This is a genomic window from Rhodopseudomonas pseudopalustris (assembly GCF_900110435.1).
GTDB lineage: Bacteria > Pseudomonadota > Alphaproteobacteria > Rhizobiales > Xanthobacteraceae > Rhodopseudomonas > Rhodopseudomonas pseudopalustris.
On the sequence record NZ_FODT01000001.1, the window covers coordinates 1 to 113,656 of the forward strand.

The window sequence follows — 113,656 nt, forward strand, 5'->3', positions numbered from 1 at the left end:
AGTTGGACTTGAAACTTTGAACCGGCTGATCACAACGTTTTGACGAGGTCCCACCATATACGCCGACCAACGATTCACATCGCGATCGACACGACGTCCGAAAACGTCATGGTGTAACCTTTGAAACGTGTAACCGCCGAAGTCTTTCGTCCGGTCTCAACGATCAAGAGCCGAAGCCCCCTCTCAATCAAGACCCGCAAGGACTTCGCCGTCCACGTTTCTCTTTCTTCATCTTCACTTGTCAAACAGCCCGGAACCCGAAGGTCCCATGAACCCGAAGGTTCAATGAAGCACAAGCCCGAAGGCCTCAACTTCTGCTCCTACACTTAGAGGAGCCTCAACCTCGACCCGACGGCAATTCGCAACCGACACCTATCGGCTGCTGGATCACTCATCGATGATCGATGGATGTTCTAGAGACACGGAAGCTCGCTGGTGCCCGTGGGGCTCAGCGGCGCCGCTCTCGATGGGCGGTTTATAGGCCAGCCCCGTCGAACCTGTCAACGCCCATCGTCAGAAAAATGTCGTGTTCGGTGGAACATTCGATTTCTGTCGATAGCACAAGGCTTTCTGGCCCCTCGCGCCGTACTGAAGCCACATTCCTCGGACGTTCTCGCGAAAATAGATGGGCCGAGTTTTTCCGGTTGGGGGTCGCCGCAGCCGGATTTCGCCAGACAGGGTCGCGATCGTGACGCAATCATCGCCAATTCCTCTGTTGGGTTCGGCTTCGAACATTGCCCGCCATTGACGTTCGCGCCGGCTGCCAGCAATTTGGCGCCACTTGTCGAACGTCCGCGGCGCAGTCCCGGCTCCCTGCTTCGCCCGCGCGGCGAAACAGCAGGCCCCGGGGCAGCTGGAGGCTCTCGCGATCCCGCGGATCGTGAGAAGGCTCCGACAGGTCAAGGACACTTGCGACCGGCGAAAGCCGACCGCTTGGGGAATTTGGGGGACGGCGATTGAGCCAAAGGGTTTCACGGGGACGCAGCCACGGGCGTGAGATCGGCATGATCGATCTCGGTCACGAGCCGCCGCTTTCTGTCGACGGCTCCGAAGCGGCGGTGATCGATCGCCGCCGCGTGTCGGTACAATGGTTCAGCGGCACGATTCTGACGGGCCTGTGCGGCGCAGCCTTGATCGGCGGCGCCGTTTTCGCGTCGCTCGACGGCGAAACCACCTTCGCCAAAGCGCCGGAGCGGGTCGAGGCCGCGCTGCGCGGGGCGTTCGGCGCCGACAAGAACGCCGCCCTGCATAAGAGCGACCGCCTGCCCCCGCCGAGCGAATCGGCCGCCGCGCGCAACGTGATTCGAGTCTCGACGGTGTCCCGCGTCGGCAATCGCGACGTCGTCCGGGTCCGCCCCTTCATCAAGATTGCCGGCAACCTGTCGCTGACCACCAGCGATCTGTCCGCCAAGATCCCGGCCTTCAATGCGCAGCGGATGCTGAGCGACGTCGGCGCCGCGGCGCCCGCGGCGGAGGATGCGCAGAACCCCGACGCTGTCGAGCCGGACGCCGAAGTCTCGTTCGTCACCCGCGATCTCGGCCAGGTGCTGCCCAAGGCGAAGATCGCCGGCCAGATCCCGCCCGATGAAATCCTGATGCGGGTGCGCGACGCCGCGAACTGGAAGGGCAATAGCGGCGTGCGCTACGCCAGCGCGACCTCCGGCGAGATCGGCGGCGACATGAGGCTCGCTTACGCGCCCGAAGGCGCCTCCGCCGATCCTTATGCCGGCTTCGAAACCCGGATCGTGCCTGAAAACGTCACGCTGCTGCCGAAGACCAAGGAACAGGCGACCGGCGGCAATCCCACCGGCGAGCGCGTCCATCTCGTCAAGAAGGGCGATACCGTGGTGTCGGTGCTGCGCGACCAGGGCGCCAGCGAGGAGGACGCCAATGCGGTCGCGGCGGCGCTGGGCGCACGCGGACGCAGCGGCGGGGTGAAAGAAGGCCAGAAACTGCGAATCCTGATGGAGCCCGCCGGCGCCGGCAAGCCGTCGCAGCCGTTCCGGGTGATCATCGCCAACGAATCCACCGTCGAGGCCGTCGCGGCGCTGTCCGATCTCGGCCGATACGTCGCCGTCGACGTCCAGAGCCTCAACACCGTCAGCGACACCGCCGACAACAGCGACGAGGACGAGGACGACGGCACCGGCGTTCGCCTCTACCAGTCGATCTACGAGACCGCGCTGCGCAACAAGGTGCCGCAGGCGATCATCGACGACATGATCAAGATCTATTCCTACGACGTCGACTTCCAGCGCAAGGTCCAGGCCGGCGACTCGTTCGAGGTGTTCTACGCCGGCGACGACGAGACCACCGCCACCATCGAGAAGAACGACGTGCTGTTCGCCTCGCTCACGGTGGGCGGCGAGACCAAGAAATACTACCGCTTCCAGACCCCCGACGACGCCGTGGTCGATTTCTACGACGAGAGCGGCAAGAGCGCGAAGAAGTTCCTGGTGCGCAAGCCGGTCAACAACGCGATCATGCGCTCGGGCTTCGGCGGCCGCCGCCATCCGATTCTCGGCTACGTCAAAATGCACACCGGCGTCGACTGGTCGACGCCCTACGGCACGCCGATCTTCGCCTCCGGCAACGGCGTGATCGAAAAGGCCGGCTGGGAAGGCGGCTACGGCAAATATATCCGCGTCAAGCACAACAACGGCTACGAGACTGCCTACGGCCACATGTCGGCGTTCGCCAAGGGCATGGAGCCCGGCAGGCGGGTGCGCCAGGGCCAGGTGATCGGCTTCGTCGGCTCCACCGGCCTGTCGACCGGCGCACATGTCCACTACGAAATCCTCGTCAACGGCCGCTTCGTCGACCCGATGCGCGTCAAGCTGCCGCGCGGCCGCTCGCTCGATGGCCCGCTGATGGCGAGCTTCGAAAAAGAGCGCGACCGGCTCGACGGCATGTTGACCAGCCGCGGCGGCAGCAGAATGTCGGAAGACCTGACCGCAGCGGCCCCGGTGCGCAGCGTGAACGCGGCGGCGGCGCGGAAGTAGCTGCTGTTTTTTTGAATCGGCCGACGACAGGCGATGCACATTGCGGGCGCAGGACGGCTCCGTCCCCCGGCATCGCATCGGCTATTTTTTCGGATCCGGGAACGTCGCAGTCAGTGTGTATTTGCCGTTGCTCTGCTCTTTTTTCTCGACCGAGATGGCTTTCGCCTTCTTGAAGGCGGCCGTCAGGAGATCAACGTCATCGGCCTTGACGTCCTTGGTGATCAAAATCTGAGGCATCGGCTTCCTCCTGGATAGTTGCGCTTATCGGCAGATCCCGGCCTGTCTGGCCTTGCCCAGCAGGTTGTTTCGGCGGGTTTCCGCGGCGCCCGAAGCGTCGACGAGCAACCGCGCGAACGCCCGCGGGGTCGGCGGCTTGGTCAATGCGATCAGATCATCCTCCTTCACGTCCGGGTTCATCAGACATGCTCGCAACGCCACGGTCGACGATGTCGATCCGTAGGTGACGGTGATCGATTCGCGCTTCTCCTCCTCGACCGCCTGCGCATCGGCCGCCAACACTTCGCTGGTCGACAGCATTCCGCCCGTGAAGGTGCCGGCGCGATAGTAAGCCTCGAGATCGGAAAGAGCCGCCGCGAGTGGATACTCGCTCGTCGAGAGCTGCATCCCGGACACGATGCGCCCATAGATCTCGCCCCTCTTCGCGCGCATCTGGGATTGAATCCACTGCACGCTCTGCGCGAGCAGGACGTCATTGTCGTAAGCGGCTCGCGTTCCGGTGATGAAACCCGCCGCTCCTGTGAGGATGTTCTTGGTCGCCACCGGCGCAAGCAATCCGGAAGCCGTCGTCAGACCGAGCGTCGCCGCGGCGGCGCCGAAACCAACGTTTTGCCGCTCTCTGGTCAGCGCGGATTCGTAAGCCGTGTATTGCATGTCGATCGCGTACATCCGCGCTGCGATGAATGCGTTGCGGTCGGCGGCGCTGTTCGCCAATCTGCTGAGATCGAGCCGGCCGATCGCCTGTCGCACCATCTCGGCCTCGACATCGACCGGGTAAAGCCGCTTCGGGCCATCGGTGACAAAGACGCAGCCGGTGAGCGCCGACGCCGCGACGACAAGTACAACCGTCGCAACGCTCCGAAACCCAGACCGAATGAGACCGCCCATCGTCCGCAATCCTTGTCGCCCGCAATCCTCGCGCTCCCGCAGGGCAGCAAGCATCGCGCCGCAAAGTCGCGACGGCCGGCGCACGCTGTCACTGGATCAAACCGCTCGGGCAAGCCGGGAGTAATCAATTCAGCCCGAGGGCAGTAATCGTCAGAGTTTTCGAAATTCGACGGAGCCAACGCTCCGCGCAACTATCAACAGATCAACGACAAGCTACGTGCAATCAAAATACTTCCGGGAGTGATTGTGCGGCGGAGACCGGATAGCCTGCAAGCAAATTCTGCGATCGACTATCGCATCAATTCGGATTGTATCCTTGTTGCAACATCGCCTGCTATCAGCCTCTATCAGGACAGCTTCGCGGACGTGTTGATCAGGGCCGATCGATGCATCCTGGCTTGTGCTCGCGCGAATGCGGACTCCGCCAGGCGATCGGGGCGGCCCGCATGTTCACCCGAGATCGACAACGCGATCTGTCAGTTGGAGACGAAGTAGCTGGAGCGCAGCCGTTCCCCGGACGCGGCGCAGCGCGCGTGCACTGCACCTTGTCCGGGACACGGGTCCTCAGTTCAGCATCCGCTTCGGCGGCCGGCCGGTGAACGGCGCGATGTCGGCGCCGTGCGGGGGCTGGCCGTTGAAGGTCAGCGCGCCGCCTTCGGTCGAGATCGCGACCTGGTCGCCGTCCTTGACCGTGCCGTCGAGGATCATTTCGGCGAGCGGGTCCTGGACGTGGCGCTGGATCACGCGCTTCAGGGGACGCGCCCCATAGGCGGGGTCCCAACCCTTTTCGGCGAGCCAGTCGCGCGCCGCGGGATCGAGATCGAGCACGATCTTGCGGTCCTCCAGCAGCTTGGCGAGCCGGCCGAGCTGGATATCGACGATCCGCCCCATCTCGGTCTTCTGCAACCGGTGGAACAGGATGATCTCGTCGACGCGGTTGAGGAATTCGGGGCGGAAATGCCCCCGCACCATGCCCATCACCTGCTCGCGCACCATCTCGGTGTCTTCGCCCTCCGGCTGGTTGACCAGATACTCGCTGCCGAGATTCGAGGTCATCACGATCAGCGTGTTGCGGAAGTCGACGGTGCGGCCCTGACCGTCGGTCAAGCGGCCGTCGTCGAGCACCTGCAGCAGAACGTTGAACACATCCGGATGCGCCTTCTCGATCTCGTCGAACAGCACCACCTGATACGGCCGCCGTCGCACCGCCTCGGTGAGCGCGCCGCCCTCGTCATAGCCGACATAGCCCGGAGGCGCGCCGATCAGCCGCGAGACCGAATGCTTCTCCATGTATTCCGACATGTCGAGTCGGACCATCGCGGTCTCGTCGTCGAACAGATATTGCGCGAGCGCCTTGGTCAGCTCGGTCTTGCCGACGCCGGTCGGGCCTAGGAACATGAACGAGCCCATCGGCCGGTTCGGGTCCTGCAGCCCAGCGCGGGCGCGGCGCACCGCGGTCGACACCGCATGAACGGCCTCGAACTGGCCGACCACGCGCTTGCCGATCTGGTCCTCCATCCGCAGCAGCTTTTCCTTCTCGCCCTCGAGCATCTTGTCGACCGGCACGCCGGTCCAGCGCGACACCACCTGGGCGATATGGTTGGCGGTGACCGCCTCCTCCATCATCTCGCCGGCGTTCTCGTTCGCCTCGATGTCGGCGAGCTTCTTCTCCAGCTCGGGAATCCGCCCATAGGCCAGCTCGCCGGCGCGCTGATACTCGCCGCGGCGCTGCGCATCGGCCAGTTCGAGCCGGAGCCCGTCGAGCTCGCTTTTCAGCTTCTGCGCGTCGGACAGCTTGTTCTTCTCCGCGCTCCAGCGCGCCGTCAGCGCGGCGGATTTCTCCTCGAGATCCGCAAGCTCCTTCTCCAGCGTCACCAGCCGGGTCCTGGAGCCGGTGTCGGTCTCCTTTTTCAGCGCCTCCTGCTCGATCTTCAGCCGCACGATCTCGCGGTCCATCGAATCGAGTTCTTCCGGCTTGGAGTCGACCTGCATCTTCAGGCGGGCAGCGGCCTCGTCCATCAGGTCGATCGCCTTGTCGGGCAGGAAGCGGTCGGTGATGTAGCGGTTCGACAGCGTGACGGCCGCCACCAACGCCGAATCGGAAATGCGCACGCCGTGGTGCTGTTCGTATTTGTCCTTCAGCCCGCGCAGGATCGAGACGGTGTCCTCGACCGTCGGCTCCGACACGAAGATCGGCTGGAACCGGCGCGCCAGGGCGGCGTCCTTTTCGACATGCTTGCGGTATTCGTCGAGCGTGGTGGCGCCGATGCAATGCAGCTCGCCGCGGGCGAGCGCCGGCTTCAGCAGATTGGAGGCGTCCATCGCGCCATCGGCCTTGCCGGCGCCGATCAGCGTGTGCATCTCGTCGATGAACAGGATGATGCCGCCCTCGGCCGAGGTGACCTCGGAGAGCACGGCCTTCAGCCGCTCCTCGAACTCGCCGCGATATTTCGCGCCTGCGATCAGCGCGCCGAGATCGAGCGACAGCAGCTTCTTGTCCTTCAGACTCTCCGGCACGTCGCCATTGAGGATGCGCAGCGCCAGACCCTCGACGATCGCGGTCTTGCCGACGCCGGGCTCGCCGATCAGCACCGGATTGTTCTTGGTCCGGCGCGACAGAACTTGAATCGTCCGGCGGATTTCCTCGTCGCGGCCGATCACCGGATCGAGCTTGCCGTCACGCGCCGCCTGGGTGAGATCCCGGGAATATTTCTTCAGCGCGTCATAGGCGTTCTCGGCGGTGGCCGAATCCGCGGTGCGGCCCTTGCGCAGCGCGTTGATCGCCGAATTGAGATTTTGCGGGGTGACGCCACCCTTGGCGAGCAACTGCCCGGCGTCGCTCTCCCGATCGAGCGCCAGCGCCAGCAGCAGCCGCTCGACGGTGACGAAGCTGTCGCCGGCCTTTTCGGCGGCCTGCTCGGCGGCGTCGAACGCCCGCGCCGTCGCAGGCGCCAGATAGACCTGGCCGGCGCCCGAGCCGGACACTTTCGGCATCTTGGACAACGCCGCTTCGGTGGATTGCAGAATCGCCCGCGAATTGCCGCCGGCGCGGTCGATCAGACCGCCGGCCAGCCCCTCGGAATCGTCGAGCAGCACCTTGAGAATATGCAGCGGCGAAAACTGCTGATGGCCCTCGCGGACCGCAAGGGATTGCGCCGACTGGATGAAGCCGCGCACACGTTCGGTATATTTTTCAATGTTCATTTGGGATGTCCCTCAGCCTGCCATCGGCGCCTCGAAAGCACGCGGACGGCATCTTCATTGGGGTTCCGCCGGCCGCGCTGACATTCCTCAACCGGCGGCGGTCGTCGCCTCGCTCTTTGCAGGCGCAGGCTTGAGGGAAATGTGGGCATCGGTTCCGGGAACGGAAGGGCGCGCCTCACAATTTCGTGCACGTGACAGCCCCGGGCGAAATCTCCTAAACAGCCCCATGCCGAACGAAACGCCTGCCTCGATCCCCGCCTCGATCGCCTCGATCTACCGCTACCCGGTCAAAGGCCTGTCACCGGAGCCGCTGCCGGAGGTAGCGCTGAGCACCGGGCAGACGCTGCCGGGGGACCGCGCATTCGCGATCGAGAACGGGCCGATCGGCTTCGACCCCGCCGCGCCGAAATATTTCCCGAAGATCCGCTTTCTGATGCTGATGCGCAATGAGCGGCTGGCGGCCCTTCGCACCCGCTACGATGCGGCGAGCCGGCGATTGGCGATCACCCGCAACGGCGCCGAGCTGGCGAGCGGCGACATCTCCACCGATGACGGCCGCGCCGCCATCGAACGGTTCTTCGCCGCCGACTTTGCCGACGAGCTGCGTGGGCCGCCGAAGCTGCTGGAAGGCCGCGGCCACAGCTTCTCGGATGTGGCCATGAAAGTGGTGTCGATCATCAATTTGGCCAGCGTCGCGGCGCTGGAGGGGATGATCGGGCGAAAGGTCGACCCGCTGCGCTTCCGCGCCAATCTCTATGTCGACGGCTGGCCGGCCTGGCACGAATTCGACCTGCTCGGCCAGACGCTGTCGATCGGCGGCGCCCGGCTGAAGGTGGTGAAGCGCATCGTCCGCTGCGCCGCCACCAATGTCGACCCGGACACCGCCGCCCGCGACCTCACGATTCCCGAGACGCTGCAGCAGCAGCTCGGCCACGCCGATTGCGGGGTCTATGCCGAGGTGATGAGCGGCGGCCGGATCGCGCAGGGCGATGAAGTGGGGGTCGCGTAGCGGCGCGGGCCTTCCCTTCTCCCCTTGTGGGAGAAGGTGGCGCTGACGACGTCAGCGCCGGATGAAGGGTACCGAACGCGACGGCCGCGCTTAACATCGACCCCTCACCCGGCAGCCTTCGGCTGCCACCCTCTCCCGCAAGGGGAGAGGGTTAGTGCGAGCGTTCTCAGCTCGACGGCATCACATAGGCGTAGATGCGGCCTTTCGAATACACCGACTCGGCGACGCGCCGGCCGTGATTGCCGGACACCACGATCGGATTGCCGCGCGCATCGATGCCGCTGACGACGCCGACATGGCCGCCGCGCTTGCCGCGCGACATCACCGCGATGGCGCCGACCTGCGGGCCGGAGATGCGCTGACCGTAGCGGGCGAACGAACTCGCCATATCCGAGCCGGTGCCGCGATGGCCGCTACGCTCCAGCACCATGTTCATGAAGCGCGCGCACCACAGGCGGCCGCGTCCGGTCGGATTGCCGCCGATATAGCTGCGCGCCGCGGCGACAAGGTTCGATCCCGAACCGCCGCCGCCGTTCCAGGTCTGCCACTGCGCCTGCTGTGCCTCGGCCGCCTGCTGCGCCTCAGGCGCCTGCCGTGCCGAGCGGCGCTGCGCGCGCTGCTTGATCATGCGCGGCGCGCTGCTGCCGCTGGCGTCGTTCGGCGCGTAGCTCTGCGCCTGATTATTCGACGTGACGCCAAACGGCTGCGCGAATCCGTTGTCCGCCGCCAAGCCGGTTTGATTCCAACTGCTCTGACGCTTGACGTAGCGCTGGTGACGCTGGTGCCGGTGATAGCCACGATGCGACACGTGGTGATCGCCGTGATGCGAAGCGGTGTGACCATGATGACGATGCATCGGCCGGGCCGATGCGGGGCTCGCCAGTGCGGCGACCGTCGCGACACCCAGAACCCATGCGAAAACGCGACCCATCCGAAACGCAGTGAACTCAACCATACAGCAACTCTCTCCATCGACACGCCGGCTCGTGACGACCGGCAGGCGCCGTAAACAGAGTAGCGATGGCGAGAGAATGACTCGTGCGGCGCAGAGGCAGTGATTCCGCGGTGATAAGAAGATCATTTCGTGGCGGCGGAACCCGGCTTGCACGTGCAACGGGTTTCACTCATTCGCCACAACGCGTATCACCAGGACCGCGATCCGCGATCGATCAGGGCGCGATGTAGTCTCCGGGCGCGGGCGGCTTCTTCTGCGCGCGGCTGAGCAGGAACACGCCCTGCTCGCCGAACATGTTCCAGAACCACCACGGCGCGTTGAGCCGCAGCGGCCGGCCGTAGCGATCGAGCGCCACCGCGCGCTCCATCTTGACGTTGATCTCGCCGCACAGCACGACGAAATCCTTGATGGTGCAGAAATGGATGTTCGGCGTGTCGTACCAGGTCGCCGGCAAATTCTCGGTGCGCGGCATCTGACCGTTGATCAGCAATTGCAGCCGCATGTTGATGTAGCCGAAATTCGGAAACGACACGATCGCACGGCGGCCGATCCGCAGCAGATTTTCCAGCACGACCTTCGGTTGCCGCGTCGCCTGCAACGTCTGCGACAGAATCACGTAGTCGAACGCATCATCATTGTAGTTGTCGAGGTCGGTGTCGGCGTCGCCCTGCACCACCGCGAGGCCGCGCGAGACGCAGCGATTGACGCCCTCGCGCGACAGTTCGATGCCGCGGCAATCGACGCCGCGGGATTCCATCAACTGCATCAGATCGCCCTCGCCGCAGCCGACGTCGAGCACCTTGGAGCCGGGCTCGACCATGTCGGACACCAGCAGATGGTCGGCGCGATGCACCCGCAGCGCCGGGCGCGCGGAATATTCCAGAGGCAAGCTCTCCTGCACCGCCATCTCAGCGCCCCGCTTTGCCGAGCCCGCGCGCCGTCGCCGCCGAGTGCAGGAAGGCGCGGGCGATGTCGATGAACTCCGGCACGTCGAGCAGGAAGGCGTCGTGGCCGCGGTCGGTCTCGATCTCGGCGAACGACACGCGCGCGCCGCCGGCGTTGAGCGCGTGCACGACCGCACGCGACTCCGAGGTCGGGAACAGCCAGTCGGACGTGAACGACACCACGCAGAACCGCGTCGTGGTGCCGCGAAACGCCTCCGCCAGAACGCCATTGTGGTCCGCGGCGATGTCGAAATAATCCATCGCGCGGGTCAGATACAAATAGCTGTTGGCGTCGAACCGCTCGACGAAGGACGAGCCCTGATAGCGCAGATAGCTCTCGACCTGGAAATCGGCGTCGAACGAGAACGTCGGCAGGTCGCGATCCTGCATCCTGCGGCCGAACTTGCGATGCAGCGCGGCGTCGGACAGATAGGTGATATGCGCGGCCATCCGCGCCACGCCGAGGCCGCGATGCGGATAGCAGCCTTCCTCGAAATAGCGGCCGTGCCGCCAGTCCGGATCGGCCATCACCGCCTGGCGGCCGAGTTCGTGGAACGCGATGTTCTGCGCCGAGTGCCGGGTGGCGCAGGCCACCGCCAGCGCCGAATACACCCGCTCCGGATAGGCCACGCTCCATTGCAGCGCCTGCATCCCGCCCATCGAGCCGCCGACCACGCAGAACAGCGTCTCGATCCCGAGCCGGTCGATCAGCATCGCCTGCGCCCGGACCATGTCGGGGATGGTGATGACCGGAAAATCCAGCCCCCAGGGTTTGCCGGTGGCCGGATTGGTCGAGGCCGGGCCGGTGGAGCCCATGCAGCTGCCGATCACATTCGAGCAGATCACGAAATAGCGGCTGGTATCGATCGGCTTGCCGGCGCCGACCAGCGTCAGCCAGCCGCCGGGCTTGCCGGTGATCGGATGCACATTGGCGATGTGCTGATCCATCGTCAGCGCGTGGCAAACCAGGATGGCGTTGCTCTTGTCGGCGTTGAGTTCGCCATAGGTCTGGTAGGCGATCTGGAACGGGGCGAGGTCGACGCCGCAATCGAGCCGCAGCGGCTGGTCGGCGCCGAACTGCGCGACCTGCGAATGCGGATGGTCCGCCTCGTGCGTCCGCTCGCCATTGGCGGCGAGCTGTCCCTTTACCGGATGTACATTCATCACACTGCCATCGGCCTCAGCGGAGGGTATCTCCGCTGACCTCAGATAAGAGTGGCCGAGCCAATAAAAAACCCGGCCTGAACATTGGTTCGGCCGGGATCGAAACTATCCCCGGCCTGTTTAGCGAATTGTTTAACGTGGCTGCAAGCCGGCCGGCTCAAATGACCACGGGATCGCGGGGACTCTAGTCATGAAGGGCCGGGCCGTCAATATTTGGCTCGGCGACGGCTCCCTTCACCCTCCCCTGGAGGGGGAGGGTCGGCACGCAGCCCGCGCCAGCGGGATGCGGGACGGGGTGGGGTGAACCGCGGGCACAGAGGACAAGCTCTTCGCCACCCCACCCCGCTCGCTGTGCGAGCGACCCTCCCCCTCCAGGGGAGGGTGAACCTAGGGGGCCGCCCCTGTGCCGAGGGTAAATTCCTTTGCCTTCAATCGTCTGGTTTCCTAAGCAGAAGGTCGGATCGCGTCTCGCCTGAAGGTTCTGAAGCAATGACCCAGCCGCCCTCGCCGCCGTCGCTCACCGAACTCCGCCAGGAGATCGACAGCATCGACGAGCAGGTCCACCAGCTCTTGATGCAGCGCGGCGATATCATCGACCGGCTGATTTCGGTGAAGCAGACCCAGGAGGTCGGCTCGGCGTTCCGTCCGGCGCGCGAGGCCGATATGATGCGGCGGCTGGTCCAGCGCCACACAGGCATCCTGCCGCTCGACACCGTCGAGAGCATCTGGCGGGTGATCATCGCCACCTTCACCTATGTCCAGGCGCCGTTTTCGGTGCATGTCGACCAGTCCCTGGGCGAGTCCGCGATGCGGGACTCCGCCCGGTTCCATTTCGGCTTCACGGTGCCCTATGTGCCGCATTTCTCCGCCTCGGCGGCGGTCGAGGCGGTGGCGTGCTCCAAGGGCGACCTCGCGCTGGTGTCGGCGACGTCCGGCAGCACCCCGTGGTGGCTGGCGCTGGAGGCCGCAGGCGCCCCGAAAATCATCGCCCGGCTGCCGTTCATCGAGCGCGCCGACCATCCGGCCGCGCTGCCGGTGTTCGTGGTGTCGCGGGTGGCCGACAGCGCCATGGTGACGGAGGTCGAGACCTGGAGCATCCGGGTGTCCGGCTGGAACGCCGAAATCGCCCGGGCGATCTCGCCGCTGGCCGAGGTCGTGGCGGTGCCGGATACCGCTTTCGACGGCGCGGCGCTGCTGGTTTCGATTTCCGCCCCCGGCAGCCTCGATCATATCAAGGCTGCCCTGATCGAAGCGGGGGCCTCGGTACGCTCATCGGGCCTCGTCGGCAGCCACGCGAGGCGCTATACGGTGCCCCCGAGCGGCAAGGCCCTGACCTGACGGCCCGGCTTTCAGCCGCCTGACACTCCGGAGTTGACGATGTCCCGTCCCGTGCCGAATCCCGGCATTCTCGATATTGCGCCCTACACCCCCGGCAAGAGCCCGGTCGCCGAGCCCGGCCGCAAGGTGTTCAAGCTCTCCGCCAACGAAACGCCGTTCGGCCCCTCGCCGCATGCGATCGCGGCCTATAAGAGCGCGGCGGATCATCTCGAGGATTATCCGGAAGGCACCTCGCGGGTGCTGCGCGAGGCGATCGGCCGCGCCTACGGGCTCGACCCCGACCGCATCATCTGCGGTGCCGGCTCCGACGAAATCCTCAATCTGCTGGCGCACACTTATCTCGGGCCGGACGACGAGGCGATCTCGACCACCCACGGCTTCCTGGTCTACCCGATCGCCACGCTGGCGAACGGCGCCAGAAACGTGGTCGCCGAGGAAAAGGATCTGACCTGCAACGTCGACGCGATCCTCGCCAAGGTGTCGCCGAAGACCAAGATCGTCTGGCTCGCCAACCCGAACAACCCGACCGGCACCTACATTCCGTTCGACGAGGTGAAGCGGCTGCGCGCGGGCCTGCCCGGCCATGTCGTGCTGGTGCTGGACGCGGCCTATGCCGACTACGTCTCGCGCAACGACTACGAGATCGGGATCGAGCTGGTGGCGACCACCGACAACACGGTGATGACCCACACCTTCTCCAAGATCCACGGTCTGGCCGCGCTGCGGATCGGCTGGATGTTCGGCCCGGCCAACATTGTCGACGCGGTCAACCGCATCCGCGGGCCGTTCAACGTCTCGGTGCCGGCGCAGCTCGCTGCGGTCGCCGCGATCCAGGACAGCGCGCATGTCGAAAAGTCGCGCACCCACACCGAGGCCTGGCGCAACAAGCTGACCGAGGAACTGACCAAGATCGGCCTGACGGTGACGCCGAGCGTCTGCAACTTCGTGCTGATGCATTTCCCGACCACCAAGGGCAAGACCGCGGCGGAAGCCGACGCGTTCCTGACCAAGCGTGGCCTGGTGCTGCGTGCGCTCGGCAACTACAATTTGCCGCACGCGCTGCGCATGACGATCGGCACCGACGAGGCCAACGAGCTGGTGATCGAAGGGCTGCGCGAGTTCATGGCGCAGCCATGACGACTGCGCCGATGTTCTCCAAAGTGGCGCTGATCGGCTTCGGCCTGATCGGCGGCTCGATCGCGCGCGGCGCGCGGATGCAGGGGCTCGCTGGCGAGATCGTCGCCACCGCGCGCTCCGCGGCGACGCGGGCGCGGGTGGCCGAATTGGGCGTGGTCGACCGCGTGGTCGAGACCAATGCGGAGGCGGTGAAAGACGCCGATCTCGTCATCCTCTGCATCCCGGTCGGCGCCTGCGGCGAGGCCGCGCAGGAGATCGCGCACAACCTCAAGCCCGGCGCGATCGTCTCCGACGTCGGCTCGGTGAAGGCCGCGGTGGTGCGGGCGATGGCCGAGCACCTGCCGTCGACCGTGCATTTCGTGCCGGCGCATCCGGTCGCCGGCACCGAAAATTCCGGCCCGGATTCCGGCTTCGCCGAATTGTTCATCAACCGCTGGTGCATCCTGACGCCGCCGGACGGCACCGACGCGGATGCAACGGAGAAGCTCGCCGCGTTCTGGCGCGGGCTCGGCGCCAATGTCGAGATCATGACGCCGGAGCACCACGATCTGGTGCTCGCGGTGACCAGCCATCTGCCGCATCTGATCGCCTACACAATCGTAGGCACGGCCGAGGAGCTCGAAGGCGTGACGCGCTCGGAAGTGCTGAAGTTCTCCGCCGGCGGTTTTCGTGACTTCACCCGCATCGCGGCCTCCGATCCGACGATGTGGCGCGATGTGTTCCTGAACAACAAGGACGCGGTGCTGGAGATGCTCGGCGAGTTCCAGGAGGACCTGTCGAAGCTGACCCGCGCGATCCGTCGCGGCGACGGCGAAGGTCTGTTCGAGCACTTTTCCCGCACCCGCACGATCCGCCGCGGCATTCTCGACATCGGCCAGGACGAAGCCGCGCCCGACTTCGGACGCAAACAGCCGCAACTCGCGAAGAAGGCGGCGGAGTAACAACTGGTCGTCATCGCCGGGCGCGACCCGGCGATCCATCCATCAAGGAAGGCGCGCTCCGCGCACGATGGATTCGCGGGTCAAGCCCGCGAATGACGACTGATTTCTGGTGCAGCGCGCACTCACCCTACGATTCGGTGAAAAATTCCAGCAGCGCATTCGCGGTCTGCGCCGGCGCTTCTTCGGTGAGGAAGTGGCCGGAATCGATCGGACCTCCGCGGACGTCTTTGGCCCAGCTCTGCCAGGTGTCGAGCGGCGTCGCGGCTGATTGGGCGATGCCGGCATCGCCCCACAGCGCCAGCATCGGCACCGGGATCGTGTTGCCGGCGTCGACATCGACCTTGTCATGCGCGACATCGGCCTCGGCGCCGGCGCGATAATCCTCGCACATCGCATGGAGCCGCATCGGATCGCGGAACGGCGCGAGGTAATGCTCCAGCGCGCGCGGATCGAAACACGACAGATCCTTCTTCTTCGTCCAGCTCGCGAGCGTGGTCTTCAGATAGAAATCCGGGCTCGCGCCGATCAGCGTCTCCGGCAGCGGCGCGGGCTGGGCGAGGAAGCTCCAGTGATAGATCTTGAGCGCATAGGCCCTGTCCATCCGCATCCAATATTCGTAGGTCGGCAGGATATCGAGCACCGCGAGCCTCGACAGCCGTCCCGGATGATCGAGCGCGAGCCGGTAGCTGACGCGGCCGCCGCGGTCGTGACCGGCGAGCCCGAAATGCACGTGGCCGAGCTGCTCCATCGCCTCGATCAATTGTGCGGCCATCGCCCGCTTGGTGTAGGGCGTGTGCGCGGCGTCGCTCTCCGGCATGTCGGACCAGCCGTAGCCCGGCAGATCGGCGATGATCAGCTTGAAGCGCTCGGCGAGCGTCGGCGCCACCCGATGCCACATCACATGGGTTTCGGAGAAGCCGTGCAGCAGCAACAAAGGCGGGCCGTCGCCGCCGGTGCGCGCGAAGATGCGCCCGGACGTGGTGTTGATCCATTCCGAACCGAAGCCTGGAAACAAATCGGCGAGATCGGGCATTCGGGGATCCTCCCACGTTCACTCTTGCATCCCAACGACTTCTCGCATCCCAAGGCCGGCTGGCACGGCGCAACCTCTCCCGCTTGCGGGGGAGGTCGGATCGCGCCAGCGATCCGGGTGGGGGAAGCCGAGTCTGCGAACTACGCGACCTCACTACTCGTGTCGCCCTCACCCCAACCCTCTCCCGCAAGCAAGAGAGGGAGCAGGCCGGCATTCGGGCAGCCGTCGAACAACCGAACTACTTGCGGCCGCGTTCCCGCGCCACCGCCTGCCAGCCGATGTCGCGGCGGCAGAAGCCTTCCGGCCAGTTGATCACGCCGATCGCCTCGTAGGCGCGGCGTTGCGCTTCCGCCACCGTGTTCGCCGAGGCGGTCACCGCGAGTACGCGGCCGCCATTGGCGAGGATCCAGTCGCCCGATGCCATGGTGCCGGCGTGGAAGATCTCCACGCCCGGAATCTGCTCGGCGCGTTCGAGCCCGGCGATCCTGGTGCCCTTCTCATAGGCGCCCGGATAGCCCTTCGCCGCCATCACCACGGTCAGCGCCGGCTCGTCGACCCAGCGCAGGCTGAAATGCGCGAGCTGGCCGTCGGCGCAGGCGAGCAGCGCGGGCACGATGTCGGACAGCATCCGCAGCATCAGCACCTGGCATTCCGGATCGCCGAAGCGGACGTTGTATTCGATCAGTTGCGGGCCGTCCTCGGTGATCATCAGCCCGGCGAACAGCACGCCCTTGAACGGCATCCCCATCGCCTTCATGCCCTTCAGCGTCGGGGTGATGATCCGTTCCATCGCCTGCTTGCAGACCGCCTCGGTCATCACCGGCGCCGGCGAATAGGCGCCCATGCCGCCGGTGTTCGGCCCCTTGTCGCCGTCATAGGCGCGCTTGTGATCCTGGGCGGTGGCGAGCGCCAGCGCGTGCTCGCCGTCGCACAGCACGAAGAACGACGCCTCCTCGCCGACCAGGAAATCCTCGACCACCACCTCGACGCCGGCTTCGCCGAGCGCACCGCCGAAAATCATGTCGACCGCGTCTTCCGCCTCGGCCAGCGTCATCGCCACCACCACGCCCTTGCCGGCGGCGAGGCCGTCGGCCTTGACCACGATCGGCGCGCCCTGCACCCGGATATAGGCCTTGGCCTCGCCCGGATCGCTGAACCGCTCGTAGGCGGCGGTGGGGATGCCGTGCGCCTTGCACAGATCCTTGGTGAAGCCCTTGGAGCCTTCGAGCTGCGCCGCCTTGCTGCTCGGCCCGAATGCCTTGATGCCGGCGGCTGTGAGATCGTCGACGATGCCGGCGACCAGCGGCGCCTCCGGTCCGACCACCACGAATTCGATCGCATTGGCCTTGCAGAAATCGATCACCGCGGCGTGGTCGGCGAGGTCGAGCGGCACGCAGGTGGCGGCGCGCGCGATCCCGGCATTGCCCGGCGCGCACCACAATTTGGTGACCAGAGGTGAGGCCGCGATCTTCCAGGCCAGCGCGTGTTCACGGCCGCCTGAACCGAGCAGCAGAATATTCATCGACAACCTGACCGTAACCCCGTGGACCTGGCGCGAGGATGTAGCACGGCGCGGGTTCGGGGCAATGTGGGGACAGCCGCGGATGTGGATATGTCGTCAGCCGGGCAGCAATTCGGCTGCAGCGCGCGCGCGCGGCACGCCGCTGCATGGCCGTGGCAGGACAATGTGGCCCCGGCCGGTTGGCGTCGGCTGCGAAAGCCCCTATTTTCCGCACCAACCCAACAACTCGCGAATCGCATGGCCCGACTGCTCGCCCCCGAAACCCTCGCCAATGTCGGCGAATTCACCGTCTCCGAACTGTCGCAGGCGCTGAAGCGGACGGTCGAGGACAGCTATGGCCATGTCCGGGTGCGCGGCGAAATCTCCGGGTTCCGCGGCGCGCATTCGTCCGGGCACTGCTATTTCGCGCTGAAGGACGAGAGCGCCAAGATCGAGGCGGTGATCTGGAAGGGCGTGGCGGGGCGGATGCGGTTCAAGCCGCAGGAAGGCCTCGAGGTGATCGCCACCGGCAAGCTCACCACCTATCCGGGCTCGTCGAAATATCAGATCGTGATCGAGGCGCTGGAGCCCGCCGGAATCGGCGCGCTGATGGCGCTGATGGAAGAGCGCAAGAAGAAGCTCGGCGCCGAGGGCCTGTTCGACGAAGCGCGCAAGCAACTCTTGCCCTGGCTGCCCGACGTGATCGGCGTGGTCACCTCGCCGACCGGCGCGGTGATCCGCGACATTCTGCACCGGCTGGAAGACCGCTTCCCGCGCCGGGTGCTGGTGTGGCCGGTGAAGGTCCAGGGCGAAGGCTCGGCCGAACAGGTTGCGGCCGCGATCCACGGCTTCAACGCGCTGCCCGAGGGCGGCCCGATCCCGCGGCCCGATCTGTTGATCGTCGCGCGCGGCGGCGGCTCGCTCGAGGATCTGTGGTCGTTCAACGAGGAAATCGTGGTGCGCGCCGCGGCGGAGAGCATGATCCCGCTGATCTCCGCGGTCGGCCACGAGACCGACGTGACGCTGATCGATTTCGCCGCCGACAAGCGCGCGCCGACGCCGACCGCCGCCGCCGAAATGGCGGTGCCGGTGCGCGCCGAATTATTCGTCGAGGTGCAGAGCTTTTCGCGGCGGATGATGCTGTGCTGGACGCGCGGTCAGGATTCCCGCCGCAACGAACTCCGCGCCGCCGCCCGCGCTCTGCCCGCAGCGAGCGAACTCCTCGCGATCCCGCGGCAACGGCTCGACACGGCGGCGGCGGGGCTGCCGCGGGCGCTGCGCGCCAATACGCATGCGCATCATCGCCGCTTCGCCAAGGCCGCGGCGGGCATCACCCTCAACGTTCTGCGGGCGCAGGTCAGCCACAGCGCGCAGCGGCTCGGCATCACCGGCGAACGGCTGAAGCATGGCGCCCGCGCCACGCTGCGCCATCGCCGCGACCGCTTCGACGGTCTCGCGATCCGGCTGCAGGCCTCGAAACTCGCCAATGAGCAAGCGCAGCGGATGCGCATCGCGCGCGAGCGCGAGCGGATGCAGCGGCTCGCCGAGCGCGCGCGGCGTGCGCTGACGACGCTGCTCGATCGTCAGCAGGCGCGCTTGACGCAATCCGGCAAATTGCTGACCGCCCTGTCCTATCGCGGTGTGCTGGCGCGCGGCTTCGCACTGGTGCGCGACGCCGACGGCCGCGCCGTCCACGCCGCCGCGGCGGTGAGCGCCGGCGCGCAACTCAGCGTCGAATTCGCCGACGGCCGCGTCGGCGTCACGGCGGATGGCGGCCATGCCGGCGAACCAGCAAAGCCGACGACGCCAGCGTCCAAACCAACGCAAAAGCGCACGCCGAAGCCGGTCGATCAGGGGTCGCTGTTCTAGAGCATGGCCCCGAACAGCGGACTCCGGTTTTCGGAAAAGATGATGCTCCCTACTTGAGGCCGTCGTGACTTCCGGACTCACCGTCCCAGCCAGTGCATCACGCGCTTCTCGGCGTCGCTGCGCGCGGCGGGATCGAAGCCGAGGTGGCCCTGTTCGGGCACGCTCGGGTCGTTGGCGCTGGTGAGATGCGGCGTGACGCCGATGTGGTCGAACTCGTGATACGCCCCCGGATAAACCACCATCCGGGCCAGGGCGCTGCGGCCTTGCGCGCCGTCGACCATCGACCGGCACGCGCTCGGCGAGCTGATATCGTCGCTGCTGCCGATCAGCACCAGCGTCGGCGCCCGGGCGCTCCACCCCAGCCGGGACGATGTCCGGCAATCCGGATAGAACGCGACCGCCGAGCGGAAGTCCGGCTCGCCCTTGCCGGGCGCGGTTTGCGGGCGAACCGCCCACAGCAACGCGCTGGCGCCATTGTCCCAGCCGATCAGGCCGATGCGCTGACGCGCGGTCCAGGGCTGCTGCGCGAGCCAGTGCCGCGCCGCGAGGATGTCGGCGAGTCGCTCGCGCCGCGCCAGCACGCGGGGGGTCTTGGCGTGGCATTGCGGGCCGAGATCGCGGGAGCCGTAGCTGTCCGGCAGAAGCACGGCATGACCGGATTTCAGCAATTGCTCAGCCCAATCGGCGTAACGCCGCTTGATCGGACCCGATTTGCCGGCGAGGCCGCCGCAGCCATGCAGCGCGATGACCGCCGGAAACGGCCCGTCGCCGTCGGGCTTGTACAAGAGCGCGCTGAGCTTGCCGTTGGCGCCGGCGATATCCACCCTTTCGGGCGCCGGCGCGGCGACAGCGGCGTGTCCCGCGGCGAGCAGAATCCCGATCTGCAACAACAGAGGCAGGCGCATCGTCAAAATCCCGGCGCGGACCCCGGTCGGCCGGCGAGCGCCCTATCGATGCAGGTTAACATGCGACAAAACAGCGATTTCATCACAACTCGGTGGTTTGCAACCGGGCTCGGCCGTTCTATCTGTGTGAGGCATCGGCCGCGGGCCGCGGAGCGGCGCTTCGCTGGTGGCGGTATTTTGGGAGATCAGCCGTGCTGAACAAATTTAGCCCTTCGGGCTCGGGCGAAGCGCAGGTGCAGTATCTGGATGGGGATTTCCGGGTGATTTCGCCAGGCACCTATGTCCGCTGCGCGGTGACCGGGGTGCAGATTCCGCTCGACGAGCTGAAGTACTGGAGCGTGGATCTCAAGGAAGCCTACGCCACGCCGATCGCGGTGCTGCAACGGCATTATCCGATGGCGGCGAAGCCGCTGATCTGACGCGTCTTCTTCACGCGAACCGGTACCCACTTGGCTCGAAAACGCTATCGGGCGAACTGCTTCGTGCGCGCCTGATTGATCCGTTCGAGCAAGAAGCGCCGCAGCCGGGCTTCCTCCTCGACCACCAGCGTCACCGCCAACGCCATGAGATCGCTGCCGAGCGATGCTGCGTCCGGCCCGATCCGCGCCAGATCCTTCTCGGTCGTCACCAGCGTCAGACCGCCGCGCCGCGCGCTGTCGGCGAGGCTCGCGAGTTCATCCGCGGTGAACGGGTGGTGATCTGGAAACGCCCGCTGCTCCGCGATCTCGACGCCGCTGGCGCGCAGCGTCGCGAAGAACCGCGCCGGATCGCCGATGCCGGCGAAGGCGAGCACGCGCCGGCCTTTCAGCCTCTCCAGAGACGTCTCGTCGGGCGTCAGACGGGCGCGCAGCACAGGACCGCCGCGCGCGGCGATCTGCGCCGCGACCGCATCGGCAGCCTGGCCGTTGCCGACGATGATCATCGCATCGGTGCGGGCGACCTGCAGCGGCAGCGGCGCGCGCAGCGGGCCGGCGGGAAACACGCAGCCATTTCCGACCCCGCGCCGGCTGTCGATCACGATCAGCGAAGCATCCTTGACCAGCGCCGGATTCTGGAAGCCGTCGTCCATGACGATGACGGTCGCGCCCTGCGAGCGCGCCAGCGCCGCGCCGTCGGTCCGCTCGCGCGCGACCACCACCGACGCCGTTCGCGCCATCATCAACGGCTCGTCGCCGACATCGGCTGCGCTGTGACGTTTCGCATCGACCAGGATCGGTCCGCGCAGCCGGCCGCCATAGCCGCGGCTCAGCACCACCGGATGTTCGCCGAGGTCGCGAAGTAATTGAACCAGCGCCAGCGTCGTCGGCGTCTTGCCGGCGCCGCCGAGATGATAGTTGCCGACGCAGAGCACCGGCACGCCGGTCTCGATGCCAACCTTCTGCATTCGCGCGGCGGTGACTTCGCCATACACCGCGCCGAACGGCAGCAGCAAGCGTGACAGCAGGGAGGGAGGCCGGTGCCAGAAGGCCGGCTCACGCATCGGCGGCGCCCTGCTCGATCTGCAATTGCAGCAGATAGGGCTCGAGCGCGGAGAGCGTGCGGTCGAGCGCACCGCCGAGCCGCTCGACCACGGCCGTGGCGGCATCGATCGAGGTCTGGCGCGCGTGGTCGTCGGACAGCAGCTGCCCGAACCGGCGCACCAGCGCATCGACGTCGCCCGCAGTGAACGCGCCGCCTTCGTCGTCGAGCGCACGATAGACATCGCTGAAATTCGAGACGTGCGGGCCGTGCACGATCGACGCGCCGAGCTTGACCGCCTCGATCGGATTCTGGCCGCCATGCTCGATCAGCGAGCCGCCCATGAACACGATCGGCGCCAGCCGATAGAACAGGCCGAGTTCGCCCATGGTGTCCGCGACATAGACCGCGGTCGCCGCGGTCGGAAGCTGCTCGCGCGAGCGCAGCGCGGTCTGCAAGCCGACGGCCTCGACCAGCCCGCCGATCTGTTCGCCGCGATGCGGATGCCGCGGCACGATCACGGTGAGCAGCGTCGGGAACACGCCGGTGAGCGTGCGGTGGACGTCGAGCAGGATTTCCTCCTCGCCCGGATGGGTCGAGGCGGCGACGATCACCGGCCGGCCGCGCGTCACTGCCATCAGCCGCTCCAGCCGCGCCGGATCGGCCGGCGGCGGATCGACATCCATCTTGAGATTGCCGGTGGTGATGACGTTGCGGCTGCCGAGCGCCGAAAACCGCTCGGCATCCATCCGCGACTGCGCGAGGCAGATATCGAACTTGCCGAGCAGCGTGCCGATCGTCGCCGCGGCACGCCGCCAGCGCGGGAACGAACGTTGCGACATCCGGCCGTTGATCAGCACCATCGGCAGCCGTCGCGCGGCGGACGCGAGGATCAGGTTCGGCCACAGATCGGATTCGATGAAAAGCGCCAGCGACGGCTGCCAGTGATCGAGAAAGCGCGCCACGAAACGCGGCGCGTCGTAGGGAATGAACTGATGGATGATGTCCGGCGGAAACCGCTTTTCCACCACCGACGCAGAGGTCACGGTGCCGGAGGTTAGTAGAATGCGCAGGTTGAGCGCGCGCAGCCGCTCGATCAGACCGGCCGCGGCCAGCACTTCGCCGACGCTGGCGCCGTGGATCCACACCAGCGGCCCGTGCGGCCGCACATGCGCGGCGACGCCGCGGCGCTCGTCGACGCGCGCCGCCTCTTCCTTGCCCTGCTTGAGCCGACGCTTGATCAGCAGCGTGGCCAGCGGCGCAAACCCGGCCGTGAGTTTTTGATACACGCGCAGCGTCATCGGCAACGGTTCGGCCAACGAAGGCCCCGTCTGCCACCGCGGAGTGGACGCGCCCGTCATCGCCGTGCGAGCCCCGTCAATGCGCCAGCTTTGCGTCCTGGCCGGGATCCAGCAGGCGGTGGAGATGAACGATGAAGTAGCGCATATGGGCGTTGTCGACAGTCTGGTGGGCCTTGGCCTTCCACGCCGCGAATGCGGACGCGTAGCTTGGAAACACCCCGACGATGTCGACCTTCTCGAGGTCGCGGAAGGTGACGTTCTCGAGATCCTCCAGCTCGCCTCCGATAACGAGGTGAAGCAATTGCTGCGCATTGTCGGGCATCAAGGTTCCTCAGCGGCAAACGGGCAGACGCGGGTTCAGCTCACAGAACGGCTGCGAAAATGCTCGACGATGCGAGCATGACGATCACGCCCTGCGGCCACCAGCACCCCATGCGTGACCTCGGGACGGTTGTAGACGATGGGATCACCCGCGAGAGTCGTTAGTGTACCATTCGCTTCGTGCACGATCAAATCGGCCGCGGCAAGATCCCAGTCGCGGCTTTGCCCACCTGCGAATGCGACGTCAAGTCGATGATCGGCGACGCCGCATAAACGCAGCGCCAACGAGCCGATCCGTGGAAGAATCTGCGTGCTTTCCGGCAAGGCCAACCGCTCGATCAGCGGCTTCGGACCCGCAACCTTGACGGAATCGAGTTCCGCGCCGGCGCTGGCGCGAATCGTTCCCCCATTGAGCGTGGCGCCGGCGCCGCGCGCGGCGAAAAAGAACTCGTTGGTGACGGGTGCGAATACCACCGCGAGAATCGGCGACGCGTTTTCGACCAGGGCCGCCGAGACGCACCAATCCTCGCGGCCGGCGAGATAGGAGCGGGTGCCGTCGATCGGGTCGATGATCCACACCCTTTGCTTGTCCAGCCTTGCAGGCTCGTCGACGCTCTCCTCCGACAACCAGCCGTAATCCGGAACCGCGGATTGCAGCCGCTCGCGGATCAGGTCGTTGACGGCGATGTCGGCCTCCGACACCGGCGACGACGCGCCCTTGGTCCAGTTGCGCAGCTCGGTGCGGAACATCGACAGCGCCAGCGCGCCGGCCTCGCGGACCGTGTCGGCCAGCAGCGCTGCATCGCGCGACGCGACCTCGCTATGTTGGATGTCGGGACTAGCGTCCGGCAATCGTCAGCCCCTCGATCCGCAGCGTCGGAGCATTGACGCCGTAGCGGAAGGTCAGATCGTTGGCCGGCGTCAGCGTCTTGTACATCGCGATCAGATGGCCGGCGATGGTGACTTCGCTGACCGCATAGGTGCATTCGCCGTTCTCGATCCAGAACCCGGCGGCGCCGCGGCTGTAGTCGCCGGTGACGCCATTGACGCCGGAGCCGATCAGATCGGTGACGTAGAAGCCCTGCTTGATATCGCTCATCAGTTCGGCGGGGCTGATCGCGCCGCCTTCGAGATGCAGATTATAGGGGCCGGGCGACGGCGACGAGGACACGCCGCGATGCGCATGGCCGGTGGTGGTCAGCCCGAGTTCGCGCGCTGTCGCACAGTCGAGCAGCCAGGTGGTCAACACCCCGTCATCGACGATCGCCAGTTCCTTCACCGCGACGCCCTCGGCATCGAACGCCTGCGAGCGCAGCCCGCGCTTGCGCAGCGGATCGTCGATGATGCGGATGCCGTCGCGGAACAGCTTCTCGCCGAGACGATCTTTCAGGAACGAGGTTTTTCGCGCGATCGAGGCGCCGTTGGCGGCGCCGACCAGATGCCCGACCAGCGAGCCGGCGACGCGCGGATCGAAGATCACCGGCACCTTGCAGGTTTCGACCTTGCGCGGATTCACCCGCGCCGCGGTGCGTTCGCCGGCGACGCGGCCGACGGTTTCCGGCGACATCAGGTCCTCGGCGTGCGGCGCCGTGGTGTATTCATAGTCGCGCTCCATGCCGGTGCCGTCGCCGGCGATCGCGGTCATCGAGATGCCCTGGCTCGAGCGCAGATAGGCGCCGTGGAAGCCGGTCGACGTCACCAGCACCATGCCGCCGATGCCCGACGACGCCGATGCGCCGCCCGATTTGCTGACGCCCTTGACCGCGAGCGCAGCCTGCTCGGCTTCGCGCGCCCGGCGTTCCAGTTCCGCAGTCGACGGCGTCTGCGGATCGAGCATATCGAGCTCGGGAAAATCGCGGGCCAGCAAGGCCGGATCGGCGAGGCCGACATATTTGTCGTCCGGCGCCACGCGCGCCATCGCCACCGCGCGCTCGGCGAGTTTGGACACGCCGTCGCCGGTGATGTCGTTGGTCGAGACCACCGCCTGGCGGCGGCCGACCAGCACGCGCAGGCCGACGTCGTCGCCTTCGGAGCGCTCGGATTCCTGCATCCGTCCATCGCGTACTTCGACGCCATGCGAGACGCCGCGCACCGCGACAGCATCCGCCTGATCGGCGCCGGCGCGCAACGCCGCATCGACCAGACGTTGCGCCAGCGTACTCAGCGCGGACTGATCGAACAGGTCCTGATCCCCGGATGTCGAAGACGACGATCGCGCGCTTGGTGAAGAGTTCACAAACGAAAATCCTGCGGCTGGAAGCAATGACGGCGAGCCCGGACAACGATCCGGAGACTTCACAGATGTGCCTGTTCGACGCGGACTTCAAGCACTTTGCGCGACGCAGGAACAAATCATTGTCGGGGTTTGCGCAAGCTTCCGTCAATCATGCTGGCCAAGCTTCTGTCAATCATGCGCGCCGATGCAGCCCGCGCAAGTTTCGATTAACCAGCCTTTTTAAGCGATTCCGGACACGGCTCTGGCAAGCTTCACCCATCGACCGGACACATAACTCCGGCGGGGAGAACAAAGCCGTGAGGCGTCAAACAGCAACAGGCGGGCGTAATCCCGCCGGGTCGAGCCGTGCTCTACGGCTCGACCCTCTCTCACTGCCGATCCGCTACGATGCGCACGATACGCGTGCCGACGGCGGCGTCCGGCAAATCGAATTGCATCGCGAACGCGTGATCCTGCACCGCGCCGTGGCCGGGATGCGGATGGCGATCAAGGTGCGCGTCAGCGACTTCCGCGGCGTCGGTTGCCGCGGGCTCGACGACGGCCGGATGCTGATGCTGGTGCATCGCGATCCGTCGCTGTCAGTGCCGCTGTGTATCAGCAGCGACAACGACGAGATCGAACGCGCCTGGGCGCTGTGGAGCGAAATCTTCGCACTGCCGCAACTGCCCGACGACACCCCGCGCGAGGCCTCGCAACGCCGCCGCCGCCACAGCGTGATGAGCCGCCGCCGCCCCCGTTTTCTGATGCGTCGACGCACCGGCGCGCTCCTCAATGCGCCGCGCAGCTACGCGGGCGAGCGCGAAATCATCGCCCGGCATTGAAGGCCGGACGAGCGCTCGCCGAGCTACTCACGCTAGAGCTTTTCCGGTTCTGATAGAATCAGAACCGGAGCTCTCATTATTGTTTTGACGCGTTTTCTTCACACGAACCGGTGCCCACTTCGTTCGAAAACGCTATAATGTGGACAGGCCGACCGGTCTCGTGTGGACCGGTCTGAAGAATTTCGTGATGTCCGCACGTCAGGTCGGCGGAACCTCATCGGGGTTCCGGCCTCGTAACACGCCCCATCCTGCGGCGAGCAGCGCCGCGGCGCTCAAAAAAATCCCGCCAAGGTAAGTCCGGCTGCGGCGGCGTTACGCCATCGTCCGCAGCACCGCGTCGCAGACGAGGCCGATGAACAGCAGCAGGCCGGCGTCGCGATTCGACTTGAACAGTTTCAGGCACAGCCTGCTGTCGCGAATGTCGAGCCGCACGATCTGCCAGCCGAGATGAATCGCGAAGGCGGCGAGACCGATCCAGCCGAGCCATCCGGAGCCCGCCAGCATCAAGGCTGAGCCGATCAGCGTCACCGCGAGGCCGTACAGGATCAGCAGCGCGGTCTGGGTCTTCGCACCGAACAGCAGCGCGGTGGACTTGATGCCGATCATGAGATCGTCCTCGGCGTCCTGGTGCGCGTAGATCGTGTCGTAACCGACCACCCACACGATCGAACCGGCGTAGAGCACGAAGGCCACCAGATCGAGCCGCGCGAAGGTGACGGCGAAGCCCATCAGCGCGCCCCACGAGAAGGCGAGACCGAGCACGATCTGCGGCCAATAGGTGATCCGCTTCATGAACGGATAGGCCGCGACGATGATCAGCGACGAGATGCCGGTCGCGATCGCGAAAGCGTTGAACTGCAGCAGCACCGCCAGACCGATCAGCGACAGCAGCACCATGAAGGCGGCGGCCTGCCTGGCCGTGACCTGCCCCGATGGAATCGGCCGCGACCGGGTGCGCTCGACCTTGCCGTCGAGATTGCGGTCGGTGATGTCGTTCCAGGTGCAGCCGGCGCCGCGCATCACGAACGCGCCGACGAAAAACAGCGCGCAGAACAGCGCGAGGTGGCTGAGATCCTTGGCGATGCCGGCCGCCAGCGCCGCCGACCACCAGCACGGCAGCAGCAGCAGCCAGGAGCCGATCGGACGATCGAACCGCGCCAGACGCAAATAGGGCCGCGACCATTCCGGCGCGTGGCTGTCGACCCAGTTGCCGGTCGAATCGGCAACTGGCGCCGTCGCGCCGCTGATCGGGACGCCGCTCATCGCTGCAGCACGTTGCCGTTCAGCGTGTCGAAGGTCGTGCCGCCGAACTTCTTGGCCGAGGCATTCGCCTCGGGCGTCGCGGACGACGAGCCGAGCACGTCGGCCAGACTAGGTCCAGCCGGACCGCGCTGCTGCTGCTGGGCGGCGATGTCGCAGACCTTCTTCTGCATCCCTTCGGTGTTCTGATGGCCTTTTTTCAGCTGTTCGGCGATCTCGCCCGGGATGCCGCATTTCTTCGAGTTAACGACCACGTATTTGATCATCTTGGTTTCGGCGGCCGCAAAGGCGCCGATCAGCTTGCAGGCTTCCGCAGCGGGGGCCTTGCGCTTGCCGGCCGCCTGAATCGCGGCGCCGCGCTTCTCGGCGTCCTGCCGCAGCTTGACGAAGTCGTTCATGCACTCCTCGCCGCCGGCCTGCTGCCCCATCGGCGCAGCCGGTGGCGGCGCCGCAAAGCCGCCTGCACCGCCCGCGATCGGCGCTGCGCCGGCGGCCGGAAACGCACCGCCGCTGACCGGCGGAAACGGTGACGATTGCGCAGGCGCCGATCCCGACTGGCCGGGCAACGGCGCCGGGAATGCCGACGTCGAGGATGGCGTCGGCGAGGAAGTCTGGTTCGGCAGCGGCGCAGGAAATGCGCTTTGGGCATTCGCCTGCACGGCGTGCAAAGTGAAGACGGCGGCGACCGTCGGCACTATCAAACGTCGGATGATCAAAGTCTGCTCCTCCGGCAAGGTTCGATGGTCCCCAAGAATCCCCAAAAATCCGTCTGGCGCGACGATGCCGTCGTCGCCAAGGGTCTTCTACGATTCCCGAAGGCCCTTAACAACCCGTCGAATAGGGCGGCAGCACGGCGGTTCGCTAGCTTTAGCCGCTGATTTTGCTGAATGTTTGGACTAAAAGCGACGCTGGAACCAAGCCATGTCCCGATATGATTTTCGCAGCCCCCGTTTGTTCGTCGACGCCGCGCTCGCCCCCGGTGCACGAGTGCCGCTCGATCGCGACCAGAGCAATTATCTCGGCAATGTGCTGCGGCTGGGCGCAGGCGCGCCCGTTCTGACCTTCAACGGCCGCGACGGCGAATGGCGCGCCGCGATTGCCGGCCGCAAGCGACCCGAGGAACTGGAGGTGACGGACCAGACCCGTCCGCAGGATCGCCTGCCCGACCTCACCTATGTGTTTGCGCCGCTGAAGCATTCGCGGCTGGATTATATGACGCAGAAGGCCGTCGAAATGGGCGCCGGCCGGCTGCAGCCGGTGCTGACGCGGCACACCCAGGTGCACCGGCTCAACACCGACCGGATGCGGGCCAATGCGATCGAGGCGGCCGAACAATGCGGCATTCTCAGCGTCGCAGCGGTCGAGGAGCCGATCGCGCTGGAGCGCTGGCTCGCCGCGCGCGCCGATGGCGGCCGTCTGCTGGCGTTCTGCGACGAGGACGCGGAGATCGCCGATCCGGTCGCGGCGCTGCAGGGCGCCCGCCCCGCAGCGGCGCAGGGAATCGACCTGCTGGTCGGCCCGGAAGGCGGATTTTCCAACGAGGAACGTGAGCTGCTGCTGCGGCAGCCGAACATTCTGCGGCTGGCGCTCGGGCCGCGGATCATGCGGGCCGACACCGCCGCGGTCGCGGCGCTGGCGCTGGTCCAGGCCGTGATCGGCGACTGGAGCGACAATTAGATTATTGGCGAGCGCATTGAGAACCGATGCGCGTGAAGAAACGCGTTAAAACAAAGATCTGGCGGTTCGGTCCTGATCCGGTCGGAACCGAGAGCGCTCAAGGTCGCATTCGACCATTGACGCCGGACCGCCTCCACAGACCGCTGCGATGACGGTCGAAACTCCGATCGGACCGTGTTAAGGGCTGCGCCGACCATCATTTTGCCCCTTCCCTGCCCGGGATCGCAGGAATTTCGACAATGACCAAGACCGCCGCCGCTCGAGCGACCGGATCCGCCGAGTGGGCGGAGGCGCTGCTGCAATCGTTCACCAAGGCCGGCTATGTCCGGGCCGAACCGGCGATCCTGCAGCCTGCGGAGCCGTTCCTCGACCTCTCCGGCGAGGATATCCGCAAGAACCTCTACCTCACCACCGACGGCAGCGGCGAAGAGCTGTGCCTGCGGCCCGACCTGACGATTCCCGTGGCGCGCGACTATCTCGCCTCGCCGGGCGCGGGTCAGCCGACCGGCTTCTGTTATCTCGGCCCGGTGTTCCGGCAGCGCAGCGGCAAGCCGAGCGAGTTTCTCCAGGCCGGGATCGAATCATTCGGCCGCCAGGACCGCGCCGCGGCCGACGCCGAGATGCTGGCGCTGGGACTGGAAGCCACGACGGCGTTCGGCGTCGGCGAGGTCGACATCCGCACCGGCGACGTCGCGCTGTTCTCCGCGCTGATCGATGCGCTCGGCCTGTATCCGGTGTGGCGGCGGCGGCTGATGAAGGATTTCAACCGCAAGGTGAGCCTCGCGCAGGACCTCGAGCGGCTGACGCTCGCGACCTCCGGCGGCAACGAATATGAGGGCGTGCTCGCGGCGCTGGCCGGCTCCGACCGCAAGGCGGCGCTGGCGCTGGTCACCGACCTGATGTCGATCGCCGGCGCGACCACGCTCGGCGGCCGCTCGGTCGCTGAGATCGCCGACCGCTTCCTCGAACAGTCGACGCTGAAGAGCGGCGCCTTGCCGCGCGACGCGCTGCAGAAAATTCAACGCTTTCTCGCGATCAGCGGCGATCCGAACGAGGCGCTGACGCAGCTGCGCGCGCTTGCCGCCGACGCCAAGCTCGCGATCGAGCCGGCGATCGATCAGTTCGAGAGCCGGATCGGTTTCATGGCCGCGCACGGCGTCGATCTGAAGAAAACCCGGTTCTCGACCTCATTCGGCCGCGGCGTCGACTACTACACCGGGTTCGAATTCGAACTGCACCGCGCCGGCAACGGCGACGATCCGCTGGTCGCCGGCGGGCGCTATGATGGGTTGATGACTCAGCTCGGCGCCGCCGCGCCGATCCCCGCGGTCGGCTTCTCGATCTGGATCGAGGCGATGACGCAGTCCGGCCCCGCCAAAACTGGGAGCGCGTCATGACCGCGCCGTTCGTTCTTGCGGTCCCCTCCAAGGGCCGCCTGCAGGAAAACGCCGAGGCGTTCTTTGCCCGCGCGGGTCTGGCGCTGTCGAAGCCCGGCGGCGCCCGCGACTATCGCGGCACCATCGCGGGCCTCGACAATGTCGAGGTCGCGTATCTGTCGGCCAGCGAAATCGCCGCCAATCTGGCGCGCGGCTCGGTGCATTTCGGCGTCACCGGGGAAGACCTGCTGCGCGAGAGCATCGCCGACGCCGATCAGCGCGTGCTGATGATCGACGGCCTCGGCTTCGGCTACGCCAATGTCGTCGTCGCGGTGCCGCAGGCGTGGATCGACGTCCGCACCATGGCGGATCTCGACGACGTCACCACCGGCTTCCGCGCCCAGCACAATCGCCGGATGCGGGTCGCGACCAAATACATCAACCTGACCCGCGGCTTCTTCGCCGCCCACAACGTCGTCGACTATCGCATCGTCGAAAGCGCCGGCGCCACCGAGGGCGCACCCGCGGTCGGCACCGCCGAGATGATCGTCGACATCACCACAACCGGCGCGACGCTCGCCGCCAACGGCCTCAAGGTGCTCGACGACGGCGTAATGCTGCGCAGCCAGGCCAATCTGGTCGCCGCGCGCGACGCCGACTGGTCGGACGAGGCGCGCGAGACCGCGCGGGTGATCCTCGACCACATCGCCGCGCGCGCCCGCGCCAGCAAGTACAAGGAAGTCCGCACCCGCTTCAAAGGCTGCAACGACGGGCTGCTCGCGGAGGCGCACAAGCGGTTCGGCGTGGTGTCGCCGTTCGGCGGCCCGACCTCGTCGGGAATGCTGACGCTGCACTGCCCGCCGGCGCAGATCTACGGGCTCGGCAGCTTCCTGCGCGACCACGGCGCCGACACGGTGTCGGTCGCGTCGCTCGACTACGTGCTCGACAAGGACAATCCGCTGTTCAGCAAACTTGCAGCATTCCTGCGTCAATAATCCGGGGTGAGGGTTCCGCCGACATGGCGACAGCGCCGCTCCGGCACCATATAACCATGGGCACTTGCAACGCACGACACGAAGCCGGGACCGACCGATGAAGCCAGGTAGTGACGTCTCAGGTCTGAACGGCGGCGAAAGCGCCGCTGCGGCGGGGCTGTCCATCGTCGTGCCGGTCTTTAACGAGGCCGCCGGACTGCAGGCGCTGCATCAGCGCCTCTCGGCGCTGGCGAACACGCTGCGGCAACGCTACGCGCTGGCCTGTGAGGTCGTCTATGTCGACGACGGCAGCTCGGACTCGACGCTGAGCATCGCCCGCAACCTTCCCGCCAACGGCATCGACGTCCAGATGGTGTCGCTGTCGCGCAATTTCGGCAAGGAGGCGGCGCTCCTCGCCGGCCTCGATCACGCGCGCCGCGGCGCGGTGCTGTTCATGGACGGCGATGGCCAGCACGCGCCGGAGATGGTCGAAAAGCTGGTCTCGCACTGGATCGATGACGGCTACGATGTCGTCTACACCGCCAAGGCGCATCGCGACCACGAGCCGCGGCTGCGCCGCGCCGCGGTGCGCGGCTTCTACGCGCTGATCAATTGGGGCGCACGGCAGAAAATTCCGGAAGACGCCGGCGATTTCCGTTTGCTGTCGCCGCGCGCGGCGGCGGCGCTGAAGCAACTCCCCGAGCGCAATCGTTTCTTCAAGGGGCTGGCGAGCTGGATCGGCTTTCGTCAGTTCCGCGTCGACTACGAGCCGGAGCCGCGCGCGCACGGTTTCACGACGTTCAGCGCCGGCCGGCTGATCGGCCTGTCGATCGAAGGGCTGACCTCGTTCTCGGTGGCCCCGCTGCGGATCGCCAGCGCGCTCGGCGCGGCGCTGGCGATCGGCGCGTTTCTGTTCGGCCTGTCGATCCTGTGGGAGACTTGGATCGACGGCAAATCCGTGCCCGGCTATCCGTCGCTGATGGTCGGCATGATGACGATCGGCGGCGTACAGCTGCTGATGATCGGAATCGTCGGCGAGTATATCGGCAAGATCCTGTCCGAGCTGAAGGCGCGGCCGATCTACTTCGTCGCCGAGCACACCGTCCGGCATTCAGACCCGGCCGCCGACGCCAGCCCGGCCAAACAGACCGCGGCCGAATGAGCGAGGCTGCGCCACGGCGGATCTGGCTGTGCGCCGACGATTACGGCATCAGCCCCGGCGTCAACCGCGCGATCCGCGATCTGATCGAACGCCGGCGCATCAACGCCACCTCGGTGATGATGGTGGGGAGTGCGATCGGCCGCGACGATGTCCGCGCGCTGCTCGACGCCACCGCCGACAATCCCGGCTGCGCCATCGGACTTCACGCGACGCTGACCGCGCCGTTCTCGCCGCTGACGATGCACTATCACCCGCTGCATGGCGGGATGTTCCTGCCGCTCGGCCGCAAGCTGCGCGGCGCCCTGCTGCGCCGGCACGACCGGCACGTCATTGCGATGGAGCTGACGGCGCAGCTCGAAGCCTTCGCCGAGCGGTTCGGCCGGATGCCGGACTATGTCGACGGCCATCAGCACGTGCAGCTGTTTCCGCAGGTCCGCGACGCATTCGTCAGCGTGGTGAAGGCGGTGGCGCCGAACGCCTGGGTTCGGCAATGCGGCCGGGCGCAACCGCTGGCGCAACGGCTCGGTGCGCCGAAGCCGCTGCTGCTCGACGTGCTCAGCCGGCAATTCCGGATCCGCGCCACGCGCGCCGGGATCGCGTTCAATCCAGGCTTTGCAGGCGCCTATGACTTCCTGCGCGAGAGCGACTTCGAGAAACTGCTGATCTCGTTCTTCGACGGCCTGCCCGACGGCGGACTGGTGATGTGTCATCCCGGCTTCGTCGACGAGGTCCTGACCAGCCTCGATCCGTTCACCGATCAGCGCGAACGCGAGCACGCCTTTCTCGCCGGCGACCGCTTCCTGCCGCTGCTCGCCGCGCATAATGTGACGCTTGATGTGACAGTTGCGAGTAACTCCGAAGTCACTCCAGCGCCGGTCGTTCGGCTGCCTACCGAAAATTAATCCTGACCGGGACTTATTGCCGCCCAAAGCCTCCCTACATTTTCGAAGCTCACGCTCGCTGCGCCGCCTTCGGCGGGTCGCGCGCCGCGTGAGGTAACGGATGCTCAGGGAGACCATCATGACACCGCAAGAACGCCAGCTTGTGGACGATCTGTTCGAAAGGCTCGCCCGTCTCGAATCCGCGCCGCGCGATCCGGACGCAGCCGCGGCGATCGCCCAGGGCCAGCGGATTGCGCCGAATGCGCTCTATGGACTGGTGCAGACGGTGCTGGTGCAGGACGAGGCCTTGAAGCGCGCGCACGACCGGATCCAGGAACTGGAAGGCAATCGCGCACCGGAAGGCAATCGCAATGGCGGTTTCCTCGATACCATGCGCGACGCGATTTTCGGTCAGGGCCAATCGCAGCAGCAAGGCTCGGTGCCGCACGTGCCGCCGCCGGGCGTTGGCGCGCGGCCGGCCTGGAACACCGGGCAGGTGTTGGGTCAACAGCCGGTCGGTCAGCAGCCGATGAATCAGCAGCCGCCCGGCCAATATGCGCCGGCACAGGGCGGCGGGTTCGGCGGCCCGTTCGGAGCCGGCGCAGCGTCGCCGATGGGCGGTGGCGGCGGCTCGTTCCTCGGTACGGCCGCGGCGGCTGCGGCCGGCGTGGTCGGCGGCTCGCTTCTGCTGTCCAGCATTCGCGGAATGATGGGCGGCGGCAGCGGCCATCAAAGCGCGGCTGATCAGTCCGGCTTCGGCGGCGGCAGCCAGAGCCCGTGGGGCGGCGACTCCTCGGGCGGCAACCTCGCCCAGCAGGCCGGCCTTGGCGACATCGGCTCGCAGCGCGGCGGCGTCGACGATTCGTCGCGCTATGGCGCCGTGGATCAGGAATCGAACAAGGATTTCGATCGCGTCGCCGATGCCGGCTACGACCACGACGACATGGACCTCGATTCCGACGATTTCGACGGCGGCGACAGCGATCTCGCCTAGTTAGGCGGCTGGTTTCGCCACGCCCAACAGACACCCGCGAACAGAAACGGCCGCCCAAAGGCGGCCGTCATCGTCAGAAACTCCGCTGATCAGATCACCAGGACCCGCGCGCCGACATTGACGCGACCGTAGAGGTCGATGACGTCCTCGTTGCGCATCCGGATGCAGCCCGAGGAGACGTTGGTGCCGATCGTCCACGGCTCGTTGGAGCCATGGATCCGATACAGCGACGAGCCGAGATACATCGCCCGCGCCCCGAGCGGATTATCCGGACCGCCCTCCATGTACCGCGGCAGGTCGGGCCGGCGCGCCAGCATTTCCTTCGGCGGCGTCCAACTCGGCCATTCGCGCTTGGCGGAGATCGTCTTGACGCCCGACCAGGTAAAGCCCGGCCGGCCGACGCCGATGCCGTAACGCATCGCGCGCCCGTCGCCCTGCACCAGGTACAAGAACTTGTTCGGAGTATCGACCACGATGGTGCCCGGCTTCTCGCCGCCGTGGTAGTCGACCAGCTGCTTTTCGAATTTCGGGTCGAACGCCGGGCGCGCCGGATCGATCGCCTCCTGCTGGCGCATCACCTGCGGCGCCTGCGGGTCCATCGGCGGCAGATATTGGCGACGCTGCTCGTAGGACGGCGGCGGCTCGTAGTAACCCGATTGCGGCGACTCCCCGCCCTCGCGGAACAGAAACTCGATGAACCCGCCGCCCATGTTGGACCGCTGCGCCGAAGCAGTGCGGACCGGCATCTGCTGGCGCACCTGCGGCGCGTAGATCACCGAAGGATCGGGCGCCGGCGAGATTTCATAGGCCGCCGCCTGCGGCAACCCGGCGGCAAGGCAGGACACACTGGTGAGCAGCGCGAGAGTGGTTTTCCTGAACATCGACGTACTCTGAACTGTTTCGTCGTGAATGCGCGCAAATGCGCCGGTGAACGCAACGGATCAGAAACCAAAACCGGATCGGTTTGGTAAACGGACGCCGCGTTTGGATTCACCACGCCGCCAAACCCGCGCTGTTCTTGCGGACAGCGTTTATTTTCGATGAAGTCGAGAGCCCATGGTTAATGCGGAGTATCCGGACGGCGCCGGCTATTTCTCAGTTAGTTCCGGGGTGGCAACGCACCGTTAAACAGATGGTACTAGGAAGAAGTACTGCCTGAAAACGGGATGAGCCGATGTCACCTCAACGCAAGCGCTTCCGGATCGAAGAATTCACGCTCGGTAGCGCGCCCCCGCTAGTACCGATCGACACAGAAGCGGGTCCGACCCACCACGATCTCATGTCGGAGCTTCGTGCGATCCGAACCCAGATCGTGGGTGGAGGTCATGCGACGGGCGTCGGCAACAAGGAGATCGACGCCTCGGTCGCCAACGAGGTCGCGGAAGCGCGGGCGCTGCTGGCGACCTATCGGGCTCAGATCGAACAATGCGAGAAGCTCAAGATCGAGCTCGACCTGATCCATAACGCGATCGACCAGACCAAACGCGAAATCGCGGTGCTGCACACCAAGAGCTTCAACGGCGAGGAGATGGCCAAGGTCAACGGCGAACTCGGCGCCGTCGTCGGCGGCACCGAGGAAGCCACGCAGCAGATCCTCGAAGCCGCGGAGGCGATCGACCAGGCCGCCACCGCGCTGGGCAAGGTGACTTCGGTCGACCAGCAGAAGGCGCTGAGCGAGGAAATCCAGGAGCGCGTGATCGCGATCTTCGAGGCCTGCAACTTCCAGGACCTCACCGGCCAGCGCATCAGCAAGGTGATGACCACGATGAAGTTCATCGAGCACCACATCGTGGTGATGATGGACATCTGGGGCGGCGTCGACGCCATCAAGGCGCATGTTCCGTCGGTCGTCGACACCCGCGAAGGCGACGCCAAGCTGCTGAACGGACCGAAACTCGACGACGACGGACACGCCTCGCAGGACGACATCGACGCGATGTTCAACTGATCGCGGAAAAAACGACTTCGGCGGGTTAGAGCTCCGGTTCTGATAAAATCAGAACCGGAGCTCTAACTTCTTATTCTGACGCGTTTTCTTCGGGCAAAAAGACGATCCGCGCCGCCCGCAAGCGCTCTATTGCCGCGACGCCGCGCGCGGCGTCCGGATCAGCAGGAAGCAGCCGACGCCGACCAGCGCCGCCGCCATCCCGACCTCGATCACCACGGCGTCGGAAAATCGTTCGACCGCCGCCGCGACCACGAACGGCGCCGATGCCTGGACGAACAGCGCCGGCCGCGCGATGCGCCCGATCACCCGGCCATAACCTTGCGGCCCGAACATCAGCAGCGGCAGGCTGCCACGCGCGATCGTCATCACGCCGTTGGCCGCGCCGAAGGCGATGCAGAACAGCCCTGCGACGACGACCGATACCCCGACGAACGCCAGCATCGCGAACGCGACCGCCATCAGCGCGATCGCGCCGCGCGCGATCCACAACGGATGGGTGCGGCCCGCCAGCAGGAAATCGACCAGGCGCGCCGCGACCTGCGCAGGACCGAACAGCGCCCCCAACGTCACCACCGTAGCCGCGCTCAGCCCGCCGCGTTCGAGCATCGACAGCAGGTTCGAGGTGACGCCGGACAGGATCAGCGCATGCAGCGCGAACCCCATCGCCAGCAGGATGAAAACCCGCCCTTCGGGCCGCAGCGGTTGCTCCGGCACCAGATGCGGGCTGGGCGGGACCGCCCCCTGGGACGGCGACGGCGTTCTCGGCAACGCAAAGGCGTGCAGCGGTGCGACGACGAAGGCCAGCACGGCGGCGAACACCAGATAGGTGCCGCGCCAGCCGACATGTTCCAGCAACAGATGCGTCGCCGGCCAGCCGACCGTCGAGGCGAAGCCCCCTGCGAAAGTGACGAAGGTGATCTGCCGCCGCGCCGAGCTGCCGAACAATCGCGCCAGCGTGGCGAAGGCCGGATCGTACAGGCTCGAGGCCATCGAAACGCCGATCAGCGCCCAGCTCGCGAAATAGAGCGGCCATGCGTCGGTGCTGGCGAGCAGCGCCAGTCCGAGCGCCCCAGCCAATGCGCCGGGCGCCATCACGAGATTGCCGCCCCGGCGATCGATCAGGCCGCCGACGATCGGCGACATGATCCCGGACATCACCAGCGCCAGCGAAAATCCCGCCATCCCGAACGCCAGCGACCAGCCCCGATCCGCCGTCAGATGCGGCATGGTCAGCACAGGAGGGTAGATCAGGATGCCCCAGCACAGGATCTGGGTGAACGACAGCACGACGACCGCGCGTCCGGGTCCAAACGCGAGGCTGCGCAGCGCAGTCATGGCGTCATGGAGACGGAGTCTATGGCGCTGGCGTCCATGGCGTTGCAGTCCATGGCGTCAGCTCGGTTCCGACACGATCGTCAGCGATCAGGCGCGCGGGGAGCAGCGCACATAGACCATGTTGCCGTAGCGGACGGCGGCATCCTTGTCGAGGAAGCGCGTCACCAGAACCCGGCCGTCGAACGACACGATCTCACGATCCTGCTCGCCGATCGGGCCAGCGGGGCCGATATAATTCTTGCCGCCGGCCGAGCCCTTCAGCCGCAATTCCTGCGGCGTCGCCTGGTCGGCGAGATGCATGATCACCCCGCCGGACGAGCCGGCGCCGATCACATAGGGATTTCTGCACTGCGACAGCGCGGCTTTTTCGGTGCGAGCGCGGTCCGCCGGATTCTGGAACGACGCCAGCCCCCAGCGGCCGACGATTTCATCGGCCCGAATGGTTGCGGGTACTTCCGGCAAAGGCGCGGGCTCTGCCATTTCGGCCGGCTGCGAGCCGCCGAAGCCGCCGAACCCGCCAAAGCTGCCGCACGCGCCGAGGCCCAGCGCCATCAAACACGCCATCCCGAGATTGAGAGGCGCGCGTGCGTTGCGTGAACTGATCATAACTTCTCCCCGAGAGAACATCCCCATGCACCCTTCCGCCACACAAGCGCAAATCGTCACGGCAGGCAATGCGCGGCGAAGATCCTGGTGTCCCGATCTGGCCGCCGAGAATCCTACATCCACCTCACCAAGCTATTAAGCCCTTAACTTGACAGGAACAGCGGCAAGCCATATTCGAAACGCACAATTAGCACTCTCGAAGCGCGATTGCCAACAACGCGGACGATAAACTGAACCGCGCATCGACCCCGGCACTCGACGCCGAGCATCTCCAGCAAACAGCACAGGACATCTCATGGCTAAGCTCAATTTTCGTCCTCTCCATGACCGCGTCGTGGTGAAGCGCATCGACGCGGACACCAAGACCAAGGGCGGCATCATCATTCCGGACTCCGCCAAGGAGAAGCCGCAGGAGGGCCAGGTGGTCGCCGTCGGTCCCGGCGGCCGCGACGAAGCCGGCAAGCTGATCCCGATCGACGTCAAGGCCGGCGACCGCGTGCTGTTCGGCAAGTGGTCGGGCACCGAGATCAAGCTCGACGGCGAAGAACTCCTGATCATGAAGGAGTCGGACATCATGGGCGTGGTCGGCTGAGCCGTATCGTAAAATTCGAAATATCAGGAGCAAATCGATATGGCAGCCAAAGACGTTAAATTCGCCGGAGACGCGCGCGATCGCATGCTGCGCGGCGTCGACATCCTCGCCAACGCGGTGAAGGTCACGCTCGGCCCCAAGGGCCGCAACGTGCTGATCGAAAAGAGCTTCGGCGCTCCCCGCATCACCAAGGACGGCGTCACCGTCGCCAAGGAGATCGAGCTCGAGGACAAGTTCGAGAACATGGGCGCGCAGATGCTGCGCGAAGTGGCCTCGAAGACCAACGACCTCGCCGGCGACGGCACCACCACGGCGACCGTGCTGGCCCAGGCGATCGTCCGCGAGGGCGCCAAGTCGGTGGCCGCCGGCATGAACCCGATGGATCTGCGCCGCGGCATCGAGATCGCGGTCGCCGCGGTGATCAAGGACATTGGCAAGCGCGCCAAGCCGGTCGCCTCCTCGGCCGAAATCGCCCAGGTCGGCACCATCTCCGCCAACGGCGACGCGCCGATCGGCAAGATGATCGCCCAGGCGATGCAGAAGGTCGGCAACGAGGGCGTCATCACCGTCGAGGAGAACAAGTCGCTCGATACCGAAGTCGACATCGTCGAGGGCATGAAGTTCGACCGCGGCTACCTGTCGCCGTACTTCGTCACCAACGCCGAGAAGATGACGGTCGAGCTCGACGACGTCTACATCCTGCTGCACGAAAAGAAGGTGTCGGGTCTGCAGTCGATGCTGCCGGTGCTCGAAGCGGTGGTGCAGTCGGGCAAGCCGCTGCTGATCATCGCCGAGGACGTCGAAGGCGAAGCGCTGGCGACGCTGGTGGTGAACCGTCTGCGCGGCGGCCTCAAGGTCTCCGCCGTCAAGGCGCCGGGCTTCGGCGACCGCCGCAAGGCGATGCTGGAAGACATCGCGATCCTGACCGGCGGTCAGCTGATCTCGGAAGAACTCGGCGTCAAGCTCGAGAGCGTCACGCTGAAAATGCTCGGCCGCGCCAAGAAGGTGGTGATCGACAAGGAGAACACCACGATCGTCAACGGCGCCGGCAAGAAGGCCGACATCGAGGCGCGCGTGCAGCAGATCAAGGCGCAGATCGAGGAGACCTCCTCGGACTACGACCGTGAGAAGCTGCAGGAGCGTCTGGCCAAGCTCGCGGGCGGCGTCGCGGTGATCCGCGTCGGCGGCGCGACCGAGGTCGAGGTCAAGGAGAAGAAGGACCGTGTCGAGGACGCGCTGAACGCGACCCGCGCCGCGGTGCAGGAAGGCATCGTACCGGGCGGCGGCGTCGCGCTGCTGCGTGCCAAGAAGGCGGTCGGCCGCATCAACAACGACAATGCCGACGTCCAGGCCGGCATCAACATCGTGCTGAAGGCGCTGGAAGCTCCGATCCGCCAGATCGCCGAGAACGCCGGCGTCGAGGGCTCGATCGTGGTCGGCAAGATCCTCGAGAACAAGTCGGAGACGTTCGGCTTCGACGCGCAGACCGAGGAATATGTCGACATGCTCGCCAAGGGCATCGTCGATCCGGCCAAGGTGGTGCGCACTGCGCTGCAGGACGCCGCGTCGGTCGCGGCGCTGCTCGTCACCACCGAAGCGATGGTCGCCGAGCTGCCGCGCGAAGCCGCTCCGGCGATGCCGGGCGGCGGCGGGATGGGCGGCATGGGCGGAATGGGTGGCATGGGCTTCTGAGCCCGGCCGCTCTCACCGACCGATCAATCATGCAAGGCCGCCTCCGGGCGGCCTTGTTTTTTGGCGCGGCCCCGGCGATTTGCTAGTCAGGGCCCTGATTCGGATCCAGTTCGAATCGGCAAGGCTTCGAAAACGGCAAATCCTGCGAGGAACCCCCGATGCGCGCGCTCCTGTTCAGCCTGCTGATGCTGCTGCCTGCGACCGATCTCGCGTCCGCCCAGGGCAAGGCCGTGCCCAAGGGAACGACGCCCGTCAACGAGACGCGCTATTTCACAGCCGTCGACGGCTTCATGGACAGCGCCGACGTCATCCTGAAGGAAGCGCGGCAGGGTAAGACGGTGACCTCAGCGGTCCTCGATGTCTGCTACTCGCCGGTCAAAGGGGCAGACCGCAAGGACCGCTTCGTCGCCAACCTCCAGGTCAATGGGCAATCCCTGACCGGGACGACCCAGACGACCGTCGACAAGGCGCCGGTGACGGTCAAGCTGACCCGCAAGCCGAACGGCGAAACCTACGACTTCAAGGGCCAGATCAGCATCGGAACGACGGCGTACGAGATCGCCTCGAATGACAATTCGGATCTGAGCGAGAAGGAATATCTGGAGAACCAGACCACCGACGACAGCATCGCGGCTTCGCCGAAGGACTTCACCGAAGTCTCGCCCGAGGCAGTCGGCGTCCGTGTCGGCCTGGAAGCCGCCGCGGATTTCCTGAAGACGCTGAAGGGCCAGAACCTGCAGGTGTCGCTCTCGAGCCTCAGCGTCGGTTGCGACGCGCTTCGGGCGGGCACGCTGACGATCACCCTGGCCACCGATCCGGCGCGCGCCGCTTCGGTGATCGCCAAGGCCAAGACGTTCCCGGGCGTGGTCTCGGCCGGCTGGACCAACGGCATCATCGAGATGGATCGCACCATCCTGTTCCCGGCTGCCGGCTGGCGCGACGGCGACAAGCTCAGCCGCGACAAGATCGCAACGACGATTGCCGGCGTGCTGTCGCAGACGCTGGGCGCAACGCTGGCGACATCGGCCTGGAACGACGACACCGGCAAGCTGAAGCTGACCTTCAAGCGGCCGAGCCATCTGGTTCCTGCGCTGCAACTGACGGATACCATCGAGATCGAAGCGATGGTCAGCGCCGACAAGCCGGGCTCGTCCGACAAGCTGATGCTCTGGCTCGGCAATCCTTCGGAAAGCACGGCAGACGAAGGCGCCGGCGCGAAGCTCAACGTCAATGACGACGCGACTGGCGACGAGGAAGTCGAACCGCACAGTGACGGCGGCGCGGTCGCTGCGCTGGCCAAGGAACTCAAGGGCCAGCGTTGGGACTCGGAAAGCTCGACCTGGCAGTAACGCCCGACGGTAACATCGCAGTGACCGCAACGACCGTCGCTGTCGGAACTGCGATTTGACTTGCCGCTGCATTGCGGCAATGAAGCGCCTCCATCCGGCGGCGGGGTTTCGGTTGCATGACGGTCTATGACGTAGTGGTGATCGGCGCCGGCCTCGGCGGCCTGACCGCAGGCGCGATCCTCGCCCGCGAGGGCCGCAAAGTCCTGGTCATCGAGCGTGGCAATTCAGTCGGCGGAGCGGCGTCGAGCTACAAGGTCGGCGATCTGTTCGTCGAGGGCTCGCTGCATGTCACCGGCGATCCGCATCATCCGCGCGACCCGAAGCACTCAGCGCTGATCCGCGCCGGCGCGGGCGATGCGGTGCAATGGATTCCCGCCGGCGCGCTTTACGAAATGCGCGGCGGCCCGCTGACACAGCCGTTCGTTCTGCCCGATGATTTCGCCGGCGCGCGCGACGCGCTCACGGCGCGGTTTCCCGACGCCCGCAGCGGCATCGCGCAGTTCCTCGGCGAGATGGAACGGCTGGCGGCGACGGTCGGCGACGGCGGCCTCGAGGCCGTGTTCGCGCTCGCGCCTGAGTTTCCCGACTGGTCGTCAACGCTCGCCGACAAGCTGCAGGCGCTGTTCGGCGACAATGAAGCGGTGAAATGCGCGATCGCCGGCAACCTCTCCTACTTTCATGATGATCCCGCCACGTTGTGGTGGGTGCCGTTCGCAATGATGCAGGGCAGTTTCCTGCTGACCGGCGCGCGCTTCGTGCAGGGTGGATCGCAGCGGCTGTCGAGCGGGCTCGCGCGCGCCGTTCGCGTCGGTGGCGGCGAGGTGTTGCTGCGCCGTGTCGTCAGCGGCGTCGAGATCGGTGAAGCAGGCCATGCCCATCGCATCACCCACACCGCGCGCGACGGCAGCGATCCGCAAACGGTCGAAGCGCTGACCGTGGTGGGCAACGCCGCGCCGGGCGCCCTCGCGGCGCTGATGCCCGATGCGCAAGGCGAGCGCCTGACCCGGAGCTATGCCGGCCGTACGCCGTCGCTGTCGCTGTTCGCGTTGACGCTCGGGCTGTCGACGCCGCCGCGCGCGTTCGGCTTCACCAGCTACGCGACACAGTTGCTGCCGGACTGGATGACGACGCTTGCATCCTACGCCGAGGGGAAGGCGCTGATGGCCGGCGAGCCGACCGGGCGGATGCCGCCGCTGGCGATCGCCGACTACGCCGCGATCGATTCCGGCGTCCCGTCGCCGCCTTATGTCCTGTCGGTGGTGGGGCCGGATCAGACCTCGAACTGGAGCGGGCTTACGCAGGACGACTACCGGGCAAAGCGGAGCCGCTGGCAGCAGGCGATCATTGATCAGCTCGACCGCAACTATCCGGGACTAGCCGGCGCGGTGACCGCGGCGTCATTCAATTCCGCCCAGTCGGTGCAGCAATATCTCAACCTGCCGGAAGGCTCGGTCTACGGCTTCGCGCCGCTGCCGCCTGACAACACCGGCGCCCCCTATCGCTCGCCGCGCACGGTGCTGCCGGGACTGTACCTCGCCTCGGCCTATGCGGGCGTCGGCGGCTACAGCGGCGTGGTGCAATCGGCGGCGTTGTGCGCCGACACGATCCTGCAGGACAATCCGAAACGTTAGAGTTTGATGCCGAAAGTGGCGACCAGTTTCGGACAACATCCCGGCTCTAGTTTGTGTTGAGCCGGAACCGCAGCGTCTGGCCGCCGGAGAACGTCACGTAGTCGCCCTGGCGGGTCCAGCCCGTCGCAGCGGTGAGCGCCGCGACCAGCGCGTCATCGGCCTGGGCGCGATCCGGCGGACAGCCACGATCTTCCAGCGCGCCCGGCACGAACACCACGGTGTTGCCCGCGACTGAGAACTGGCCGGCGCCGCTCTTGCACCACAGCTCCAGCCGCGCTTCGCCCTTCTCCCCGATCTCGATCGAGGGAATCCGCTTCGAGCCCGGCTTCGCCGGCGCTTCGAGAGTCATCTCCAGCTCGAACGGAAATTCGTCTGCAGGCTGAGCCGACGATAGGCCAGGCCACGCGGCCATCAGCGCCGCTGCGAACGCGGCACATGTCGCAATTGAACCAGAACGCATCTTGCCTCGGACGTTGTTGGATCCATCCGATCTCTATAACGTTTTCGAGCGAAGCGGGCACCGGTTTGCTTGAAGAAAACGCGTCAACAATAACGCGGGCTCCGGTTCTGATTCGATCAGCCTCCAATCCGGAAACCTGAACCCCGCCGCCATGGCCGCGGGGTCCAAGGCTACACGTTCGCCGGTGGCGCTATTTCAGCACCATTTCGGTGAACGGATAGACGTAGGCCTGCAGCATCACCAGCACGCCGACCAGGCAGGCCAGCGTGATCGAATGCAGGAACACGTAGCGCAGGATCGAGCCTTCGTGGCCGTACCAGTTGGTCGCGGTGGAGGCGACCACGATCGATTGCGCGTCGATCATCTTGCCCATCACGCCGCCGGATGAGTTCGCGGCGCTCATCAGGATCGGCGACAGGCCGAGCTGTTCGGAGGTGATCTTCTGCAGATTGCCGAACAGCACGTTCGATGCGGTGTCCGATCCAGTCAGCGCGACGCCGAGCCAGCCGAGCAGCGTGCCGAAGAACGGATACAGCACGCCGGTCGCCGCGAAGGCGAGACCGAGCGTCGCGTCGACGCCCGACAGGCGCGTCAACGTGCCGATCGCGAGCATCGCCGAAATGGTGATCAGCGAGATCGCGCACAGCCGGATGGTGCGGCCGTACTCGACGACCATCTTGATCGGCGAGATGCCCATCAGCACACCGGAGATCAGCGCCGCGATCAGCATTCCGGTGCCGGTGAACGACAGATAGGTGAAGGAGAACACCGCGCCTTCCGGCGTCGGCTTCGCCGCCACCGGCGGCACCTTGTTGATCATGTTGTGCAGCTCGGGGACCGGATAGGACCAGACGAAAATCGCGTTCGCCCAGGTCTTGAACAGGCCGGTGCCCCAGATCAGCATCACGATGCAGACGATGATCCACGGCAGCAGCGCGCCCCATAATTGCGGCTGCGTCAGCGGCATCTTGTTCATCGGCTTCGGCGGCTTCATGGTCGCGGCGGATTCGTCCTTGCCGCGCAGCGACGGCGACAGCCACAGCTCTTTCGGTTGCCACACTTTGAGGAACAGGATCAGGCAGCCCATCGAGATCAAAGAGGCGCCGATGTCGACGATCCACGGATTGATGTAGTTCGAGATCACGAATTGCGGGATCGCAAACGACACGCCGGTGACCAGGATCGCGGGCCAGATCGCGATCATGCCGCGCCAGCCGGCAAACGCCCAGATCAACCAGAACGGCACCAGCAGCGAGAAGAACGGCAATTGCCGCCCGACCATCGCGCCGAGCACGTACGGGTCGAAACCGGTGACGGTGGCGAGACCCTGGATCGGGGTGCCGAGCGCGCCATAGGCCACCGGCGCGGTGTTGGCGATCAGCGACAGGCCGGAGGCGGCCAGCGGCGAGAAGCCTAATCCGATCAGGATCGCGGCCGTAATCGCCACCGGCGTGCCGAAGCCCGACGCGCCTTCGAAGAACGCGCCGAACGCAAAGGCGATCAGCAGCAATTGCAGCCGGCGATCATTGGTGACGCCGCCGATGGCGCGTTGCAGCAACTCGAACCGGCCGGTCTCAACCGTGATGCGATAGAGAAAGATGACGTTGAGAACGATCCAGCCGATCGGGAAGAAGCCGGTGACGACGCCGAGCAGAGAAGCACGGATCGACATGTTGGCGGGCATGGTGAAGACGTAGATCGCCACCAGATTGGCGAGGATCAGCGCAATGATCGCCGCGAGGTGCGCCTTGACCTTGCCGCTGGCGATCAGCACCAGCAGCGTGACCACCGGGATCGCCGCGGCGACGGTCGACAGAGTCGCGCTGCCCAGTGGATTATAGATTTGATTCCACATTCAAATTCCTCCCTTCAAATCTTTTTTTGATCCGCGCCGTGACCCGGCCGGAACCGAGAAGGGAGGCACCTCGCGCGCGAGAAGGTGAACCCGATCCGTCGAGTTCCTCACAAACGCGCGAAATGGGTAGTCCGCCGTCCCTCGCCGTTACCGTCATGCTAGGGTGCGACAAGAGGGCGCGACAAGCCGCGGTAGTTCGCCCCACCTACAACTTTCGTCTAACGCTCTCCGCCCGGAGAGCTCCGCACCCGGAGAAGCTCATCCGTGTCCAATATCAGTTCCACGCTCACGACCGTTTGGCGGATTGCTGTTCCGTACTTCAGATCCGAAGACGGACGGATGGGGCGCACACTATTGGCGGCCGTAGTTGTCATCGAACTCGCGGTCGTCGGCCTGACGGTGTTGTTCAACCGCTGGAACAACGTGTTCTACAACGCGCTGCAGGAGCGCGACTACGACGTCTTCGCCTATCAGCTCGCCTATTTCTGCGTCCTGGCCGCGATCTGGATCGCGCTCAAGGTCTATCAGCTCTATCTGAACCAGTGGCTGCAGATCCGCTGGCGGCGCTGGATGACCGAGCGCTATCTCGGCGACTGGCTTTACGAGTCTAACCACTACCAGATGCAGTTGCTCGGCGACGCCGCCGACAACCCTGACCAGCGTATCGCCGAAGACACCCAGCTGTTCGTCGAGCGCACGCTGTTGCTGGGCGTCGGGCTGTTGAATGCGGTGGTCACGCTGGCATCGTTCGTCGTCATTCTGTGGGGGCTTTCCAACGAAGCGCCGTTGCATGTGTTCGGCCAGGACATTCCGATTCCGGGCTATCTGGTCTGGGGCGCGCTGATCTACGCGACGATCGGCACCGCGCTGACGCACTGGATCGGCTCGCCGCTCGCCGATCTGAACTTTCGGCAGCAACGGTTCGAGGCCGACTTCCGCTTCAACCTGGTTCGCGCGCGTGAAAACTCCGAGCAGATCGCGCTGCTGCGCGGCGAAAGCGCCGAGCGCGGCAAGCTGTCCTCGCGTTTCGGGCTGGTGGCCGAGAACTTCATGCGGATCATGACGCGCACCAAGCGGTTGACCGCATTCACCGCGAGCTACTCGCAGGCCTCGATCATCTTTCCCTACATCCTGGTGGCGCCAGCCTATTTCGCCCAGAAGGTCCAGCTCGGTGGCCTGATGCAGACTGCGTCGGCTTTCAACAGCGTCCAGGATTCGCTGTCGTTCTTCATCTCGGCTTACCGCACGCTGGCGGAATGGCAATCGGTGGTGACGCGGCTCGACGGCTTCGAGGCCTCGATCCGGAACGCCAACGCGCTGCGGGCCAATCCAGGCGTCACCCGCGTTTCCGCTCCGAGCGGCGATGCCATCAAACTCGACGACCTGAGCCTGACGCTTCCCGCCGGACAAAGGCTGATGAGCGCCGACGATTTCCAGATCCGCAGTAAGGAACGCACTCTGATCGTCGGCCCGTCGGGCTCCGGCAAGTCGACGCTGTTCCGCGCCATCGCGGGGATCTGGCCATTCGGCTCAGGCTCGATCGCGATCCCGCCCGGCGCGAGCGTGATGATGCTGCCGCAGCGGCCATACTTCCCGGTCGGCGAGTTGCACGCCGCGATCGCGTATCCCTCGGAGGCCGAGGCATTCACAAGCGCGCAGGTCGCCGAGGTGCTGAAAGAAGTCGGGCTGCCTGCCCTGGCCGACCGACTCGCGGAGCACGGCCACTGGAACCGGACGCTGTCGCTCGGCGAGCAGCAGCGGCTCGGCGTCGCGCGGGCGCTGCTACACCGGCCGCAATACCTGTTCCTTGACGAAGCCACCGCCTCGCTCGACGAGCCGTCGGAGGCCGCGCTGTACCAGTTGCTCGATCACAGGCTGCCGGACACCACCATCGTCTCGATCGGCCATCGCTCGACGCTCAACGCATTCCACGACCGCGATGCGATCCTGACACGCTCCGGTGAGGGCTTTGCGTTGCAGGACAAGACAGCGGCAGCCGAGCCTGCGGCGGGCTGAGGGGCGAGGCGTGGCTCCCAGCAAGCCGTCACCCGCGAACGCGGGTGAACCAGTATTCCATGGCGCGCATGACGAGCGCACAACGCATCACCCAGAGCTTTTCCGGTTCTGACTGAATCAGAACCGGAGCTCTAACTTGATGTTATGACGCGTTTTCTCGACGCGAGCCGGTATCCACTTCGCTCGAAAACGCTATAGCGCTCTGGGATCACAGGGTCGCCCGGTCGAGCCGGACGATGACCGCGTGGGTTGCGGGGGCGTGGTCAGAGGCGATCGTCGTGACTGCGTGTCGTCCGAAGACCCAAACAAACGAAAAGGGCGGCAGATCGCTCTGCCGCCCTCAAACCCCAGAAGGGAATGACTTACTTGATGTTGCTCTGCAGCGTCACGTCAGCCGACAGCTTGGCGATGAAGGTCGCACCGCACCACTTCGAGCCGAAACCGCCGGGATTGATCGGGGAGACGTCGCCGGTCAGAGTTGCGGTGTAGTCGCTGGTGAAAGCGTTGCAGTCCGCCTTGGACAGATCGGTGTCCGAATAGCGCAGGTCAAGCGTGAACACCCTGTAGTTGAACCCAACGCCCACGTTCCAGGTGTTGTAGTCCTTGTACTTAATGCCGTTCGCGAAAATGGTGCCCGGAAGACCGTAGAAGGAATCCGAGGTTCCAAGCCACTGGCGGCCGAATTCACCCGACACGTACATTCCGACGCCGCTCGGCCCGAAGACCGTGGTCGGAGCCGTGAACTTAGCAGTCAACGACGCGTAGTTGCCCCAGGCGCCGCTGTTCAGGAAGCTCGGGGTATAATACTCGTTGGCGCCGATCGTGAACATGTCGTTCACGGTCCAGTTCACCTTGGCGTAGCCCTCGTAGAAGCTGAGGTCTTTCTTGAGAACGTTGCCGTTGGCCAAAGAGATCGAGTTGATGTCGCCGGGGCACAGCGCGCCGGCGCCGACGCCCGCCGTATCGACGCACTTTCCGCCCGGATACAGGTAGCCGTAAACACCGAAGTCGAACGCGAAGGCGCCGAAGGTCGGGCGGATACCGCCGTAGATATCGACTTCAGCCGCGGCGCGATTGGCGAACGAGATGCTCGACCACGAGGTACCGACGTAGAGCTGCAGATCCTTGGTCACGTTGTAACGCGGTTCAAAATACGCGTTGACCGACGGATTGTTGTTCGACTGGGAAACGCCGCGGAACACGTAGTTGCTCATGACCGCCGCACCGAAGGCGATGTCCCAGGGGTCGAACGCCACGATCGGCGGAGCCTTGGAGTAAACCTTCGCGGGCAGGTCGGCAGCGGAAGCCGAAGTCACGCCGACGGCGAGTACGGCCGCGACTGAGATAATTGTCTTCTTCATAAGGATCCCCATCGATGTGAAGCTAGCCCGACCGAAGTCATAAAGACGCGATGTCGACCTGCTTAGTAACTCCCGCACAATCTGCTTCTAAGCCGGGGAACCGTGAAGCAAAAAACACATGCAGCTGCCAGTTTTTTGGGCAATTCCGCACTTCCATTGCCGAGTAGTTTTGAAGTGTGGCAATTTGACCACGATTTTGCGAGCGGTTCTGATTGGTACTCACGATACCTGGTTGTCCGTACAACACTTTTGGCCGATGGAGGGCGGGCGACAAATAGCCTGCCATCCGGCTCGCGGCGACTGATTCGCGTCAGCCGAACGCCCGCTACGACGGCGGGCTGACAGCCCCGGCGAGCGGCTCGGCCGCCATCCATCAACGCCCACAACGAGCAAGGGCCACGGTGATGACCGTGGCCCTACTGATCAATTCGAACTACCCGCCCGGCAGGCGAGGTCCTCAGACCGAATCCGGCGTCCTGGGATGCGGATGGTGATGGTCGTGGTCACCATCGACATCCGCCTCCTCGTCCGATGGCGCCGGGGATTCGACGGAAGCGTTGTCCTCATGGGAGGCTTCGGCCGTGGCCGGAAACGGCTCGGCGGGAGCCTCGTCATCGGAATCCTCGGAAGCCGCCTCGGGCGGCGGCGACCAGGATCGCTCCGGTTCGGATGCCTCGACTTCGGTCGACCCGGCTTCGGACGAGTCACTCTCTGACGAGAGAGGCTCGGACGAGTCGGGCTCGGACGAGTCGGTTTCGGACGAGTCGGTTTCGGTCGACTCAAGCTGAGACGACGGCGGAGAGAACTCGGTCTCCTCAGGATCAGCGGGCTCGGGCGGCAAGGCGGCGGCCGGCCTTTTGGCTCGTGGCTTGCGCGGCTTGGCCGGCTTCGTCGGCGCAGGGGCTTCCGCGGGCGCGGCGGCGTCGATCAGTCTAAGTATTTCGCTCGGGGAATCGGCCTTTGGCGCTGCCTTACCTGCAACCGCCTTCTTCGGCGGAGCCTTCCTGGGGGGTGTCTTTGCTGTCGTGGCCGCTTTCAGCGCAGTCTTTTTTGCGGTCCGCAGCGCGGCGGTCTTGGCGGCTTTCTTCGCAACTTTCCTGGCGGCTTTTTTGGCAGGCGCTTTTTTCGCGGTGGCCTTCTTCGCCGAAGTTTTCTTCGCGGGTGACTTCTTTGCCGGTGACTTCTTTGCCGGTGACTTGCCGGCCTTCTTACTGGCTGTCTTGACTGTCTTCTTCTTGTTCTTGGTCGAAGGCTTCTTGACCGAACTGTTCTTCGAACCGGACTTCACCGCCTTCTTGGCGGATTTCTTCCCGGCTTTTTTCCCGGACGCTTTGGCGGATGTCTTGGCGTCCTTCTTGGCGGCCTTCTTGGCCTTTTTCTCCGTCAGCAGGAGCTTGGCCTTCTTCGACTGCTCGGCCTTCTTCGACTGCTTGCCCTTCTTGTCCGCCTTGTTCTTTTTGGACTTCTTGTTTTTCGCCATCGTCGTCCTCCTGTTGTGCGGATCGCCCGGGTGCGGCGGTCACGCAATCCGACAGCAGGCCTGTAGCGCGGTCAGCTGATCGCCGGCCGGGGACCACCTGTCGCCCAATCGAGAAGCTCAATCGTGTGCACTACAGGGACGTCCGTTCCGCTGGCGATCTGCACCATGCAGCCGATATTGCCAGCGGCAATCATGTCCGGCTTGACGGAAGCGATGTTGGCGACTTTGCGGTCGCGCAATCTGGTCGCGATGTCAGGCTGGAGAATGTTGTACGTGCCCGCCGAACCACAACACAAATGACTCTCCGGGATATCTTTCACCACGAATCCGGACTTGGAAAGCAATTCTTTGGGGAGCTGCGTGACTTTCTGACCGTGCTGCAGCGAACATGCGGAGTGATACGCGACGACGACATCGCCATGCGGCTGCGGCGGCGACAGCTCAAGGGTGCCGATATATTCGCTGATATCCTTTGCGAGCGCCGAGACCTTCGCCGCCGATGCCGCGAATTCCGGATCCTCGCGCAACATGTAACCATAGTCCTTGATGACGGTGCCGCAGCCTGAGGTCGTCACCAGAATCGCGTCGAGGCCGCCGCGATCGATCTCGCGCAGCCACGCCTTGATGTTGGTACGGGCGTATTCGAGGGTCCGCGTGTCACGCCCCAGATGATGGATCAGGGCGCCGCAGCAGGCTTCATCCGCCGCGAGCACGACCTCGATGCCGTGGCGTGTCAGCAAATTGATGGCGGCGCGGTTGATACGCGGCGCCAGAACCTGTTGGGCGCAGCCGTGCAGCAGTGCGACGCGACCGCGCCTGGGTCCGACCGCCGGGAACATGGTTCCAGAGGCCGGGCCAGGCTCCGGCAAATGCTTCGGGGCGAGCGCCAGCATCGCCTTGATCCGGCTGAGGAACGTCGGATGGGCGAGATCGTGCGATCCTGGCAGCAGCGCCGCCACCGGCCGCAACAGCTGCGCCATCCACATGCTGAAACGGAACATGCCGGGATGCGGCATCAGCCACGACAACAGCTCGCGCACGAGGCGATCGGGCAGCGGCCTCGTATAGTCCCTCTCGATCCGGACGCGCGCCTGATCGACCAGATGCATGTAGTTCACGCCCGACGGACAAGTGGTCATGCAGGCGAGGCACGACAGGCAGCGATCGATATGCTTGACCACGTCCGCCGTCGGCGGCGCGTTGTTTTCCAGCATCTCCTTGATCAGGTAAATGCGGCCGCGCGGGCTGTCCAGTTCATCGCCAAGCAGCACATAGGTCGGGCACGTCGCCGTGCAGAAACCGCAATGCACGCAGGCGCGCAGGATCTTGTCGGCCTCGGCGATATCCGGATCGGCGAGCTGGGCGAGACTGAATTCAGTTTTCATACTGCGGGTCCTCGCGACAACCGGCCGCGATTGAGAATGTTCCTGGGATCGAAACTGTGTTTGACCCGCAGCCCGAGCGCGGCGAGCCCGCTCGGCTGCGGCTGGAACACGTCGACGCTCGCGCGAACCTCGTCGCTGGCGCGGATCAGCGACGCGTGGCCGCCGATCTTGTCGACGCGCTGTCGCAACGCCTTGGCGTGGCCATCCGCGGCCGGCGGCAACGCCGCCCAGATCAATCCGCCGCCCCAGTCGTAGATCACCTCGCCGCCGCTCTCGCGCTGCAGGGCCAGGCCGAATGCCCCACCGGACGCCGGCGGGCAGACGATCCGCCACACTGGCCACAGCGCCCGCGGGCCCGAGGCGGCGAACGGCTCGACGTCGCGGACGGCGCGCCACAGATCGGCCGAGGCCTCGTCCTCGATCAGGTCCGCGGTGCCGAAACTCTTCAGCGCCTCGCGCAGCGACTGGGCGCGATGGCTCGCCGACGAGGTGATCCCCTCGAGCCGCAGCAGCGTCAGCGCCTGATCCAGAGAAGCGATGTCGGCAAGCGCGCCGCCGGTGGTGCGCAACGCCGAGCCCGGCAGATGCGCCGCGCCGCTGACGTCGTAGGGCGAGCCCAGCGCCTGGGTCATCGCCCTGTTGGCGGTGACGTCGTCGAGCCCGCGCAGCACCAGCGTGCGCTCGCTCTCCGGCCGCGGCGTCACCTTCAGTGTTACCTCGGTCATCACCGCGAGCGTTCCCCACGAGCCCGCCAGCAGCTTGCAGAGGTCGTAGCCGGTGACGTTCTTCACCACCTTGCCGCCGGCCTTGAAGCTCTCGCCGAAACCGGACACCGCGTGCGCGCCGAGCAGATGGTCGCGCGCGCCGCCCGACTTGATCCGCCGCGGACCTGCGAGGCCCGCGGCGATCATGCCGCCGATGGTGCCCTCGGTCTCCGGCGTGCCGAGCAGCAACGACGTGTTGATCGGCTCGAAGGCGAATTGCTGGTTCCTGGAATCGATCAGCGACAGCACGTCGGCGACCGGGGCGCCGGCCTGCACGGTGATGATCAGTTCGTTCGGCTCGTAGGCGGTGACGGCATTGAGCGCCGACAGTTCCAGCACCGCATTGGTCGCCATCGGCTGGCCGACCGGCCGCTTGGTGCCGTGACCAATGATCTCGAGCGGCTGCTCATTGGCGATCGCGGCGCGCACCGCGTCCTCGACCTCCTGTGCGTCGCGTACTTTCAACGTGTCCACGGTCGAACTTCGTCCTCAGGTCAGAAACGCGGGATATCCGGAAACGCCGTCTTGCCGCCATGGACGTGCATCCGGCCGAGTTCGGCGCAGCGATGCAGCGTCGGGAACACCTTGCCGGGATTGAGCAGGCCTTCGGAATCGAATGCGCATTTCAACCGCTGCTGCTGATTGAGATCGATGTCGGAGAACATCTCCGGCATCAGATCGCGCTTCTCGATCCCGACGCCATGCTCGCCGGTCAGCACGCCGCCGACCTCGACGCACAGCCGCAGAATGTCGGCCCCGAACGCCTCGGCCTTGTCCATCTCGCCGGGCTGATTGGCGTCGTAGAGGATCAGCGGATGCAGATTGCCGTCGCCGGCGTGGAACACATTGGCGACGCGCAGCCCGTAGTGCTCCGACATCTCGGTCATCCGCCGCAACACCTGCGGCAACTTCGCGCGCGGAATGGTGCCGTCCATGCACAGATAGTCCGGCGAAATCCGGCCGACCGCCGGGAACGCCGCCTTGCGGCCGGACCAGAACAGCAACCGCTCCTTTTCCGACGTCGAGATCTGGCAGGTGGTCGAGCCGCAGCCGAGCGCAATCGTCTCGACGCGCGTGATCAGTTCGTCGACCTCGACCTGCGGGCCGTCGAGCTCGATGATCAACAGCGCCTCGACGTCGAGCGGATAGCCGGCGTGGACGAAGGCTTCGGCGGCGTGGATCGCGGGCTTGTCCATCATCTCCATGCCGCCGGGAATGATGCCGGCGCTGATGATGTCGGCGACGCATCGGCCGGCGGCCTCGACGTCGGTGAAGCCGACCATCAGCGCCCGCGCGGTCTCCGGCTTGCGCAGGATGCGGACGGTGACCTCCGTGATGACGCCGAGCAGGCCCTCGGAGCCGGTGATCACGCCCATCAGATCGTAGCCCGCGCACTCCGCAGCCTTGCCGCCGATCCGCAGGATCTCGCCGGTCATCAGCACGATCTCGCAGCCGAGCACGTTATTGGTGGTCATGCCGTATTTCAGGCAATGCACGCCGCCGGAATTCTCCGCGATATTGCCGCCGATCGAACAGGCGATCTGCGACGACGGATCGGGCGCGTAGTAAAAGCCGGCGTGGTCGACTGCCTGGCTGATGGCGAGGTTGGTGACGCCGGGCTCGACCACCACTGCGCGGTTATCGAAATCAATCTCACGGATGCGCTTGAACTTGCCGAGCCCCAGCAACACGCCGTCGGCGAGCGGCAGAGCGCCGCCCGATAGTGAGGTGCCAGAACCGCGCGGCACCACCTTGATGCCGTGCTTGTGGCAGTAGCGAAGAACCTCGGAGACCTGCTGCGTCGTGCCCGGCAACACCACCACCATCGGCGGCTGGCGATACGCCATCAGCCCGTCGGACTCATAGGGCTTCATCTCGGCGGCGCTGGAAATGACGCCCTCGCCCGGCACGATCTTGCGCAACGCCGCCACGATCTGGTCGCGGCGCGCCAGCACGGACTGGTCCGGTTCCGGCATCAATATGGTCATGCGATACTCCTGCGCTGGCTCGGCACGCGCGGCCTGGGAGTTCAGGCCCCGACCAGACTACGTGACGGCACCACCGCCTGTACCACAAGCCCGCGTGCGCGCGCATCCATCACGCCGACCGCCCGCAGCGCCAGCAGTGTCACAGTCTGCACCGCATCGCGCAACTTCACCGGGTCGTCGAGATTGTCGGGCGCCAGCGGGCCGACCAGCGATTCATGGACCGCGCCAAGCAGCGCGGTCGCCGCCAGCGCCGTGTCCTGTGCAGGCAGATGCCCGGCCTGCACCGCAGCGACGATCCGCGATTCGACCTCGTTGGCGATCTCTCGACGGCTGGCGAGCCGCGAGGCCGAGACATCGACATCGACTGGTTCCGCGAGAATTCCCCATGCCAGCTTGCGGTGCGACAGCACATGGACCGCGACCGTGGTCACCGCAGCGGCCAGCGCCGAGGACGGACCGGGCGCAGCATCGGCGGCGCGGCGGATTGCAGCCAGTTCGTCGCGCGACACGTCCGCGATCAGTTCGGAGATGAGATCGGCCTTTGACGGGAAGTAGCGGTAAACTGTTCCGGCGGCGACGTTGGCCCGGTTCGCCACCGGGGCGATCTGCACCGCCGCCATGCCGCCTTCCGCCGCGGCCTCGCGCGCCGCGGCCAGGATGGCGCTGCGCCGCGCAGCCAGTCGCTTCACGACCTGATGGGTCCGCCGGTAAACCATGGCGTTCTCGTCCCGGGATCGAGCGTTCCCGATCCCGGAAAGAGATCGGACAGTCACCGCTCATCAAGATCTTGGGGCAAAAGGCGGTAGCAAGGTCCGACCGCTTCACCCAAATCAGTTATAAAAGTGAACAACTATTCAGAGGCGAAGGCAAGTCCTTACAGCAATGAAGTGAATAGCATGACCGCAGCTATCGCGTTTTTGAGCGAAGTGGACACCGGTTCGCGTGAAGAAAAACGCGTCAGAACAGAAAGTTAGAGGTTCGGTGCTGATCCCATCCGAACCGGAAAAGCGCTAGCCGCCGAAGCCGAGCGCGCGCGCCAGAGCAGCTACCGACATACCGGTTATCACGGCCATGAAGTCATTGCGACGAATGATGCTGACCGCCATCGCCGCGGCGATTGCGAACATCACAATCGGCCCGCCATTGACCGCGACCGGCAGCGCCGCGGCGACGATGATCGAACCCGGTAGCGCATCGAGCATCCGCCGCACCCGCGGCGTGACGTTGACGTAGCCCATCAGCCAGTAACCGCCGAGCCGCGAGGCCACCGTCACCGCGGTCATCACCGCGAACGCGATCATCACGTCGCTGCGCAACACCTCGCTCATGCGGCGCGCTCCGGCGGCGGCGGCTCGTCCATCAACCCGGCGCTCAGAGCGCCGGAGATCGCACCGGCGATGATGAACCAGTAGCCCGGCGTCAGCCAGTGCACGGTGAGCGCGACCACACCCGACACCACCCACGGAATCGCGCGCCGCGGCCCTTTCCAGGCCGGCACCAGCATCGCGGCGAAGAACGCCGGCATCGCGAGATCGACGCCGAACTTCTTCGGATCGGATAGTTGCTCGGCGAGCAGATAGCCCGGGATCGCGGAGACCAGCCAGACGAGATACAGCACGATGCCGCCGGCGACGAAAAACCAGGCATTGGCGCCGCCATGCTCGCGATAGCGCATCGCCGCGAGCCAGCCGCCATCGGTCACCAGCAGCATCGCCGGATAGGCCTGCCACGCCGGCAGCGTTCCGAACCAGGGCCGCATCGAGGCGGTCATCAGAAAGAACCGGATGTTCACTGTCGTCGTCAGCAGCGCCAGCGTCGCGATCGTCGACGGCGTAAGCGTCGCCGGCCAGGACTGCACGGCGACGTATTGCGACAGCCCGCCATAGACTGTGGCCATCATCACTTCGACTTCGGCCAGCGTGAAATTCTTCTGCGCGCACAGCGCACCGAACGCCATGCCGAAGGCGAGCGTGCCCGGCAGCAGCGGGCCGATCGCGATGACGCCGGGCCAAATCGCCTCGCGCGACCAAAAGGCCGGGGCTTTCGGAATGTGAGTGGTCATAAATCCTGATTCCGGGTGCGGATCATGCCTGCGGGCCGCGCGCGCCCAGGTCAAGCGGTCGCCGGTTCATGGCACCATGCACGGGGCCGGAAGGTCGGGAGGTATCCAGGCTGCACCAATGGCGCCGACGTGCCTTGGACGGCGGGCTTTGGTCGGGCCATCGCCTGGGATTGGCGGTCGACCGACCTCCACATGTCGAGCGCAAAAAAAACGCGGCGTTTCCGCCGCGTTTTCGTAGATTCGAATAGAGACCGATCAGGCCTGAGGCTGCGGCTCCAGGCCGGGATCGGGCCGCGGCCGCGGCTTGCCGGCCGGCGGGACAGCCGAGGTGCGCGGGCCAGACGGCTCCAGCACCGATTCGCGGTTCGGCTTCTTGCCGTTGATGAGATCGGTGATCTCGTCGCCGGTCAGCGTTTCGAACTCCAGCAGGCCCTTGGCGAGCGCTTCGAGGTCGGCGCGCTTTTCGGTGAGGATGCGCTCGGCCTCGTCGTAACCCTCCTGAACCAGCCGCTTGATCTCGGCGTCGATCTTCTGGACCGTCGCCTCGGAGGCGTTCTGGGTGCGCGAGACCGACATGCCGAGGAACACCTCGTCCTGGTTCTCGCCATACGACACCGTGCCGAGTTCCTCCGATAGGCCCCAGCGGGTCACCATCATCCGGGCCAGGCGGGTGGCCTGCTCGATGTCGGACGACGCGCCCGAGGTCACCTTCTGGCGGCCGAAGATCATCTCTTCGGCGACGCGACCGCCCATCATGATCGCAAGACGCGAGGTCATCTGCTCGAGCGACATCGACAGCTTGTCGCGCTCGGGCAGCTGCATCACCATGCCGAGCGCACGGCCGCGCGGAATGATGGTCGCCTTGTGGATCGGATCGGTGGCGACGACGTTCAGGCCGACGATGGCATGGCCGCCTTCGTGATAGGCGGTGAGGAGCTTCTCCTCCTCCGTCATCACCAGCGACTTGCGCTCGGCGCCCATCATCACCTTGTCCTTGGCGTCTTCGAACTCAGCCTGGGTGACCATGCGCTTGTTGCGCCGGGCCGCCATCAGCGCCGCTTCGTTGACGAGGTTCATCAGGTCGGCGCCCGAGAATCCCGGAGTGCCGCGCGCAATGGTCTTCAGATTGATATCCGGCGCCAGCGGCACCTTGCGGACATGGACCTTGAGGATCTGCTCGCGGCCGACCACGTCCGGATTCGGCACCACCACCTGGCGGTCGAAGCGGCCGGGACGCAGCAGCGCCGGATCGAGCACGTCGGGCCGGTTGGTGGCGGCGATCAGGATCACGCCCTCATTGGCCTCGAAGCCGTCCATCTCGACCAGCAGCTGGTTGAGGGTCTGCTCGCGCTCGTCGTTACCGCCGCCAAGACCGGCGCCACGATGACGGCCGACCGCGTCGATTTCGTCGATGAAGATGATGCACGGCGCGTTCTTCTTGGCCTGCTCGAACATGTCGCGGACGCGGCTGGCGCCGACGCCGACGAACATTTCGACGAAGTCCGAACCCGAGATGGTGAAGAACGGCACGTTGGCTTCGCCCGCGACCGCACGCGCGATCAGCGTCTTACCGGTGCCGGGCGGGCCGACCAGCAGCACGCCGCGCGGAATGCGGCCGCCGAGGCGCTGGAACTTGCCCGGGTCGCGCAGGAACTCGACGATCTCCTGCAGGTCCTGCTTGGCCTCGTCGACGCCGGCGACGTCCTCGAAGGTGACGCGGCCATGCGCCTCGGTCAGCATCTTGGCGCGCGACTTGCCAAAGCCCATCGCCTTGCCGGCGCCGCCCTGCATCTGCCGCGACAGGAAAATCCAGACGCCGATCAGCGCGATGAATGGCAGCCAGGACACGAGCAGCGAAACGAACCACGGCACGTTGTCGCCCGGCGGCTTCGCGGTGATCGCAACCTTGCCGTTGTACAGGCGCGTGACCAGCGACGGATCGTTCGGCGCGTAGGTCTGGAAGGTCGAGCCGTTGGTGAAGGTGCCGTGAATTTCCTGGCCCTGGATCACCACGTCGCGAACGCGATTCTGATCGACATCGCTCAACAACTGCGAGAACGAAATGTCCTGCGAAGCGGCGCGCTGGCCGGGATTCTGGAAGAGTGTAAACAGCGCCAAAAGCAGCAAGACGATAATGACCCAGAGGGCGAAATTCCGCAAATTGGCGTTCATCGGTCTTCCTTATTGGTCGCGCGGATCGCGACCTTTGGCCCAGGTACGCCGTCAGGGTTTCCTGGACCGGCCAGAACACAATCTAGGTGTCACATGGCCGCCTGCCAAGAGAACCGTTCAGGACTATTTAGCGCATTCTATTCCACTTCAGGCTCAAATCGCGGCGATCACATTCCGCTTCGCCGCGGGTGGTTAAGCGCTGGTGCAGTTTCGCTAGCCGCTCTTGCGGCGGCGCGGCGGCGCCGGGACGATCAGCAACCGGGCAGGCGTCAAAGTGATGACGGCGCCCGCAAGCGTCTGTTTCAACTTGATTTGCCCCCGTTCGGGCGCAGGTTTCGCTGCAGCGCCTTCAAGCGCAGCAGCGAGCATTTCCACCTTACCGAGTTCCGGGCGCCCCTCGCCGCCGACCCGGGCGAGAGTTCGCAGCAACAAGCGAATCCGGATTTCCGCTGCCAATGCGGAAAATGCCGGGGCGTCATAGCCGCCCCCCGGATGACTGCCGCCGCCGCGTAGCGCCAGAAACCGCTCGGCGCCGTCGACCAGCAGTTCGAGCGCGGCATCGGCACGCGCCACCCGGGCGGCAAACCGGGCCAGGTTTCGCGAATCGCAGCCTTCCGCGGCGAGACGGGGCATCAATTCACGCCAACGCGGGCGGGTGAAGCGCGGGTCGAGATTGCTGGGGTCGGTCGTGTATTCGATCTGCGCCTTGCTCAGCGTCGCGATCAGCCGCTGTTTGGAAACGTCGAGCAACGGACGGACCAGCACCGCGCCGTCGCGCTCGGTCTCGCGCGCCATCGCGGCGAGGCCGGCGATGCCGCTGCCGCGCGACAGCCGCATCAACACGGTCTCGGCCTGATCATCCCGGGTATGCGCCGTCATGATGTGGGTCGCGCCGAATCTTTTCGCCGCCTTCGCCAGCAACCGGTAGCGCGCCGCGCGGGCCGCCGCGGGCAATCCCGTTGTCGGCTTCTCCCCGGTCCAGCGCAGCGTCCGGTGCGGCAGATCGAGCGTGCGCGCAAGCTGCTTGACGGCACGCGCTTCGCGGGCTGCTTCCGGCCTCAGGCCATGATCGACAGTGACGACGCCGAGCGCCGGCCCTCGCTTCAGCGCCTTGCGCCAACGCGCTGCAAGCCACAGCAGCGCGAGAGAGTCCGGGCCGCCGGACACCGCGAGCACGATCGCGGGGACCGCCTTCCAGTCGGCGAACAGGTGGCTGGCCTCACGCGCCGAAATCGGCGCCTCGTCACTTCCGGACATGAGCGGCTCGCGCCCTGACGATCAACTCCGGCTCGACCGGAGTTCTGGATTCATGTTTCGACGCGCCTCTTGCGCGCCGCAATCCGTTTCTCCTGAAAGCGCTCTAGCATTTCAGCTTCTTCTGCTCGGTGTCGACCGCCTTCTTCACGCCGGCCGAAGCCTTCGGATATTTGCGGCCGATCTCGCCGAGCGCGGCGCAGGCGGCTTCCTTCTCCTTCAGCGCCGACAGCGACTGGCCGAGCCTTAACAGCGCATCCGGCGCCTTGGCCGACTTGTCGTATTTGCTGGTCACCGCAAGGAAGGCTTCCGCAGAGTCGCGATACATCTGGCGCTGGAAGTAGCTTTCGCCGAGCCAATATTGCGAATCCGGCGTCAGCGCGTCATTCGGATATTTCGTCGCGAAGTTGCGCATCGTCTCTTCGGCGAGCGCGTAGTCGCGACGCTGCATGTAGCCGATGCCGAGGTCGAACTCGTCGCGCGGCGTCGCCGACGGCGGCAACGTGGCGAGCCCTCCGCCGGCCGGACCGCGCGGCGCCTGCTGCGCGCCGGCGTCCGGATAGCGCCCGGAATTGGCGTTGGAGAGGTCGATCGGCGCGCCGGGGTCACGGCCGGGCAGATTGCCGCCCTGCTCGGACGGGATCGGGAGCTGACCGCCGCCCAGCGCGCGCGGGACGCCAGGGGCCTGCGGATTCTGGCTCGGATCGAAGGCATCGCCGCGACGGCGGCCCGAGGGCGGCGGCGCGGCGGCCTGGTCCTGCACGATCGGCGCCTGCGGCTGCGGTTGCTGACCGTAGACCTGCCCCTGCGGCTGCTGGCCATAACCCGGCGACTGTTGCGGCGACTGGTTGTAGACCGGCTGCTGCTGCGAAGCGGCTGGCGGCGGAGCGGCGGCCGCATTGCCGGGCGCGCTTTGCCCCCCGGCATTGCCCTGCAATTGCCGAAGCTGATCTTCGAGCCGGCGATTGCGGAATTGCAGCTCCTCGTTTTGACCGGTAAGCGCGCGCAGCCGCTCTTCGAGCTGCTGGACCCGGATCTCCGGATCGACCTCGCCGCGATATTGCTGGGCCAGCGCGGGGGCGGCGAGAGCGAGCATCGCGAAGACCGCGAGGCTACGCGCAGAGGCGGCGGTGACTGATGACATGGGGACCCGACGTGTTGGTGATGGCGCGCCAGATTGGAGCAGGATGACGCATCTTCGAACCGTCATTCTGCTCCAGATTCTTGTTCGAGCATGATCTTTTTCGAAAACCGGTATCCGCTTTTCCGGATCATGCTCTCGTAGCGCCGGATTGATCGCCGGACTACGCCAAAAATGTGACTGGAGCGACGGCCGACGGTCGCAGCGCCTCAAATAGCAACGGCGCCCGAAGGCGCCGCCCATTCAACTTGTGCTGGACGCACTCAGGCGCCGGCGTTCAGCACCGTCACCGCGCGGCGGTTCTGCGACCAGCACGAGATGTCGTTGCAGACCGCGACCGGGCGCTCCTTGCCGTAGGAAATCGTCCGCATCCGGGACGGCTCGATGCCGCGCGAGGAGAGATAGTTGCGGACCGACTGCGCCCGGCGAGCGCCCAGCGCGATGTTGTATTCGCGGGTGCCGCGCTCGTCGGCATGTCCCTCGATGGTGAAGGAGTAGCGATTGTAGGTCTGCAGCCACTGTGCCTGCTTGTCGAGAGTCGCCGCCGCCTGCGGCGAAAGTTCGGTCTGGTCGCTCTCGAAGAACACGCGGTCGCCGACGTTGACGACGAAATCCTGCTGGCTGCCGGGAGTCGCCGCGCTGGCCATTGCTCCATCGGAGCCGAGACCCGTCTTGTTGTTGGCGCAAGCCCCCATCGACAGGGCCACCGCGAGCACCGCGGCCAGCTTCAATCCCTGGAGGATTCGCTTCTGATGTGTCATTCCGGAGCCTCCACGCTCGCGATATTCGGACTGTGATCCGGTCTACAGGTCGATGGTTAAGCGAACGTTCCGTCAACCTTGATGAGACGTTGCCGGCCCCGATCAAATGCCTCCGACCTGCGAAAAGCAATCGCGATGGTTAATGAGATGCAAATATGGCGCGATGGTGAAGCAAGGCGCCGATTGCGCCTCTTTCGACCGCGACCGTGGGATCAACGGGACTCTTGACTACCGCCGCGGCGCGACTTTCCTGAAAGCCCGCCCAAAACGCACAAAAGCCGCCGGAGGCCGGCGGCTTGAGCGGTCATCGGGCGAGCGCCAAACGGCTCGCCGCCGGACTGATCACATATAGCAGTCAGCCGAGTTGACCGGCGCCGTGCTCGGCGCATCGGCCGACCGCAGCGTCGGCCCGGCGAAAGCCGCCGGACGTTCGAACAGCATCCGGCGCTCGAACGCACTTGAACGCATAAACGGGAACCTCGCGTAGACCCGGTCGCGGATCTCCCGATAGTTGGCTCCCATCAGCCCGACCGGCTTTAGCAGGCCTGGAAACAGCCGCGGCTCGCACATCGGCTGCTGCAGAAATACGCGGCGGTAAAACGCTCTGTGCTCCGCGCGTACGGTCGCCAGCCCGATATCGGCGTCGAAATAGCAGCAGGCGATATAACCGAGCCGAACCGTGACATAGGGCAATTCCGGAAGACGCTCGATCCGATCGGGATCAGCGACGAAACGGGTGGGGTCGACGATGACCTTCCCGCGCTCGAGTTCGGGCTGCAAGATGTCAGGAAACACATCGACCGACGGCGACGTCGGCAACGATGGGGTGGCTACGCTGATTCGAATTGATCCCGACAGGGCGCCATCGACATGGATGCCGAATACCCAGGAGTTTGGCATCTCGTCATGGCTGTCCGTTACGAGCCCATCGGCGTTCGGCTCGATCGCCCCCTCGTTCAGATAGGCGCGGTAGCGCAGTTGGTAGATCGCCTCTTTCTCGGCGACGGTCTCAGCCACCCGGTAGTCTATTCGATCGAGCAACTCGTGACCGCGCACTGCGGCAACGACGCGAGTCTTCTGCGCTTGTTGAGCAGAGCTCATATTACCACCCTGAATACGATGAACGCCCGCCTCAGAGGTTAACAAATCGCTAATCACAACGCAAAGTGATTGAATCGTTAGGGTTAACCTCTCGCGCCCCTCCGAGACTTTTCGCGACGCCGGACTAAGTATTCGTTAAGGAGGGATTGGTCAGAAGCGATCAAGCGATCGAGCGAAACGGCAGCACCAGAGGCTCGCCGTCCGTCTGTCGATTGCCGTGCGAAGCCGCGAGTAGCTGGCGGATTCGCGATGCGGGGACCGGACGACTGAACAGATATCCCTGCCCTTCGGTCACGGTGCCTTCGGAGTTGATCCGTTCGAGCTGTTCGTTGGTCTCGATGCCCTCGACGACCACGGCCATGCCGAGATCGGCGCTCAACCGTGCAACGCCGTGCAGCAGGGTCAGCGGCCGATCGCTGTCGATGCCCTCGAGGAAAGACCGATCGATCTTGACCTTCTGCAACGGGAAACTGTGCAGATAGCTCAGGCTGGAATACCCGGTGCCGAAATCGTCGAGCGAGATCCGCACGCCCTCGGCATGCAATTGCTCCAGAGCGTCGTGGGTGAACTGCGTGTTCCGCAGCAGCGACGATTCGGTAATCTCGATTTCGAGACGGCTGGCCGGCAGGCCCGAGACCTCGAGCGCATAGCGCACCTCGTTGATCACGTCGCGCTGATGGAACTGTTGCGAGGAGAAATTGACCGCGACGCTGACTTGCTCCGGCCACATCATGCATTCCATGCAGGCCTTGCGCAGGATCCAGCGGCCGAGATCGACGATCAGCCCCATTTCCTCGGCCACCGGGATGATGTCGACCGGCGAGACCGTCCCGCGCACCGGATGATTCCAGCGCAACAACGCCTCACAGGTCGCGATCCGGCCGGTCTTCAGGTTGACCAGGGGCTGGAAATAGAGCTCGAATTCCTCGTTGGCGAGCGCCTTGCGTAGGTCGAGTTCAAGGATGCGGCGCGCCTCGACGGTTTTCGCCATCTCTTCGCGGAAGAAGCAATAGGTGCCACGGCCATCGGCCTTGGCGCGATACAGCGCCATGTCGGCGTTCTTCAGCAGGATGTCGGCGCGGGTGGCCGGCGCAGTCAGCGCGATTCCGATCGAGGCGCCGATCTCGACGACGTGATGGTCGATCAGATAGCGGTCGCTCAGTCGATCGACGATCCTGCGCGCCAGCACCGCGGCGTCCTCGTTCGACCGAATATTCTGCTGAAACACGACGAATTCGTCGCCGCCGAACCGCGCGACGAAGTCCTCCGGGCGCAGCATGTCACGCAAACGGTCGGCGACCGCGCACAGCAGCCGGTCGCCGCAGGGGTGACCGAGCGTATCATTGACCTGCTTGAACTGATCGAGATCGATGAACAGCAGCGCAGAGAGAGCCGCTTTGTTCTGACCCTGCGAAGCCGTCAGAATTCGTTCGATCTCGTCGTGGAAATTGACTCGGTTGGGTAAGCCGGTGAGTTCGTCGTAGCGCGCCAGATGGATGATCCGCGCCTCGGCGTTTCGCCGCTCGGTGATGTCCTCAACCAGCACGACGGTGCCGCCGCCGGCCATCGGCTGGAACGTCCAGGACAACGATCGTGGCGTCGACTCGTCGCCGACGGTCACGATCTCGCCGGCCAGCGAATTGTCGACCTCCGACAGAATCAATCTGCCGCTCGACGCCGAGATGGCGCCGATCGAAACGCAGGCGGCGACAATCTCGGTCGCGGTCGGCGCATTTTTGACGAGGCTGTCACGCAGCTTCATCATTTCGGTAAAGCGATGATTCATCACCGCCAGTCGCCCATCGGGGCCGAACATGCACAGACCGTGCGGCATGTTGTTCAGGGCGGTATCGAACTGGGCCGCCAGAGCGGATTCGCGTTCGCGGCCGAGCAGCGCGCGTACAAAGATCTGTTGCAGGCTGGTTGTGATGTGCTTGACGCCGACGAAAAACACGACGTTCAGCAACGCGAGGCCGGCATAGTAGATATTTCCATGCCAAGCCAAGGCGGCGGACATCGAGCCGCAGGCGAGCAATATCTGCAGATGGAATATCCACGGCCGGCCGTAGGTTCGGCCGGCGCCGGCTGCCATATAGCTCAAGGTGACGCACGTGCAGATCATATGCGCCACCGGGTCATCCGTCCCGATCAAGGCGATCACGCACCAGAAGCCGAGCGCCGCTGCGTAGAGCATTGCGCCGATCTGATATCGCATTTCCCAACGCTGGGCGTCGTCCGGCGTCAACGTCCCTTTTCGACGTTGATAATTGTGCATATCAATTGAACGTAGTGCACCGGTCGCAATCAGCAACAGGGCGCAGATCCACAGCAGATGGTTCCCGGTCTTGAGCGCGGTCATGACCGCGGCGACGGCAGCCGACAGGGCGCCAGCGAACATCGGCGCAGGATTCTGGAACAGCGAATCAACAAGCGCAGCATAGATCGAGCGCGACATTTTCTGCTCGGTGGTCCCGTCTTGTGCCGCCAGTTGCATCCGCGCCATCTACCTCTGTTCGATTGAAAGGTTTATCGGCTCGGAATGAAATATTTCTGAGGGAATATCGTTAGCGGTTCGTTTGGATCCGTCCGCACGCAGAGACACTATCGTGTGATAGCCGAGAAACCCGGCCGTCGGGGCGTCGAACGGCAACCGGGCAATCGGCATCGCCCGGGGAGCCAGCGGAGCTAATTTGACAGCTATGACAGCAGTGGCGACCAGGCCGGGTCGGACGCGTAGCCCGGGGTCGGAACCCGCAATTCGTTGCGGCCCGACACGTCGACCGTATAGAGCGACGGCCCCGCGTTCCCGCCCGGATCGCGGAAAAACATCAGCACGCGGCCGTTCGGCGCGAAGGTCGGCCCCTCATTGTGGAAGCCCGAGGTCAGAATTCGCTCGCCGGAGCCGTCGGGCTTCATGATGCCGATCGCGAACTGACCACCGCCCTGCTTGGTGAAAGCGATGTAGTCGCCCCGCGGCGACCATACCGGGGTCGAATAGCTCCCGTCGCCGAAGGAAATGCGCTGCGCCTGCCCGCCGCCCGCCGGCATGATGTAGATCTGCGGCTTGCCGCCGCGGTCGGACTCGAAGCAGATCCGGGCTGCGTCGGGCGAATAGGACGGCGAGGTGTCGATCGCCGGCGTGTCGGTCAGCCGTGTCGTCGTCTTCGAGCGCAGGTCCATGACGAACAGATTGGAATTGCCGCCCTGCTGCAGGCTCATGATGATGCGCTGACCGTCCGGCGAAAACCGCGGCGCGAACGACATTCCGGGGAAGTTGCCGACGATCTCGCGCTGCCCGGTCTCGATGTTGAACAGATAGACCTTCGGGTCGCCCTGACCGAACTCCATATAGGTGATTTCCTGGGTCGACGGCGAGAACCGGGGCGTCAGCACCAGATCGCTGCCGCGGGTCAGATAGCGAACATTGGCGCCGTCCTGGTCCATCAGCGCCAGCCGCTTGACGCGGCGGTCCGCCGGGCCGCTTTCATCGATGAACACCACGCGGCTGTCGAAGTATCCCTTCTCGCCGGTGAGCCGTTCGTAGATCTGGTCGGAGATGATGTGGGCGATGCGCCGCCAGTATTCCGGCGAGGTGAAATACTGCTGGCCCGCGAGCTGCTGGCCGGTGGCGACATCCCACAGCCGGAACTCGGCCTTGAGGCGGCCGTCCGGCTGCCGCGTCATCCGGCCGGTGACCAGCGCCTGGGCGTTGATGCTGGTCCAGCTCTTGAACTGCGGCGGCACGTCGATGTTGGTGATCTTCTCGAGATAGGCGGCCTGATCGATCGGCGCGAACAACCCGCTACGCTTGAGGTTGTTGGTGATCACCTGGCTGACGCCGCCGCCGACTTCATTGTCCGACGGCGTGCCGGCGACGAAGTTCGGGATCGCGATCGGCAGCGGCGCGACGTTGCCCTCGGTGATCTGCACGCGGGCCTGGCCGAAAGCGTCACGCGCCGGGCCGAGCGCGAGCGCGCCGGCCGCACTCGCTGCGGAGAGCATCAATTGTCTGCGATTCAAGTTGAGCGGCATGTTCGGGCAATCCATCGGGTCAGTCGTATGCCGCGCGCGCTGCGGCGCCGGCGATCGTCAGCAAGCTTCGCATCAGGTTCGCCGATCGGTGAACACAGGGGCGAAGAATTTCCACTCGTCGAAAAACGCGGCGGGCAGATTGTACGGCTGGCACTCGATGATCGCCCGCAGCGCACTTTCCTGATAGACGCGCAGATAGGGCGTCGCCGGGTGGCCTTCCGGCTGCGGCATGCTTTCGAGCGAGCCGTCGCGCTTCAGGCGGATCACGAAGGCGGCTTCGGCGCGCTGCGCTTCGATGCCGCCATACGGCTTCTTCCAGCAGCGCTCGACCTGCGACTGGAACATCGCGCCCCAGGTCGCGGAATTATCCGCCGACTTGCCTTTCGAGAGCCCCAGTGCCGCGTTCGAATTCAGCGCGTCGCCCGCCACGGCCTGCCGGGTCGGATCGCGCTTGTCGAGCAGCGCCGCGATCTTCGACTGGTCGAACACCCGCTCGGCCTTCGGCTTGACCGGCTCCGGCTTGGCGGCGGCCTCGGTCTGCGGCTTCGGCGGCGGCGGCTTTTTCTTCTCTTCCTTCTTCAAGGCCTCGGCGATCGGATCGACCTTCGGGTCCGGCTTCTTCTCCGCTTCCTTGGCCTCTTCCTTCGGCGGGTCGGGCTTCTTCTCCGCCTTCTTCTCTTCTTTCTTCGGTTCTTCCTTCACCACGGGCTTGGGAGGCTCGGGCTTCTTCTCGACCGGCTTTTCGACGGGCTTGGGCTGCGGTGGCGGCGACGTGTCGGTGACCACCGGGGCCTTCTCGCTGATCTTGCCGACGGTGTCCTCCACCGGCTTGGCCTCGGCGACCTTCTCGACCAGCGGCTTGGGATTTTCCTTCTTGCCGGTGCGCATCCCGGCCATCACCTTGGCGAGCTGATCTTCCGAGATGGTATCGACCGCGACGGAATCCTGCGGCTCGAGCTCGAAGGCCTTCGACGAGAACGACAGCATGGCCCAGCCGAGCACGAGGACGTGCAACGCCACGGACGCCGCCAATGTCTTGTCGATCTTCACCTTCAGAATTCCCGCTCCATCCTCACCGACGGCGCCTGCCTCGTCTCATCCCCTGCTCAAGAGCCCTGCTCCGGCACGATGACGATATTCGCCTTGAAGCCGGCGGTCCGGATCTGCCCGAGCAGCTTCATCATGTCGGTATAGCAAACGTCCTTGTCGCCTCGAAGATAGACGACGTTGTCGGTTTCCGACCGGGTCGTCCGGATCGCCTTGATCTTCGACTCCATCTCCGCCGGCGCGACCGGGCTGTCGCCGAGATACAGCTCGACCTGCGAGTTGCAGCCGCCGCCGGTGCGCTTCACCGACAGCGTCAGCGGAGGCGAGTTCGACTGGATCTGCGCGCCGCCGCGTGCAATCGGCAGATCGATGTCGATCGAGGTGGTGAGCAGCGGCGCCGCGACCATGAAGATGATCAGCAGCACCAACATCACGTCGACCATCGGGGTGACGTTGATCTCCGCCATCACCGGGCGTTTGCGCCGGCGGCGTCCGCCGCTCCCGCCACCCGCGGCTATGTTCATCGCCATGATCGGATTCTCACCTTGGCGCCCAACTGTGTTCGTGTCATGCGCGTTCGTCGATCTGTCGCGACAGGATGGCCGAGAACTCGTCCGCGAAACCCTCCAGCCGCTGGGTCTGGCGGTTCACTTCGGATGTGAACTTGTTATAGAAAATTGTCGCCGGAATTGCGGCGATCAGGCCGACGGCGGTCGCGAACAGCGCCTCGGCGATGCCGGGCGCGACCACCGCCAGCGAGGTGTTCTTGGACGCGGCGATCGACTGGAAGCTCGACATGATGCCCCAGACAGTGCCGAACAGGCCGACGAAGGGGCCGGCCGAACCGACGGTCGCCAGCACCAGCAGACGCCGCTCCAACCGCTCGACCTCGCGCGCGATCGAAACGTTCATCACCTTCTCGATCCGCATCTGCAGGCCGGCGAAGGAACGCGATTGGCTTTCGAACGAGCGTTTCCACTCGCGCATCGCGGCGACGAAACAGGCCGCCATCGAATGCGTCGGCTTGGCTGACAGGGTGCGGTACAGGTCATCGATCGACTCGCCCGACCAGAACGCCTGCTCGAAGCGATCCATCGCGCGCTTGGTACGCGAATAGAGCAGCAGCTTGTCGATCGCGATCGCCCAGACCCAGACCGAGCAGCCGATCAGTCCCAGCATCACCGATTTGACGATCCAGTGGGCCTGCCAGAACAACGCGATCAGCGAAACGTCGGCGGATACCAGCGGCATGGCTGACTGAGTCACCTCGGCCGGGTTCATAGTCGATTGTCCTCTCACGCAAGTGTTCGGCAGCAGCCGGCTTGGCGCCCGCTCCGGTTCTCCGCAGCCACGCTCCGCATTCTGGCAAAAAGCGCCACCGCCAGTTCCGCGTTGTCAGTTGGGATGGCCCGTCCAAAGCCGGGCCCTCAATCCCCTGCCAACGTGTCAAAACGAGGGCTGAAGGCGCATCTTGCTGGCTCTAACCAAACGCTAATCATGGTTAAAGAGAGGTTACCAGACCGGGAAAATACCCGTGATCGGACCGGGACCCGGCGGCGCGGGACGGCGCCCGCCGGCCGTTCAATGCAGCGCGGCAGGGTTTCCGGGCAGCAGCAGGTGGCGCAGCTTGTCGGGATTGCGGACCACGTAGATCGCGACGATGCGGTCGTTTTCGATGGCGAGCGCGGAGGTCTGGATCAGGCCGTCCGGCTCGGTGGTGACGAAGCCCGGCAGTCCGTCGATCCGCCGGATCGCCACCAGGGCGGAGCCACCGGGGGCATATTTGCGGGCGAGCCCTTCGAACAAGCGCGCGACCTTGGCGAGGCCGTAGATCGGGTTCAGCGTCGCCGGGCGCTTGCCGCCGCCGTCGCCGTAGAACACCACATCGTCAGCCAGCAACGCGGTCAACGCCTTCAGATCGCCGCTGCGCGAGGCCTCGAAGAACGCGCCGGCGATCGCATGGCCACGTTCTTGCGACACCGGAAACCGCGGCCGTTCCGCGCGGACATGGCCACGGGCACGCGCGGCGAGCTGGCGGCAGGCGGCGGCGTCGCGGTCGAGGGTGCGGGCGATCTCGTCGAAGCCGAGGCCGAACACGTCGTGCAGCAGAAACGCCGCGCGCTCGAGCGGCGACAGCCGCTCCAGCGCGAGCATCAGCGTCAGCGTGATATCGTCGCCGTCGTCGTCTGGCAGCGCAGTGATCAGCGGCTCGGGCAGCCACGGTCCGACATAGGTTTCGCGCCTGAGCCGCGCCGATTTCAGCACATCGAGACACAGCCTTGTCACCGTCCGGATGAGGAACCCGCCGGGGTCGCGCACCTGGGCACGATCCGTCCGGTGCCAGCGCAAGTAAGCGTCCTGCACGACATCCTCAGCCTCGGCGACCGAGCCGAGCATGCGGTACGCGACCCGGACCAGCCGCGCGCGCAGCGGCGCGAAGGTTGCCGCTGCGTCATCGGACGAGCTTTGGTCAGGAGGCCTTGGCATGGGCGGCGGGGGCAGCCGGATGAATCAGCCGGAAGCCGATCGCCAGCCTGTTCCAGATGTTGATCGTGCCGATCAGCAGCGTCAGCTTGACCTGCTCGGCCTCGGTGAACTGTTGCTTCAGCATCTCGTAGTCCGTGTCGGGCGCGTGGGTCTGCGCGATCAGCGTCAGCGCTTCGGTCCAGGCCAGCGCGGCGCGTTCGCGATCACTATACACCGGCGACTCCCGCCAGGCATCGAGCAGATACAGCCGCTGCTCGGTCTCGCCATGGGCGCGGGCATCCTTGCTGTGCATGTCGAGGCAGAACGCGCAGCCGTTGATCTGCGAGGCGCGCATCTTCACCAGTTCGATCAGGCTCGATTCGAGCCCGCTGGCCTTGATGTAGGTCTCCAGCGCGACCATCGCCTTGTAGGCATCAGGCGCGGCAGCAGTCGGGTTCAGGCGCGGCTTCATCGGTCTCTCCTGTGGTTCTCTGACGACAGGACGAGACGGCACGACGCGATGTGACATCGCCGCGCGAAAAACTTCGGGGTCGACGCAAAACGAAGCCGCCCGCCTGGGTTTCAGGCGGGCGACGACGACGATCGAAGTGATTGAGAAGGCCGGACGATCAGCCCTGCTGCGGGGCGTCGGGCGACGGCGCCGGCTTGGTGCGGTGCTGCGCCATGAAGGCGTCGAACTCTTCCTTGTCCTTGGCGTGGCGCAGGCGATCAAGGAACTCCTTGAACTGAACCTGCTCTTCCTCGAGCCGGCGCAGCGTATCGGTCCGATATTCGTCGAAGGCGCGGTTGCCGCTCGACGGCGGGCCGAAGCCGAAGCCGCTGCGGTCCATGCGCTCGCGCATCCGCTCCATCTTGTACTGCATCCGCTCCATCTTGTTGGAGAAGCGATCACCGCGATCCCAGCAACCCATGTTTCTGCTCCAGAGGGTGTAGAAGAGAAGTGCCAATCCGATCGGCCACCAGACGATGAAGCCGGCCACCGTCAGCAGGATCCAACCCGGGCTCCAGGACGACCGCAGCGCGGGCTGATAGCGCTGTTGGGTCGGGCCCCATCGATTGTAGTCAGCGGCGTTCGCCATTTGCCTCTCCATGACCGGCAACCGCCGGTGTGAATGTAAATAACATTTACATAGCTAGTGCATTCTCGGGTTTTGTCAAGCGAAGGCGGGATTCGGTCGGGGTGACAATTTCGCACGGCGCACACATCGTCGTGAGCGAAGCTGCTACGGCGCCGCGCCCCACGGGCCGGAACGCTTTGGTTCTGCTGGCTTTTCCGGCTGCACGCGAAGATCCGCCGAAAACCCGAGACCGCGCAGATAGATCAGAACGCCGGCTTCGAGCAGTTCTTCCGCGGCCATTGGCAGCTTGCGGCGCGCGGCGTCGCCGCGGCCGAACAGCGAGGCGACGCCGTGCGACATCGACCAGATATGCAGCGCCATCATCAGCGCCGGCGGCCGCGCCACGCCGGACGGGGTCAGCGCCGCGAGCCGTTCGGCGGCGGCGCGGATGACGTTGAAAGCGCGCTCCGACGCGGTCATCAGCAGCGGATTGACGTCGACCGGAACGCCGGATTCGAACATTGCCGAGTAGTAAGCGGGCTCGTTGCGGGCGAAAGCGAGATAGGCCGTGCCGACCCGCATGAAAGCGGTGATGGTGTCGGGACGGCCGTCGTCCCAGGCCCTGGCGAGCACCTGCTCGAACAGCTCGAAGCCGCGTTGGGCGATGTTCGACAGCAATTCGTCGCGATCGCGGAAATGCCGATAGGGCGCGGCCGGGCTGACGCCGGCGACGCGCGCGGCGTCGGCGAAGGTGAAGCCGGCCGGCCCCTTCTCCGCGATCAGCCCGAGCGCCGCCTGCAGCAACGCCTCTTTCAGATTGCCATGGTGATAGCCGCGCTCGGCGCGGCGTTCTTCCTTGCGCCAGCTCATGTGAAGGGCTTTTACATGAGCAAGGTTGAAAGGTCACGACCTCATCGATCGCGGAGCGAACGATGTCCCCTCCCCGATCGCCGAAAGGCAGGCCGCAGGCGCCGGCCAGACGGCCGGATTTCCCCCGATTCAGCCTCAAGGCGAAGTTGGGGCGCTTGCGGCAGCAAATGTGGCATCCCGCGGAACCGAGCGCAGCGCTCACTGCGCTCGGTCCCGATGCGAAAATCTCCCCGCTCAGCCGCGCGCGGCCGACTGCATGGTCTCCCATCCGGCGAGTTCGCTTTGCACCTCGTCGGAAAAATCGGCGACCTCCTGCACCTGCCGGATTTCGATGACCTCGTTCGGACCGCCCGGGCAGCGCTTGGCCCAGGCGATCGCCTCGTCGCGTGAGGCGACCTCGATCATCCAGTAGCCGCCGAGCACTTCCTTGACCTCGGCGAACGGGCCGTCGGTCACCAGCGGCTTGCCGCCGGCGAAGGAGACGCGTGCGCCCATCGAGGGCGGGTGCAGGCCGTCGCAGGTGATCAGCACGCCGGCCTGCTGCAGCGCCTCGTTGTACTTCATCATCGCGGCGATCGCGGCGGTGTCTTCGGGCATCGTGCCGGGCGGCGCGCTGTCGTAGCCCTTCGGGATCATCAGCATCATGAATCGCATGATCGGTCTCTCCTGTTGGATCGTATGCCTGTCTGACGAACCGCAGCCTGCCGCGCCGACATCGGCTTTGAAATAACCTGCCAGGTCAAACCTGCCGCGCGCGCCGCTCAAGCGTGTCGCTTCGCGGTCCCGGCGCGCAGCCGCTGGCCCTGGTCGCGTAGTTCCAGCCAAGAATGACGATTGCGCGCGGCGCGACCCGACATCGCGTCGCACTGGAAATTCGGAATCACTCGCTTGAGAACGGGCGTAAACGTACCGTTCGCGGCGACAAATTGCCGCCGCATTGATTGACGAACGTTCATGCGTCGATGTTCGCCGAGTGGGGACTCAACGAAGTTGCGAATATTCGTCGCGGGGCGTTCAGCGTAGCAAATTCGAATCTGCCGGACCGCGCTTCACGCGCGGACAACGCATGTCGCTGCGATGCGGCTTGCGTCCGGGCTTTGCTGTGCGTCCACGCCGTTTTGGGAGGACGGAATGGACGAAACAACCAAACTCGCCGCGTCGCGCGCCATAGCGCATCTGCTCGCAGTCGCGGCCCTGCTGATGATCGCAGGCGTGGTGTTTTATGTGCGGTGATCGCGTGTTCGCCGCCGTCTCTCTGGGGCCGGCGCGTGCTGTGCGGCGCTCCCTTCTCAAGGCAGCGCGACCGACCACGCCGATCGGTGGGTTATGCGCTGAGCGCTAACCCACCCAATGAGACGACGGCGTCAGCTACACAGATCAGCTGTTCGTCGTGACGCTCGGATCGGACTTCAGCTCGTTGTAGGTATCCTGCTCGCCGCGAACTTCCTTCTCGGCTTCCAGCCAGAATTCGTCGCTCCGGTCTTCAGGATAGCCGGCCAGCTCCCACTTTTCGCGGGCGCGGTGGCGGATACGCTGCTCGAGATCGCTGTCCATAATGATCGCCTCCATCGCAATGCCTGGATGTGTCAGGGGTTGTATTGCATTTCGATGTAATCCTGATGTCAGCAACTGGTTCCTGACAAATTCCTGCGGGCATCGGGCTACGGCGCGCGAGCCATTCGAGGCGGCGCGCTCCGATCGTTCCGACAATGCGCTCGGCTGCGACAGGAAATTCTCCGCTGCGCTGTCACAACGCAACCTCTCGTCATCCGCCATGTGCTAACGGATGCACGAAGCGGATTCGAACCGCGTATTGCACAGTGATGACAGGACAAGCATGACCGCCTCTTCGCCCAAAGTCGCCCTCGTCACCGGCGCCGCGCGCGGCATCGGTCTCAAAACGGCGCGACGCTTTCTCGACTCCGGCTGGCGCGTTGCGCTGCTCGATCTCGACGATGAGGCGTTGCGCCAGGCGATCGAGCAGCTTGCGCAGCCGGAGCGGACGCTGGCGCTGCATTGCGACGTCGCCGACACCAACTCGATCGCCAGCGACGTCGCCGCAGTCGGCAAGCGGTTCGGCCGGCTCGACGCGGTGGTCAACAATGCCGGCGTCGCGGTGTTCAAGCCGCTGATGGAGACGACGCCCGCGGAATGGAATCGGGTGATCGAGGTCAATCTGACCGGGCCGTTTCTCGTGATCCAGGCGGCGGTGCCGCTGCTGCGAGACAGCGGCGGCGGCGCGATCGTCAACGTCACGTCGATCTCGGCATTGCGCGCCTCGACGCTGCGGGCCGCCTACGGCTCCAGCAAGGCCGGGCTCGCGCATCTCACCAAGCAATGCGCGGTCGAACTCGCCTCACTCGGCATCCGCGTCAACGGCGTCGCGCCCGGCCCGGTCGAGACCGCAATGGCCAAGGCGGTGCACACGCCGGCGATCCGCGCCGATTATCATGACGCGATTCCGCTCGGGCGCTACGGCCTCGAGCAGGAACTGGCGGAAGCGATCTACTTTTTGTGCAGCGACCGATCCAGCTACATCACCGGCCAGATCCTGGCCGTCGACGGCGGCTTCGACGCCGCCGGCATCGGCCTGCCGACACTGCGCGGCGAACGAAGAAACGGATAGGGAGTGATCGCAAGCTCAGCGCTCGGCTCGCCCTCACCCCAACCCTCTCCCGCAAGCGGGAGAGGGGGCGCGTTGTGCTTGGGGAGATTCATCGATTTCTTTTGAGCGCTGCTGGTGAGCACCGTTAAAGATGGCGCACGATATCGCCCAGCGACGCGGCGGGACTCCCTCTGCCGCTTGCGGGGAGTGCGTTGATGTCACTCGTAGGCAGCCCTCAATCCTCCAGCGGGCAGTTCACCATCCAGGGGATGCCGAACTGGTCGGTGCACATGCCGAAGCCCTTGGAGAAGAATGTCGCACCGAAGGGCATCGTCACCGTGCCGCCTTCGGACAGCGCCTTGAAGCGGCGTTCGGCATCGGCGGGGGTTTCCACCAACAGCGACACCGCAAAACCCTGCGGCGTGTGGAAGTGGCCGGGCGGAGCGTCGCCGCCCATCAGCACTTCGCCGTCGATCGACAGCTTGGCGTGCATCACCTTGGCCTCCTGGCCGGGCGGCAGCGGCGTGCCGGCCGGCGCATCCTTCCAGGTCATCAGCGCCTCGATCCGCGCGCCGAGCACCTTCTCGTAATATTTGAACGCGGCTTCGCAATTGCCGTCGTAGAACAGATAGGGGTTCACCTGCATCGCGGGCTCCTCGGTTTGCCGATCGAGTTGTCTATCACGTTCCGATCGCTTCGCTGTCGCGCTTCAGCCGATCGAGATGCATCCGGATGTGCGAAGCCTCGGCGGTGGTGCGGGCGAGCGCGATGGCGCGTTCGAACGCGATGCGGGCCTCGTCGCGGCAACCCTGTTGCAGCAGCAGAGCGCCCTTGGTGCCGAAATAATGGAAGTAGTTCGACAGCCGCTGCTCCAGCGGCGCGATCATCGACAGCGCCGCCGCCGCGCCGCGCACTTTCGACACCGCGACCGCGCGGTTGAGCGTCACCACCGGCGACGGCTGCAGGATTTCCAGCGAACCGTACAACAGATCGATCTGCACCCAATCGGTGTCCCCGGGCTTTTCGGCCCGCGCATGTAGCGCGGCGATCGCGGCCTGGATCTGATACGCCCCGGTGCGGCGATGGCGCATCGCCTTGTCGATCAGCGCCAGACCCTCGGCGATGAATTTTGCGTTCCAGAGGCTGCGGTCCTGATCGTCGAGCAGCACGATCTCGCCGCCCGGATCGAACCGCGCCGGCGCGCGGGCGTGCTGCAGCAGCATCAGCGCGGTCAGGCCCATGATCTCGGGCTCGGACGGAAACAGCCGCAGCAGCAGCCGCGCCAGCCGGATCGCTTCCTCGCACAGCGGCGCGCGAAGGCCGGCGGTGTCGCCGGAGGCGGAATAGCCTTCGTTGAACAGCAGGTAGATCATCGCCGCCACCGCGCCGAGCCGTTCACTGCGCTCCGGCGCGCCCGGCGTCTCGAACGGCACGCTCGCGCGGGCGACCCTGGCTTTGGCGCGGGTGATGCGCTGCTCCATCGCCGCATCCGAGACGAGAAACGCGCGCGCGATCTGCGCCACGGTCAGGCCGCTGACGATGCGCAGCGCCAGCGCGATCTGCTGGGTCGGCGGCAATTCGGGATGGCAGCAGATGAACAGCAGCCGCAGGATGTCGTCGCGATAATGCGAGCCGTCGAGCCGCTCGGCGAGCGCGTCCTCGGCGTCGTCGAGATCGGAGATCGTGTCGTCGTCGGGCAGCGGCTGCAGCTTCCTGCCGCGTCGGATGTCGTCGATCGCGACGTTGCGGCCGACCATGATCAGCCACGCCGCCGGATCGCGCGGCGGACCATTCTGCGGCCACGCTTTCAGGGCGCGCAGGCAGGCGTTCTGAAACGCCTCCTCGGCGGTGTCGAGGTTGCGGAAATAGCGCAGCAACGCGCCGATCGCCTGGGGACGCGCCGCGGTGATCGCGGTTTCGATCCAGGCGAGATCGGTCATGGCTGCAGTGTCCCCGGCATGAACAGGCCGATCGGGCGGATCTCGTAGGACCCGCCCGGATTGGCGCGGCCGAGGTCGCGGGCGACCTCGAGCGCGCCGTCGAGATCGGCGCATTCGACGACGTAGAAACCGAGCAACTGTTCCTTGGTCTCGGCGAACGGCCCGTCGATCACCACCGGCGGCTCGGAATCTTTGCGCAGCGTGGTCGCCGCCGTGGTCGGCAGCAGCCGCGCCACCGGCCCGAGCCGGCCTTGCTCCGCGAGTTTGCCGTGGACGAGCTTGAGCTTCTCCATCACCGCGGCGTCTTCCTCGCGGCTCCACGAACCGACGAAATCCTCGTCATGATAGCAAAGGATGGCGTAGAGCATGTGGAACGGATCTCCCTGGCTGCGCGGCATTGGTCGCCGCGCTTGCGCGCTACCATGCCGGACAATCCTGCGGCGACCAAGTCGGGTGACGGGAACCGGCGCGACACGTTCCAGCGCATCGCGCCTGCCCGTTGGCTCGCAAGGCGGAAGCTGTCAGCTCGCCGCCGGCAGCGGATGGGCGAAGCTCCAGCTATGCCCGAACGGATCGACGATGCGGGCGTAGCGCGCGCCCCAGAACGCATCCCACGGCTCCATCGGCACAATGGCGCCGGCCGCTTTTGCCCGCGCCACCGCGGCGTCGCAATCCGTCACTTCGAGATGCATCGTGACCGCGGTGCCCTTCAGCTCGTTCGGCGGCATATACGCCTCGCCGCCATGCTGGGCGCGATATTCGGGGAAATAGTCGACCACGAAAATCCGCGCGCCGTCGATCTGGATCTCGGCATGGAGCAGCCGCTTGCCGTCCTCGGCCGGCATCCGCACCGCCTCGCTGGCGCCGAGCGCCTGCTTGTAGAATTCGATGGCCGCACCGGCGTCGCTGACGACGAGATGCGGAATGACGGTCTGCGGGGCGGTCATGGGAGTCTCCTGGCTGATGAGCCTCCGCAGGACGAACGGAGCGCGGCGCTGCCGACAGCGGTCGCGGCTTTTTTCTGCCGGACCCGAATTCCTTGCGCACGGCCTGCCCCCTCTCCCGCTTGCGGGAGAGGGTTGGGGGTAAGGGCGAGCCGGGCAGTGAGTTGGTGATCTGCCGGACCTAGAGCTTTTCCGGTTCTGATAGAATCAGAACCGGAGCTCTAACTTTTTGTTCTGACGCGTTTTCTTCACGCGAACCGGTTTCCACTTCGCTCGAAAACGCTCTAACTACTGAACTCACTCTCCGACTCGCGGAAAGCCCTTCCCCCACCCGGATCGCTTTCGCGATCCGACCTCCCCCGCAAGCGGGAGAGGTTGCGCGGTGCCGGTTTGCGGGCATTCTGGAATAACGAACGCACCACGGCGAACAGGACGCCGCGGAGGTTGTCCTGATCGGTCAGTTCGTCAAAACTATCCTGGCTGGCGCACCTGTGCAGCAGCGCCTTCGCCGGGCGCTGCGCCGTCCGTCTTCGCCTCGCCGGGTTTCTCCTGCTCGACGACAGGCATCGTCACCGGCACCGTGAACAGCGTCGGCAGGCTGCGATACCAGGTCGCGAGCCAGGCGATGCCGGTCAGCAGGCCGATGCCGCCGATGCTGACGAGGATCTGCATGGCGATGCCGCCCGAGACCTGCACCAGAATCCAGTGCGCGGTGAATGACAGGATCACGCCGAAGCAAAACACCGGCAGCGAACGCTGGCCGCACAGGATGATCGGCCGCAGATGCGGCGAGCGCAGCGCCGGCAGTTCGGGCGGCAGCAGCCGCACCACGATCGCGAGCAGCGCCAGGAAGTGGATCAGCCGGACCGGCGCCAGGCTGGTCTTGTCGATCGGGTACAGCAGCTTGCCGATCGATTCCGGAACGAGGCCGTAGAGCGGCTCGAAATTCCAGGACATCACGATCACCAGCGCGACCAGCACGATCGTCCAGGACACGATCTGGTTCGGCAGCGAACGCACCCACGGCCTGATCTGCGGACCGTTGCCGAAGCCGCACCAGATTCCGAACACGAACAGGAATTGCCACGCGAACGGGTTGAAGTACCAATGACCGTCGGGGGAAGACGGAAAGTTCCAGCCGAAATGCCGCGACACCAGATACAGCAGTCCGGAGCCGACCAGAACCCAGGTGGGGCGGCGTAGCAGGCCCCACAGGATCAGCGGCGCGGCGACCACCAGCACGATGTAGAGCGGCAGTACGTCGAGATTGACCGGCTTGTATTTCAGCAGCAGCGCCTGCTGGATCATGATGTCGGGATTCTCGAGAAACTGCGCGACGTTGAACTCGTCCTTGTACATCGGATTGTCGAAGCGCCGCGCGGCGCGCGCAATCTGCGCGGTGAAGAACAGGAACAGGAAGATGTGCGCGACGTAGAGCTGCACCGCGCGCGTCCACAGCCGCTTGATCGCGGCGACCATCTCGCCGCGCCTGATCGCCGGGCCATAGGCGAAGCCGATCGAATAGCCGGAAATGTAGACGAAGAACTCCGCGGCGTCGCAGAAGCCGTAGTTGCGCAGCGTGAACCAGTGCAGAACGTTGTAGGGAATGTGATCGATGAAGATCATCCACTGGCCGACGCCGCGCAGAAAATCCAGCCGCAGATCGCGCTCGGCGGGGCCGATCATCGCCACGTTACGCGGCGTTTCGTTGCTTGCGTCCACGCGCCTGCCCTCCCCGATCGCTTCCGCCGAATCATTGATCAGGCAGCAATCTATCCGACCCGTGCCGGGACGGCTCCCTGCGACACCCCGGAAGACTACGCGTGTGGCCCGCTTGCGTCACGCCCGCTTCGGCTGGAACAGGGTGACTTAAGTTCGAATTCTAACCCCGGCTCCAGGTTCCTGTTCGAGCATCAACTAGTCCCGAAAACCGGGGCCACTTTTCGGGATCATGCTCCATTCTTGCTTGAGCATGATCTCATCCGAAAACCGGCGTCCACTTTTCGGGATCATGCTCTAATGCAGCTTCACCGTCGGCTTCGGTCGGTTGCTGCCGGACAGGACGCTGAGCAGCGTCCGGCCGCGGCCGTACAGCGCCGCCTCGTGCATCTTGTAGAGCGAGTTGTACATGAAGCGGGCGAAATATCCCTCGATCATGAAGCTCTTGTCGACCAGCGAGCCCATCAGGCTGCCGACCGTCGAATATTTGCCGAGCGACACCAGCGAGCCGAAATCGCGATACTGAAACTCGCCGAGCGGTTCGCCGGCCAATCGCTTGCCGATCTGCGCCAGCATGAACTCGGCCTCCTGATGCGCGGCCTGGGCGCGCGGCGGGATGTTGTTCTCGTAACCGGGGATGGCGCAGGCGGCGCAATCGCCGAGCGCGAACACGTCGTCGTCGCGACTGGTCTGCAGCGTCGGCTTCACCACCAGCTGATTGATGCGATTGGTCTCGAGCCCGTCGATCTCCTTGAGGAAATCCGGCGCGCGGACGCCGGCGGCCCACACCACCAGTTCGGAGGGAATGATCTGGCCGTCGGCGAGCCTGATGCCGTCGGCCAGCACTTCGGCGACGCGCGCGTTGGTGCGGACCTCGACGCCGAGATCGACCAACAGCTTCAGCGTCGCCTGCGAGATTCGCTCCGGCAGCGCCGGCAGGATCCGCGGCGCGGCCTCGATCAGCACGATCTTGAGGTCGTGCTCCGGATCGATCTTGTCGAGACCGTAGGCGATGATCTCGCGCGCGGTGTGATGCAGCTCGGCGGCGAGCTCGGTGCCGGTGGCGCCGGCGCCGATGATCGCGACGTGGAGCTGGCCCGGTGTGATCGGGCTGTGCTGATGCTGCGCGCGCAGGCAGGCGTTGACCATGCGGCGGTTGAACCGCGTCGCCTGCTCCGGCGTCTCCAGCGGCACCGCATAGTCCTTGGCGCCGGGCGTGCCGAAATCATTGGTGACACTGCCGACCGCGATCACCAGCGTGTCATAGCCGAGTTCGCTGGCCGGATTGATCTCGCGCCCCTCTTCGTCGATCACCGGGGCGAGCGTGATCGTCTTCGCGGCGCGGTCGAGCCCGACCATCTCGCCGAGGCGATAGTGGAAATGATGCCAATGCGCCTGCGCCAGATAGTTCAGCTCGTGCTGGGAGCGGCGCAACGAGCCGGCGGCGATCGCGTGCAGCAACGGCTTCCAGATGTGGGTGCGGCTGCGGTCGACCAGGGTGACGCGAAACTTGTCGGACTTGCCGTATTTGTCGCCGAGCGCGGTGGCGAGCTCGAGCCCGCCGGCGCCGCCGCCGACGATGACGATCCTGTGGAGCGAGGTGCTGGTCATAATGCTTCCGAAGAGAGGGATTGCAACCTCCGTTTAGCATTAAAACCACAGCGCCCCTAGCTCGGGATTACAACAACATGGCGCGCGATCAGGCGACATCGGCCTTCATCGCGACCCGCAGTGGTAGCGGGATCGGGCGGGCGCGCCCGCCGGAGACAAAGGCGACCTTGACGCTCGCTGCCATCAGCAGAACGTCGCCGTGCTTGATCTGCTGATGCATGGTGATCGACGCGCCGCGTACTTCTACGGGGCGGGTGATCACGTCGAGCAGATCGTCCATCTTCGCCGGCTTGAGGAAATCGAGCTGCATCGCCCGCACCACGAAGGCGAAGCCCGGGGTCTCGCTCTCGGCCTCGGCGAACAACGCGCTCTGCGCCGCGCCGAGCAGCCGCAGATAATTGGTCCGGCCGCGCTCCATGAAGCGCAGATAGTTGGCGTGATAGACGATCCCGGAAAAATCCGTGTCCTCGTAATAGACCCGGACCTGCATGTGGTGAATGCCGTCGCGGATCGCGCCGTCGAGGGAGCTGTGGGGAGCGGAGTGAGGCATGAGATGTATCGCTGAAGATGGTGCGAGCAGATCTCTCGCATGCAAGAGAGCCGAAGCTGCGTGAACCGCGGTGCCGAGTTCACCTCGGAAAGCCGAGGGCAAAGCTTATTGTCGGTGTTCGGGCTTTTTGCAAGTCAGGCGCGCGCGGCGCTGCCATGGCTGAATGGGCCAGCCTTAACCTCGAAACTCCTCTTCGACATTCATGCGGCCGTCCAGCACTCGAACGACGACGATATGGTCGGCCTCGGCATAGTAGAAGGCGATGAGGTTTCCGATCAGCAAACCGCGCAGCGAAGCTCCGAGATCTTTTCGTTCCGGACCGAGCAAGGGAAAGTCCGCCAGTTCGCTGAAACGATGATCGATCTGCGTAATCAGGCGCTCCGCGGCCTGAGGGCTGCGTTCGGCGAGGTACGAGTAGGCGGATTGAATGTCGTTGCGGGCACGGATCGTAAGGACGACATTCATCGTGTTTGCTAGAGCAGATGACGCTTCTTCGAATCGTTATCTGCTCTAGATTGTTGCTTGAGCATGATCTTTTCCGAAAACCGGTGTCCACTTTTCGGGATCATGCTCTAGGTCTCGGACCTTGCCCTGCGGAGGTAATCTTCAGGATCCCAGGGCACGACGCGCCCCGCCTCGGCGTCGGCGATCCCCTCATCGACTGCGGCTTTGAGCGCTCTGAATTTCTCGGCCTTCTCGACAAGATATGCGACAGCATGCTCGCGCATGTCGTCAGGCATCATCTCCAGAGCTTCGACGGCTTTATCAATCGTGGACGTCATTGGCACAGCCTAGCAGTTTTGCTGCGAAAAGTCAGTCCCCGTCCTCCTCCCCGCCGAACAGCCCGAACTGCCCGGGGTCGCGCGCGGGCTCGGCGAGACCGAGATGGCGGAACGCTGAAGCGGTGAGCAGGCGGCCGCGGGGGGTTCGCTGCAAGTAACCGCACTGGATCAGATAGGGCTCGATGATGTCCTCGATCGCGTCGCGCGGCTCCGACAGCGCCGCCGCCATGGTTTCGACCCCGACCGGGCCGCCGCCATAGTTCAGCGCGATCGTGCTGAGGTAACGGCGGTCCATCGCATCCAGACCGGCGGCGTCGACTTCCAGCGCACCGAGCGCGTGGTCGGCGATCTTGCGGTCGATCGCGTCGGCGTCCGCCGCGGAAGCGAAGTCACGGACCCGGCGCAGCAGCCGTCCGGCGATGCGCGGCGTGCCGCGGGCGCGGCGGGCGATCTCATTGGCGCCGTCCGCGGTGATGCCGGTGCCGAGCACGCGCGCGCCGCGCTTCACGATGCTTTCCAGTTCCTCGATCGTGTAGAAATTCAGCCGCACCGGAATCCCGAAGCGGTCGCGCAGCGGATTGGTGAGCAGGCCGGCGCGGGTGGTGGCGCCGACCAGCGTGAATTTCGACAGGTCGATCTTCACCGAGCGCGCCGCCGGCCCCTCGCCGATGATCAGATCGAGCTGAAAATCCTCCATCGCCGGATACAGCACCTCCTCGACCGCAGGGCTGAGGCGATGGATCTCGTCGATGAACAGCACGTCGCGTTCTTCGAGATTGGTGAGCAAGGCGGCGAGATCGCCGGCCTTGGCGATCACCGGTCCCGATGTGGCGCGAAAGCCGACGCCGAGCTCGCGCGCGACGATCTGCGCCAGCGTGGTCTTGCCGAGGCCCGGCGGGCCGACGAACAGCACGTGATCGAGCGCCTCTTTGCGCTTGCGCGCGGCGTCGATGAAGATCTGCAGATTGGCGCGCGCCTGCTGCTGGCCGACGAATTCGGACAGATGCTGCGGCCGCAGCGCGGCGTCGCCGAGATCGTCGCCGCGGCGTTCGGGGGTGACGAGGCGGGGATCAGTCATGGCGAGACATGTCGCATGGCGCGCGCCGTCCGGCACGGCGCAACCTCTCCCGCTTGCGGGGGAGGTCGGATCGCGCAGCGATCCGGGTGGGGGAAGCTGAGGTGCGGCGAAGCGCCGAGTCGGTGCTCGGCTCGCCCCCACCCCGACCCTCCCCCGCAAGAGCGGGAGAGGGAGCAGGCTGTGCTCGGCTCGCCCTCACCCCAACCCTCTCCCGCAAGCGGGAGAGGGGGCGCGCCGGGCGCGGGATCGACTCATCGATCAATAGAAACGCGGCCCTCACAACACCCGCTCCCGGCTGTATTTGTTCGGCAGCAACTCGGCGATGCCGACGGCTTCGACGACGCCGTCGGCGCCGGGAACCAGCACGCGGGCGTTGCGGTCGTAGTCCCAGATCAGTTCGCGGCAGGCGCCGCAGGGCGACACCACGCGGATTTCGCGGTCGGTCTCATGCGGCTTGGGATGGCGCACCGCCACGATGGTGTCGATGCCGGCCTCGCCCAATTCGGTGATCACCTGGCCGAGCGCCACCGCCTCGGCGCACACCGCCATCCGGCCCAGATAGGCGTCGAGATTGACCGCGACAAAGCGCTTTCCGCTGCGGGTCAGCAATGCGGCGCCGACCTCCTGCCAGTCATTGCGATAACGCCTGGTAATCGCCTCGATCGCGCTGGCGATCAGCGCGCGGTCGGTTTCGGTGACGCTCACTTCGACAGCTCCTTCAGGCCGAGCTTGATCAGTTGCGCGGTGGCTGCGTCGTCGCCGGCGGCGCGGGCCGCAGCCGCGATCGCGGCGGCCGCCTGCGGCTGGCCGTAGCCGAGATTGACCAGCGCCGAGATCGCGTCGGTCACCGGGCGCGGCGCGCGGTTGTCGTCGAGCGCGCCGGACAGTTGCACCACCGCCGGATCGACATTCGACAACGCCGGCACCTTGTCCTTCAGTTCGGAGACGATGCGCTCGGCGACTTTCGGCCCGACGCCGGGGGTGCGCGCCACAGCCGCCTTGTCGCGCAACGCGATGGCGTTGGCGAGATCGTTCGGCGGCAGCGTCGACAGCACCGCCAGCGCCACCTTGGCGCCGACGCTCTGCACGGTCTGCAGCAGGCGAAACCATTCGCGCTCGTGATCGGTGCGGAAACCGAACAGCTTGATCTGATCCTCGCGCACATAGGTCTCGATCGACAGCGTCGCCGCCTCGCCGGGCGAGGGCAGCGCCTGCAGCGTGCGCGACGAGCAGTGCACCTGATAGCCGACGCCGTGGACGTCGAGGATCACGTAGTCCTCGCCGTAGCTATCGATCACGCCTTTGAGTTTGCCGATCATGGCAGACCTCCCGGGGGGCGCCCTTCTCCCCTCCCCCTGGCGGGGAGGGGTCGGGGGTGGGGGGCCGCGGGCACTGTGCCCGCGTCGCCCTCACCCCACCCCTCTCCCGCAAGCGGGAGAGGGCGCGCGCTGTGGTTGGGGATGGGGATCATCATCCTCATCCTCCCACCGCCTTCAGCCGCTGCGCGCTGACGCGGTGGTGGGCGTGGGTGATCGCCACCGCCAGCGCGTCGGCGGCGTCGGCGCTGTGCGGATCGGCTTTCGGCAGCAGGATCTTCAGCATCATCTGGATCTGGGTCTTGTCGGCATGGCCGGCGCCGACCACCGTCTTCTTCACCAGGTTCGGCGCGTATTCGGCGACCAGCAGGCCGCGCATCGCCGGGGCCAGCATCGCGACGCCGCGCGCCTGGCCGAGCTTCAGCGTGGCGGCGCCGTCCTTGTTGACGAAGGTCTGCTCGACCGCGGCTTCCGCCGGCGCGTAGTCGGTCAGCACTCTCGAAAGCCCGTGGTGGATCGCCAACAGCCGCTCGGCCAACGGCAGCGTGTTTTTCGGTTCAACGGAACCGCAGCCGACGAACACCAGCCGATTGCCGTCACTGTCGACCACGCCCCAGCCGGTGCGGCGGAGGCCGGGGTCGATCCCCAGAATACGAACAGCGGTGCGAATCGGCGGCAGGCTCATGGCGCAGTGATAACGCCATACAGACGTGAACGAAACAGAAACAGGGTGAAGCGGGAGCTGGTGCTTCTGGAAAACCCTCTCCGCTTGCGTTCCCCGGATGCTGCGCAGCGCGCCGCTCTTTGCGGCGTGGTGCGCTGCAGATCCGGGGTCCCGGTTCGCAGCGGACGGGCACAACCGGGATCCCGGATCTGCGGAGCAGCGCTACGCGCTGCACCGCGTCCGGGACACAGGAATTACCCCGCCATCTTCGCCATCAGCGCGTCGGAGACTTCGAAGTTCGCGTAGACGTTCTGCACGTCGTCGTGCTCGTTGAGATGTTCCATCAGCTTGAACAGCTTCTCGCCGGTCTCGTCGTCGACCGCGACGGTGTTCTGCGGCTTCCAGATCAGCGCCGCCTTGCGCGGCTCGCCGAATTTGGCTTCGAGCGCCTTGGCGACGTCGCGGAAGGTTTCCTGCGAGGCGAACACCTCGTGGCCGCCTTCGCTCGACAGCACATCGTCGGCGCCGGCCTCGATCGCAGCGTCCAGCATGTCGTCGGCGGAGGCTTTGCCGGCGTCGTATTCGATCACGCCGGTGCGGTCGAACATGAAGGAAACCGAGCCGGTTTCGCCGAGATTGCCGCCGGATTTGGTGAAATAGGAGCGGATGTCGGAGGCGGCGCGGTTACGGTTGTCGGTCAGCGCCTCGACGATCACCGCGACGCCGCCGGGGCCGTAGCCCTCGTAGCGGATCTCGTCATAGTTCTCGCTGTCGCCGCCGATCGCCTTCTTGATCGCGCGCTCGATATTGTCCTTCGGCATGTTCTCCTGCCGCGCGGCGATCACGGCGGCGCGGAGCCGCGGGTTCATCGCCGGGTCCGGTGTCCCGAGCTTGGCGGCGACCGTGATTTCGCGGGCCAGCTTGCTGAACGCCTTGGACCTCTGGGCATCCTGCTTGCCCTTGCGGTGCATGATGTTCTTGAATTGGGAATGTCCGGCCATGCGTGCTCTCTCGCGGATCAGGGACGTTTCGGGCTGCGGCGCGGGGTTATAAGCGCCGGGGGGGCCGAAATCAAAGACCTGACCCAAAATAGCGCTCGCATCCCCGTATTTCCACGCTGTGAAAAGTTAACCGTAATTTCACTGGGCGCCGCGAGAGTGGGGTCGCAGTTTCGCGTTATACGGGAGAATCCATGGCGTTCAGTCTGTTCCGCAAGCGGCTGCCGGAGACGGCGGCCCCTGAAAGCGTGGTGAATCAGGCCCCCGAAACGCCGGCGCAGGACCATTCAGCCGAGGCCGAGTCGGCGCACGAGATCCTCGAATTGCTGGAGCTCGAACTCGGTTCGCTGATCCGCCAGCTCGAACGCGCTGCGCATTCGGTGGCCGGCGGCGTGCAATCGACGACGACGACGCTGCACACCATCCGCGAGCGCACCGACGCGCTGACCGGAAGGACCAGCGCGGCGCGGGCCTCCGCGACGTCGTTTTCGCAGGCCGCAGACAAATTCACCCATTCGGCCGAGGGCATCGGCATCCAGGTCCGCCAGGCCTCGCAGCTCGCCGACGACGCCAGCGCCGCGGCCAATGACGCCAGTGCCAATGTCGAGCGGCTGCGCGAATCGTCGGCGGCGATCGGCAATGTGGTCAATCTGATCGCGCAGATCGCGCGGCAGACCACGCTGCTGGCGCTGAACTCGACGATCGAAGCCGCGCGCGCCGGCGCCGCCGGCCGCGGCTTCGCGGTGGTCGCGACCGAAGTGAAGGCGCTCGCGGTGCAGACCCAGGAGGCGACCGAGGAGATCAAACGCAAAATCGACGCGCTGCAGCGCGACGCGGCGAGTTCGGCCGACGCCGTCCACCGCATCACCAGCGCGATCGCTGCGATCCGCCCGGTGTTCGACCACGTCAACGGCGCGGTCGCCGAACAAAACCGCACCACCGGCGACGTCGCCGGCAACGCCGCGACCGCGAACACCTTCATCGTCTCGGTCGGCGACAGCGCCGCCGAGATCGACAGCGCCACCCGCGAAGCCGAGCAGCATGGCGACGAGGTCGCAAAAGCCGGCCAAACCGTGACGATGTTCGCCGAGAAATTGCGCGCCCGCACCGCCCTGCTGCTGAAACAGGGCGATCGCGAGGAGGCGCGCAAGCGCGAGAAGCTGCCGTGCCATCTGTCGATCGAGGTCGACACACCGCGCGGCAGGATCACCGCGCCGGTCTATGAGATCTCGCAGGATGGGGTGCTGATCGCCGGGCCCGGCGCTTCGACGCTGCAGGTCAATGAGACGCTCGCCGCCGAATTGCAGGACATCGGCGCCTGCAGGATTCGCGTCACCGGATACACCAGCGCCGGCGCACAGGCGAAGTTCGTCGCCGCCGATCCGCGTCTGCAGGAGCGGATCGAGGACCGGCTGTGGGCGATCCGCGACGAAAACACCGAATTCGTCACCCGCGCGCTCGAGGCCGGCGGGGAGCTGCACCGCATCTTCGAACGCGGCATCGCCACCGGCGCGATCACGATGGACGACATGTTCGACGACAACTACGTCGAGATCGCCGGCAGCAACCCGACGCAGTATCGCACCAGGATTCTGCCGTGGGCCGATCAGGCGTTGCCGCCGTTTCAGGAGGCGTTTCTCGCCAGAGATCCGCGGATGACGTTCTGCGTCATGATCGACCGCAACGGCTATCTGCCGGTGCACAACCGAATCTACTCGCAACCGCAGCGGCCGGGCGACGTCGTCTTCAACACCGCTAATTCGCGCAACCGGCGCATCTTCAACGATCCGGCGGGGCTCGCCGCCGGCCGCAACACCCGCTCGTTCCTGATCCAAAGCTACGCCCGCGACATGGGTGGCGGTAAGATGGTAATGATGCGCGAGATCGACGTGCCGGTGAAGGTCCGCGGCCGCCACTGGGGCGGGTTCCGCACGGCGTACAAACTGTAAGTAACCAGCCTGATCCTGAAACGATTGCCGCGCGGCGCATGCGCCTGCGCCATCTCACGGCCTATGCCGACCCGGCATCGCAGCTGCGGCGGGTTGCCGCTGCACCGGAAGTATGAGCTCCAAACCCTTCGGCGTCGGTATCATGGTGCATTAGACCAGCTAATCGCAACTGATTCCGCGTACTTTATTACCCCATGTATTACGCAATTTACCAATCGCTATCATTTCATCATCATTGTCATCGTCAACAACCCGGGACGTCGGGGATGTAACGACTGATCGGCGAATCCTAGCTCCTAGGAAGGAATCAAATACCCCACCACGTGCGATCCACCGCGCGGCGCTTGCTGTACGCGAGTCGTTGGGCGCGGGAGCGGGCGCGCACGGAACAGGGCGCCGCGCCAGGTTGCGCCTGAAAACGACATCAATCTCGGTGCGGGCGTTCGCTCATCGCCGAGCACCGGACCGGAGAAGCTACGCATGCTATCGAAACTGAACATGACCATCGGCCGCCGCATCTACCTGCTGATCGGACTCGGATTTCTGGGGCTGATGGGAACCAACTACATGGCGTCGCACGAGATGGCGAGCGGCCTCAAGCAGCAGAAGCAGATCGAGTTGAGCCATATGACCGATCTGGCGATCGCTATCATCAAGGGCGAATTCGAGGCGGCGCAGCGAGGCGAGCTCAACGCCGACGATGCGCAGAAGCGGGCGTTGGCGCGGATCGCCGAACTGCGCTACGGCGGCAACGAGTACTTTTTCGTCACTGATATCCAGGGCAAGATGCTGATGCATCCGATCGCAAAGCAGCTGATCGGGCAGGATCAATCGAGCCTCAAGGACGCCACCGGCAAGCCGTTCTTCAAAGACATGATGGTGATGGTTCGCCAGAACGGCAAAGGTTTCGTCGACTACGTCTGGCCGAAACCCGGCTCCGACAAGCCTTATCCGAAGCTGACTTTTGTCGCCGGCTTCGCGCCGTGGGGCTGGGCGATCGGCACCGGAGTCTATATCGACGATCTCGAAGCCCAGACCTGGGCGGCCATGGAAATGTTGCTGATCGCGGCCGCGATCGTACTGCTGATCACCATTGTGGTGTCGACCTTCGTCGCCCGGGGGATCACCGGACCGATCCACAAGATGACGGCTGCAATGAAGGGACTGGCTGCCGGTCGGCTCGACGCCGAGGTGCCCGGCGTCGGGCGAAACGACGAGATCGGTGAGATGGCCGGCGCGGTCGAGGTGTTCAAACTCAACGCGATCGAGCGGCAGCGGCTCGAGGCCGAGCACCACCAGGCGGAGCAGCGCTCTGCCGCCGCCCGCAAGGCCGACACCATCCGCCTCGCCAACGAGTTCGAACGCACGATCGGCGAAATCGTCGATACGGTGTCGTCGGCCTCCCGCGAGCTGGAAGCCTCCGCGACGACGCTGACCAGCACCGCAGAACGTTCGCAGTACCTCGCCACCATGGTGACTTCGGCGTCCGAGGAAGCCTCCACCAACGTCCAGTCGGTGGCGTCGGCGACCGAGGAGATGAGTTCGTCGGTGAACGAGATCAGCCGCCAGGTGCAGGAATCCGCGCGGATCGCCCATGAGGCGGTCGATCAGGCCCGCTCCACCAACGGCCGGGTCGAGGAACTGGCCAAGGCGGCGGCGCGGATCAGCGACGTGGTCGAACTGATCAGCAACATCGCCGGCCAGACCAATCTGCTGGCGCTGAACGCCACGATCGAGGCCGCCCGCGCCGGCGAAGCGGGCCGCGGTTTCGCGGTGGTCGCATCGGAAGTGAAGGCGCTGGCCGAGCAGACCGCCAAGGCCACCGGCGAGATCACGCAGCAGATCAACGGCATCCAGACCGCGACCGAGCAGTCGGTGGCGGCGATCAAGGAAATCGGCGGCACCATCGGGCGGATGTCGGAAATCTCCTCGACGATCGCCTCGGCGGTCGAGGAGCAGGCGCGGCGACGCAGGAAATCTCCCGCAACGTCCAGCAGGCGTCGATCGGCACCCAGCAGGTGTCGGCCAACATCATCGACGTGCAGCGCGGCGCCACCGAGACCGGCTCGGCCTCGTCGCAGGTGCTGTCGGCGGCGAAATCGCTATCCCAGGACAGCAGCCGTCTCAAGCTCGAAGTCTCGAAATTCCTCGACAACGTTCGCGCCGCCTGAACGCTGCCATCCTCCAAAACAGCTCACGACCAACCGGCGCCCACGGGCGCCGGTTTCTTTTTGTGCGCCGTATCCATCGCCCGCCCCGTAGAGCTCCGGGGTCGGAAGTAAATCAGGCGTTAACCAAGTTCGTTTACGTCTTGGTGAGAATAGCGCCCGGCATACGGCCGCGGCGCGACGGCCGCCCGGCGCGCGCCGGGCCAGAGGTTGTGCGATGTCGAAATCCGGGAGCGTGCCCCGAACACTCGCCGACCGCCGGTCGCCGGCCGGGCCCGGGCTGCGATCTCCCTCGCCGCTGCGCGAGTTGTTCGCTCCCCTCGAACAGCTATTGACCTGTGGCGGCGATGCGCGGCTCGCAATCGATCCGGGCACCGGCCGCAACGCCTATGGCTGCGGCCCGATCCCCTGCCCCGACATTCCAGCTTTCTCGTCCTGCACCGCCAGCACGATCTCGCAGCGCGGCTACGAGGCCGCCGAGAGCGCGCGCACCGCGCTGATGGCCTCGGCGCTGCTGCACGGGCTGGTCGAGTGCTTCGACGCGCGGATCGAAGCGATGCGCGGCGAACTCAAGACACTGCTCGGCCTCGAACGCTCCGCCGCCGAGGTGGTGTTTTCGGCGTCGGGCACCGACGCGCAATTGCAGGCACTGGCGCTGACCCGCGCGCTGCTCGGCAACGAACTGACAACCGTGATCGTCGCCGCCGACCAGACCGGCAGCGGCACCGTGAACACCGCGCGCGGCAATCATTTCGGCGACCGCAGCACCAATGATTGCAAAGTCTCCCGCGGCGCGCCGGTCAGCGGCCTCGGCCCGCTGAGCAGCGTCGCCGTGCGGCTGCGCGACGGTAACGACCGGCTGCGTTCGCCGTCGGCGATCGACGCGGAGGTGCTGGAGACCGTGGAGTCGCTCGTCGCCCAGGGCGCACGGGTCATGCTCGAAGTGATGGATTGCTCCAAATTCGGCTATCAGGCGCCGAGCGATCGCTGCACCGACGAGATCGCCGCGCGATGGCCGGGCCGCGTACAGATCGTGGTCGATGCCTGCCAGATGCGGCTCGGCCGCAGCCGGATCGCGCGTTACCTCGCCCGCGGCGATCTGGTGCTGCTGACAGGCTCGAAATATTTCGCCGGACCGCCATTCAGCGGCGCGCTGCTGGTGCCACCGCAACTAGGCCAAGCGATCGGCGCGATGACTGAGCTCGCCCCGGGGATCGCCGATTATTCCAGCCGCAGCGACTGGCCGATGCGCTGGCGCGGGCTGCGGGCGCAGTTTTCAGCAGCGCCGAATTTCGGCCAGTGGCTGCGCTGGGAAGCCGCGCTGGAAGAGATCCGCGCCTACTACGCGGTGCCCATCGCCTTCCGCCGCGCCGCGCTGCGCCAGCTCGGCGACGGCATCGCGAAGATCATTGCCGGGGCGCCGGCGTTGCGGCTGTTGCCGCCGCAGCCGCGCCCCGGGCACGACGACGAATTCTCCGATCCCTCGATCTTCGCCTTCACCGTCGAGCCCGGCGGGCACCCGCTGTCATTGGCGCAATGCCGCGCGATCTACAGCGCGCTTCGCGACGACCGGCCCGGCGACACGCCGGTCGGCGCCCCCGCCGCGCCATGCCTGATCGGCCAACCGGTCGGCTGGGGCGGCCGCGACGACGACGCCGTGGCGGCGATGCGAATCTGCATCAGCGCCCGCCACGTCATCGACGCCTGGGCGGCGCATCCCGACCTCGCGCACGGCGCGCTGACCCGCATTCTCGACGACGCTGCGACCGCTGTCGCCAACATCCAAGCGCTGCTGCCGCAGCCCGACGCCATTGCCAAGGACTTCCATGCCGACTGACACGCAGCCATCGCCCGTCCCGCAGGAGATCGCCGACCGGATCGGCTTTGCGCGCCTGACCAAGCGGGCGTTCGACGGCGAGAACCTGTTTCCGCTGTGGCAGAGCCTGATGACCAAGGTCGACGAGGGCGCCGCGAGCGCCGGCGAGCAGCTCGATCTGGCGCTGATCACGCAATTGTTCGGCCACAAGCAGGCCGGCCTGTCGGTGCAGACCGAAACCCTGGCGCAGCATCGGCTGTTTCGCTCGCCATGTGCGAGCGCGCCTCCGAAGATGCGCGTGCTGGCGCTCGCCGCCGATATCGACATGGGCGGCAACACGCCGATCGAGTTTCTACTGGAGACGTCCGGCATCGAGCTGCTGACGCTGTATGTGGTCGACGGCGTGGCGCTGCCGGACCCGTTGCCGGCGCATGACCTCGCGATCGTGATCGCGTCGGATTCGGACGAATGCCGCGCCGCGCTGGCCGCGATCGCGGCGCGCGCCGCGAACTGGCCGGCGCCGCTGCTCAACCCGCCGCATCTGATCGGCCATCTCGATCGCGACAAGCTGTATCGGCTGATCGGCGACGTCGACGGTCTCGACATTCCCGCCACCGTGCCGGTCGGCCGCGACGCGCTTGCAGCGGTCGCTGCGGGCCACGCGACGCTGCAGAACGCGGCCGGAGGCGTCGCCTTCCCGATCATCGTTCGGCCGCGCGGCTCACATGCCGGCTTCGGTCTGGCGCGGATCGCGGACAGCGTCGCGCTCGCGGCGTATCTGGACGAGCGCGCGGAGGCCGACTACTTCGTCGCGCGCTATGTCGACTACGCCAGCGACGACGGGCTGTTCCGCAAATACCGGATCGTCGTCGTCGACGGCAAGCCCTATGCCTGCCACATGGCGATCGCCGACCGCTGGGACATCTGGTACCTCAACGCCGGGATGGCGCAGAGCGAAGCCAAGCGACTCGAGGAAGCGGCGTTCTTCCACACCTTCGACATCGGCTTCGGGCGGCGGCATCGCACCGCGCTCAGCGGCATGATCGAGGGGATCGGGCTCGATTACTTCACGATCGACTGCGCGCAGACGCCGGCCGGCGATCTGCTGGTATTCGAGATCGACAACACCGCGGTGGTCCACAACATGGACAGCCCGGAGCTGTATCCCTACAAGCCGCCGCAGATGACGAAGATTTTCGAGGCGTTCGCGGCGATGCTGGAGCGGCGCGTGGCGTCGCGGCTGCAGGGCGTGGCGTGAGCGGGATGGAGCGCGCCGGAGGGCATTCCGGCGCGGCGAGCCTCGATCCCGACGACTGGGACGCGCTGCGCGCCGATGCGCATCGCATGCTCGACGATATGATCGACTACATCGCGGACGTGCGCGAGCGGCCGGTGTGGCAGCCGATCCCGGACGCCGTGCGCGCCGGCTTCAGCGAGCAGCTGCCGCGCAACGAGACGCCGCTCGGCGAGGTCTATCGCACCTTCACCGACAACATCGCGCCCTATGCGACCGGCAATGTGCATCCCGGCTTCATGGGCTGGGTGCACGGCGGCGGCACCGCCGTGGGGATGTTGGCCGAGATGCTGGCGGCGGGGCTGAACGCCAATTGCGGCGGCCGCAATCACATCGGCATCGAGGTCGAGCGGCAGATCGTGCGCTGGGTGCGCGAACTGTTCGGCTTTCCGCAAAGCGCGAGCGGATTATTCGTCACCGGCTCGTCGATGGCCAATCTGATGGCCCTGTTAGTTGCGCGCACGGCGGCGCTCGGGCCGCAGGTCCGCGAGGGCGGCATCAAGGGCGAACCGCTGACCGCCTACGCATCGGCGGCGGCGCATGGCTGCGTGGTTCAGGCCGCCGATCTCGCCGGCCTCGGCGGGGGCGCGCTGCGGCGGATTGCGTTCGACTCCGCGCATCGCATCGATATCGCAGCGCTGCGCCGACGGATCGCGGAGGATCGCGCCGCCGGTTTTCAGCCGTTCCTGGTGACCGGCTCGGCCGGCACCGTCGATGTCGGTGCGATCGACGATCTCGCCGCGCTCGCCGCCGTGTGCCGCGAGGAGCAATTGTGGTTTCACGTCGACGGCGCCTACGGCTCGCTCGGGATGCTGTCGGACGAGATCGCCCCGCGGCTCGCAGGGCTGAGCGAAGCGGATTCGGTGGCGCTGGATTTCCATAAATGGGGCCAGGTGAATTACGACGCCGGCTTCCTGATCGTGCGCGACGGCGAGGCGCATCGCCAGACCTTCGCCGCGCCGGCCGCCTATCTGCGCCGCGAAACCCGCGGCCTTGCGGCGGACTCGCCGTGGCCGTGCGATTTCGGCCCCGATCTGTCGCGCGGCTTCCGCGCGCTGAAGACCTGGTTCACCCTGAAGACCTTCGGCGCCGACCGATTGGGGGCGATGATCGCCCGCACCTGCGCGGTGGCGCGGCATCTCGAAGCGCGGGTGCGGCGCGAACCGAAGCTGGAGATGCTGGCGCCGGTGGCGCTCAACATCGTCTGCTTCCGCTACCGGGCGGCGTCCGGCGACGCCGATGCGCTGAACGCCGAGATCGTCGCCGACATCCATGAATCGGGGATTGCCGCGCCGTCCTCGACCACGATCGACGGCAAGCTCGCGATCCGCGCCGCGATCACCAACCACCGCACCGCGTTCGAGGACGTCGACCGGATGGTGGATGCGGTGCTGCGGTTCGGGGAAGCACGGGAACAGCGCTGATATCCAGTGCGCTGGGCGCGCGCCAAATCATCGCACCCGGCGACCGGTCATCAGCGTGACAAATACCAAGCGGCATCTGCCGGCGGCAGTTTCGCCCGGAGAACCAAATGGCTCGAAAACCCGCCGGCAAGGCGACCAAGACACCGTCCAAACCGACCCGCAAGACGCCCGTCGCGGCCGCGCCGACGATGCGGCAGCGGATCGAGGCCGAGATGCTCGACGGGTTCGACGAGGAACTCGAACTCGAGATCGACGACGACCGCCTCGACGCGCTGACCAATGAGTTCGCCGGCCACTCGCCCGCCGACACCGTCGACCGCCGGATCTATTTCAAGGAACTGTTCCGGCTGCAGGGCGAACTGGTGAAGCTGCAGAGCTGGGTGCAGCATCAGGGGCTAAAGCTGGTGGTGATCTTCGAGGGCCGCGATTCAGCCGGCAAGGGCGGCGTCATCAAGCGCATCACCCAGCGGCTCAATCCGCGCATCTGCCGCGTCGCCGCACTGCCGGCGCCGAGCGAGCGCGAACGCACGCAATGGTACTTCCAACGCTACGTCTCGCATCTGCCGGCCGCCGGCGAGATGGTTCTGTTCGACCGTAGCTGGTACAACCGCGCCGGCGTCGAGCGGGTGATGGGTTTCTGCAGCGAGGCCGAGGTCGAGGAGTTCTTCCGCTCGGTTCCCGAATTCGAGCGGATGCTGGTGCGCTCCGGCATCGTGCTGATCAAATACTGGTTCTCCATCACCGACGACGAGCAGCAGCTCCGCTTCATGATGCGGATCAACGATCCGCTCAAGCAGTGGAAGCTGAGCCCGATGGACGTGCAGTCGCGGGCGCGCTGGGAGAACTACACCAAGGCCAAGGAGGAGATGCTGGAGCGCACCCACATCGCCGAGGCGCCGTGGCACGTGGTGCAGGCGGTCGACAAGAAGAAGGCGCGGCTGAACTGCATCGCGCATCTGTTGGAGCAGATCCCCTATAAGGAGGTGCCGTCCAAGCGGGTGGTGCTGCCGCGACGCATCCACCATCCCGACTATCACCGCACGCCGGTCCCGGCGGAGATGTATGTGCCGGAGCGATATTGAGGTTGGCTAACAACGGGGCGCCAACCTCGCGTGCGTCATTCCGGGTTCGCGCTTCGCGCGCCCCGGAATGACGGACGAAAGGCTGGAACCGACACAGCGCGCGCAGCGCAGCCCCGACTAACTCACCCAGAACGCCGGTACCGCCGGCTCCAGCCGTCCGCCGATCCGCACCGGGGCGATCCGGATCGCGAGGCCGGTGCTGTCGTCGGTCTCGACCGCGACGCCGCTCAAAGTGGCGACCCCATTGGCCGGCTCGAAACGGCTCGAGGCGATGCCGGTGGTGAAGCGCTGCAGCGGCTCGTCCTTGTGCATGCCGATCACCGAATCATAGTCGCCGGTCATGCCGGCGTCGGTCATGTAGGCGGTGCCGCCGGGCAGGATTTGATGATCGGCGGTGGGCACATGGGTATGGGTGCCGACCACCAGGCTGACCTTGCCGTCGCAGAAATAACCCATGCCCTGCTTCTCGCTCGACGCCTCGCCGTGAAAATCCAGCACGACGGCGTCGGCGGCTTCGCGCAGCGGGCAGGCGTCGAGTTCGCGCGCGACCGCGGCGAACGGATCGTTCAGCGGCTCCATGAAGACGCGGCCCATCGCGTTGATCACCAGCACCCGCGCGCCCTTGCGGGTTTCGACCAAAGCGGCGCCGCGCCCCGGCGTGTGGCGCGGGAAATTCGCCGGCCGGATCAGACGCGGCGCGCGTTCGATGAACACCAGCGCCTCCTTCTGATTCCAGGCGTGGTTGCCGAGCGTCACCGCATCGGCGCCGGCGTCGATGAAATCATGGTAGATCGCCTCGGTGATGCCGAAGCCTCCGGCGGCGTTCTCGCCATTGATGATGGTGCAGTCGACCTGCCAGTCGCGGATCGCCGCGGGCAGATGGTCGGTGATCGCGGTTCGGCCGGATTTGCCGACCACGTCGCCGATGAACAGAATGCGCAAGCCTATCGACTCCGGAAAATGAGCGTCTCTCGCTCGGTTATCACATAATCCAGCGCCACGTCGTGGGCGGCGGCGGGGACGACCTCGATTTGCTGCACGGCAAAAGCCAGCCCCGCGGCGATGATGCGCCGCGATGCGCGCAGCGCCGCGAGCGTGCAATCATAGTAGCCGGCGCCGTAGCCGATGCGATGGCCGAGCGTGTCGAACGCCGCCAGCGGCACGAGAACGATGTCCGGGACGATTTCGGCCGCGCCCTGCGGCGGCTCGAGAATGCCGAGCGGGCTGCGGGCCAGCGCCTCGGCTTCCGACCAGGCGCGAAACAGCAGCGGCCGGCCCTGCCCGGTCACCACCGGCAGCGCCAGTCTGGCGCCACGCGCCGACAGCGCGTGCATCAGGGGAAACGGGTCGATTTCACCGCGGATCGGGGCATAGCCGGCGACGATCGCATCCTGCGGCACCGCAAACGGCAGCGCACGGGCGGCGATCGCGGCGGCGGCGGCGGACCGCGCCTCGTCCGGCAAAGCGAGCCGCCGCGCCAATGCGGCCGCGCGCTGCTCGGTTTTGGATGCGGCTTCGGACAGCTCGGACATCCCCGCTTATAGGCAGAGGCGGCCGGCCGGAAAAGCCGAAGACACTGGCGGAAAAGCGAAAGTGAGCCGGAAACGGCAGGAAACAGAAAAGTGCGAAGCCACGATGACCGTTGAAGCGCTCGATCCCGGAGTTCCCTACGAAAGTAGGTGGGCACCATGTGACCGGGTCCACGGACCCGGCCAGGGACAGTTCCCTTAAGGATCGATAAGGCCCCGGGGATTATGGCTCCTGACGCGAAACGCAGCCTCGCCGACCCAATGTAGCGATCATACCGCCGCTCCGCCAGCCTCGGCTTGCGCGTTTTGGTTGCGACGACACGAACACCTGACGCAGGATGGCGTTTTCCGCTATTGAGAGCTTCCGTCCCACGATCGCCATCAAATCGCGCGATCCGGAACGTACGATCAAACTGGATCATCATGGCCGCCAAGCCCAGCACCACGATTGCCCGCCGAGCCCGAACCAGGGCCGAGGCCGATTTCGCCACCTGGTTGATGATGGCGAAGCTCGGCAGCTTCGACACCCTGCCGGAGAACGCGCAGAAGGTGCTGAACGGCTATCGCGAGCGGCTCGACCGCATGAGCGAGATCGAATCCAAGACGATCGCGGTGCGCGAGACCTACCAGGCCTATTACAGCGACATGGGCGGCGCCGGCGACGCGCCGGAGCCCGAGCCGCGCACGCCGTCGGCCGAACATGGCGATATGGCGGTCGACAATGTGGTGCGGTTCCAGAAGCCGCCGAAGCCGCAGCCCGCCCGCTCCGCCGATCGCGGCGCCCGCCCGACAGCGCCAGGCGGCCGCAAGCCGATCCCCGCGCTGCTGATCTTCGCGGCGCTGGTCGCCGTGGTGGTGGCCTGGAAGTTCCTGACGCGCTGAGCCCACCGCTCCGCTTACATCCGCCGCGTCAGGTCGCGCGGGCGGCGCGTCGTCACGATTCGCGGGCGGCGTGACCGCAGCCCGCCGAGCGGGCGGAGCAGCAGCACGAATCCGGCGACGGTGCAGCCGACCAGAGCGACAACCATCCACACGGGCAGAGCGGCCTGGAACAAAGTGATGATGTGAGACATCTGCTGATACCTCGTTTATCGAGGTCAAAAGCCGGCCGACGAAATGGTTCCAGCTACGACGCCATCAGCTGGGGTGATCGAAACATCGCAGGAGGATTTGCAGTGGATGACGAGACCCGGCGCGGCGCGCCGCCGAGCGACGGCCATGCGCCGACGAAGCCCGCTCGACCGACCCCCCAATCGCCGCTGGTCGACAGCCTGATCGATCTGGTGATCGACGGGGCGGCGGCGATCACCAAGGCGGCCGCCAAGCGGGCGGCGCGCAGCCTGACCGGCAGCCCGGCCCGAAAACGCACGGCCGCCAAGGCCGGCCTGCTCGACGCGCCCAAGAAAGCCTCGAAGAAGAAGAAGGCCGCAGCAAAGCCGGCAGGGGCCGACGGAGCCAAGACGAAGAAAGCCAAGACCGGTGCGGCCAGGAAAAAGACCGCGAAGCTGAGCAAAGCCTCGACTGCGAAGGCCGAGACCTCCAAATCGAGGACGCCCCCGTCGAAGGCTTCCAAGTCGACGGCCTCGAAGCCGAAGGCACCCAAGGCTGGCAAGTCCAAGACTTCCAAGTCCAAGACTTCCAAGTCAAAGACTTCAAAATCGAAGACGATAAAGTCAAAGAAGGCATCAAAGTCGAAGAGCCGCCGCTGAGCGCAGAGCCGTGGCGGTCGACGTGGCGCGAGCCGGAGTGATTACCACCGCCGGGACGATGGATTCCGGGTCCGCGCCCGGAGGGGCGCATCCCGGAATGACGAATGGCGGGTGAGCGAAGGACCGCTCACGAAGCGATACGCGCGAAGCGCCTGCTCCTTACATGCCGCGGTCGATCGGCTTGTCGACGGCGCCGCCACTCTCGACCCAGTCCTTGAACGCGCCGAGATTGTAGACCTCGGTATAGCCGAGATCCTTCAGCGCCTTGCCGGCCAGGGCCGAGCGGCCGCCGGAGGCGCAGTACACGACGATCGGCTTGTCTGTGGCGAGGCGCTTGTCGTGGAACGGCGAGTCCGGATCGGCGCGGAATTCCAGCATCCCCCGCGAAACGTGCAGCGCGCCCTCGACCTTGCCGGTGTTCTCGACTTCCGGCGCGTCGCGCACGTCGATCACCACCGCGCCCTTGCCCATCATCTCGCGCGCCTGCTCCACGGTGACGCGCGGCACGAGCGCATTGGCGGCGTCGATCAATTGCTTGACGTTGGTGGTCATTCAACTCTCCTTTGCAAGAATGCTCAGCGGATCAGCCAGCGCGGCGTCTGCGCGGCGTATTCGATCCAGTCGTTGCCGAACCGGATCGCGAGGTGGCGTTCCTCGCGGCGGATCGCGAGGCGATCGACCGCGAGCGCCGAGAGCAGCGCGAACACGATGAACCAGGCATTGCCGAAGGCGAGCCCGATCCCGGCCAGCAGCCATGTGTTGGCGAGATAGATCGGATTGCGGCTGAAGCCGAACGGCCCCCAGGTCACCAACCGGTCGGCGGCGCGATGCGGCAGGATGTTGGTCTTGGCGCTGCGCATCGTCAGGATCGCCCAGACATCGAGCGCGAGCCCGAGCAACGCCAAAGCTCCGCCGAGCAGCGACACCCAGCGCGCCGACGGCGCGGGAAGCGGCGCGAGCCAGCCGAGCCCGATCGAAGCCAGCGCAGCGATGCCGAGCAGCATCGGCGGCCACGGCAGCACGTTCGGTCGGGTCTTGTCGGAAACGCTCATCGTCGCGCCCGCTTTAAATTCGTGGATAGGAATGTTTCTATCTTGATTGCGAGCGAACGCCAAGTTGCGCCCGACGATCGCGCGCCGCAGCCTTCACAGCGTCCCGGACGCCGTCGCCGCCATCATGCGCCAGATCACGCCGCTGCGGGAGAATTCCTCGCTGAGCGCAGCGAGCAGGCTGCGCGCGTCGGCTTCCGATACGGTGAGCGCGATCTCGACGGCCAGCGCATGGCCGCGAACCTGCTCGACCACGCTGTCGCAATCGGCGCTGTTGCCATAGCCCTCGATCTCGCGCGCGATGAAGCCGGCCTGCGCGGTCTGCGGGTGGGCGAGCATCGCCGCGACCAGTTCCTCTTTCACCGCTGTCGGCGCGATCAGGGTCAGCACCACGAGGCTCATGCCTTTTTCTCCGCGGCGATGCCGAAGCGGCGATACAGCACCGGCAGGATCACCAGCGTCAGCAGCGTCGACGAAACCAGGCCGCCGATCACCACCACCGCCAGCGGCCGCTGCACGTCGGCGCCGGGGCCGGTGGCGTAGAGCAACGGCACCAGGCCGAACGCGGTGATGCTGGCGGTGAGCAGGATCGGCCGCAACCGCCGCTGCGAGCCGAGCATCACGATCTCGTCGGGCGGCAGGCCCTGATTGCGCAGGGTGTTGAAATACGTCACCAGCACCAGGCCGTTCAGCACCGCGATGCCGAGCAGCGCGATGAAGCCGACCGACGCCGGCACCGAGAGATATTCGCCGGAGATCAGCAGACTGAAGACACCCCCGACCAAGGCGAACGGAATGTTGATCAGGACCAGCAACGATTGGCGCAGCGACACGAAGGTCGTGAACAGCAGCAGAAACACCAGCGCCAGCGCGATCGGCACGACGATGCCGAGCCGCGCCGCGGCGCGCTGCTGGTTCTCGAACTGGCCGCCCCAGACGATGCTGTAGCCTTCCGGCAGCTTGACGCGCTCGGCGACCGCGCGCTTGGCCTCGTCGACGAAGCCGACCAGATCGCGGCCCGAGACGTTGCTCATCACCAGCGCGAGGCGGCGGCCGTTTTCACGATCGATCTTCACCGGTCCGTCGATCCGCTCGAGCCGCGCGACGTTGGTGAGCGGCACCGACTTGCCGTCGGCGAGCACGAGGCTGAGGCCGGCGAGGCGCGCCGGCGACTCGCGCAGGGAATCGGGGCCGCGGATCGAGATCGGCGTGCGGCGGCCCTCCTCGACGACGATGCCGGCGGGTTCGCCGTCGATCTGGGTCCGCAACGCCGCGGTGAGCTGATCGACGTCGAGCCCGAGCCGGCCGGCCTGCAGCCGGTCGATCTTGACGCTGTAATACTCGAAGCCCTTGTTCAGCGTGGTGCGGACGTCCTCGGCGCCCTTCAGCGTCTTCAACGTCGCGGTGATCTGTTCGGCGAGGCTGTTCAGCGTGGCGATGTCGGTGCCGAAGATCTTCGCCACCACATCACCGCGCGCGCCGATGATCATCTCCTGCACGCGCATTTCGATCGGCTGGGTGAAGCTGAAGCCGATGCCGGGGAATTCGCCGAGCGCCTTGCGGATCTCGCCCATCAGCCATTCCTTGTCGTCGGGCTTACGCCATTCCGACGGCGGCTTCAGGATCACGTAAGTGTCGGTCTGGTTGAGGCCCATCGGATCGAGGCCGATTTCGTCGGAGCCGACGCGGGCGACAATGCTCTGAACCTCGGGAACCGCCGCCATCACCGCCTTCTGAATCTTCAGGTCGAGATTGACGCTTTCCTCCAGGCTGATCGAGGGCAGCTTCTCGACGCTGACGATCGGCGTGCCCTCCTCCATCGTCGGCATGAAGATCTTGCCGATCTGGCCGTAGGCGAACCCGGTCGCGACCAGCGCCAGCACCGAGACCGCGAGCACCGTCTTTTCGCGGCGCAGCGCGAAGCGCAGCACCGGCGTGTAGGCCGCGCCGATCTTGCGCACCAGCCAGGTGTCTTGATGCCCGGAGGTGCGCAGCAGCAGCGAGGCCAGCACCGGGATCACCGTCAGCGCCAGCAGCAGCGACGAACCGAGCGCGAACACGATCGCCAGCGCCACCGGGATGAACAGCTTGCCTTCGAGCCCCTGCAGCGTCAGCAGCGGCAGGAACACGATGACGATGATGACGATGCCGGAGGTGACCGGCACCACCACTTCGCGCAACGCCTGATAGATCCGGTGCAGCAGCGGCACACGCGCGGCGTGGCGGTCGTGCGCAAGATGCGAGATGATGTTCTCGACCACCACCACCGCGGCATCGATCAGCATACCGATCGCCACCGCGAGACCGCCGAGGCTCATCAGATTGGCTGACATCCCCGCCCAGCGCATCAGCACGAAGGTGGCGAGCGCCGACAGCGGCAGCGTCAGCGCCACCACCAGCGCGGCGCGCCAATCGCCGAGGAACAGGATCAGCAGCACGATCACCAGCACGGTGGCTTCGATCAGCGACTTCGACACCGTGCCGATGGCGCGGCCGACCAGATCGCCGCGATCGTAGAACACTTTGAGCGTCACGCCCTTCGGCAGCGTCGGCTCGAGCTCCTTGAACTTGGCGCGGACGCCCTCGACCACGTCGCGGGCATTGGCGCCGCGCAGCCCGAGCACCAGACCCTGCACCGCCTCACCCTGGCCGTCGCGGGTGACCGCGCCGGAGCGGGTGATGCTGCCGATCCGGACCTGCGCGACGTCGCGCACCCGCACCATGCCGCCGTCACGCGAGGCGAGCACGATGTTGCGCAAATCGTCGAGGGTGCGGACCTGGCCGTCGACGCGCACCAGCAGCACCTCTTCGCCGGCGGAGAGCCGGCCGGCGCCGCCATTGCGGTTGTTGGCCTTGATCGCTTTCTCCAGCACGTCGATCGAGATCCCGCGCGAGGCCATCGCCAGATTGTCGGGGACGATTTCGAAGCTGCGGACATAGCCGCCGAGCGAGTTCACATCGGCGACGCCGGGCAGCGTGCGCAGCGCCGGCCGGATCGTCCAGTCGAGCAGCGTGCGGCGCTCGGCGAGCGTCAGGTCGCCGCCCTCGATGGTGAACATGAACATCTCGCCGAGCGGCGTGGTGATCGGCGCGAGTCCGCCGGTCAGCCCGTCCGGCATGTCCTTCATCGCGGAGGCGAGACGTTCGGCGACCTGGTTGCGCGCCCAATAAATGTCGACGCCGTCGGAAAAATCGATCGTGACGTCGGCGAGGCCGTATTTGGTGGTCGAGCGCAGAATAGTTTTGTTGGGGATGCCGAGCATTTCGAGCTCGAGCGGCATCGTCACCCGGCTCTCGACCTCTTCAGGCGTCATGCCCGGCGCCTTCATGATGATCTTGACCTGCACCGGCGAGACGTCCGGGAAGGCATCGATCGGCAGCCCGCGCACGGCGTACACGCCGGAGCCGATCAGCAGCAGGGTGGCCAGCACCACCAGCAGGCGATGCGCAAGCGAGAACTCGACCAGGCGCGCGAGCATTTACTCGACCCCGCCGAGTCCCTGCCACGCGCCCTTGAGCGCCGCGACGCCGCGCACCGCGATGCGCTCATCGCCGCGAAAACTGCCGCTGACCACGGCGAATTGCGGCAGTTCCTCGCGCACCTTCACCGGGGTGGCGACAAAGCCGCCGCTGGTCTGCACGAACACAAAGGCGTCGCTCCCCCGCCGCACCATGGCGCCGGAGCGCACCCGCCATTCGGCCTTGCCGCTGGTCGATGGCGCGATCCGCGCCTCGACCATCTGGCCGGGCCGCAAATCAGGGTCCGGATCGTCGAACTCGGCGCGGACGATCACGGTTTGCGAGGTCGCCTCGACGCTGCTGCCGATCGACACGACGCGGCCGACGCAATCATGGCCGTTCAACGTGACGCGGGCGCCGACCGCAAAATCCTCGGCACGCAGCGCAGGGACCTGCACTTCCACCCACAACGGCGCGAGCTGCGCCAGCCTGAACACCGGGGCGAGCGCCTCGATGGTCTGGCCCGGCATCGTGGTGCTCTCGAGAACGACACCGTCGATCGGCGAGATCAGCGTCAGCTTCGGATCGAGCACCTGGCTGGTGGTCAGCTTCTCGATCTGCGGCTCGGTCATGCCGACATGCGACAGCGCCTGGCGGCGCTCGGCGACGGTGGCGCGGGCCTGATCGTATTCGTTCTGGGTGATGATGACCTGCTTCTTCGGCACTGCGCCGTAGGGAGCGAGCTGCTGCTCGCGGTCGAGATTGGTGCGCAGCAGCCGTTCCTTGTTGTAGGCGACGAGATACTCGGCCTGGGCGTGTGCCAGCGCCGGGCTCTGCAGCTCGGCGAGCACGTCGCCGACCTTGATCGCGGTGTCGGTGCGGACCAGCAGGCGCTCGATCCGGCCGCCGAGCTGCGCGTTCATCAGCCGGGTGCGATCGGGCGGCACGGTGATCTTGCCGGGAAAGCTGAGGCCCATCGCGGCCGGCTGCTGCTCCAGCGGCGAGGTTTCGATTCCGACGCGCTCAGCCTGCACTTGCGAGATGGCAAGTTCATCGCTCGCGCGCGCGACGCCGCAGGCGAGCAGCGCAGCGAGACATGCGGTTGTGATGGTTAATTGGCGGAGCATTGGCTTCTTGGACTTCGCTGGTCTTGGCGCCTTCGCTGATCTTGGCGACTTCGCTGGTCTTTGCCGACCTGACAGTCGATGGCGCGCAGGCCCCCCGCAGCCGTTGCGACCGACGCTGTGATAGGCACCAGCGCCTGACAGAATGCTGACACCGAGCAGCCACCGCAACATAGCGCAAATGCAACGATGCATGGCCTGTTTTAGTTGCTATCTATTCTCATCTTGCAACGAAGCCGCCGGTCCATCACAGCACCCGCGTTTCGTTCGGCCCGCAATCTCGACCGGCGCGATGCTGCCCTCGGACAACAGCCTGATGTCGCGGGCATGAACCTGCAGCACGCGGCGATAACTGCCGCCTGCGCCGGCGACGTAGACTTCGTGCAGGCAGCCGCTGGCATCACATTGCGCCGCCTTGTTGTGGCAGCGGAAATCGTCGTCGTGCAGCGTAATGAAGCGCGCCCGGCACGGTGAGATACAGCGCAATTGCTGCAACGCGGCGATCGGCGCGCCGCACGCAGCCTCCGCAGAGCCTGAGCGCCGATCTCCGGCGGCAGGCTGTCGCGATGCGCGCGACTTCGTCGGAGGATGATTCAGGTCAACCGTTGCCCCTGCTAACCGCCGGGGAGAAAGCGACCGATCCTGTATTTCGGCAGCATCGCGTCGGCTTCGCCGGTATGTGCGCGCCCCTTGGTCTTGGTGTTGTAGGCATCGCTCGCCTCCCTGCCGCACCATGGCTCGATGATCGTCGGCCGCGACGGGTGGTCAGGCAAATAGGAGGTGAGATCGTAAACGCCACCCCGGATCGCCATCCAGCAATCATCGGGTTTCGCATGGCTGGCCAACTCGGCCGCAGTGATCTCACGCTCGGCCGCAACCGCGGGCTGCTGGGCGACCGGCGTCAACGCGCTGCCAGCCCAGAAGCCGATGACGATGACCCAGAATGTCGCGGTGGACGCCAAGAATAGCTTGCGCATCATCTGAACTCGAAGTTCTCGAAGTGAATATGCTGCGCGGCAACGCCGCGCGCGCTCAACACCTGCTTCAGCGCGCCGACCAGACCCGGCGGCTCACACAGATAGCATTCGACGCCTGACAATTCCCGGGCATCGGGGAGTAAACCTTCGATGTCAGGGAGTTCGTCGCCCGTCACGATGGTTTGCAGCGTCAGGTTCGGGTCGGTCGCAGCGATCTGACGCAATTCCCGCAGATAGGTCGCGTCATCCTCGCGGCGGTAGAGATACAGCAGCCGCGCCGGATGGCGCAGCCTGCCGTCGTTCAGCAACGCGACGAACGGGGTGACGCCGATGCCGCCCGCGATCCACAATTGCGGCGCGCCGCTCACCTCGCTGAGGAAGCTGCCGAAGCCGCCGATCACGCGCGCCGCAACGCCGGGCTCGATCGACAGCATCCGCGAGGTGCAATCGCCGAGCGCCTTCACCGCGAGATGCAGCGCACCGTCGCCATCGATCGAACTGATGGTGAAGGGATGGAATTCGCCGCAGCCGCGATAGACCGGACCATTCCTGAACGCCACCAGCACGAACTGCCCGGTGCTCAATGTGACGGGATCGGCGAGCGGCCGCAGCACGATCTCGACGGAACGCGCGGTCAGCTTGCGCGCCGTCGCGACGATATAGGGCCGCGCCCCGAGACCGAGATCGCCGCGCAGAAGCCGCCAGCCCAGGATAGCCGCCGCGATCGCCAGGATCGGCAGCACCGGCTCGTCGATGCCGAGCAGGATCAGATGCACGAGGCCGATCACGACGCCGATGCCGAGCAGGGCGTGCAGCCAGCGCCATGCGCCGTAGCGGATCGAGGGGGCGAAAGTGGCGGCGAGGCCGATCATCAGCAACAGCAGGCCGAGCCAGCCCGACCACACCGGCCAGCTTTCCTCGACCGGCGACAGCGTGTGCCAGGCGAGAACCCACGACGTCTGCCAGTTGCCTGCAGCGAGCGCCAGCGGATGCAGCAGCAGAAAAACATAGGCCGCAACACCGGTGACGTGATGCCAGCGATACATTCGCTCGAGGCCACCGAGCCAATTCGCGAGCCGCGGCTCGCGCAGCATCAGCAGCAGGCTCACCAGCAGCAGGCCACAACCCAACCAGCCGGTAACGATGCCTGCGGCCCGCAACGGCGCGAGCCCATGGGGAAACGCCCACACCACAAAGCCAAGCGGCACCGCAATCGTGAGCAGCGGAACCGACCAGACACGAAAGCCTGCCCCGTATGCGGCCACCGGCTCAATCCTGCTCAGGCTGCGCGTCGCGCTTCAGACGCCAGCAGAAGCCCTCCCGATCATCGAAAAGCTTGAGCCCGCGCTCACGCGCGCGCTGCTCCATCAGCTCGTGATGCTGCTTGCGATAGGCTTTGCACGTATCATAGTCGGTGAAGCTGCGCACCCGCGCCTGGTGATCGATACGTTCCTGCTGCGACATCAACTGCCAGCCGCGGGTGTTGTCCTCATCGGCGCGCCATGGCGATGCGCGTGCGCGATCCGGGATGGTTTGAAGCGCAAGCGCAGCGCTGCCGAGCAGCACCGCTGCGCTGAAAACCAGGTTTCTGCGCAGCATGATCGTCGTCCTGCCATTTCGATGTGATCGGCAGCTTAGAGTCAGGCGGCATCACAGTCATGACGTAGATCAATAGTCAGAGAGGCTCGCCGACTGAACACAATCGTGGGGCGGGTTACGGCAAGCGACGCACCTTTGCTCAGCTCCTTTGCGGCGCGCCCGTCTGATCGCCTGCCTGGACAAGCGCGACATCGCGCAGGCCCATCACACCGCGGCGCTTGCCCGATCCGGGCCGTCGCTGCGATCGGATCAGGCGTCGCTCGGCGCCGGACTGCGCATCGACACCGTTGCGCTGCTGCCGTCCGCGAACCGTTGTTCCGCAAGCCAATCCGCGTTGTAAATCTTGGAAACGTACTTCGCTCCGCTGTCCGGAAGAACGGTCACAATGACCGCCGGCGGCTTCAGCGCCTTCGCAACTTCGATGCAGCCCCAGATATTGGCTCCTGAACTGCCGCCGCACAGCAAGCCTTCTTTCCGCGCAAGCTCGTGGCACATTTGAATGGCGTTACGATCGTTGAAGCGAATTACATTGGTGAGAACCGAGAAATCCATGCACTTGGCGAGATGGTCCTCACCGACACCCTCGACGTGGTAGGCCGCGATTTCGCGCGGATCCACGACGCCTTCGTGAAAGTATTTGTGATAGATCGAGCCGACGGGGTCGAGCAGAACGACGTGGATGTCGGGGTTCTTCGAGCGTAGATAGCCGCCGATACCGGAAATCGTTCCCCCGGTGCTGCCCGACGAAACGAAGGCCGTGATCCGGCCGCCGAGCGCTTCCCATATTTCCGGCCCGGTGGTGTGGAAATGCGCCTCGGCGTTCAGCGGATTGTCGTACTGGTTCAGCATGAACGAGCCGGGTATCTCGCGGTGAAGCCGTCGAGCCGTCTCGACGTAGTGCTCCGGTGAATCCGGTCGAACCGCCGTCGGGCAAACGATTGTCTGTGCGCCCATCGCGCGCAGGACGTTTTGTTTCTCCTGGCTCACCTTGTCCGGCATCGTCAGGATCGCCCGATATCCGCGTTCGGCCGCGAACATGGCGATCGCCGCGCCGGTGTTTCCGGACGTATTCTCCACAATCGTCGCACCGGGCTGCAGCGCCCCGACACGCTCGGCATGGTCGAGAATGTATTTGACCATGCGGTCCTTGATGCTGCCGCCAGGATTGAGGAACTCCAGCTTCGCGAATACCCGGATGCCATCCGGGATATCCAACTTGGTGATCTCGACCAGCGGGGTCGCGCCGACGGCGTTACCGACGTGCAATCTCATGGCGCGTCCTCACAGCTTTTGCGATTCGAGGACGAAGACGGTGTGGCCGATCTCGACGCCGTCGAGGTGCGCCTGCAACGCCTGCTCTGCCGAAAGGGCATCAGGCTGCAACGCCCTCTCGATCTCGATCGCCTGCGCGGCGGCCGCGACCGCTGACATCGGAGAGAGCGTTCGCTCCAGCACCGCTCTTGGATAAAAGCGGAATGGGCCCAACCCCTCGCGCTCCCACCGGGCGTAGCCGCCGATGACGTCCTCGGGTTCGGACTGAATCTTCCAGGCCAAGACCAGAATGTGGCTTGCATAGCCGGTCTCGCGCCCGAGCCGCAGAATGACCTCGACCGGGATCCGACCACCGATGGACGACAGGACGCGGCCCCCGGGCCGCAACATCGGATAGGCTTGCCGGAGCGCGAGATAATGGAGCGCGATCAAATGCTGGCGGACGAAATCGGGCAGTCCTTCCTTGCGGTCGGCGATGAACGTCGAGCTCGCCTGACCTTCGGCAAGATCATCGTCGCTGCCGAGCGGAATATTCGGAAGGTTTTCGTAGATCAGATCGAGCGCCGATCGAGTTTCCTTGAGGGGGTCGAGCAAATCGCCGACGCCGGCAAATACCGCCGGCTGCGGCGGGAGAACATTCATCAGAATGTTCTGGCGCGCCTGCTGCACGACGTCTTCGTGCAGGTCGGTGACGAAGACGTTTCTGACGCGGAGGATCTCGATGGCGGCGAGCGCGTCCAGTCCGGCCCCGGTGCCGATGGTGCAGAAATCCTCCACCTTCACTCCCATTTCCGCAAGTGCACGGAACGCGGGAGCGGCGACGCGTGCGACCCAGTCGCTGTGCGGATCGGATGCTTTCGGCAGATAGCTCTGCTCGGTCAAACCCAACCGAGCCTGCTGACGAACCCGTGTGACGCCCTCGAGGCCGAAGAAGGCGGCGGCATCGATGGTGACGCCTGGAATATCGATCTGTTTGGAAATTGCATTGACGCTCATGGGCTAACCTCCGACCTTACGACTGAAAAGTTGTTGTTGATTGGCGACGACCAGGCCGATGGCGATCAAGGTCGCCCCGGCGAAATCAGTGGCGCGCAACGGCGCGCCGAGCACGAGATGGGCGAGCAGCGCGCCGCTGAACGGATTGAGCAGGTGATAGGTCGACGCTGTCGCGGCGCCGCTCTTGCGGATCAGCAGCAACCACAGCGCCATGCCGCCGATGGTGACGACGACGACCAAATGAGCGAGGGCCAGCAACGACGACGGCGATGGCGACCCGATCGGCTGGCCCCACAACAGCGCGACCGGAAGCAGCACCACCGCGCCTGCCACCGACTGCCAGAAATTCACCTGCAACAGCGGCAACCGGCCCGCCGACTTGCGGAACAACACGGTCGCCGCCGCGAACGCGATCATTCCGCCGATGGCCAGCGACAGACCGCCGAGGTCCGGCACGTCGGCGCCTACCACCCCCGAAACCATCACCACGCCGGCGAAGGCAAGCACGGCGCCCGCAACCGACATCGCCCGGATGCGCTCGAGGCCGAACGCAGCCGACAACAATGTGGTGACGAACGGCGCGCAGCTCACCACGACGATCACCACCTCCGGACGGACCGTCCGCAGCGCGGCAAAGCTCAGGCCGAGATAGATCGCATTGTTCAACACCCCGAGGCCGAGGCCGTGACCGACGACATCGGCGGTGAAGGTGGGCGCTGAAGTCAACAGGCAGAGTGGCAACAGCAGCAGCGCGCTCGCGGCGAAGCGAATCGTCAGCAGCGTGGTGGGATCGAAATCGCGCAATGCAACCGCTCCGGCGACAAAGGCGGAACTCCAGATCATGCTGAAGACGATGACCAGGCCGGCGAACATGAAACGGGGCATGTCGTCTCCCTACGAACGACGCGATTGTCGCAGGGGGGCTGCCGGCTGGAAAATGAATCATTAAAGTGGCGTAATAAGACAAACTGCTTTTGCGGGGAGGCGACGTTGGGACGAGAACGACGACCGGCGTTGGGTGACCGTCGGATAACGCTCGAACATTTGCGCGCGTTTGTGTCCGTCGCCGAAGGCGGCGGCTTCCAGCAGGCCGGGCTGGAATTGCATCGAAGCCAGTCGGCGATCACACAGAGCCTGAAACGACTCGAGGAGATCATCGAATGCCGCCTGGTCGAGCGCTGCCAGGGACACATTGTCGGCCTCACCAGCGACGGACGCCGTTTCCTGCCGTCTGCGGTCGAAATCCTGGCGCGGACCAATGAAGCGGTCAGCGCCATGGTACAGCCGCAGATCTCCGGCCGGATCACCCTGGGCGTGCCCGACGACTTCAGAATCATGGATCTGCACGGCGCGATCTCGCGTTGCGCGGCGCTGAACCGCGGTCTGCGGATCGAGACGGTGTCGGCGCTGTCCTCGGCCCTCGTCAGCGGGGTGCAGAAGGGCGATCTCGATCTCGCGATCTTCAAGCAGATCGACGGGCAGCGGACCGCCACGCCGGGCCGGTCGTCGCTGTTGCTGCGCACCGAGCCGCTGCTGTGGGTCGCCAATGCGCGCAGCCGGTTCGACTCGATCGCGGAGCTGCCGCTGGTCGTGTTCCCGCCGGGCTGCTGCTACCGCGAGGCTGCGCTGGTCGCGCTCGCGGCGAAAGCCAAGCCCAGCTATCCGGCCTATGTCAGCGCATCCTACGAGAACGTCCGCGCGGCGATCTCGGCCGGACTGGGCGTCGGCATTCTCCCCGACAGCGCCGTCGGCGCCGATCACATCGTGCTACGAGAGGCGGACGGTTTCCCGCGCCTGCCTCGCGTCAATCTGACGATGATCGAGGCATCGGGGCGGAAGGCGGTCAGGCAGTTCCGCGACTTCCTGCGCGCTACCGTCGGTCGGACCTCCGCGCGCGCAGACACGATCGCGCTCGACCACGCCGGATCGCGAATGACGGCGGCGGAATGACGACGGTGGCGCGGCGACGCGCCACGCACGCGGTCGGCGGCGGTTACTTCTTTTGCGCTGCGGCGCGGGCGTCCTTGATCGCCTGCTTGAACATCGCGACGTCGAGCACGCCCGGCACCCGGAAACGGCCGATGATGAAAGCCGGCGTTCCCTGAAAGCCGAACGCCTTCGCCTGCGCGTCATTGCGCGCGAGGGTCGCCTCGATCGCGGCGCGGTTGGTCTCGAGATCCTTGGTGGCGCGCGCGACGTCGACGCCACCCGCGCCGAGAATTTCGCCGATGCCGGACTCGGTCAGTTTCGAGCTGGTGCGGATCAGCGCGTTGTGGGCTTCGAGATATTTGCCCTGATATTTCGAGGCCAACACCATCTTCGCCGCATCGACCGAGATGCCGCCGAAGATCGGCCAGTCCTTGAAAACCATGCGGACCTTGCCGTCTTCCTGCACGACCCGCATCAGGTCGGGGTGGACCTTCTTGCAGTACGAGCAGCGGAAGTCGGAATACTCGACGATGGTGATGTCGCCATCGGGATTGCCGGCGACAGGGATCTCGGGATCGCGCAACACCGATTCGGTCGACAGCACGTTGTCGTCCGGAGCAGACGCGGCCGGCGCCGCCCACGCCCGCGAAGCGGCCAGCGCCGGCGCGAGCGACAGGGCCGTCATCAGGGCCGATCGTCGGGTGATCATTATCGGTTCCAATCGTTGGTTTCGCGATTGGCCCTTGTGCCCCGGATCGGCCGGCGATGCTATCACTTTGCCGTCAAATTCGGCGGCGGCTTCGGCGTATTGTCGCGCAGCACGATGTAGATCGCCGGGATCACCAGCACGGTCAGCAGCGTCGACGAGGCGAGTCCGAACAGCAGCGAGATCGCCAGCCCCTGAAAGATCGGATCGAGCAGGATCGTCGCCGCGCCGATCATCGCCGCCAGCGCGGTGAGCAGGATCGGCTTGAAGCGCACGGCGCCGGCCCGCAGCACCACCTCGCGCAGCGTCTTGCTCTCGCCGCCGGAGTGGCG

The 113,656-nt window shown here is 65.7% G+C and carries 106 protein-coding genes, 1 other RNA gene, 1 pseudogene and 1 riboswitch (1 of these 109 cut by a window edge); of the genes and pseudogenes, 30 read left to right on the forward strand and 78 right to left on the reverse strand.

The window, feature by feature from the left end; translation table 11 throughout:
- The first annotated feature begins 1,004 nt into the window (after positions 1 to 1,004).
- Entirely contained in the window at positions 1,005 to 3,002 is a 1,998-nt protein-coding gene (locus BMY71_RS00010; RefSeq protein WP_092680883.1) for a M23 family metallopeptidase, read from the forward strand.
- Between the two features lie 81 nt (positions 3,003 to 3,083).
- On the opposite strand, the gene BMY71_RS24700 is transcribed toward BMY71_RS00010, so the two are convergent.
- The 3 genes from BMY71_RS24700 to clpB all read right to left on the reverse strand — a co-directional run bounded on the left by BMY71_RS24700 (position 3,084) and on the right by clpB (position 7,331).
- The gene (locus BMY71_RS24700; protein ID WP_175557562.1) at positions 3,084 to 3,239 is read right to left on the reverse strand and encodes a hypothetical protein; all 156 of its coding nucleotides are present in this window, start codon (positions 3,237 to 3,239) and stop codon (positions 3,084 to 3,086) included.
- A 24-nt stretch (positions 3,240 to 3,263) separates the two neighbouring features.
- Positions 3,264 to 4,127, reverse strand: a complete 864-nt coding sequence (locus BMY71_RS00015) for a hypothetical protein (RefSeq protein WP_011504473.1) — start codon at positions 4,125 to 4,127, stop codon at positions 3,264 to 3,266.
- Between the two features lie 564 nt (positions 4,128 to 4,691).
- A complete protein-coding gene (gene clpB / locus BMY71_RS00020; RefSeq protein WP_092680889.1) occupies positions 4,692 to 7,331 on the reverse strand; it encodes an ATP-dependent chaperone ClpB in 2,640 nt (879 codons plus the stop codon).
- 226 nt (positions 7,332 to 7,557) lie between these two features.
- Between clpB and BMY71_RS00025 the strand changes: the two genes are divergently transcribed.
- A complete protein-coding gene (locus BMY71_RS00025; protein ID WP_092680891.1) occupies positions 7,558 to 8,340 on the forward strand; it encodes an MOSC domain-containing protein in 783 nt (260 codons plus the stop codon).
- Positions 8,341 to 8,506: 166 nt separating this feature from the next.
- Here the strand turns inward: BMY71_RS00025 and BMY71_RS00030 are convergent, their stop codons facing one another.
- From BMY71_RS00030 to metX, 3 genes are all read right to left on the reverse strand, one after another.
- Positions 8,507 to 9,295 (reverse strand): TIGR02594 family protein, encoded by a 789-nt coding sequence (locus BMY71_RS00030; RefSeq protein ID WP_092680893.1) that lies wholly within the window; start codon positions 9,293 to 9,295, stop codon positions 8,507 to 8,509.
- Positions 9,296 to 9,509: 214 nt separating this feature from the next.
- Complete coding sequence (gene metW, locus BMY71_RS00035) at positions 9,510 to 10,202, reverse strand: methionine biosynthesis protein MetW (protein WP_011504478.1); 693 nt, start codon at positions 10,200 to 10,202, stop codon at positions 9,510 to 9,512.
- Between the two features lies 1 nt (position 10,203).
- Complete coding sequence (gene metX / locus BMY71_RS00040; RefSeq protein WP_092680895.1) at positions 10,204 to 11,403, reverse strand: homoserine O-acetyltransferase MetX; 1,200 nt, start codon at positions 11,401 to 11,403, stop codon at positions 10,204 to 10,206.
- 99 nt (positions 11,404 to 11,502) lie between these two features.
- A riboswitch (SAM riboswitch) is annotated at positions 11,503 to 11,582 on the reverse strand.
- Between the two features lie 310 nt (positions 11,583 to 11,892).
- Here metX and BMY71_RS00045 point away from each other — a divergent pair.
- Genes BMY71_RS00045 through BMY71_RS00055 form a run of 3 tightly spaced genes read left to right on the forward strand, consistent with a single transcriptional unit; the run spans position 11,893 to position 14,819 of the window.
- Positions 11,893 to 12,741, forward strand: coding sequence for a chorismate mutase (locus BMY71_RS00045; RefSeq protein ID WP_092680897.1), 849 nt, complete (start codon positions 11,893 to 11,895; stop codon positions 12,739 to 12,741).
- Positions 12,742 to 12,780: 39 nt separating this feature from the next.
- Entirely contained in the window at positions 12,781 to 13,878 is a 1,098-nt protein-coding gene (gene hisC, locus BMY71_RS00050; protein WP_092680898.1) for a histidinol-phosphate transaminase, read from the forward strand.
- Complete coding sequence (locus BMY71_RS00055; protein ID WP_011504482.1) at positions 13,875 to 14,819, forward strand: prephenate/arogenate dehydrogenase family protein; 945 nt, start codon at positions 13,875 to 13,877, stop codon at positions 14,817 to 14,819. The genes hisC and BMY71_RS00055 overlap by 4 nt, the downstream gene beginning before the upstream one ends.
- Positions 14,820 to 14,946: 127 nt before the next feature.
- Here the strand turns inward: BMY71_RS00055 and BMY71_RS00060 are convergent, their stop codons facing one another.
- Positions 14,947 to 15,852 carry an alpha/beta fold hydrolase gene (locus BMY71_RS00060; RefSeq protein ID WP_092680900.1) on the reverse strand — a complete coding sequence of 302 codons (906 nt, stop codon included), beginning with the start codon at positions 15,850 to 15,852 and terminating at the stop codon, positions 14,947 to 14,949.
- Between the two features lie 238 nt (positions 15,853 to 16,090).
- Positions 16,091 to 17,374: a phosphoribosylamine--glycine ligase gene (gene purD, locus BMY71_RS00065; protein ID WP_092680902.1), complete on the reverse strand. Its 1,284-nt coding sequence runs from the start codon at positions 17,372 to 17,374 to the stop codon at positions 16,091 to 16,093.
- 237 nt (positions 17,375 to 17,611) lie between these two features.
- Between purD and xseA the strand changes: the two genes are divergently transcribed.
- Entirely contained in the window at positions 17,612 to 19,222 is a 1,611-nt protein-coding gene (gene xseA / locus BMY71_RS00070) for an exodeoxyribonuclease VII large subunit (protein ID WP_092680904.1), read from the forward strand.
- Between the two features lie 77 nt (positions 19,223 to 19,299).
- On the opposite strand, the gene BMY71_RS00075 is transcribed toward xseA, so the two are convergent.
- Entirely contained in the window at positions 19,300 to 20,127 is an 828-nt protein-coding gene (locus tag BMY71_RS00075; protein WP_092680906.1) for a dienelactone hydrolase family protein, read from the reverse strand.
- 191 nt (positions 20,128 to 20,318) lie between these two features.
- Here BMY71_RS00075 and BMY71_RS00080 point away from each other — a divergent pair, with 191 nt between their 5' ends.
- Positions 20,319 to 20,546 carry a DUF2093 domain-containing protein gene (locus BMY71_RS00080; protein WP_011504487.1) on the forward strand — a complete coding sequence of 76 codons (228 nt, stop codon included), beginning with the start codon at positions 20,319 to 20,321 and terminating at the stop codon, positions 20,544 to 20,546.
- Between the two features lie 44 nt (positions 20,547 to 20,590).
- Here the strand turns inward: BMY71_RS00080 and lpxK are convergent, their stop codons facing one another.
- The 5 genes from lpxK to BMY71_RS00105 are packed head-to-tail and all read right to left on the reverse strand — an operon-like array spanning position 20,591 to position 25,443.
- Complete coding sequence (gene lpxK / locus BMY71_RS00085; RefSeq protein ID WP_092680908.1) at positions 20,591 to 21,607, reverse strand: tetraacyldisaccharide 4'-kinase; 1,017 nt, start codon at positions 21,605 to 21,607, stop codon at positions 20,591 to 20,593.
- Complete coding sequence (locus BMY71_RS00090) at positions 21,600 to 22,946, reverse strand: 3-deoxy-D-manno-octulosonic acid transferase (protein WP_092680910.1); 1,347 nt, start codon at positions 22,944 to 22,946, stop codon at positions 21,600 to 21,602. Before BMY71_RS00090 ends, lpxK begins: the two co-directional genes overlap by 8 nt.
- Before the next feature lie 16 nt (positions 22,947 to 22,962).
- The gene (locus BMY71_RS00095; protein WP_011504490.1) at positions 22,963 to 23,208 is read right to left on the reverse strand and encodes a DUF4170 domain-containing protein; all 246 of its coding nucleotides are present in this window, start codon (positions 23,206 to 23,208) and stop codon (positions 22,963 to 22,965) included.
- A gap of 35 nt (positions 23,209 to 23,243) precedes the next feature.
- Complete coding sequence (locus tag BMY71_RS00100; protein ID WP_092680912.1) at positions 23,244 to 24,059, reverse strand: 3'(2'),5'-bisphosphate nucleotidase CysQ; 816 nt, start codon at positions 24,057 to 24,059, stop codon at positions 23,244 to 23,246.
- The gene (locus BMY71_RS00105) at positions 24,046 to 25,443 is read right to left on the reverse strand and encodes a TldD/PmbA family protein (RefSeq protein ID WP_092680914.1); all 1,398 of its coding nucleotides are present in this window, start codon (positions 25,441 to 25,443) and stop codon (positions 24,046 to 24,048) included. Before BMY71_RS00105 ends, BMY71_RS00100 begins: the two co-directional genes overlap by 14 nt.
- Before the next feature lie 296 nt (positions 25,444 to 25,739).
- Between BMY71_RS00105 and BMY71_RS00110 the strand changes: the two genes are divergently transcribed.
- On the forward strand, positions 25,740 to 26,264 hold the full coding sequence (locus BMY71_RS00110; protein WP_092680916.1) for a DUF6101 family protein: 525 nt from the start codon (positions 25,740 to 25,742) through the stop codon (positions 26,262 to 26,264).
- Positions 26,265 to 26,576: 312 nt separating this feature from the next.
- On the opposite strand, the gene ubiA is transcribed toward BMY71_RS00110, so the two are convergent.
- Entirely contained in the window at positions 26,577 to 27,527 is a 951-nt protein-coding gene (gene ubiA / locus BMY71_RS00115; protein WP_175557563.1) for a 4-hydroxybenzoate octaprenyltransferase, read from the reverse strand.
- Positions 27,524 to 28,240: a hypothetical protein gene (locus BMY71_RS00120; protein ID WP_080506373.1), complete on the reverse strand. Its 717-nt coding sequence runs from the start codon at positions 28,238 to 28,240 to the stop codon at positions 27,524 to 27,526. Before BMY71_RS00120 ends, ubiA begins: the two co-directional genes overlap by 4 nt.
- Positions 28,241 to 28,445: 205 nt before the next feature.
- On the opposite strand from BMY71_RS00120, the gene BMY71_RS00125 reads away from it, so the two are divergent.
- From BMY71_RS00125 to BMY71_RS00150, 6 genes are all read left to right on the forward strand, one after another.
- Positions 28,446 to 29,201: a 16S rRNA (uracil(1498)-N(3))-methyltransferase gene (locus BMY71_RS00125; RefSeq protein ID WP_092680918.1), complete on the forward strand. Its 756-nt coding sequence runs from the start codon at positions 28,446 to 28,448 to the stop codon at positions 29,199 to 29,201.
- A gap of 239 nt (positions 29,202 to 29,440) precedes the next feature.
- Entirely contained in the window at positions 29,441 to 30,598 is a 1,158-nt protein-coding gene (locus tag BMY71_RS00130) for an ATP phosphoribosyltransferase regulatory subunit (RefSeq protein ID WP_092680920.1), read from the forward strand.
- Positions 30,595 to 31,572 carry an ATP phosphoribosyltransferase gene (hisG, locus tag BMY71_RS00135; RefSeq protein WP_092680922.1) on the forward strand — a complete coding sequence of 326 codons (978 nt, stop codon included), beginning with the start codon at positions 30,595 to 30,597 and terminating at the stop codon, positions 31,570 to 31,572. The genes BMY71_RS00130 and hisG overlap by 4 nt, the downstream gene beginning before the upstream one ends.
- Positions 31,573 to 31,669: 97 nt before the next feature.
- Positions 31,670 to 32,713 carry a glycosyltransferase family 2 protein gene (locus BMY71_RS00140; protein ID WP_092680923.1) on the forward strand — a complete coding sequence of 348 codons (1,044 nt, stop codon included), beginning with the start codon at positions 31,670 to 31,672 and terminating at the stop codon, positions 32,711 to 32,713.
- The gene (locus tag BMY71_RS00145) at positions 32,710 to 33,615 is read left to right on the forward strand and encodes a ChbG/HpnK family deacetylase (protein WP_011504500.1); all 906 of its coding nucleotides are present in this window, start codon (positions 32,710 to 32,712) and stop codon (positions 33,613 to 33,615) included. Before BMY71_RS00140 ends, BMY71_RS00145 begins: the two co-directional genes overlap by 4 nt.
- A gap of 118 nt (positions 33,616 to 33,733) precedes the next feature.
- Positions 33,734 to 34,588, forward strand: a complete 855-nt coding sequence (locus BMY71_RS00150; protein WP_092681664.1) for a DUF2076 domain-containing protein — start codon at positions 33,734 to 33,736, stop codon at positions 34,586 to 34,588.
- Between the two features lie 89 nt (positions 34,589 to 34,677).
- Here BMY71_RS00150 and BMY71_RS00155 read toward each other — a convergent pair whose 3' ends face one another.
- Complete coding sequence (locus BMY71_RS00155) at positions 34,678 to 35,469, reverse strand: L,D-transpeptidase (RefSeq protein WP_092680925.1); 792 nt, start codon at positions 35,467 to 35,469, stop codon at positions 34,678 to 34,680.
- A gap of 293 nt (positions 35,470 to 35,762) precedes the next feature.
- On the opposite strand from BMY71_RS00155, the gene BMY71_RS00160 reads away from it, so the two are divergent.
- Positions 35,763 to 36,536 (forward strand): protein phosphatase CheZ, encoded by a 774-nt coding sequence (locus tag BMY71_RS00160; protein WP_011504503.1) that lies wholly within the window; start codon positions 35,763 to 35,765, stop codon positions 36,534 to 36,536.
- A 126-nt stretch (positions 36,537 to 36,662) separates the two neighbouring features.
- Here BMY71_RS00160 and BMY71_RS00165 read toward each other — a convergent pair whose 3' ends face one another.
- A complete protein-coding gene (locus BMY71_RS00165; RefSeq protein WP_092680927.1) occupies positions 36,663 to 37,871 on the reverse strand; it encodes an MFS transporter in 1,209 nt (402 codons plus the stop codon).
- 87 nt (positions 37,872 to 37,958) lie between these two features.
- Entirely contained in the window at positions 37,959 to 38,477 is a 519-nt protein-coding gene (locus BMY71_RS00170) for a hypothetical protein (RefSeq protein ID WP_041805486.1), read from the reverse strand.
- Positions 38,478 to 38,772: 295 nt separating this feature from the next.
- Between BMY71_RS00170 and groES the strand changes: the two genes are divergently transcribed.
- From groES to BMY71_RS00190, 4 genes are all read left to right on the forward strand, one after another.
- Positions 38,773 to 39,069 carry a co-chaperone GroES gene (gene groES / locus BMY71_RS00175; RefSeq protein ID WP_011504506.1) on the forward strand — a complete coding sequence of 99 codons (297 nt, stop codon included), beginning with the start codon at positions 38,773 to 38,775 and terminating at the stop codon, positions 39,067 to 39,069.
- A 39-nt stretch (positions 39,070 to 39,108) separates the two neighbouring features.
- Complete coding sequence (groL, locus tag BMY71_RS00180; RefSeq protein WP_011504507.1) at positions 39,109 to 40,761, forward strand: chaperonin GroEL; 1,653 nt, start codon at positions 39,109 to 39,111, stop codon at positions 40,759 to 40,761.
- A 158-nt stretch (positions 40,762 to 40,919) separates the two neighbouring features.
- A complete protein-coding gene (locus tag BMY71_RS00185) occupies positions 40,920 to 42,110 on the forward strand; it encodes a hypothetical protein (protein WP_092680929.1) in 1,191 nt (396 codons plus the stop codon).
- Positions 42,111 to 42,226: 116 nt separating this feature from the next.
- The gene (locus tag BMY71_RS00190) at positions 42,227 to 43,741 is read left to right on the forward strand and encodes a phytoene desaturase family protein (protein WP_092680931.1); all 1,515 of its coding nucleotides are present in this window, start codon (positions 42,227 to 42,229) and stop codon (positions 43,739 to 43,741) included.
- Positions 43,742 to 43,787: 46 nt separating this feature from the next.
- Here the strand turns inward: BMY71_RS00190 and BMY71_RS00195 are convergent, their stop codons facing one another.
- Positions 43,788 to 44,201, reverse strand: coding sequence for an META domain-containing protein (locus BMY71_RS00195; protein WP_092680933.1), 414 nt, complete (start codon positions 44,199 to 44,201; stop codon positions 43,788 to 43,790).
- 190 nt (positions 44,202 to 44,391) lie between these two features.
- Positions 44,392 to 46,056, reverse strand: a complete 1,665-nt coding sequence (locus tag BMY71_RS00200) for an L-lactate permease (RefSeq protein ID WP_092680935.1) — start codon at positions 46,054 to 46,056, stop codon at positions 44,392 to 44,394.
- A 264-nt stretch (positions 46,057 to 46,320) separates the two neighbouring features.
- Here BMY71_RS00200 and BMY71_RS00205 point away from each other — a divergent pair, with 264 nt between their 5' ends.
- Positions 46,321 to 48,072 carry an ABC transporter ATP-binding protein/permease gene (locus BMY71_RS00205; RefSeq protein WP_092680937.1) on the forward strand — a complete coding sequence of 584 codons (1,752 nt, stop codon included), beginning with the start codon at positions 46,321 to 46,323 and terminating at the stop codon, positions 48,070 to 48,072.
- Between the two features lie 362 nt (positions 48,073 to 48,434).
- On the opposite strand, the gene BMY71_RS00210 is transcribed toward BMY71_RS00205, so the two are convergent.
- From BMY71_RS00210 to BMY71_RS25490, 25 genes are all read right to left on the reverse strand, one after another.
- Positions 48,435 to 49,433 (reverse strand): TorF family putative porin, encoded by a 999-nt coding sequence (locus BMY71_RS00210; protein WP_011504513.1) that lies wholly within the window; start codon positions 49,431 to 49,433, stop codon positions 48,435 to 48,437.
- A gap of 457 nt (positions 49,434 to 49,890) precedes the next feature.
- A complete protein-coding gene (locus tag BMY71_RS24705; protein ID WP_175557564.1) occupies positions 49,891 to 50,721 on the reverse strand; it encodes a hypothetical protein in 831 nt (276 codons plus the stop codon).
- Positions 50,642 to 50,956, reverse strand: a complete 315-nt coding sequence (locus tag BMY71_RS24710; protein ID WP_175557565.1) for a hypothetical protein — start codon at positions 50,954 to 50,956, stop codon at positions 50,642 to 50,644. Before BMY71_RS24710 ends, BMY71_RS24705 begins: the two co-directional genes overlap by 80 nt.
- A 28-nt stretch (positions 50,957 to 50,984) precedes the next feature.
- Positions 50,985 to 52,298 (reverse strand): glycolate oxidase subunit GlcF, encoded by a 1,314-nt coding sequence (gene glcF / locus BMY71_RS00225; protein WP_092680943.1) that lies wholly within the window; start codon positions 52,296 to 52,298, stop codon positions 50,985 to 50,987.
- Positions 52,295 to 53,536, reverse strand: coding sequence for an FAD-binding protein (locus BMY71_RS00230; RefSeq protein ID WP_092680945.1), 1,242 nt, complete (start codon positions 53,534 to 53,536; stop codon positions 52,295 to 52,297). Before BMY71_RS00230 ends, glcF begins: the two co-directional genes overlap by 4 nt.
- A 20-nt stretch (positions 53,537 to 53,556) precedes the next feature.
- Positions 53,557 to 55,050 carry an FAD-linked oxidase C-terminal domain-containing protein gene (locus BMY71_RS00235; protein WP_092680947.1) on the reverse strand — a complete coding sequence of 498 codons (1,494 nt, stop codon included), beginning with the start codon at positions 55,048 to 55,050 and terminating at the stop codon, positions 53,557 to 53,559.
- A gap of 41 nt (positions 55,051 to 55,091) precedes the next feature.
- Positions 55,092 to 55,766, reverse strand: coding sequence for a TetR/AcrR family transcriptional regulator (locus BMY71_RS00240; protein ID WP_011504518.1), 675 nt, complete (start codon positions 55,764 to 55,766; stop codon positions 55,092 to 55,094).
- A gap of 294 nt (positions 55,767 to 56,060) precedes the next feature.
- Entirely contained in the window at positions 56,061 to 56,378 is a 318-nt protein-coding gene (locus tag BMY71_RS00245; RefSeq protein WP_092680949.1) for an AzlD family protein, read from the reverse strand.
- Positions 56,375 to 57,112, reverse strand: coding sequence for an AzlC family ABC transporter permease (locus BMY71_RS00250; protein WP_092680951.1), 738 nt, complete (start codon positions 57,110 to 57,112; stop codon positions 56,375 to 56,377). Before BMY71_RS00250 ends, BMY71_RS00245 begins: the two co-directional genes overlap by 4 nt.
- Positions 57,113 to 57,367: 255 nt before the next feature.
- Positions 57,368 to 59,284: an ATP-dependent zinc metalloprotease FtsH gene (ftsH, locus tag BMY71_RS00255; RefSeq protein WP_011504521.1), complete on the reverse strand. Its 1,917-nt coding sequence runs from the start codon at positions 59,282 to 59,284 to the stop codon at positions 57,368 to 57,370.
- 213 nt (positions 59,285 to 59,497) lie between these two features.
- A complete protein-coding gene (tilS, locus tag BMY71_RS00260) occupies positions 59,498 to 60,541 on the reverse strand; it encodes a tRNA lysidine(34) synthetase TilS (RefSeq protein WP_092680953.1) in 1,044 nt (347 codons plus the stop codon).
- A gap of 103 nt (positions 60,542 to 60,644) precedes the next feature.
- A complete protein-coding gene (gene ybgF, locus BMY71_RS00265; RefSeq protein WP_092680955.1) occupies positions 60,645 to 61,682 on the reverse strand; it encodes a tol-pal system protein YbgF in 1,038 nt (345 codons plus the stop codon).
- A gap of 260 nt (positions 61,683 to 61,942) precedes the next feature.
- Complete coding sequence (pal, locus tag BMY71_RS00270; protein WP_092680957.1) at positions 61,943 to 62,440, reverse strand: peptidoglycan-associated lipoprotein Pal; 498 nt, start codon at positions 62,438 to 62,440, stop codon at positions 61,943 to 61,945.
- Positions 62,441 to 62,782: 342 nt separating this feature from the next.
- Positions 62,783 to 63,541: an N-acyl amino acid synthase FeeM domain-containing protein gene (locus BMY71_RS00275; protein WP_092680959.1), complete on the reverse strand. Its 759-nt coding sequence runs from the start codon at positions 63,539 to 63,541 to the stop codon at positions 62,783 to 62,785.
- Positions 63,542 to 63,701: 160 nt separating this feature from the next.
- Entirely contained in the window at positions 63,702 to 66,035 is a 2,334-nt protein-coding gene (locus BMY71_RS00280) for a putative bifunctional diguanylate cyclase/phosphodiesterase (protein ID WP_011504526.1), read from the reverse strand.
- A gap of 203 nt (positions 66,036 to 66,238) precedes the next feature.
- A complete protein-coding gene (gene tolB, locus BMY71_RS00285; protein ID WP_011504527.1) occupies positions 66,239 to 67,588 on the reverse strand; it encodes a Tol-Pal system beta propeller repeat protein TolB in 1,350 nt (449 codons plus the stop codon).
- 57 nt (positions 67,589 to 67,645) lie between these two features.
- Entirely contained in the window at positions 67,646 to 68,623 is a 978-nt protein-coding gene (locus tag BMY71_RS00290; RefSeq protein WP_011504528.1) for a hypothetical protein, read from the reverse strand.
- A gap of 56 nt (positions 68,624 to 68,679) precedes the next feature.
- Positions 68,680 to 69,150, reverse strand: coding sequence for a biopolymer transporter ExbD (locus tag BMY71_RS00295; RefSeq protein ID WP_011504529.1), 471 nt, complete (start codon positions 69,148 to 69,150; stop codon positions 68,680 to 68,682).
- Positions 69,151 to 69,187: 37 nt separating this feature from the next.
- Complete coding sequence (gene tolQ, locus BMY71_RS00300; protein ID WP_041805489.1) at positions 69,188 to 69,901, reverse strand: protein TolQ; 714 nt, start codon at positions 69,899 to 69,901, stop codon at positions 69,188 to 69,190.
- Positions 69,902 to 70,201: 300 nt separating this feature from the next.
- Entirely contained in the window at positions 70,202 to 71,107 is a 906-nt protein-coding gene (locus tag BMY71_RS00305; protein WP_092680961.1) for a sigma-70 family RNA polymerase sigma factor, read from the reverse strand.
- The gene (locus BMY71_RS00310) at positions 71,091 to 71,558 is read right to left on the reverse strand and encodes a carboxymuconolactone decarboxylase family protein (protein ID WP_092680963.1); all 468 of its coding nucleotides are present in this window, start codon (positions 71,556 to 71,558) and stop codon (positions 71,091 to 71,093) included. Before BMY71_RS00310 ends, BMY71_RS00305 begins: the two co-directional genes overlap by 17 nt.
- A gap of 157 nt (positions 71,559 to 71,715) precedes the next feature.
- Positions 71,716 to 72,186 carry a DUF2852 domain-containing protein gene (locus BMY71_RS00315; protein ID WP_011504533.1) on the reverse strand — a complete coding sequence of 157 codons (471 nt, stop codon included), beginning with the start codon at positions 72,184 to 72,186 and terminating at the stop codon, positions 71,716 to 71,718.
- A 144-nt stretch (positions 72,187 to 72,330) separates the two neighbouring features.
- Entirely contained in the window at positions 72,331 to 73,035 is a 705-nt protein-coding gene (locus BMY71_RS00320; RefSeq protein WP_011504534.1) for a TetR/AcrR family transcriptional regulator, read from the reverse strand.
- 234 nt (positions 73,036 to 73,269) lie between these two features.
- Positions 73,270 to 73,689: a YciI family protein gene (locus BMY71_RS00325; RefSeq protein WP_011504535.1), complete on the reverse strand. Its 420-nt coding sequence runs from the start codon at positions 73,687 to 73,689 to the stop codon at positions 73,270 to 73,272.
- 723 nt (positions 73,690 to 74,412) lie between these two features.
- Positions 74,413 to 74,811 carry a DUF2934 domain-containing protein gene (locus BMY71_RS25490; RefSeq protein ID WP_347336011.1) on the reverse strand — a complete coding sequence of 133 codons (399 nt, stop codon included), beginning with the start codon at positions 74,809 to 74,811 and terminating at the stop codon, positions 74,413 to 74,415.
- Positions 74,812 to 74,872: 61 nt separating this feature from the next.
- On the opposite strand from BMY71_RS25490, the gene BMY71_RS00335 reads away from it, so the two are divergent.
- Entirely contained in the window at positions 74,873 to 75,661 is a 789-nt protein-coding gene (locus tag BMY71_RS00335; protein WP_011504538.1) for an SDR family NAD(P)-dependent oxidoreductase, read from the forward strand.
- A gap of 214 nt (positions 75,662 to 75,875) precedes the next feature.
- On the opposite strand, the gene BMY71_RS00340 is transcribed toward BMY71_RS00335, so the two are convergent.
- The 14 genes from BMY71_RS00340 to BMY71_RS00405 all read right to left on the reverse strand — a co-directional run bounded on the left by BMY71_RS00340 (position 75,876) and on the right by BMY71_RS00405 (position 87,245).
- Complete coding sequence (locus tag BMY71_RS00340; RefSeq protein WP_011504539.1) at positions 75,876 to 76,286, reverse strand: VOC family protein; 411 nt, start codon at positions 76,284 to 76,286, stop codon at positions 75,876 to 75,878.
- A gap of 34 nt (positions 76,287 to 76,320) precedes the next feature.
- Entirely contained in the window at positions 76,321 to 77,580 is a 1,260-nt protein-coding gene (locus BMY71_RS00345; RefSeq protein WP_092680965.1) for an RNA polymerase sigma factor, read from the reverse strand.
- Positions 77,577 to 77,948, reverse strand: coding sequence for a YciI family protein (locus BMY71_RS00350; RefSeq protein WP_011504541.1), 372 nt, complete (start codon positions 77,946 to 77,948; stop codon positions 77,577 to 77,579). Before BMY71_RS00350 ends, BMY71_RS00345 begins: the two co-directional genes overlap by 4 nt.
- 153 nt (positions 77,949 to 78,101) lie before the next feature.
- On the reverse strand, positions 78,102 to 78,527 hold the full coding sequence (locus BMY71_RS00355; protein WP_175557566.1) for a VOC family protein: 426 nt from the start codon (positions 78,525 to 78,527) through the stop codon (positions 78,102 to 78,104).
- A 468-nt stretch (positions 78,528 to 78,995) separates the two neighbouring features.
- A complete protein-coding gene (locus BMY71_RS00360; RefSeq protein ID WP_244525941.1) occupies positions 78,996 to 80,246 on the reverse strand; it encodes an OpgC domain-containing protein in 1,251 nt (416 codons plus the stop codon).
- Between the two features lie 294 nt (positions 80,247 to 80,540).
- Positions 80,541 to 81,854 carry an NAD(P)/FAD-dependent oxidoreductase gene (locus BMY71_RS00365; protein WP_092680969.1) on the reverse strand — a complete coding sequence of 438 codons (1,314 nt, stop codon included), beginning with the start codon at positions 81,852 to 81,854 and terminating at the stop codon, positions 80,541 to 80,543.
- Positions 81,855 to 81,942: 88 nt separating this feature from the next.
- On the reverse strand, positions 81,943 to 82,404 hold the full coding sequence (ybgC, locus tag BMY71_RS00370; RefSeq protein ID WP_092680971.1) for a tol-pal system-associated acyl-CoA thioesterase: 462 nt from the start codon (positions 82,402 to 82,404) through the stop codon (positions 81,943 to 81,945).
- A gap of 174 nt (positions 82,405 to 82,578) precedes the next feature.
- Entirely contained in the window at positions 82,579 to 82,869 is a 291-nt protein-coding gene (locus tag BMY71_RS00375) for a type II toxin-antitoxin system RelE/ParE family toxin (protein WP_092680973.1), read from the reverse strand.
- Positions 82,870 to 82,976: 107 nt separating this feature from the next.
- Positions 82,977 to 83,186 carry a hypothetical protein gene (locus BMY71_RS00380; protein ID WP_041805490.1) on the reverse strand — a complete coding sequence of 70 codons (210 nt, stop codon included), beginning with the start codon at positions 83,184 to 83,186 and terminating at the stop codon, positions 82,977 to 82,979.
- 31 nt (positions 83,187 to 83,217) lie between these two features.
- Positions 83,218 to 84,264, reverse strand: coding sequence for a Holliday junction branch migration DNA helicase RuvB (ruvB, locus tag BMY71_RS00385; protein ID WP_041805491.1), 1,047 nt, complete (start codon positions 84,262 to 84,264; stop codon positions 83,218 to 83,220).
- Positions 84,265 to 84,540: 276 nt separating this feature from the next.
- The gene (locus BMY71_RS00390) at positions 84,541 to 84,969 is read right to left on the reverse strand and encodes a cytidine deaminase (RefSeq protein ID WP_011504548.1); all 429 of its coding nucleotides are present in this window, start codon (positions 84,967 to 84,969) and stop codon (positions 84,541 to 84,543) included.
- Complete coding sequence (gene ruvA, locus BMY71_RS00395) at positions 84,966 to 85,583, reverse strand: Holliday junction branch migration protein RuvA (RefSeq protein ID WP_092680975.1); 618 nt, start codon at positions 85,581 to 85,583, stop codon at positions 84,966 to 84,968. Before ruvA ends, BMY71_RS00390 begins: the two co-directional genes overlap by 4 nt.
- 157 nt (positions 85,584 to 85,740) lie before the next feature.
- Positions 85,741 to 86,265: a crossover junction endodeoxyribonuclease RuvC gene (gene ruvC / locus BMY71_RS00400; RefSeq protein ID WP_041805492.1), complete on the reverse strand. Its 525-nt coding sequence runs from the start codon at positions 86,263 to 86,265 to the stop codon at positions 85,741 to 85,743.
- Positions 86,266 to 86,498: 233 nt separating this feature from the next.
- A complete protein-coding gene (locus BMY71_RS00405; RefSeq protein WP_011504551.1) occupies positions 86,499 to 87,245 on the reverse strand; it encodes a YebC/PmpR family DNA-binding transcriptional regulator in 747 nt (248 codons plus the stop codon).
- A gap of 191 nt (positions 87,246 to 87,436) precedes the next feature.
- On the opposite strand from BMY71_RS00405, the gene BMY71_RS00410 reads away from it, so the two are divergent.
- From BMY71_RS00410 to ppk2, 6 genes and pseudogenes are all read left to right on the forward strand, one after another.
- Complete coding sequence (locus BMY71_RS00410; protein WP_092680977.1) at positions 87,437 to 89,191, forward strand: methyl-accepting chemotaxis protein; 1,755 nt, start codon at positions 87,437 to 87,439, stop codon at positions 89,189 to 89,191.
- A gap of 480 nt (positions 89,192 to 89,671) precedes the next feature.
- Positions 89,672 to 91,362 (forward strand): annotated as a pseudogene (locus BMY71_RS00415) (methyl-accepting chemotaxis protein).
- A 214-nt stretch (positions 91,363 to 91,576) separates the two neighbouring features.
- A complete protein-coding gene (locus BMY71_RS00420; RefSeq protein WP_092680979.1) occupies positions 91,577 to 93,196 on the forward strand; it encodes a hypothetical protein in 1,620 nt (539 codons plus the stop codon).
- Positions 93,186 to 94,433, forward strand: a complete 1,248-nt coding sequence (locus BMY71_RS00425) for an ATP-grasp domain-containing protein (RefSeq protein ID WP_092680981.1) — start codon at positions 93,186 to 93,188, stop codon at positions 94,431 to 94,433. The genes BMY71_RS00420 and BMY71_RS00425 overlap by 11 nt, the downstream gene beginning before the upstream one ends.
- 5 nt (positions 94,434 to 94,438) lie before the next feature.
- Entirely contained in the window at positions 94,439 to 95,893 is a 1,455-nt protein-coding gene (locus BMY71_RS00430; protein WP_175557596.1) for a pyridoxal phosphate-dependent decarboxylase family protein, read from the forward strand.
- Positions 95,894 to 96,081: 188 nt separating this feature from the next.
- Positions 96,082 to 96,975 (forward strand): polyphosphate kinase 2, encoded by an 894-nt coding sequence (gene ppk2 / locus BMY71_RS00435; RefSeq protein WP_210185052.1) that lies wholly within the window; start codon positions 96,082 to 96,084, stop codon positions 96,973 to 96,975.
- Between the two features lie 117 nt (positions 96,976 to 97,092).
- On the opposite strand, the gene BMY71_RS00440 is transcribed toward ppk2, so the two are convergent.
- The 3 genes from BMY71_RS00440 to ssrS all read right to left on the reverse strand — a co-directional run bounded on the left by BMY71_RS00440 (position 97,093) and on the right by ssrS (position 98,758).
- Positions 97,093 to 97,917 (reverse strand): TIGR00282 family metallophosphoesterase, encoded by an 825-nt coding sequence (locus tag BMY71_RS00440; protein WP_011504557.1) that lies wholly within the window; start codon positions 97,915 to 97,917, stop codon positions 97,093 to 97,095.
- 2 nt (positions 97,918 to 97,919) lie between these two features.
- Positions 97,920 to 98,507, reverse strand: a complete 588-nt coding sequence (locus tag BMY71_RS00445; RefSeq protein ID WP_011504558.1) for a 5-formyltetrahydrofolate cyclo-ligase — start codon at positions 98,505 to 98,507, stop codon at positions 97,920 to 97,922.
- A gap of 91 nt (positions 98,508 to 98,598) precedes the next feature.
- A non-coding RNA gene (gene ssrS / locus BMY71_RS00450) (6S RNA) lies at positions 98,599 to 98,758 on the reverse strand.
- 169 nt (positions 98,759 to 98,927) lie between these two features.
- Here ssrS and BMY71_RS00455 point away from each other — a divergent pair.
- Positions 98,928 to 99,386, forward strand: coding sequence for a hypothetical protein (locus tag BMY71_RS00455; protein ID WP_011504559.1), 459 nt, complete (start codon positions 98,928 to 98,930; stop codon positions 99,384 to 99,386).
- 14 nt (positions 99,387 to 99,400) lie between these two features.
- On the opposite strand, the gene BMY71_RS24715 is transcribed toward BMY71_RS00455, so the two are convergent.
- On the reverse strand, positions 99,401 to 99,577 hold the full coding sequence (locus BMY71_RS24715) for a hypothetical protein (protein WP_175557567.1): 177 nt from the start codon (positions 99,575 to 99,577) through the stop codon (positions 99,401 to 99,403).
- Between BMY71_RS24715 and BMY71_RS00460 the strand changes: the two genes are divergently transcribed.
- The gene (locus BMY71_RS00460) at positions 99,569 to 100,213 is read left to right on the forward strand and encodes a recombinase RecQ (protein WP_139202570.1); all 645 of its coding nucleotides are present in this window, start codon (positions 99,569 to 99,571) and stop codon (positions 100,211 to 100,213) included. The genes BMY71_RS24715 and BMY71_RS00460 overlap by 9 nt on opposite strands.
- Before the next feature lie 159 nt (positions 100,214 to 100,372).
- Here the strand turns inward: BMY71_RS00460 and BMY71_RS00465 are convergent, their stop codons facing one another.
- The 12 genes from BMY71_RS00465 to BMY71_RS00520 form a co-directional block, all read right to left on the reverse strand.
- Positions 100,373 to 100,765: a rhodanese-like domain-containing protein gene (locus BMY71_RS00465; RefSeq protein WP_011504563.1), complete on the reverse strand. Its 393-nt coding sequence runs from the start codon at positions 100,763 to 100,765 to the stop codon at positions 100,373 to 100,375.
- A gap of 23 nt (positions 100,766 to 100,788) precedes the next feature.
- Positions 100,789 to 101,265, reverse strand: a complete 477-nt coding sequence (locus BMY71_RS00470; protein WP_092680989.1) for a methyltransferase family protein — start codon at positions 101,263 to 101,265, stop codon at positions 100,789 to 100,791.
- Between the two features lie 93 nt (positions 101,266 to 101,358).
- Positions 101,359 to 101,664, reverse strand: coding sequence for a DUF3240 family protein (locus tag BMY71_RS00475; protein WP_092680991.1), 306 nt, complete (start codon positions 101,662 to 101,664; stop codon positions 101,359 to 101,361).
- A complete protein-coding gene (locus BMY71_RS00480) occupies positions 101,661 to 104,741 on the reverse strand; it encodes an efflux RND transporter permease subunit (protein ID WP_092680993.1) in 3,081 nt (1,026 codons plus the stop codon). Before BMY71_RS00480 ends, BMY71_RS00475 begins: the two co-directional genes overlap by 4 nt.
- On the reverse strand, positions 104,742 to 105,848 hold the full coding sequence (locus tag BMY71_RS00485; protein ID WP_041805495.1) for an efflux RND transporter periplasmic adaptor subunit: 1,107 nt from the start codon (positions 105,846 to 105,848) through the stop codon (positions 104,742 to 104,744). It lies immediately after the preceding gene.
- Between the two features lie 207 nt (positions 105,849 to 106,055).
- Positions 106,056 to 106,340: a hypothetical protein gene (locus tag BMY71_RS00490; RefSeq protein ID WP_092680995.1), complete on the reverse strand. Its 285-nt coding sequence runs from the start codon at positions 106,338 to 106,340 to the stop codon at positions 106,056 to 106,058.
- A gap of 119 nt (positions 106,341 to 106,459) precedes the next feature.
- A complete protein-coding gene (locus tag BMY71_RS00495) occupies positions 106,460 to 106,825 on the reverse strand; it encodes a cytochrome b5 domain-containing protein (RefSeq protein WP_092680997.1) in 366 nt (121 codons plus the stop codon).
- The gene (locus tag BMY71_RS00500; RefSeq protein ID WP_092680999.1) at positions 106,822 to 108,087 is read right to left on the reverse strand and encodes a ferric reductase-like transmembrane domain-containing protein; all 1,266 of its coding nucleotides are present in this window, start codon (positions 108,085 to 108,087) and stop codon (positions 106,822 to 106,824) included. Before BMY71_RS00500 ends, BMY71_RS00495 begins: the two co-directional genes overlap by 4 nt.
- A 4-nt stretch (positions 108,088 to 108,091) precedes the next feature.
- Positions 108,092 to 108,421: a hypothetical protein gene (locus tag BMY71_RS00505; RefSeq protein ID WP_092681001.1), complete on the reverse strand. Its 330-nt coding sequence runs from the start codon at positions 108,419 to 108,421 to the stop codon at positions 108,092 to 108,094.
- 249 nt (positions 108,422 to 108,670) lie between these two features.
- Complete coding sequence (locus tag BMY71_RS00510; RefSeq protein ID WP_011504572.1) at positions 108,671 to 109,693, reverse strand: PLP-dependent cysteine synthase family protein; 1,023 nt, start codon at positions 109,691 to 109,693, stop codon at positions 108,671 to 108,673.
- Positions 109,694 to 109,702: 9 nt separating this feature from the next.
- Positions 109,703 to 110,689: a class I SAM-dependent methyltransferase gene (locus BMY71_RS00515; RefSeq protein WP_011504573.1), complete on the reverse strand. Its 987-nt coding sequence runs from the start codon at positions 110,687 to 110,689 to the stop codon at positions 109,703 to 109,705.
- 3 nt (positions 110,690 to 110,692) lie between these two features.
- Positions 110,693 to 111,574 carry a DMT family transporter gene (locus tag BMY71_RS00520; RefSeq protein WP_092681003.1) on the reverse strand — a complete coding sequence of 294 codons (882 nt, stop codon included), beginning with the start codon at positions 111,572 to 111,574 and terminating at the stop codon, positions 110,693 to 110,695.
- 159 nt (positions 111,575 to 111,733) lie between these two features.
- On the opposite strand from BMY71_RS00520, the gene BMY71_RS00525 reads away from it, so the two are divergent.
- Positions 111,734 to 112,639, forward strand: a complete 906-nt coding sequence (locus BMY71_RS00525) for a LysR family transcriptional regulator (protein WP_283804804.1) — start codon at positions 111,734 to 111,736, stop codon at positions 112,637 to 112,639.
- A 43-nt stretch (positions 112,640 to 112,682) separates the two neighbouring features.
- On the opposite strand, the gene BMY71_RS00530 is transcribed toward BMY71_RS00525, so the two are convergent.
- Both BMY71_RS00530 and BMY71_RS00535 read right to left on the reverse strand, forming a co-directional pair.
- On the reverse strand, positions 112,683 to 113,303 hold the full coding sequence (locus tag BMY71_RS00530) for a DsbA family protein (protein WP_244525943.1): 621 nt from the start codon (positions 113,301 to 113,303) through the stop codon (positions 112,683 to 112,685).
- Between the two features lie 86 nt (positions 113,304 to 113,389).
- On the reverse strand, positions 113,390 to 113,656 hold the 3' end of the coding sequence (locus BMY71_RS00535) for an efflux RND transporter permease subunit (protein WP_092681007.1). 2,961 nt of this gene lie beyond the right edge of the window; the window shows 267 of its 3,228 coding nt (coding positions 2,962–3,228); its start codon lies off the right edge, out of view; it ends in the stop codon at positions 113,390 to 113,392.

Bases quoted from the DNA above. Each gene is read 5' to 3' on its own strand.
- BMY71_RS00010 (WP_092680883.1), top strand. From the start codon at position 1,005: ATGATCGATCTCGGTCACGAGCCGCCGCTTTCTGTCGACGGCTCCGAA.
- BMY71_RS24700 (WP_175557562.1), bottom strand. From the start codon at position 3,239: ATGCCTCAGATTTTGATCACCAAGGACGTCAAGGCCGATGACGTTGAT.
- BMY71_RS00015 (WP_011504473.1), bottom strand. From the start codon at position 4,127: ATGGGCGGTCTCATTCGGTCTGGGTTTCGGAGCGTTGCGACGGTTGTA.
- clpB (WP_092680889.1), bottom strand. From the start codon at position 7,331: ATGAACATTGAAAAATATACCGAACGTGTGCGCGGCTTCATCCAGTCG.
- BMY71_RS00025 (WP_092680891.1), top strand. From the start codon at position 7,558: ATGCCGAACGAAACGCCTGCCTCGATCCCCGCCTCGATCGCCTCGATC.
- BMY71_RS00030 (WP_092680893.1), bottom strand. From the start codon at position 9,295: ATGGTTGAGTTCACTGCGTTTCGGATGGGTCGCGTTTTCGCATGGGTT.
- metW (WP_011504478.1), bottom strand. From the start codon at position 10,202: ATGGCGGTGCAGGAGAGCTTGCCTCTGGAATATTCCGCGCGCCCGGCG.
- metX (WP_092680895.1), bottom strand. From the start codon at position 11,403: ATGAATGTACATCCGGTAAAGGGACAGCTCGCCGCCAATGGCGAGCGG.
- BMY71_RS00045 (WP_092680897.1), top strand. From the start codon at position 11,893: ATGACCCAGCCGCCCTCGCCGCCGTCGCTCACCGAACTCCGCCAGGAG.
- hisC (WP_092680898.1), top strand. From the start codon at position 12,781: ATGTCCCGTCCCGTGCCGAATCCCGGCATTCTCGATATTGCGCCCTAC.
- BMY71_RS00055 (WP_011504482.1), top strand. From the start codon at position 13,875: ATGACGACTGCGCCGATGTTCTCCAAAGTGGCGCTGATCGGCTTCGGC.
- BMY71_RS00060 (WP_092680900.1), bottom strand. From the start codon at position 15,852: ATGCCCGATCTCGCCGATTTGTTTCCAGGCTTCGGTTCGGAATGGATC.
- purD (WP_092680902.1), bottom strand. From the start codon at position 17,374: ATGAATATTCTGCTGCTCGGTTCAGGCGGCCGTGAACACGCGCTGGCC.
- xseA (WP_092680904.1), top strand. From the start codon at position 17,612: ATGGCCCGACTGCTCGCCCCCGAAACCCTCGCCAATGTCGGCGAATTC.
- BMY71_RS00075 (WP_092680906.1), bottom strand. From the start codon at position 20,127: ATGCGCCTGCCTCTGTTGTTGCAGATCGGGATTCTGCTCGCCGCGGGA.
- lpxK (WP_092680908.1), bottom strand. From the start codon at position 21,607: ATGCGTGAGCCGGCCTTCTGGCACCGGCCTCCCTCCCTGCTGTCACGC.
- BMY71_RS00090 (WP_092680910.1), bottom strand. From the start codon at position 22,946: ATGACGGGCGCGTCCACTCCGCGGTGGCAGACGGGGCCTTCGTTGGCC.
- BMY71_RS00095 (WP_011504490.1), bottom strand. From the start codon at position 23,208: ATGCCCGACAATGCGCAGCAATTGCTTCACCTCGTTATCGGAGGCGAG.
- ubiA (WP_175557563.1), bottom strand. From the start codon at position 27,527: ATGAGCGGCGTCCCGATCAGCGGCGCGACGGCGCCAGTTGCCGATTCG.
- BMY71_RS00125 (WP_092680918.1), top strand. From the start codon at position 28,446: ATGTCCCGATATGATTTTCGCAGCCCCCGTTTGTTCGTCGACGCCGCG.
- BMY71_RS00130 (WP_092680920.1), top strand. From the start codon at position 29,441: ATGACCAAGACCGCCGCCGCTCGAGCGACCGGATCCGCCGAGTGGGCG.
- hisG (WP_092680922.1), top strand. From the start codon at position 30,595: ATGACCGCGCCGTTCGTTCTTGCGGTCCCCTCCAAGGGCCGCCTGCAG.
- BMY71_RS00140 (WP_092680923.1), top strand. From the start codon at position 31,670: ATGAAGCCAGGTAGTGACGTCTCAGGTCTGAACGGCGGCGAAAGCGCC.
- BMY71_RS00145 (WP_011504500.1), top strand. From the start codon at position 32,710: ATGAGCGAGGCTGCGCCACGGCGGATCTGGCTGTGCGCCGACGATTAC.
- BMY71_RS00150 (WP_092681664.1), top strand. From the start codon at position 33,734: ATGACACCGCAAGAACGCCAGCTTGTGGACGATCTGTTCGAAAGGCTC.
- BMY71_RS00155 (WP_092680925.1), bottom strand. From the start codon at position 35,469: ATGTTCAGGAAAACCACTCTCGCGCTGCTCACCAGTGTGTCCTGCCTT.
- BMY71_RS00160 (WP_011504503.1), top strand. From the start codon at position 35,763: ATGTCACCTCAACGCAAGCGCTTCCGGATCGAAGAATTCACGCTCGGT.
- BMY71_RS00165 (WP_092680927.1), bottom strand. From the start codon at position 37,871: ATGACTGCGCTGCGCAGCCTCGCGTTTGGACCCGGACGCGCGGTCGTC.
- BMY71_RS00170 (WP_041805486.1), bottom strand. From the start codon at position 38,477: ATGATCAGTTCACGCAACGCACGCGCGCCTCTCAATCTCGGGATGGCG.
- groES (WP_011504506.1), top strand. From the start codon at position 38,773: ATGGCTAAGCTCAATTTTCGTCCTCTCCATGACCGCGTCGTGGTGAAG.
- groL (WP_011504507.1), top strand. From the start codon at position 39,109: ATGGCAGCCAAAGACGTTAAATTCGCCGGAGACGCGCGCGATCGCATG.
- BMY71_RS00185 (WP_092680929.1), top strand. From the start codon at position 40,920: ATGCGCGCGCTCCTGTTCAGCCTGCTGATGCTGCTGCCTGCGACCGAT.
- BMY71_RS00190 (WP_092680931.1), top strand. From the start codon at position 42,227: ATGACGGTCTATGACGTAGTGGTGATCGGCGCCGGCCTCGGCGGCCTG.
- BMY71_RS00195 (WP_092680933.1), bottom strand. From the start codon at position 44,201: ATGCGTTCTGGTTCAATTGCGACATGTGCCGCGTTCGCAGCGGCGCTG.
- BMY71_RS00200 (WP_092680935.1), bottom strand. From the start codon at position 46,056: ATGTGGAATCAAATCTATAATCCACTGGGCAGCGCGACTCTGTCGACC.
- BMY71_RS00210 (WP_011504513.1), bottom strand. From the start codon at position 49,433: ATGAAGAAGACAATTATCTCAGTCGCGGCCGTACTCGCCGTCGGCGTG.
- glcF (WP_092680943.1), bottom strand. From the start codon at position 52,298: ATGAAAACTGAATTCAGTCTCGCCCAGCTCGCCGATCCGGATATCGCC.
- BMY71_RS00235 (WP_092680947.1), bottom strand. From the start codon at position 55,050: ATGACCATATTGATGCCGGAACCGGACCAGTCCGTGCTGGCGCGCCGC.
- BMY71_RS00240 (WP_011504518.1), bottom strand. From the start codon at position 55,766: ATGGTTTACCGGCGGACCCATCAGGTCGTGAAGCGACTGGCTGCGCGG.
- BMY71_RS00245 (WP_092680949.1), bottom strand. From the start codon at position 56,378: ATGAGCGAGGTGTTGCGCAGCGACGTGATGATCGCGTTCGCGGTGATG.
- BMY71_RS00250 (WP_092680951.1), bottom strand. From the start codon at position 57,112: ATGACCACTCACATTCCGAAAGCCCCGGCCTTTTGGTCGCGCGAGGCG.
- ftsH (WP_011504521.1), bottom strand. From the start codon at position 59,284: ATGAACGCCAATTTGCGGAATTTCGCCCTCTGGGTCATTATCGTCTTG.
- tilS (WP_092680953.1), bottom strand. From the start codon at position 60,541: ATGTCCGGAAGTGACGAGGCGCCGATTTCGGCGCGTGAGGCCAGCCAC.
- ybgF (WP_092680955.1), bottom strand. From the start codon at position 61,682: ATGTCATCAGTCACCGCCGCCTCTGCGCGTAGCCTCGCGGTCTTCGCG.
- pal (WP_092680957.1), bottom strand. From the start codon at position 62,440: ATGACACATCAGAAGCGAATCCTCCAGGGATTGAAGCTGGCCGCGGTG.
- BMY71_RS00275 (WP_092680959.1), bottom strand. From the start codon at position 63,541: ATGAGCTCTGCTCAACAAGCGCAGAAGACTCGCGTCGTTGCCGCAGTG.
- BMY71_RS00280 (WP_011504526.1), bottom strand. From the start codon at position 66,035: ATGCAACTGGCGGCACAAGACGGGACCACCGAGCAGAAAATGTCGCGC.
- tolB (WP_011504527.1), bottom strand. From the start codon at position 67,588: ATGGATTGCCCGAACATGCCGCTCAACTTGAATCGCAGACAATTGATG.
- BMY71_RS00295 (WP_011504529.1), bottom strand. From the start codon at position 69,150: ATGGCGATGAACATAGCCGCGGGTGGCGGGAGCGGCGGACGCCGCCGG.
- tolQ (WP_041805489.1), bottom strand. From the start codon at position 69,901: ATGAACCCGGCCGAGGTGACTCAGTCAGCCATGCCGCTGGTATCCGCC.
- BMY71_RS00305 (WP_092680961.1), bottom strand. From the start codon at position 71,107: ATGCCAAGGCCTCCTGACCAAAGCTCGTCCGATGACGCAGCGGCAACC.
- BMY71_RS00310 (WP_092680963.1), bottom strand. From the start codon at position 71,558: ATGAAGCCGCGCCTGAACCCGACTGCTGCCGCGCCTGATGCCTACAAG.
- BMY71_RS00315 (WP_011504533.1), bottom strand. From the start codon at position 72,186: ATGGCGAACGCCGCTGACTACAATCGATGGGGCCCGACCCAACAGCGC.
- BMY71_RS00320 (WP_011504534.1), bottom strand. From the start codon at position 73,035: ATGAGCTGGCGCAAGGAAGAACGCCGCGCCGAGCGCGGCTATCACCAT.
- BMY71_RS00325 (WP_011504535.1), bottom strand. From the start codon at position 73,689: ATGCGATTCATGATGCTGATGATCCCGAAGGGCTACGACAGCGCGCCG.
- BMY71_RS25490 (WP_347336011.1), bottom strand. From the start codon at position 74,811: ATGGCGGATGACGAGAGGTTGCGTTGTGACAGCGCAGCGGAGAATTTC.
- BMY71_RS00335 (WP_011504538.1), top strand. From the start codon at position 74,873: ATGACCGCCTCTTCGCCCAAAGTCGCCCTCGTCACCGGCGCCGCGCGC.
- BMY71_RS00340 (WP_011504539.1), bottom strand. From the start codon at position 76,286: ATGCAGGTGAACCCCTATCTGTTCTACGACGGCAATTGCGAAGCCGCG.
- BMY71_RS00345 (WP_092680965.1), bottom strand. From the start codon at position 77,580: ATGACCGATCTCGCCTGGATCGAAACCGCGATCACCGCGGCGCGTCCC.
- BMY71_RS00350 (WP_011504541.1), bottom strand. From the start codon at position 77,948: ATGCTCTACGCCATCCTTTGCTATCATGACGAGGATTTCGTCGGTTCG.
- BMY71_RS00355 (WP_175557566.1), bottom strand. From the start codon at position 78,527: ATGACCGCCCCGCAGACCGTCATTCCGCATCTCGTCGTCAGCGACGCC.
- BMY71_RS00365 (WP_092680969.1), bottom strand. From the start codon at position 81,854: ATGACCAGCACCTCGCTCCACAGGATCGTCATCGTCGGCGGCGGCGCC.
- ybgC (WP_092680971.1), bottom strand. From the start codon at position 82,404: ATGCCTCACTCCGCTCCCCACAGCTCCCTCGACGGCGCGATCCGCGAC.
- BMY71_RS00375 (WP_092680973.1), bottom strand. From the start codon at position 82,869: ATGAATGTCGTCCTTACGATCCGTGCCCGCAACGACATTCAATCCGCC.
- BMY71_RS00380 (WP_041805490.1), bottom strand. From the start codon at position 83,186: ATGACGTCCACGATTGATAAAGCCGTCGAAGCTCTGGAGATGATGCCT.
- ruvB (WP_041805491.1), bottom strand. From the start codon at position 84,264: ATGACTGATCCCCGCCTCGTCACCCCCGAACGCCGCGGCGACGATCTC.
- ruvA (WP_092680975.1), bottom strand. From the start codon at position 85,583: ATGATCGGCAAACTCAAAGGCGTGATCGATAGCTACGGCGAGGACTAC.
- ruvC (WP_041805492.1), bottom strand. From the start codon at position 86,265: ATGAGCCTGCCGCCGATTCGCACCGCTGTTCGTATTCTGGGGATCGAC.
- BMY71_RS00405 (WP_011504551.1), bottom strand. From the start codon at position 87,245: ATGGCCGGACATTCCCAATTCAAGAACATCATGCACCGCAAGGGCAAG.
- BMY71_RS00410 (WP_092680977.1), top strand. From the start codon at position 87,437: ATGGCGTTCAGTCTGTTCCGCAAGCGGCTGCCGGAGACGGCGGCCCCT.
- BMY71_RS00420 (WP_092680979.1), top strand. From the start codon at position 91,577: ATGTCGAAATCCGGGAGCGTGCCCCGAACACTCGCCGACCGCCGGTCG.
- BMY71_RS00425 (WP_092680981.1), top strand. From the start codon at position 93,186: ATGCCGACTGACACGCAGCCATCGCCCGTCCCGCAGGAGATCGCCGAC.
- BMY71_RS00430 (WP_175557596.1), top strand. From the start codon at position 94,439: ATGGAGCGCGCCGGAGGGCATTCCGGCGCGGCGAGCCTCGATCCCGAC.
- ppk2 (WP_210185052.1), top strand. From the start codon at position 96,082: ATGCGGCAGCGGATCGAGGCCGAGATGCTCGACGGGTTCGACGAGGAA.
- BMY71_RS00445 (WP_011504558.1), bottom strand. From the start codon at position 98,507: ATGTCCGAGCTGTCCGAAGCCGCATCCAAAACCGAGCAGCGCGCGGCC.
- BMY71_RS00455 (WP_011504559.1), top strand. From the start codon at position 98,928: ATGGCCGCCAAGCCCAGCACCACGATTGCCCGCCGAGCCCGAACCAGG.
- BMY71_RS24715 (WP_175557567.1), bottom strand. From the start codon at position 99,577: ATGTCTCACATCATCACTTTGTTCCAGGCCGCTCTGCCCGTGTGGATG.
- BMY71_RS00465 (WP_011504563.1), bottom strand. From the start codon at position 100,765: ATGACCACCAACGTCAAGCAATTGATCGACGCCGCCAATGCGCTCGTG.
- BMY71_RS00470 (WP_092680989.1), bottom strand. From the start codon at position 101,265: ATGAGCGTTTCCGACAAGACCCGACCGAACGTGCTGCCGTGGCCGCCG.
- BMY71_RS00475 (WP_092680991.1), bottom strand. From the start codon at position 101,664: ATGAGCCTCGTGGTGCTGACCCTGATCGCGCCGACAGCGGTGAAAGAG.
- BMY71_RS00480 (WP_092680993.1), bottom strand. From the start codon at position 104,741: ATGCTCGCGCGCCTGGTCGAGTTCTCGCTTGCGCATCGCCTGCTGGTG.
- BMY71_RS00485 (WP_041805495.1), bottom strand. From the start codon at position 105,848: ATGCTCCGCCAATTAACCATCACAACCGCATGTCTCGCTGCGCTGCTC.
- BMY71_RS00495 (WP_092680997.1), bottom strand. From the start codon at position 106,825: ATGATGCGCAAGCTATTCTTGGCGTCCACCGCGACATTCTGGGTCATC.
- BMY71_RS00505 (WP_092681001.1), bottom strand. From the start codon at position 108,421: ATGCTGCGCAGAAACCTGGTTTTCAGCGCAGCGGTGCTGCTCGGCAGC.
- BMY71_RS00510 (WP_011504572.1), bottom strand. From the start codon at position 109,693: ATGAGATTGCACGTCGGTAACGCCGTCGGCGCGACCCCGCTGGTCGAG.
- BMY71_RS00515 (WP_011504573.1), bottom strand. From the start codon at position 110,689: ATGAGCGTCAATGCAATTTCCAAACAGATCGATATTCCAGGCGTCACC.
- BMY71_RS00520 (WP_092681003.1), bottom strand. From the start codon at position 111,574: ATGCCCCGTTTCATGTTCGCCGGCCTGGTCATCGTCTTCAGCATGATC.
- BMY71_RS00530 (WP_244525943.1), bottom strand. From the start codon at position 113,303: ATGACGGCCCTGTCGCTCGCGCCGGCGCTGGCCGCTTCGCGGGCGTGG.